Origin of the sequence: Thiorhodococcus minor (genome assembly GCF_010820565.1) — a bacterium.
In the GTDB taxonomy this organism is placed as follows: domain Bacteria; phylum Pseudomonadota; class Gammaproteobacteria; order Chromatiales; family Chromatiaceae; genus Thiorhodococcus; species Thiorhodococcus minor.
Genome location: NZ_JAAIJQ010000012.1, coordinates 1 through 90,601 on the forward strand (window position 1 = coordinate 1; position 90,601 = coordinate 90,601).

Consider the following 90,601-nt stretch of genomic DNA (forward strand, 5'->3'; position numbering starts at 1 on the left):
CCCGAGCTCGACGGCAAGGGTGGTTTCTCGAAGTCGCCCGCAAGCGGGCTCCTACGAAGACGGCGCCGTAGGAGCCCGCTTGCGGGCGATCCTGGGGCTTAGGCGGAAAAAATGACCGGCGGAGAGCATCCTGCCCTCATCCCGTCACGCATTTCCTGAGTGTGGAAGGCTGGTAGGAAGATTTCGAGAAATCGCCCAAGTCGCTTGAGTCGTTCGTCCAGATCCTCGAAGCCGCAAGCATGTCCAGGATTCCCGCAATGCCGATGAAAATGGCAGATGACCGACTTTTGCGCCAGGAATTAACACGATTCGCTTTAGATCAACCGCTTGAGACTACGGCTTAATGCCGAGTCCGCCGCGATATCGGCCTGACCCTAAACGTCGCACCCTGCACGACCAGGGCGCTTTCGGCTCCCACCCGCGAAGTCCCTAGCCATCCGATCAGGGCCCGGCCAGTGGGCTGCCACTTGCCCGAGCCGCCGTGAAGCCAGGTATATCCACGGATAGACGCCAAGCGATGCCCGTTCTTACCTTCCACGGTTCGATTGCCGTCATCCTGGGCAATCTCCCGACCACCGCCGCAGATCCGAGCCGGAGTCACCCGTCTTTCTTGGAGGAAACGCGTGATGAACAGAGATGTCGACGTTGCCCTCATCGGTGCGAGCCACGCAGGATTGAATGCCATCTCTTCAGGCCGCCGCGGAGCAAGGCCGCATCGCCGGATACAACTGACCTCCAGGCCAACAGGTCTCGGCCTGAAGGCCGACACTCCCAGCTCTGATGGCACCCACATCAACGCCCGGATCTCAACCTGGCCCGCTTTGGCAGGACGCTTGTCGCGCTATCGCTCGCGCGCGCGGCGAAGCGCCTGGCCAGCCAAGATGGCCTTCAGAAGGCCCCTTCTGTCGGGGCACTTGAGATAGTGCCGATAGACCTGGACACCGAACCAATGGGGGGCGAGAAAATAGATCGTCTCCGTGATCTCGTCCTCGCCATCGAACCCATCACCGGCAACGCCGGCCAGGATCAGCTCCCGCGTGGCGGGCGGCATGGCCGCGTACATCGTCACATAGGCGATGTATTCGTGCGCTTGGACGCTGGGCCGAGAGACCAGGAAATTGTTCGCGGCGATGGCGTGGGCGACTTCGTGCGCCACCATGCTTCGGTAAGGAAGCGGACCTGAATCGATGCCCGTCGCGGCGTGCATCCGCTCGAGCACGGCGGGCGCCAGCAGGTAGATGCCGGCATCTGTCTGAACGTAGCAGCCCGCGGCCGAAGGCTCGACGCCCGGGGGCAAGGCGTCGACCACATGGATCAGCAGGCTCTCGCCGGCCTCCAGACCAGCGTCGCTCAGGAAATCGACCGCATCGCCAGCACCCGCGCAGACGATCTCCGCGATCGGCGCATCGGCCGCCTGGACGAGGATCTGGCCATGGGTGCAGGACTGACTGACGGCCTGGGCAAGCGAGGCATCGAGCATCGCCGGCAAGGCAAGGCAGCAGGCGAGCAAGATAGGAAAGGGAGGAAGCGACGAACCGACGGCTCTCATGGCGATGGCCCTCCAGGCAGCGCGTCGATGCGAGCCAGGTCCCTAAGGGCACGCAAGGGCGCTCGGCGCCGCAATCCCCTCGCCCTTGAGGATGGGTCCATCCAGGCACCCGAGGCGGCGCCCTCATTAGAAGCCTAGCCCAAGCCGCTCCCAAATCGCCGCGCACATCGCTTCGCCCAGCCGGGGCGAATGACGCAAGGCAAGTGCCTGCGGGTTTGCGCAGCGGTCCTGATCGGGAGCCGAGCCCCGGCCACTTCCGGGCCGATCGCTTTCCTCCAGTCCCAGCGCGACTCCTCGATCGCCCCCCCCCCGACTCAGGCAAAATGGCAAGGGATGGCGGACGAGTGGCGTCCGAGGACAAGCCAAGCGATTCGATACCCTGGGCCCATGCAGCAGCGGACCAATGCAACAGCGCGATGAGACACACTCCATCCTCATGGGCTACTTGCTCTGGATCTTCGGATTCCTCGGAGCCCACAGGTTCTACTACGGCAAGCCCGTCACCGGGACCATTTGGCTCTTCACCCTCGGCCTCTTGCTGATCGGCTGGATCCTAGACCTCTTCCTGATTCCCGGCATGAGCCGGCGCGCCGACATCAAATTCCAGCGCAGCTCCGTCAGCTACAACGTCGCCTGGATTCTGCTGACCTTCCTCGGCATCTTCGGCATTCACAGGTTCTACATGGGGAAGTGGATCACGGGCCTGATCTGGCTGCTGACAGGCGGGCTCTTCTTGGTGGGATACATCTACGACTACTGGACGCTGAACGACCAGATCGACGAGCTGAGTGCGCGGGAAGCGCCTAGCGGCCCGGCCCCGCTAATGAGGGCTCGCCGCCACGCCCACGAGCGCCGCCCCGGCTCCCGCTTGGGAGCCGGGGGCGAGCAGCGCGGACAGGTCACTTCAGCTCGTCGACCTTCTTCTCGGCCTCCTCCTTGGTGATGCCGTACAGCTCCTCGAGTCTGCCGACGAGCTTATCGCGCTCGCCGTCGATGAGGGCCAAATCGTCGTCGGTCAGCTTGCCCCAACGCGCCTTGACCTCGCCCTTGAACTGATCCCAATTACCGCGGACCTGCTCCCAATTCATCATGATGCTGGCTCCCGACCGCTTCCGGTCTTCGTGGTGGATGTGCATCTGGGGCGATACAAGAAGGATGCCAGCACTGACTGGAAGAGGACGTTGCATGCGCGTACCTGGCTTGCCAGGTCGACGGCATGACGACGAAAATCTTTAAGCATCATCTACTTAAGCGGCAGAAGAGCCACTACCACTGACAGCCATCGCGACTCTGCATCCCCCGCCACCGGCGACCAGCGCGGGGCGATCGTCCCCCGGGGGCTCGGCAGCCAGGCTTACACCCTAGGTGCATTTCAGCCGGAGCGATGGGGGAAATTCCCCGATCTTTCGGTCTCCCCGTCCCTCCCTGCAGCCGAAAGCTAGGCATAGGGCTCCCAAGCCGCACTCACATCCTTGATTTCGTAGCTTATTGTGCCGCGCGCGTCAGGCTGGCAGAGGTCTTGCTTAACCTGGAACGACACTGAGGCGGAATCGGCGGACATGCATCCGGCCGCTTCACTGAGGATTCGTTGCCCCCACGTCTAGACACGGCCCCCCGTCCAAAGACTAATGATGATCGAAGGAGAGCCCGATGAAGACCAACACGAAACGCACCCTGCTCGTCCCCGCCGCCACGCTGCTGGCGCTGTCCTTGACCGCCTGTGGCGACTCCGACGACGGCACCGCAGAGCAGATGGGCCAGAAGATCGACGAAGCGGCGGAGCAGGCGAGCGAGGAGATGCAGGAGGCCAAGTCCTCGATGTCACAGGCCGTGGAGAGCGCCGGCGACAAGATCGAGGCCCTTGGCGACGAGGTGGAGAGCAAGACGGACTGAGGTTAACGGCGGTGCGCCGGCCTCTCCGCGCCGGCGCACCACCCAGGCGCATCCAGCAGAGGGAGCAGGTCTTACCAAGGCTTGCTCCTGCAGAGCAATTGAACCGCGAAGCGCACGAAGGGTGGGAAGGCTCTTGATGCGTTGCTGCGTCGATTTTGCTCGCCCGTGGGGTGAAGGCTATGTATAGACCAAGCCTTTGCTCTTCTTCGCGTCAATCTTCTTCGCGTTCTTCGCGTTCATTCGCGCCTTCGCGGTTTGAATCGCCGAATCACTGCATCGCCACGAGCCTGAGGACCGCACGCAGCGGCAGATGATCGGAGGCGACGCGCGCCAAGCCTGCCCGCACGACCTCCACAGCCTCCAGATCCAGCCCACCTCCGAGCCAGATTCGGTCGAGCGGAAACAGCGGCCAGAACCCCGGATAGGTCGATCGGGTCGGCGCCGGCTGCAGTCGCGCATGGAGCTGCTTTAGTCGCCCCGCCCTGCGCCGCCACTCGTTGAAATCGCCCATGAGGAGGGTTGGCGAGACGCCTGCCGCTCTTGCCAAAAGCGAATCCAGCTTCCGTATCTGGGCACTGCGCTCGCTCGCGCGCAAGCCGAGGTGGGTGGCGAAGCAGCGGATCTCGCGGCCCTGACTCGGCAGGCGCCAATGGCGGCCAGGCGGCTTCAGGCGCAGCGTCGCCTCGATCAAGCCGCGTGGCTCGCGTCCCGGATGACTGAGGTCGTGCCGCCGGTGCCGGCGCACCGGCAATCGGCTGAGCAGCGCATTGCCATAGGAGCCGCGCTCCGACCACATGGTCGGCCCGAGCACGGGCTCATAGCCCTGCTGCGCCAGCCGATGCATGAGCGCCACGGCACCGGGCGCGACGGATGCCGGCGTCTCGACCTCCTGGAGCGCGACGATGTCGGCATCCAGGTCGAGGATGACGCCAGCCACCCGCTGGTGGTCCATGCGCCCGTCCCGTCCGACGCCACGATGGATGTTGTAGGTCGCGACGCTGATCCGAGTGGCCTCAGTCATCGGCGGCCAGCATCCGTCTCCCGTACCAAGCCAGCCCGACGACGGCCAGGGCACCGACCAGCACCAGCGCGACCGCGCGCAGATCGGCCTTGCTGATCAGGGACATCAGCCCCTCGGCGAAGACGGACGTCGCCAGAATGGCCGGCGCCATGCCGATCGCCGTACCTATCATGAAGTCCCGCAGCCGCAGGTGGGACGCGCCCGCAAAGAGATTGATGACGGCGAAGGGTGCGACAGGGACCACGCGCACGGTCACCACGGTGACGACACCATAGCGCCGCAGCCGCTTACGCAGCCGCTCCAGCCCGCCGCTGACCATGCGCTCTACCGCGGAGCGCCCCAGGTAGCCACCGATCCCATAGCCAGCGAGGGCCGACAGCAGCGAGCCGGTCAAGGCGACGGTCGCGCCCATGAAGGGACCGAAGACAATGGCCGTGGCGAGGATGAGCAGGGTGACGGGCACGGCAGCCACGGCGGCCGCAACGAAGCCCAGCACCGCGACCGGCGGACCCCAGACGCTGCCGCTGAGTCCCTTGAGGGCGCTGGCTAGGCTGCTCGGATCGAGCCACTCACCCAGGGCCGTCCAGCGCCAAGCCGCCGCCAGCCCGACGAAAAGGACGATGAGCCCGACGCCCAAGATCAGACGCCAGCGCACATGGGGCACATGCTCCTCGCCCCCGACGACGACGTCTGTCACCAAGTCGGTGTCGATGGGCCGGTCCGGATCGACGATGCGCTCGTCGGGGAGCTGACGGTCCCACTCGGGATCGATCTCGTCGTCCAGCAGGCCGAGTCGGATGTGCGGCTGCGCATCCGCGGCGGCGCGCTCCTCACGCAAGGTCTCCAACGCTTGGATGAAGCCCTCGCCCCGCTCGCGCGCCTCGGCCTCGACCTGGCCGACCCGCTCGGCATCCGCCGCCAAGAAGATCCCGAGCAGGCGATGGCGCAGGCCGCGGATGGCGGCAATCGCTTCATCCGTCTCGCCAAGGACAGAGGCGTCGCACTCGCTGTCGAGCCCCATGGAGCGATTGCTCAGATTGGAGGACCCGATGCGCAGCAGCTTGTCATCCGCGATGGTCAGCTTGGCGTGGACCATGAGGCATTCCTCCTCGAGCCCGACGACGTCCGGGTAATAGACCCGCAGCCGCCCGTGCTCGTCCGCCTCGCGCAGCCGCTCCAGCATGCGCGCGCGCAGGGTATCCATGGTGTGCTGCTCCAGCCAGGCGCCGGTGCGCTGCGGCAGGACGATGATGATCTCCGGCCCCTGCTCGCGCTCCAGGGAGGCGCAGAGCGCATCGCCAACGGAGCGCGACGTCAGGTACTGATTCTCGAAATAGATGAGGTGCTGGGCGCGCGCGATGCTGTCCAGATAGAGCCGCTCGATCTCGCGCACCTCGGGACGCTCCTCGAATGCCGACAGCGTCCTGGCAATGGCGACCTCTTGATCGCGAAGCAGGGCGGGGACGCCGTCCGGCCAGGCATCTTCCTGAATCGCCTCTTTCGGCGGCGCGATGCGGATGCCCGTGGCCCAATACCAGCGGTCCAGCAGCATGTCGTTGACGGCTGCGGCGGCCTCCCCATCGACCAGCATCTGGAGGTCGTGGAAGGGCGGATAAGGCTCCCCATCCGTGTCGATACGGCGGTCGTCCTGCGCGGCATGGTCGTTGGAGTCCCAACGCCACTTGCTGAGATCGAATCCGCCGCAATAGGCAATGGCGCCATCGATGGCGACCAGCTTCTGATGCTGGCTCGCCGTAAGGGGGTGCTTGTCATCCTTGCAGAAGTGCAGGCGCGGATGCGACTCCCAGGGATTGTCGCCGAGAAACAGCGGCTCGCGCTCCAGCGCATAGATGGACGCGAAATCCCAGAGGAGGACGTAGACATCCAGCTCTGGATTGCGCTCCAGCAAGGCGATGAGCAGGTCGGCCAGCTGCGTGGGCAAATCGTCGTGGGTCGGTCCCCGCACCAGCTCCAGCTGACTGTGCAGGTCCCAGCCGGCGATGTAGATCCGCCGGCCCGCCTTGGTCATGGATCTGCGCACTGCGCCGTAATACTCCTCGCCGTCCACCAAGACACCGACACGCTCGGCGCGGGCGACGCGCCAGCAGTTGCGACCGGGCTCGAAGAGGCCGTCCAGGCCGCGCCGTTCTGATGCCACGACCTGTGCCTGCTGACGCCTGCCGTCGGAATCTCCCGATCGGTCGCCAGTCGCCCACCCATCGTCGAGGGCCAAGGCTGAAGTGGAATCGGTTTCCATGAATGTCTCCGAGGTGTCCTCGGTCGGCCGTCAATCAGTGAGCCGAGGCAGCACAAAGTGTGATGAGCGATCTACAGATAACATACCAAACTTATCTGAAATCGGCCCTGGCCGCCTTGACTGTCGCAGCAACGGCTTTCCCGACAATCACTTGGAGAAGGCACTCCATCCTTTCAGCGCCAAAGGCTTCAAAGCGTTGTCCACAAGGGGCGCACTTGAATGGTGCTTTTCAACCACTCGTCCCGGCCTGCAGTTCGATGCGCACTCACCACAGCGCGACGCGCCGATCGACAAACCGTTGAAAACAACCCTGAGGGAGTCGACCTTGGTGGGGCGAAGGCTCGCCTTGGCAGGTGCGCCAGTGGTGCTCCTCGCCCGCTGACGGCAGCAAGGCGCTAAAGCCGGCCGGCTCGACGTCGATCGTCCTGGCGGCTTCGGCGACCGGTCACTGATTCATTGATCCTCAGGTTTGCCCACCAATCACAAACAGCTCGAATCAGGAGGGTTTCATGCGCAATCTCATCGGCCTCTTTTGTCTGCTCGGCATCGTCACGGGTGCTCATGCAGAGGTGCAGTCCAAGGCGATCAGCTACGACGACGAGGGGACGGCGCTGACCGGCTACCTCTATTGGGACGACGCCACCACCGAGAAGCGCCCCGGCGTCTTGGTCGTCCATGAGTGGTGGGGGCTGAACGACTACGCCAAGAAGCGCGCGCGCATGCTCGCCGAGCTTGGCTATGTCGCCTTCGCCGCCGACATGTACGGTGGCGACCGCGTCACCAAGGACCCCGGCCAAGCGCGCGACTGGATGCAGGAAGTCACCGTCGACCCCGAGCTCTGGCGCCTGCGCGCCGGTGCCGCCCTCGCCCAGCTCAAGGCCAGCGATCTGGTCATCCCGGACAAGACCGCCGCGATCGGCTACTGCTTCGGCGGCGGCACTGTGCTGCAGATGGCCTATGGCGATGCTGAGGTGCTCGGCGTGGTCAGCTTCCACGGATCCCTCCCAGCCGCGCCCGAGGAGGCCGAAGGCCAGATCGGTCCGAAGATCCTAGTGCTGCACGGCCAGGCCGACGCCTTCGTCGGGCCGGACGTGGTCGCCAACTTCCAGAGCAAGCTCGAGGCCGCGGGCGCCAACTGGGAGATGGACATCTACGGCGGCGTGCGGCACAGCTTCACCAGCCCGGATGTCGGCGAGTACGGCATCGAGAACCTCAAGTATGATGCGCAAGCGGACGCCCGCTCTTGGGCGCGCATGCAGGGCTTCTTCGACGAGCTGTTCCAGGATTGAGCGCAGCATCCGCAATTTGAGCCACCAAGGCCCAAAGGACGCGAAGAAGGACAAGGGCTTGACCAGTCGTTACATCTCATCCGCTTGGTAGATAGCGACAAGGCCCCCTTGAGCTCCTCAATGCTCTTGGCGGCTCGACTGCTCGCTCGAGGCTGAGGCCGCTGAGCGTCGGTGTATCCGGTCTCCATGGCCGAGCACCAGGCGCTCGGGGCGCTGCCGGCTCGGCCCCTCGCAATCCAGGGCTTTGGCCACTGAGCCTCCCCGACCTGTCTCGGCTCGACAGAGGCCCCTTCGATCTACCCAGCGCAGATCGGTTGAAAACCCCAACCCTGGGGCCTTTCAACCTATCGGGCCCGGGGAGCACCCTAGCGTACCGAGCCCGAGCACCTGGCGCAGCCGTCCCGTCTGAGCGCGATCGACGCACTGGCGTCGCCCTTGCTTACGACCGGACAGCAGAGGCTCGACGCATCGAAGTCCTGCGTGTGAGACCCTGCATATGCAACAAGGAGGCACCATGCCGAAACCATTCGAAAGCACCAATCCTCACACAGGCGAGGTGGTGGAGACCCTGGAGCCGATGAGCGAGGCCGCCGTGGAGCGCGCGCTCGCCGCCGCGGCCGAGCAGGCGCCGCGCTGGGCCGAGCAGGGGATCGAGGCGCGCTGCGCCCTGCTCCGAGCGGCAGCGAAACTGCTGCGGGAGCGCAAGGCCGCACTGGCCCGCATCATCACGCTCGAAATGGGCAAGCTGATCGGGGAGGCGGAGGCCGAGGTCGAAAAGTGCGCCCTGGTCTGCGACTACTACGCGGACAACGCCGGGGCTCAACTGGCGGACAGCCCCGTCGCATCGGATGCGAGCCGCAGCCTGGTCGCCTACCAGCCGCTCGGCGTGCTCATGGCCATCATGCCCTGGAACTTCCCCTTCTGGCAGGTGCTGCGCTGCGCCGCTCCGGCGCTGGCCGCGGGCAATCCCCTGGTGCTCAAGCACGCCTCGAACGTGCCGCGCTGCGCACTGGCCATCGAGGAGGTCTTGCGCGACGCGGGCGCGCCGCCCGGCGTCTTCCAGACCCTGTTGATCGACGCCAAGACGGCGGAAGGCGTGGTCGCCGACGCGCGCATCCGCGGCGTGAGCCTGACCGGCAGCGAGACCGCCGGACGACGGGTTGCCAGCATCGCCGGGGAGCATCTGAAGAAGACGGTGCTCGAGCTCGGCGGCTCGGACGCCTTCGTCGTGCTCGAGGACGCGGACCTGGAACTGGCCGTGAGCACGGCGGTCAAGGCGCGGTTTCTGAACGCCGGGCAAAGCTGCATCGCCGCCAAGCGCTTCGTCTTGGTCGACGCCATCGCCGAGCGCTTTCTCGAGGCCTTCCAGGCCGGCATCGCGGCGCTGAGCCCGGGCGACCCCTTGGAGGATAAGACCACCCTGGCCCCACTCGCCCGCAAGGACTTGCGCGAGACGCTGCACGAGCAGGTGGAGGCCAGCCTTGGAGCCGGCGCCAGGCTGCTCCATGGCGGCAAGTCCCTGGATGGACCGGGCTGGCACTATGCGGCAACCCTGCTGGACCAGGTGACGCCGGGAATGCCGGCCTACGAGGATGAGCTGTTCGGCCCGGTGGCAGCCGTCATCCGCGCCCATGACGAAGCGGCGGCGCTCAGGATCGCGAACGACTCGCGCTTCGGCCTCGGCGGCAGCGTCTGGACCATGGACGCTGCGCGCGGCGAGCGCTTTGCGCGCCAGATGGCCTGCGGCTGCGCCTTCGTCAACGGCATGGTGAAGAGCGACCCCCGCCTGCCCTTCGGCGGGATCAAGGACTCGGGCTACGGACGCGAGCTGGGGACGCCAGGCATTCACGAATTCGTGAACGCCAAGACCCTCTGGGTGGGCTGAGGCGCCAGCGACCAGCGACCAGCGACCAGCGATGATCCGGAAAAGAACGGGAGAAGCCCAAGGGCACGAGGTGCGCGATGAATGTCAGCACGTTGCGCTGCTCGTCGAGCGGGTGAGCGACGGGCATCGGCCACATCATTGTTTTTCTTCGCGTCCTTTGCGCCTTCGCGGCTCAACCGGGCGAGCCCAGCCTAAGAGCTAGCGGCTGGCGGCTTTCTCTAGCTCGACCCGCTATTCCAGCTCGCAGCGCTGGAGGGCCGAAACGACGTCGGCGACATTGGCCGCGAGCAGCCCATGCTTCTGGACGACCTCCGCCTCGGGCTGCCCCTCGGAGATCGCCGCCTCGAGGTCGGCGGCCTGCGCGCGCATCTCCTCCAGACCCAGAGTCGCGGCGGCGCCCTTGAGGGCATGCACCAGCCGCCTCGCCTGGTCGCGCTCGCCAACCGAGAGGAGCTCGGACGCTCGTTGAAGGTCCTGGCCGTGCGTCTCGATGAACCTCCGCAGGAGCCGCCGATAGAGACGCTCGTTCCCCCCGACGTTGCGCAAGCCGACGTCCGGACTCAGACCAGGTACCTGGGAAAGCGGGTCCGATACCGGCGTCGCCGCCTTCTGCGCAGTGTCTCTTAGCTGGGTCGCCGACGCCGCCTTCGGCTCCAGCCATTGCGCCAGCGACAGGTAGAGGCGGTTGGGATCCACCGGCTTGGCGATGTGGTCGTCCATGCCAGCATCCAGGCAAGCGTCCCTGTCGTCGTGGAAAGCATTGGCCGTGACGGCGAGGATGGGCGTGGTCGCATAGGCTGGCAGCCGGCGAATCCGCCGCGTCGCCTCGGGTCCGTCCATCTCGGGCATCTGCATATCCATGAGGATGGCGGCATAGGCGCGGTTGGACGACAGCTCCACCGCAACGACGCCGTTCTCGGCGATGTCGACCACCAAGCCGGCCTCTTCGAGCAGGCTCTTGAGCACCTCGCTATTGATCGCGTTGTCTTCCGCGACCAGGACACGGGCGCCCCGATAACCGGCCAGGCGCGTCAAGGCGCTGTCCAGCTCCTCTTCCGCGGTGGCCTGCTGCCCGACGCCGACCAGGCCGAAGCGCGCGGTGAACCAGAAGGTGCTGCCCGCGTCCGGGGTGCTCTCGACACCGATCTCGCCGCCCATCAGCTCCACCAGACGCTTGCAGATGGCCAAGCCCAGTCCCGAGCCGCCGAACTTGCGCGTGGTCGAGCTATCGGCCTGCTCGAAGGCCAGGAAGAGCTGCTCTTGGCGCTCGACGGGGATGCCGATTCCCTCGTCGCTCACCACGAAGCGCACCTTGACATCCGGGCCGAAGCGCTCGAGCAGCGAGGCATGGACCCGAATGGTGCCTTCATCGCTGAACTTGAGAGCATTGCCGACCAGGTTGAGCAGGATCTGATCCAAGCGCAGCGGATCGCCGTAAAGGCGCTCGGGCACCTCCGGATCGATGACGAGGCTGAGCTTGAGCGCCTTGCCCTTGACCTCGTCGGCGACCAGCATGTTGAGCTTGGTGAAATTGTGCTGCAGCTCGAGCTCGACCGGATCGAGATTCAGCTTGCCGGCCTCGATCCTGGAGAGATCCAGGATGTCGTTGATTACCCGCAGCAGGTGGTAGGCCGCGTCCGTCACCTTGCCGAGCCGCTGCGTCTGCTCGCGGTCCTTGGCGCCGGCCTTGAGCAGGTGCGTCATGCCGATGATGGCGTTGAGCGGGGTGCGAATCTCGTGGCTCATGTTGGCCAGGAAGGTGCTCTTGGCCAGATTCGCCGCCTCCGCCGCCGACTTGGCGTGCTCCAGCTCCGCGGTGCGCGTCTGCACCAGGTCTTCGAGATGGGCGCGATAGTGGGTCAGCTCGTCCTCGGCCCGCTTCTTTTCGCTGATGTCGACGAAGGCCACGCGGACCTGCTCGAGCACGCCGTCGCGAAGCACGGGGTCGGCGCTGACCAGCCCCCAGCGCGGGGCCTGGTCCGGAGCGTGCCGGATGCCGACCAGCTGATTGCGCACGGGCCGATGCGTCTCCATCACCCGCCTGACAGGCAGCTGCTCCAGGGGCACAGGCCGAAGGCGCTCGTCGACCAGGCTTTCATGGATACGATTGGCGTCCAGGGCATAGATGCCCTCGGGACTCAGCTCCAGAATGGCGGCTGCGGTCGCATTGAAGTCCACGGGATGCCCGTCCGCGTCATAGACCAGGACGCCGATGGGCATTCCATGGAGCAAGTCACGGTAGCGCGCCTCGCTGTCGCGCAGCGCCTGCTCCTGGCGTCTGCGCTCGGTGACGTCCTGCACCGTGCCCACGGCACTCAAGGGTACACCCTGGGCATCGACGCGGATCTCGGCGCGCTCACGGACCCACCTTACCTCGCCGTCATCCAGCTGGACCCGATGCTCGACGTCGTAGGGCGCGCCTTCCAGCGCGGCGATCCAAGCGGCGAGCACCAGATCGCGATCCTCCGCAGAGACGCGCTGGACGAAGGTTTCGAAGTCGACGTGCGTGCCGGGCGCGACTCCGAAGAGCCTGTAGGTCTCGCCGGACCAGTCGAGGCGCCCCTGGACGATGTCCAGGTACCAGCTCCCGGTCTGGGCGACGGCCTGGGCCCGTCTCAGCGTCTCCTCGCTGCGCCGCAGCGCCGCCTCGACGCGCTTGCGATCCGTGGTTTCGCGGTGCAGTGCGTAGATGTAGCTGGCTCCGCCCCAATCGACCCGCGACGAGCTGATCTCTACGTCGTACTCGGCGCCGTCCTTGCGGCGATGGCGCGTCTCCTGGGTCACGCCCACGTCGGTGACCTTGGGGAGCATGGACTCGAGCTCGGCACGGCTCCAACAGATGTCCCAGTCCCAAACATGGAGCCGTCCGAGCTCCGCGTCGGAATAGCCCAGCAGCTCGCCGAAGCGGGCGTTCCACTCGACCAGGCCCCCGCTCATATCCAGGACGGCGATGGCGTCGCGAGAGCGCTCGAACATGACCCGGCGCCGCTCCGACTCCTCGTGGAGCGCATGCTCGGCCTCCCGGGCGGCGGTGACGTCGCGCCAGATGGCCGCCCAGTAGCGGCCGCCGCGAATCTCGACCAAACGATTCGTCACCTGGACGCGACGCAGGCTGCCGTCCTTGTGGCGATGCGCGGTCTCGAAGTCGCCCCGGCCGGTGCGATTGACCAGCTCCGCGCGGCGCGCCACCTCCTCGGCCGCCATTTCGCCCTGAATGTCGGTGACGCGCAGGCGCGCGAACTCCTCGCGCGTGTAGCCGAGCGCGTGGCAGGCGGCGTTGTTGAACTCGACGAAGCCCAGGGTCTCCGCATCGATCAGGATGATGGCGTCTGCGGCCTGATTGACGATGGCGCTGTAGAGCTCTTCGCGCTCGCGCAGGGCGTCCTGGGTACGCCGCGCCTGAGTGATGTCGCGCGCGACCCCGAGCACGCCGATCAGGCGCCCCTCGGCATCGCGCATGGGCGTCTTGATGGTCTCCAGCAGCTCCCGATGACCGTCGTCGGCGAAGGTGATGGTCTCTTCGTTGATGGTCGGACGACCGGCGTGCAGGGCATTGAGGTCTTGCTGGCGAAAGGAGTCGGCCAGCCCGGGCGGCATGAAATCCCGGTCGGTGCGGCCGACGATCTCGGCCTCGGCAGCGCCGAAGAAACGCTCGAAGCGCTGGTTGCAGGCCAGGTAGACGCCGTCGGGATCCTTGAGCCAGATGAGGTCCGGGGCGGTACGGATCAGGGTGTGCATCAGCCCCAGCTCCGCCTTGAGTCGCGTCTCGCTCGCCTGGCGCTCGGTGTCGTCGCGGCCGATGCCGAGATAGCGCCCGTCATCGAGGCGTTGCAGCAGGAGATCGACGAGCACCTCGGTCCGCTCCGCACGCCGCACCCAGAGATCGACGCGCAGGCTGCCGACGCCCTCCAGCTGTGCCAGGAGTGCGGCCAGGCGGTCGCGATCACGCTGAGCGGCCAGATCGGCCAGGGTCAGCTCGCCCAGGGTCCCGAGATCATGCCCGGTCAGCCTCAAGGCGGCAGGATTGGCGTGCTCGAAGCCTGTGTCCTGCCTAAGGATCCAGACGGCATCGCCGATCGCCGCGGTGACCGCGCGCAGGTCGCGCTCGCGCCGCAGCGGCTCGGTCTCGTCGATGACATAGCCGCATAGACGAACCACCTCGCCGTCGGCGTCGCGATCGACCCGCGTGAAGTCGTAGAGCCACAGGACGCTGCCGTCGGCGCGACGCACGCGATAACGCTGCTCCCAGGCCTCGCGGTCCTCGGCGAGATAGCGCGCGACTTCTTGGGCGACCCGATCGCGATCATCGGCATGAATGGCCTCCGCATAGCGAAAGCCTGGGCTCAGCATCTGCTCGACGCGATAGCCGAGGATGGCGCCGATGTTCGGTGAGACGTACTCGATCGGCCAGCCGGGATCCGGTCGCCAGACGAGCACGGCGACCGGCCCGCCGATGAAGAGATCGCGCTCCCACTCTGCCTGGCGCACAGCGCCGCTGCGCTTCTCCGTGGAGCCGGGCGCTTCGTTGCTGGTCGTCGCTTTGTTGATGAGGGCGGAGGCCAATGGTCGTTCTTTCATGGTAGCTACCGGCGCCAACACAGCATGCAGGGGTCGCCTCGGTCTCGAAACAAAGAGACTGTGCCTCCGCCTCAGGGGCTTGCCGCCGCATCACAAGCCCCCCGATCGCGCCTCCCTGTCTTCGCTGCCCGCTCATAGGCCTAGTGTCGCGGCCCTTGACTGAGGGAATCCTCTGCGATGAAGCCGGCACTGACAGGTGCACGCAATCAAGGCCCGCGAAACGGCGAGCTACTCGCAATGCTATCTGTAACCGCGCCCCGGAGTGAAGCGACCAGGGGCGCAAAATCGACCGAGGCTTGCCGCGGCCCCTCCCGGCCGGCGCGTGCGTGCGTACGTCCGCGAGGTAGCGCGCGACCCTACGAAGACTAGGCCACCGATCGACGAGCCGTTACCGAGACAACTACCTAGTCGGTTGCTGGGAGGCAGAAGAATGGAAGAGTAAGCTGTTGTTAAAACGCAGAATTCAAGGCGGAAAGCAGACATCCACCAGAACCGAAAATTGCGAGCGGCGTCACAAAGCGGATCAGGAGCGTCCAAATTGCGTGAGCTGACCTATCGACAGGGCTGCTCCGGCAGGCGGCGTCATTCAGAGATGGCGTCAAGAGCTAAGACGCGACGAGATCCAGCTGCTGACAGGCGTGCTCGAGGAAGCGAAGCATCGGATAGCGTCGAAGACGGGAGTCGACGGCGCCTGAGGAGGCGCCGTGATCGTGCGCGGAAGCATGGAGCAGGCTGGGGGGCTGGTCACACTGGCACCCGGCTCCGTGTGGATCGGCGTGGGCTTTCCGTCAGAGCCCGACCATCTCGGCGCCGACACCCTGGGCCCTCACCTCTCGAATCACCGCGCTCGGACGCAGGCCCTCCGGGTCGAAATCGACCAGCATCAAGTGGCGCCGCCTGTCCGAAACACAGGCCGACATCACGCCATCACAGTTGCACAGCTCACGCTCCAGGTTGTGGATACTATCGTCGTCCAAGTCTTCGTCGATGTGGATCAGGATATCGCTGTAGCCCATCGCTCACCTCGGCGTTCAAATTGTTATCAAGGAACTGCGCCGACTACAGCTGTAAACTTAGTCGAGCACTTGGTCTTTCAAAAGGCTTCGAGACGATTTGTTGATGTCGAAGCCCGAGAAGAGATCGCCGCAGTGGACGACGGAATCAGAGGGGAGCATTCGCATGAGCCGCGAGGTACGCATCACCCAGCTCGTGGAGAACACGGCGGGCGGAAGAGGATTGCTGGGCGAGCATGGCGTCGCCTATTTCGTCGAGGCCGCGGGGCGCTGCGTCCTCTTCGACACTGGGCAAGGACAGGCCCTATTGCACAATATCGAGCGACTCGGGCTACCGCTCGCAGAGGTCGAGGCCATCGCGCTCAGCCACGGTCACTACGACCATGCAGGCGGATTGGGCGACGCGCTCGGCGTCACGGGTCCGGTCGACCTCTATCTCCATCCAGAGGCGCGACGCCCGAAGTACAACCGCATCGGCAAGGCCATCGGCACGCCCGCGCTGGAGTCGGACGAGCTGGAGGGTCGCGTGCGCCGTCTCGTCGAGGCCCGAGCCCCGGTCAGGATCGCGCCGGGCATCCATCTCACCGGGGAGATCCCGCGCCGCCACGGCATCGAAGACACCGGCGGCCCCTTCCACTTGGACGCCGAGCGCACCCAGGTCGACCCCCTGCTCGACGATCAGGCCCTGTATTTGGATGCGGCCGAGGGCACCGTGGTCCTGCTCGGCTGCGGGCATTCGGGCGTCATCAACACCCTGGAGCACATCGCGCAGCTCACCCAAGGCCGCCGCATCCATGCGGTCATCGGCGGCATGCACCTGCTCCGCGCCACACCGGAGCGACTCGACTTCACTGCGGAGCGCCTGCAGGCGCTCGACGTCGACTACCTCGCACCCATCCATTGCACGGGTGCCGAGGCGACCTGCTTCTTCCGATCACGCTTCCCGGACAGGACGCACAGCTCGGAGGTTGGCGCCGTGCACAGCTTCCTTCGGTCGGAGCCCTAGCCAGCCCCGGCAGGCATCCCATGGGAGCCCAGCGCCGGCGCGAGCGGAGCACCGCGCCCAGGGAATCAAAGCACCGACTCGAACAGCTCCAGCTGGGGCGGACCCAGGTAGAAGTCGCGCGTCTCCTTGCCGGCGTTGGCATGTGCCGCGCGGAAGGCCTCGGAGTGCGTCCAGGCGACGAAGGCCTCCTCGGACTCCCACTCGGAGAAGGACGAAAAAAGCGTGTGATCGGCGGACTCCGGCCCCTTGAGCAAATGGAAGCGCACGAAGCCCGGCACCTCCTCCAGATGACTCTCGCGGCTGCGCCAGACCTCGACGAAGGCATCTTCTTTGCCGCGCGCGATCGAGAAACGGTTCATTGCAAGATACATGGGCACTCTCCATGGAGGACAAGGGAATATTGGCTCGAGCGCCAGACATGGTGGCGGCCAGACAGGGTTTCGAGGACTGGCGACCATGGCTGACCGACGAAAGACCAGGCCGGCGAATCGCTCCAGCCGTCTCGCGCCTGGCACTCCGGCCTCGGCGTCAGCCCTCTTGCTGGACCTCCTCAAGGCCCCGCCCGACGAAAGCAGCCAAGAGCGCCGTTCCGGCAAAGGTCAGCAGCACGGCCGCCGCGCCGAGCCAATGGGCAAGCACCCCGAAGAGCCCGCCGGCGACCAGCACGAGACCGATGATGGTATTCGACAAGGCCGTGTAGCTGGCGCGGCGCTCGGCGCCCGCCATGTCGACCACATGGGTCGAGCGCCCCAGACGCACCCCTTGATGCGCCACCATGACGAGAAAGAGCAGGATGGCGGGCACCAGCGGCAGCGCCATCCAGCCGGGCGCGAGCATGGCCACCAGAGCGCTGACCAGGAGGGTCCCTGACGCGAGGAGCGCGGCGGCGATCAGGACCTGGCGACTGCTGCGGTCCGAGAGCCGGCCCCAGACGTAGGCGCTCAGGATGGAGGCCAGGGCCGAGGCGATCACGAAGGGCCCCAGGCTGCCCGCGGCCGCGCTGATGCCCGAGCTGCCGCCCGCCACGGCGAGCAGGTAGGGCGGCGAGAGCGCGGTCGCGATCAGGAGTGCCCGGGTGACGATGAAGCGCTGGAGCTGCGCGTCCTGACCGAGCAGGGCGAAGTGCTCGCGGGCCACCGCGAGGGCATTGCCGCCCCCTTCGGTGGCGCCCGGCTCCTCCGTCAGCGTCGAGAAGACGGCCGCGGCGAACAGCCAGAGACCGCCGGCAAGGGTCAGCACGGCCGCGATGCTGGCCACCGTCCGAGGCAGGATGCCGAATGCGAGCGCCGCGCCGAAGGCCAGGACCAGCACGGCCGAGATGGATCCGGCCGTGCCGGTCGCAGTGCCGCGCGTCGACTTCGACACCGTCTTGCCCAGCACATCCTTGTAGCTCACGGAGCAGGCGCCGCGCGCCAGGGCCGCGACGCTGAGCAGACCGACGATCACCCAGCCCGCCGTGGCCCCCTCAAAGAAGAGCGCACTCAGTCCGATTCCCATGACCGCCAGGCCCTGGATCACGCTACCGCCCGCCCAGATCCACTTGCGGATGGGGCGCGCGCGGATGGCGCCGGCAATCGCCAGCTGAGGTAACAGCGCCCCCGCCTCGCGCACCGGCACGAGCAGACCGATCAGATAGGCCGGCGCGCCCAGCGCGCCCATGAGCCAGGCCAGCACCAGCTTGGCATCGGCCAAGCCATCCGCCGTCTTGGTCGCACCCAGGCTGACGACGTGACGCATGAAGTTGCCGGGCTGGTCGTGACAGGCGTTCTCGGGGATATCCTTGCAGATTCGCCCCTCGTCGTCGTTGGTGAGGATGGCATAGGCGCGATGGGCGAAGGCCGGCGCCTCGGACCTCGAGCTCATGTCGGACGGTGACTCCAGATTGGCGTGGAACTGAATGTCCGACATTGTACGTCAAGCTTGTAGCTCTGGCCCTTTGTGTGGGCAGTGGGCAGTGGGCAGTGGGCAGTGGGCAGTGGGCAGCAGTGTGGTGGACGAGCCCGAGAGACTGTGAAGAAATTCTGCGTAGGTTGGGCTGAGGTACGAAGCCCAACATGGCGGCTAGCCTAACGCTTTGATTGTTGGGCCTCCTGCGTCGGCCCAACCTACACCAATCTGCGATCTTCGCGGTGCGCTTGGATTACTCTCACAGTCTCCCGAGCGAAGTCCACCGAATCCCGCGCCGACGCCGCTCGACTGCGCTGCAAGCCGAAGGCATCTGGGGCCCTGCTCGATGCGACGCTCAGCCGGCCTCGGCCTCCCGCAGCGAAGCGGAGACCCTGAGCTTGAGGCTGGCGATGGCAAGGGTTAGCTCGCGCAGGGCCGCCTCGGCACGCCCTGGGTCCGGCCCGTCGCGCAGCACGCGCTCCAGGGCGGCGCTGCAGGACTGTACGTGGCGCATCCCGAGCGCCGCGGCCGACCCCTTGATCGAGTGGGCGACCTGACCTGCCTGGGCGGTCTCGCCCGAGGCGACCAGCTCGGCGAGGCGCGGCAGGTCGGGCTCGTGCAGCTCGAAGAACTGGCGCAGCAGCAAGGCGTAGAGCGAGACACGGCCGCAAACGGACTTCATGGCAACGCCCAAGTCCAGCTCGTCAACGCCTTGCAGGGCGTCCAGCACGGCTTGCGAGGGTCCGTCCCGCGTCTCCAGCGCCTCGCTCGTCTCCCGGGGCTCCGCGACGGCAGAGGCCCCGGCGGGCGACGGCAGCCAGCGCAGGAGCACCTCGTAGAGCGCATCCGGATCGACCGGCTTGGGGATGTGATCGTTCATGCCTGCGGCGAGACAGGTCTCCCGGTCGTCGTCGAAGGCGTTGGCGGTCATCGCGAGGATGGGCGTCTGCCGATGCGCCGCTAGCGCGCGAATGCGCCGTGAAGCCGCCAGTCCGTCCAGCTGCGGCATCTGGATGTCCATGAGAATCACGTCATAGTCGGCGGCCGCGGCCATTTGCACGGCGGCGAGCCCATTCTCGGCCACCGCGACCTCCAGCCCGACCGCCTGCAGGAGCGTCAGTGCCACGTCGCGGTTGAGGGGGTTGTCTTCCGCCAGCAAGATCCGCTGGCCGCGATGCTCCGCGAGTCGTCTTTCCGCGTCGCTCGCCACGGCCTGGACCGGCAGCGCATCCTCGTCGCTCAGCGCTGCGGCCAAGCGGGCCGCGAAGATCCTCGGGGTAAAGGGCTTGGGGATGACGCCCCGAAAGCCATAGGCCGCCACATCCGCCGCCGGGCGCGCGGCCGAGGCGTCATCCAGCAAGATCAGTCGCGCCTGCCCGCCGAGGCCCAAACGCCGCAGATTCAGGGCCGTCTCGAAGCCGTCCATGAGCGGCATCTGGGCATCGATGAAGATGAGGTCATAGGCCCCAGCACCCCGCTGCCCCAGATGCTCGATCGCCTCCGCGCCCGATGCGACGGTATCGACAAGGATCCCATGCCGACGCAGGATCGCGCCCAAGGCCTCGCGCGCTTCTGGGCGGTCATCCACCAGCAAGACACGCCAGTCGCGCCAAGCCATGGATGGCCGGACGGCCGATCTGGACTCCGCCGCCCGCGCGAAGGGGATCTCGACCCAGAAGGTAGAGCCCTGACCAGGGACACTGTCGCAGCCGAGCCGGCCGCCCATGCCCTCGACCAGGCGTCGGCAGATGGCGAGACCGAGTCCGGAGCCGCCGTAGACGCGGGTGGTCGAGACATCCGCCTGCTCGAAGGGCTGAAAGAGGCGCTCGCGCTGCGCTTCGCCCATACCGACGCCCGTGTCGCGCACCTCGATGCGGGTCAGGAAACGATCCGGCTCCTCGGCGAGGACGCGGCCCTGGATCAGCACCGCGCCCCGCTCGGTGAACTTGACGGCGTTGGAGCCCAGGTTGATGAGGATCTGCCCGAATCGCAGGCCGTCGCCACGCACGAAGCGCGGCAATGCCGCGACGTCGATGACGAGCTCGAGGTCCTTGGCGAGCGCCTTGTCCGCGAGCAGACCCGTGGTGTCGGCAATGACTTGGTCGAGGTCGAAGTCGCCCGACTCCAAGACCAGCCTGCCGGCCTCGATCTTGGAATAGTCCAGGATGTCGTTGATGATGCCGAGCAGGTGCTCCGCGGCGGATGAGACCTTATCGAGCATCTCACGCTGACGCGGCACCTGGACGTCTCGCTTCAGCAGGTGCGTGAGCCCGATGATGGCGTTCATCGGGGTGCGGATCTCATGGCTCATGTTGGCCAGGAAGACGCTCTTGGCCTGGCTCGCCGCCTCCAGCTTGGCGGTACGCTCGGCGACCAGCTCCTCCAGGTGCTGCCGGTGGCGCGCGAGCTCGGCGTCCATGCGCTTGCGCTCGCTCACGTCGTGCCAGATGGCGGCGACATAGTCGCGCCCGCCGATATGCACCGCGCGATTGCTCACCAGGACATCCAGCATGGAGCCATCACTGCGGCGGTAGCGGGTCTCGAAGACGCCGCCATCCGCGGCAAGCAGGTCCTGCAGCTGCGCCGCGACCTCGGTGCCCGAGCATCCGGTCAGCTCTTCCAGCCGGCGCTCGGCCAGCTCGGCCCGGGTGTAGCCCAGCATCCGGCACGCGGCCGCGTTGAGCTCCTCGAAGTCGCGCGTCTCGCAGTCGATCAGCACGATGCCGTCGGCGGCCTGATTGACGATGGCCCCATAGATCTCCTCGCGCCGCTGCAGCTCCGCCTGCTCGCGCTTACGCGCGGTGATGTCGCGGGCGACCCCAATGACGCCGACCAGCCTCCCCCGCGCGTCGTACATGGGCGTCTTGACGGTCTCGAAGAGTCCGCGATAACCGTCCTCGGCGAAGGTCAGCCACTCCTCGTTCATCGACGACTGCCCCAGCTCGGCGGCCTTGCGGTCGTTGGCACGGAAGAAATCCGCCAGCGCGCGATCGACGAAGTCGTAGTCGGTCTTGCCGACGATCTCACTCGCACTGACCCCGTAGAGCCGCTCGACCCCGCGGTTGCAGAGCAGAAAGACGCCGTTCGGGTCCTTCAGCCAGATGACGTCCGGCACCGCCTCCATGAGGGCGTGGAGACGGGCGCGCTCCGCCTTCAGCAGGCGGTTGCTGGTGGCGAGCTGCGTCTGGGCGGCGTCGCGGTCCTCCTTCAGGCGCCGCGCATGCGCCTCGTTCGCCTGGCACAGCTGGGCCGCCTTGGCCAGGTTCTCCAACACCGGGGGGAAGAGGTCGGCGAGCGGCAGATCCGAGGCGTAGCCGGAAGGCCCGAGCAGGAGAAGCGCCCCGAAGCCGCTCACCGGCAGCTTGACCACATAACCATAGCCGCCGCACAAGGGCGGCAGAGCGTCCCGATCCCGGTCGCAGCGAGCCTCGGCAATGTCGCCGGTCAGCCAAGGCGACGGCACGGGAATGCCGCGACCGCACTGCTCCATGAGGCGCCGACTGCCGACCGCGGCCACCAGGTGCGCGGTGTCGGGCTGGTCCGGGCTCGCCCGCAGCGCAACGCCGACGGGAAGCCCGGTGTGAAAGAGCAGGCGCTGGATGGCGCGCGTCATCAGCGGCTTGACGTAGAGCTCCCCGCCGATGACGCGGACCAAATCGTACAGCATCGACAGCAGACGAACTTGGCGTGTTTCTTCACTCATGCGGGACCGCGGTCCGATTCCTCCCAATCGACGCCGACGACGGCTGCGTTGTGGAGTAGAGGATAGGAGGCATCGCCCGCTCCGCCGATCTCTCCGAGCGAGAGCGCGCCCGCGAGGCGCATGCCCGTCTCGCGCTCGCAGGCGGTCAGCTCGCGCTCGGCCCCCTCGCCCAGGTGCAGCCGACGCCCGGCGCAGTAGAAGAACAGCAAAGGACGGGGCGGACAGGCGGACGCGAAGGCATCGGCCAGGGAGCGCGCGGTATCGATCGAATCGACCTCTGGCGATTGCAGCAAGCTGAGGAGGGCATTGGCCGGGACCTCACCGACGCAGAGGATGCCGTCGTCCGCGTCCAGGGCGACGGGAATGCGGACCAGGGTTTGGCCATTGGCGAGCGCGATGCCGAAGGGAAAGTGGACCGCGTAGCGATAGAAGTTGTCATGGTCCAAGGCGATGCCGTAGCGCTTAAAGACCTTGTCGCGATAGACAGGAAAGGCGGGCTGCCAATCGATCCGGACGATTTTGTTGCCCACCGTCGCGGTCGCGGTGAGCGTCTCTTCCGGTGCGCGATAGCCATGGACCAGCGCGCTCGACCAGTCATTCGGCAGCAAGAGGCAGAGCACGCCGTTACCGATCAGCCGCGCGTCATCGAAGACGCAAGGCATGGGCTGGAAGCGCTCGCTCCCGGCATTGACCCCGAGATAACGCACGCCATCGGCCAGCTCGAGATAGAGCGCATCCAGGATGCTGGCGATGTTGGGGACCATGGCGTCGAACACCATGAAGAGGGTGGGCGGCGCCGCCGTGTCCAGGTGAGCCTGCACAAGCGTGGTGATGCGCGCGGCCGGCGACGGGTCCTCCGAGTCCAGCCGATCGACCAGCGCGTAGACCGGCCGCCAGGGCAGGTGAACGAGCACGGCCCCACGAGCGATGAACCTCTGCTGCCAGACCAGGCCCGGAAAGAGCCCGCCGACCAGGGCTAGACCTGCCGCGCGGCAGGCCGCTTGAAGCACTGGCAGCCGCGACCGCTCCGACTCCGCCACCATGGCCAGGACGCCGCCCTGCGGGGCACGCGCGCGCCACCCATCGAGGAGCGGCGACAGCGACTCCGCATCAAGGGTCTCGCAGAATTGCAGGCTGTCGTCCTCCATACTGGATCTCTTTAAAGAGCCATCGGTCGTTGAGAGCCATCTGGCCAGTTGCCGACAAGGACCGACCGGACCCGAAACGGTCGCGCAATGGGGGGAATATGGTCGCATGCGCAGGCCCGCACGCCCCACCTTTAGCCGGAAGTTTGAAACACTAGCAGAAATGAGCAAGCGGGACAGCGGGCGCGCCATCGCACTGGTGGCGAGGCCGTGGTCCGGGCTAAGGCTCGCTCGCCCGATTGCCGTCATCGACTGCGACCGGCAGCCTCAGCTCGACTAGACCCGGCCCGTGGCTGGCGCGCCCGCCAGCGTCGCGGGCGATGCGCTCGATCGTCTGACGCATCAGGTGGCGATCCTCCCGCTCGGGCCGGTCGCTGACCGCCGAAGCGGCTTTGGCAAGGAGTCGGAGCACAATGAGGTCGCCGTCGCGACTCAGGCCCAAGACGGGCGCTCGATCGCCCTCCGTGACCAAACGCAGCGCATGGACGAGCGCCGCCTCGAGGGCATCCGGCGCGATACGGACGCGAGCATCGGCCCCTGCGGCAAGCTGGCCCGGCTCGACGTCTCCGCCAACCTGACGCATCAACCTGGAAGCGAGATCAGCCGCGTCGACGGTTTGCGCGCAGGATTCGGGGAAAGGCGCCGACCGCAGGGTCTCGCTCAAGGCAGCTGAGATCTTCGCCGACGCCTTGAGGACCCGCCCCAAACGCTCGACCACCTCCGGATGCTCCTGCAGCTCCAATTGCAGCGTCTCGCCGATGAGGTCGACGACGCTCAAGGGCGTCCTGATGGCATGCGCGAGCTGGCGCGCTTGCTCCGCGAGCAGAGACTGGCGCTCCAGATCGGCGATGCGATGTTGCTCCCGCACGGAAGGCCAGGTCGATTCCTCTGTCTTGTCCCGCCCCGTCGTCATGGCGTGAGTACCTCTCTTTGTCGTTTGCTCTGACAATCAGCAGCCAGCTGGCAGCCGTGATGGCCTCGGAGCTCGACCATCACGCGCTGATCTGCCTTCGCCCGCGAAGAGGCGGAGGACTCCGGCGGCCCGATCGCTCGACGAGCCAAGGGCCCGAGCCCGATGACAGCTGTCGATCCGCGCCGACCAGGCGCATCAGGCAATGGCTTGTCGTCGCTCTCATGCAAGGCAGGGGCCGAGGCGCCGAGACGGCGCGACACGCGGCCTCAGCTCAACCGAGCGCACGCGTCGCACCCGATCTCGCGTAGGCTATTCGCCAACCGGCCATTGCCACGGACCGCGAAGGTCTCGTCCGCCAAGACAGTCCGTCATCACGCCAATTTGTTCTAGGAGTATTCGGATGCAGATTGGAGCTTCCATCGCGCACTTGCGCAATCTCTTCCTGCAAGGCATCGCACTGCTTGCACCACTCATCATCACCATCGCCCTGGTCGTCTGGCTCGGGCGCAGCGTCGAGCTGATCGTCGGCGATCTGCTGCGGCGCATCCTCCCTGCTCACTGGTATGTGCCTGGTCTGGGGCTGGCCGTCGGAGTCCTGCTGACCATTGCGACCGGCCTGGTCGCCAACATCTTTCTGGTGCGCCGCCTGGTGAATCTGGCCGAGCGCATCGTCGACCGGATCCCCTTGGTCAAGACCCTCTTTCAAGGCCTGAAGGACATGGCCCGGCTCGTGTCGCGCAACGGCGAAGGCTCGCTCGGGAGACCTGTTTCCGTGGAGCTGAACGGGATCCGTCTGGTCGGATTCGTGATGCAGGAGCACGCGCGCCTGCCTGGCGACGCACCCGAGCCAGCCGCCGATCAGGTCGCTGTCTTCTGTCCCATGAGCTATCAGATCGGGGGGTACACTTTTTATCTGCCCCGCGAGCGCGTCAAGCCGTTGGACGTCGGTGCAGAGCAGGCCATGCGGGCCGTGCTCACGGGAGGCTCGCTGATGGGACAGAGCAAGTCCGAGGACGGCGACTCGCGGCGCGCGCGACCGACAGCTTGACCCCGCGTGCGGGTGCAGAGGGAGTCATGTCGCTCGACACTGATGGTGGATATCGCACGGCGACCGGTGGATTCCCACCGGCCGCCCTTGCGGGCTCCTTCCCGACCGCGGGCGCCCTCAGGGCGCGTGCGGCTCCATCGGACACTACAACGGAGACCAGCACAGCATGAGACATCCACAGAGACGGATTGCCGCGATCTTGGCCGCCTTGGCAATCAGCGGGAGCACCCTCGCTGGCTCCCCGGAAAGGGCCGAGGGGACCAGCTCCAAGATGCAGGACCTCATGACGGAGGCCCGCATCAATACCGCCTATGCGCTCAACGAGCATCTGAGCCCATTCAGAATCGACGTCGACGCACGCGGCAACCGCCTCATTCTGGAGGGAGAGGTCGATAACGAGGCGCAGCGCATGCTCGCCGAGCGCCTCGCGGTCGACATGAGCGGGATCGACGTCGTCGACAATCGGCTGCGCGTGGCCCCGCGGGTCGAAGACGACACAGCGCGCAAGCTCTTCGACTTCGTCCAGGACGCCAACACGACGGCCCGCGTAGAGATGCAGCTGCTGTGGAACGAAACCACCAGCGGGCTGGACATCGAGGTCGAGACCGAAGGCAAGCAGGTCACCCTGACCGGCAACGTGTCCACGGAGAAGGAGCGCCAATTGGCCGAGCGCATCGCTCAGCACACCCAGGGCGTCGACAGCGTGGAGAACAAGCTACAGGTCGCGCCGGAGGACACCTTGAGCGCCCAGGCCAATCAAGTGGCGCAAGAGGCCGCCAAGGCGGTATCGGACACCTGGATCACGGCCCGGATCACCGCATCGCTCAGGTTCAACAAAGCCATCGACCACAGCCGGATCCACGTCACCACGCAGGATGGCGTCGTCACCCTGCGCGGGCGCGTCTCCACGGCACAGGAGCGCGACGAAGTCACCGCAATCGCCAGCGGCATCGCGGGCGTGAAGAAGGTCATCGACGCGCTGGAGGTACCGAGATCGGCTTAGCCATCACTGGCTAGACGCGCCCCCAACAACGAGGCCGGACGCGGGCGCAGCGACGCCCCCAGGGATCCGCGTCCGGCGGCAAGCTGGACGCCCCCATCCCGCGGCGCGTCTTCTGGGCGAGCATGGAAGGGCTCATCGCCGCAGCGCCGCTCTTCGGCGGCGGCGCCAACGCGCTTGGGGAACTTCAGGCCGCGGCGATCAGCGCGGGACTCCCCTTCACGCTCGTCCTCCTCGCCATGTGGGTCGCGCTCTACATGGGTCTGAGCCACGAGCGCAAGTAGGTGCTCAAGGCCGCGGAGCCATCCCCCAGCGGCGGCATGGCCTAGCCTGAGCGCCGCCGCCTCGGGCGGCGAGGCCAGTCCTTGCCGCCCGAGGCGCTCCCGCGCTCGCCCAGTGCGCGCTCGGCTCGACGAAAGCTGCACTCGCACTGGACATCCAGCACCGCATCTCAATTCAAGTTGAGACATCAGCGCCGGGAGTTTCGGCCTCCGGGCCGACAGCGGCTGACCTGGAGGTCAAGGTGACGCAAGGCCTGCCGCCAAGCAGGCCCCGGGCATCAAGCCAAGATCTGGGCATCCTCCGCGTCCTGCGCACGTTTCACGCGGCGCGCGGCCAGACCGAGGAAGATGGCGGTCCAGCCGTTGATCAGCAGCTCGATGGCGATGAAGAGGCCTATCACCCAAAGACCGGAAACGGGCCAGCCGGCCAGAATGACACCCCCCAGGGCGATGGAAGCGGCCCCGCCCGCGGCCATCCACACCCAACCGCGCTGATCCCGATGCTGGATGCAGATCACCACGCGCAGGACCCCGGCGGCGATGAGTGCGGCCCCCAGGAAGAGCGTTAGGGCCACGGCCGCGCCCGCCGGGTCGACGACCATGAGGAACCCGGCGAGGACGTAGACCAAGGCGATCGCGGCCTGCAGAAAGGTGCTCTTCCAGCCGCTGTATTTGAAGGCATCAAAGAGCTGGAGCAGGCCGCCAACCAGCAGGAGAACGCCGAAGAAGAGGATCCCGGCCAGCGTCAGCCCGAAGGTCATTCCCAGCCCCACGACCCCGAGCAGGGTCGAGACCACGCCGAGCCCGACCAGCCAGCCCCAGTTATCGGGCAAGTCGCCGAAAGGAAGCTTGGGCGCTGTCGTCGTTTTCGATTCGTTCACAATCATCTCCTTACTCAGGTTCGAATTCTCGGGTCCAGAAGGATGCGCGATCGCTCATCGAGTATCGGCCTAATCGGCATCGACTGGAAACATGGGTGCTGTTCCGTCCGAAACGAGCTCGGGTGCGGCCTGAGCCCGGACCGGACACGCGATTGCAGACGATGGCGTCTCCACTGCAGACTCCCGAGAGCCGCCAGGGCGCCAGGACGGTCATTCCTAGCAATGGCGGATCTTGTGTACCTAAAGGAAGCGTCTATGCTTCTCTGGAAGCAAGTTGTTGAGCATCGCTTGGAGCGCAGTCAATCCAAGGGCTGGGCCGTGCTTCCCGCCGCAAGACGGAGCCACAGACAGACAGCTCCAGCGTGAATGATGCTCGGGACTCCGCAGCTCTGAGCCCCAAGCTGCTGGCACCATGCAGTGTCACTTCGACCTCGACCACGACCTAGGGGGCATTCGTGTTTCTGATCAAGCGTGATTTCCTGATCGTTCTGGGCGTTTTTTTCGCCCTGCTTCTCGTCTTTTTGCTCGAGAGCGTCTCGGCCGACTCCGAAAAGGCATCTCAACGAGCGACGTCTCACGGCGAAGCCGTCTACTCCAGGCAGCCGGGATTCGGGGACGATCGAATCCCGGCCTACTGACAGCCCTCCCACCCTAACTCCGGGGTCATTCCGCGAGCGCGCGAGGCTCATGGGTCGGCCGGCCGCCTCCCCGATCAGCGCAAACGGGGCCACGCCCGGTGAGAAAGAAGACGACCGCGGCGACCAAACTGACGAGGACTAGGATCCAAGCAATGTCGGTCGCTGCCCCAGCGACGCCGGAAAGGCCAAAGGCCCCGGCGACGATGGCGACGATGAGGAACAGAAGCGCGTAACGAAGCATGCGAAACCTCCTATGGGCTCGAAAGATTCGTGGACTCGAGCGCGGCCCGAGGCTCTGCGGCCACTGCCTCTCTGGAGAGCCTCATACGACGCTGGGTCGTCCGCTGCAACCGAGATGCCATTCGCCTCACTAGAGACGGCAGCAGCCTCCGAGGCGACTCGCACGCGCCTGGCAGCGGATTGTCGACCGACTCTTGCCGCGGCCGATGAGGAAGCAGAGAGATACCGCGAAGGGCGCGCGCGGACAGCGAGATCAATGGGGCATAATCACCCGCACCTGGATCATTTCGGCCGCGCACCCTGGCATTGAGCCTAGATCCGGCGGTTGGACGGTCTCCAGGGTGCGTCCGGCGTGGCATCTGGCAAGGCGCAACCAGGCGTCGTAGTGGTGCTATGACAAGGCGTTGCAACGCGCCCAGGCGCCGCGCGGCGCGTGCGCTGGGGTCCGTAGCGGCCTTCACCTCGCGGGGGAAGCAGCAGGAAGCCAGGATCTCGATCATGATCCATGTGCTGCATGGAGTGCGAAGCGGTCGACTACCGGATCTAGGTCGAAGCAGGCGCCAGCTCTGCCGGCCTCGCCGCCGTTGAGGATCAGGCTCCCCTGAGCGCCCCGCCGATGCCTCTATGCCAGCACAGCTGTAACGAACGCTCCCCGTCTTGACCTGTTCTGAACAGGCATCCATCGCCTCACCCAGCCCCCATCGGGTGGGCGTGACCTCGCCGCCGTCTATGGGTACCCTTATCGGCTTCGTCGTACAGGTGATGACGTGACCCACAACGCTTGGCGCCGCCATGCGGGGCAAGATGGCTCCGCTCGGTATCTCTTGGCAAGGAGCACCGCGGGCGCGCAGACCGGCTCCGGGCCGCGTGCGAAGCTGGGCGCCAGCCAGCCGCTGAGCGGCATGCTCGGGCGAATCGGCCCAACCGGACTCGATCGTTTGACTGCGCGCGTCTTTGGCAGCGCGCATCTTTGGCAGCAGGCGCTGCAAGGAAACGGGATTCTATGAAACTAGGCGTGGTGATTCTCGCCGCGGGCTTGGGCAAGCGGATGCGCTCCAGCTTGCCGAAGGTCTTGCACCCGCTCGCCGGGCGCCCCTTGCTGGGACATGTGCTCGATGCCGCGCAGCGGCTCGAGCCCGCGCGGATCGTCGTCGTCCATGGTCACGGTGGCGACCGGGTCAAGGCGGCCTTCGCGGATCAGGATTGCATTTGGATCGAGCAGAGCGAGCAGCGCGGCACCGGCCACGCCGTCATCCAGGCGCTACCAGCGGTCGAAGGCCTGGACCAGGTCCTGGTCCTCTACGGCGACGTGCCGCTCATCGCCGCGGAGACACTGCGTGACCTGGTCGCTCTCGGCGCGGAAACGCCGCTCGGGCTACTGACCGCCGAGCTCGAAGATCCGACTGGATACGGGCGCATCGTCCGTGACCGCGACCGTCGGGTGACGCGCATCGTCGAGGAAAAGGACGCGACCCCCGAGGAGCGTCGCATCGATGAGATCAATACCGGCTTCCTCGTCGCGGATCGCCCCAGCCTCGCCGACTGGCTGGGCGGGATCAGCGACGACAATGCTCAAGGCGAATACTATCTCACCGACATCATCGGCATCGCTGCGGACGCAGGCGTCCAGGTCGCCACCAGTCAGCCCGCGCAGCTCGCCGAGATCGCCGGCATCAACGACCGCGTGCAGCTCGCCGAGCTGGAGCGCGTCTATCAGCGCCGCATCGCCGAGGAACTGATGCGCTCAGGCGTGACACTTGCCGACCCAGCCCGCTTCGACCAGCGCGGCCGGCTCGTCACAGAGCCGGACGTCGAGGTCGACATCAACGTCATCATCGAAGGAGAAGTAAGGCTCGGCGCGGGCGTGCGCATCGGCCCGAATTGTCTCTTGAAGGACTGCACCATCGGGTCGGGCACCGAGATCATGGCCAACTGCGTGATCGAAGGCGCCATGGTCGGCGCCAATGCCCGGATCGGCCCCTTCGCCAGGCTGCGCCCAGAGGCCAGGCTGGCGGACGAGACCCATGTCGGCAACTTCGTCGAGATCAAGAAGAGCCGGCTGGGCCAGGGGAGCAAGGCCAACCACCTGACTTATCTCGGCGACGCCGAGGTGGGCGCCGGCGTCAATGTCGGGGCGGGGACCATCACCTGCAATTACGACGGTGCCAACAAGTCCAAGACCATCATTGGGGACGGTGCCTTCATCGGCTCCAACACGGCCCTGGTGGCCCCGGTCAGCGTAGGCCCCGGCGCCACCATCGGGGCCGGCTCCGTCATCTCGCGGGACGCCCCCGCCGACGCACTGACCCTGAGCAGATCCCGGCAGGCGACGCTCACGGGCTGGAAGCGCCCCCAGAAGAAGTCTTGATTCGGCTCGATCAGAGGTCTCAGCCATGTGTGGAATCGTTGGTGCCATCGCGCAGCGCCCTGTCGCGGCCATCCTGCTGGAGGGCTTGCGGCGACTGGAATACCGCGGCTATGACTCCGCCGGTATCGCGGTGCTGGACCCCTCCGAGGGGCTGAAGCGCGTTCGCACCCTGGGCAAGGTCGCGAAGCTCGCTGAGGAAGTCGCGGCCAGCCCGCTCAGGGGCACACTCGGCATCGCCCACACGCGCTGGGCCACCCATGGCGCCCCGGCAACGCACAATGCTCACCCGCACGTCAGCCACGAGCGCTGCGCCATCGTGCACAACGGCATCGTCGAGAATCACGAAGAGCTCAGGCGCGCACAGGCGGCCGCCGGCCACAGCTTCACCTCGGACACGGACACCGAAGTCGTCGTCCATGCCATCTACGACGCGCTGACGGGCGGCTGCGCCCTGGTCGACGCCGTCCGTCAGGCGGCCGGCAAGCTCCGCGGCGCCTACGCGCTCGGCGTCATCGATGCGCAAGATCCGGGGCACCTGGTCGCGGCGCGTCAGGGCAGTCCCCTGGTGATCGGCGTCGGCTTCGGCGAGCACTTCATCGCCTCCGACGTCTTCGCCCTGCTCCCCGTCACCAATCGCTTCATCTTCCTCGAAGAAGGCGACATCGCGGAGCTCACGCTCGAGCACGTGCGGATCTGGGACCGGGACGGTCGGCTCGTCGAGCGCCCGGTCAAGACCTCGACGGTCTCGGCGGACGCCACCGAGCGCGGCGAGCACCGCCATTACATGTCCAAGGAGATCTTCGAGCAGCCTCAGGCGATCGCCAATACGCTGCAAGGCCGTCTCGCGGACGACCGTATCCTGCCCGAGATCTTCGGCAGCCAAGCCACGGCGCAGCTCGCGGACATCGAGTCCGTCAGCATCGTTGCCTGCGGCACCAGCTTCCACGCGGGGCTGGTCGCGCGCTACTGGATGGAAGCGATCGCGGGTATCCCCTGTCAGGTCGAGGTCGCGAGCGAATACCGCTATCGCAGACACGTGGTGCCCAAAGAGGCGCTGTTCGTGACCATTTCGCAGTCTGGCGAGACCGCCGACACCTTGGCGGCCCTGCGACAGGCCAAGGACGCCGGCTATGCGACGACCCTGGCGATCTGCAACGTCCCCGAGAGCTCCCTGGTGCGCGAGTCGGACCTGGTCTTCCTCACCCACGCCGGCCCCGAGATCGGCGTCGCCTCCACCAAGGCCTTCACCACGCAGCTCGTCGCGCTCTTCCTCCTGACGATCGCATTGGGCCGACTCAAGCGGCTCGACGCTGCCGAAGAGTCGAAGCTCGTCGCGCTCTTGCGATCCGTGCCCGCCAAGCTCAAGGAAGTACTGGCGCTCGATTCCAGTATCGCCAGACTCGCGGAGGACTTCGTCGACAAGCAGCACACCCTCTTCCTCGGACGCGGTGAGCAGTACCCCATCGCGATGGAGGGCGCGCTCAAGCTCAAGGAAATCTCCTACATCCATGCCGAGGCCTATCCCGCCGGCGAGCTCAAGCACGGCCCCTTGGCCCTGATCGACGAGCAGATGCCAGTCGTCGCGGTAGCGCCCAACAACGCACTCCTGGAGAAGCTCAAGTCCAACCTGGAGGAAGTCCGCGCCCGCGGCGGCCAGCTCTACGTCTTCGCCGACTTCCAGGTGCCCCTCGACGAAGGCGAAGGCGTCACGGTCATCCGCCTCCCCGAGACGAACGACCTCATCGACCCCTTCGTCTTCACCGTCCCGCTGCAGCTCCTGGCCTATCACGTGGCCGTCCTCAAGGGCACCGACGTCGACCAGCCGCGCAACCTCGCGAAATCGGTAACGGTCGAATAGGCATGATCCCCCCCTTGGCTTTGTGAAATGAAGTTGGTAGCAGCAGAACTAAGTTGGTAACAGAACGGAGCTCCCAGAAATTAAGTTGGTAGCGCCCTGACTTGCCCTGTACACGTCTTCTCGCGTTGTCGTGTACGACCGGCAGCCGTACCACTGTCGTCCCGGCTAGTTATCTCACTTAGCTCGCTGGAGACCCTGGGGTATGCACTGATGGGCGGGCGGCTGCTCTCGAGCGATGACGGGCCCGGCGCCTTGCTCATGTACGAGAATCCCGAAGGACGCCGCGTCCTGCTCTATGCCTGCCGCAATGAGGACGCCGAGCGCGATACCGCCTTCCGGTTCGCGCAGGATAAGGGGGTTTCGGTCTTCTACTGGATCGAGGGGGCGCTGACCTATGCCCTTGCCGGCGAGGTCGATCGCATGGCGCTCTTGGGTGTCGCCGAGTCGGTCTATCAGCAGATTACGATCTGACGTTCTGCGGCCACTCCGGTTGTCCTCACGCCCGCAGGCTGGGCCGATAAGGACGTCGTCCGTGCGCCTTGACGCTCAATCGGCCGCAGTCACGACCTTGTTCTTCCACAGGACATGGCAGGTGATGCAGGCGTTGGTCAGCGCATAGGCGGACTGGCTCGCCTTGAGCCAGTCGCCAGCAGCCGCCGCCTCGGTGATGCGCCTGGCCTCGCGGTCGAGCACCTCGTCATAGGACAGGAGGCTCTGCTTGAAGGCGGCTTGATCGGCGTCCGCCATGATGGTCCAAGGCTTCTGCTTGGGTGCGGGGTGCTTCAAGATCAGATCCGCGGCGGTCTTCGTCAGCTCCGCGTTCTCGCGCACGATGCCTTCCTGGATCATCGCCAGGGAGGCACCCATGGTCTCCATCAGTTGACGATAGGTCATGTCGGCTTGCCGCTTGGAGGCGACGAGCTGATCGGCGGTGCGCTCCTCGGCCTGGGCGAGCGGGATGAAGAGTAAGCAGGCAAGGGCCAGCGGGAGTAGCGGTTTCATCTTGAGCCTCGCGATGAATGGCTGAGCGCGCCTGGTGGCCAAGCCAGGTGTCCGTGGTGAGCCACCCCGTGAGGTGGCCTGGGGGTTGCCGGCGTCAGCTGAATCAGGCCGCCATGGCCTCTGCGGTGCGGCGGCGATTGATCTCCACGGTGACGTGGACCAGCTCTTCGTGAATGCCGAGTGCCTGCCGAACGGCATCCGGCGCAATGCTGTCATCGACGACCAGCGACAGGATGCAGGCGTACTTGTCCTTGCCGACCCGCCAGACATGTAAATCAGCGATCTCGGCCGCCACCGGCAGCGCGGCGACCACCTCGCGGACCTCCGCGACCACGGGGCGATCCATCTCGGCGTCGATGAGCACCCGGCTGGTGTCGCGCAGCAGGCCGTAGGCCCAGACCGATACCAGGGTCGCGCCGACAAGCCCCATCACGGGATCGAGCCAGGCGGCCCCCCAGAGCTTGCCGCCAAAGAGGGCGACGATGGCGAAGAGGGAGGTCGCGGCATCGGCGAGCACATGCAGGTAGGCCGAGCGCAGGTTCAAGTCGTGATGGTGGTGGTCGTGATGATGCGCATGGCCGCCATGATGATGATGGTGGTGCGCGTGATCCTGCCCGTCCTTGAGCAGCCAGGCACAGACCAGATTGACCACCAGACCTAGCGCGGCGATGACGATCGCCTGGTTGTAATGGATGGGCGTCGGGGCGAGCAGCCGCTCGACGGACTGAAAGACCATGAGCGCGGCGACCGCGACCAGGAAGACCGCGCTGGTATAGCCGCCGAGGATCTCGATCTTCCAGGTGCCGAAGGCGAAGCGCGGGTCATGCGCGAAGCGCCGCGCGGCGGCATAGGCGACCACCGAGAGCCCGAGCGCGAGCGCATGCGAGCTCATGTGCCAGCCGTCGGCGAGCAGCGCCATGGAGTTGAAGATCCAGCCACCGGCGATCTCCGCCACCATCATGGTCGCGGTCAGCCACACCACCCAGCGCGTATTGCGCTCGGCGAGCGGATTGCCTTCGTCGAAGACATGGGTGTGCTGCCAGTTCTCAAGCGTGGCGGTGTCTGACATCGTCGCGGGCCTCTGCGTCGGTGAGGCTATATACTCTACCCAGGTACCCTATACGCAGCAAGACAATCCGCCATGCCCCATACCGTCAAAGAGAAGAAGCCCCTGCTTGCGCGCGTCAGACGCATTCAGGGGCAGGCCGCAGCGCTCGAGCGCGCGCTTGAGCAAGAGAGCGACTGCTCGGCGGTGCTGCAGCAGATCGCCGCGATTCGCGGCGCGGTCAACGGTCTGATGGCGCAGGTCCTAGAGGGCCATCTGCGCGAGCATTTGGGCGGGGACGAGCGGACACCGCAGGAACGGCAGGAGGATCTGGAGCAGGTGCTCAGCGTCCTGCGGTCCTATCTCAAGTGAGCTCGTGGCGAGGCCGCACAGTTCGGGCTCAGCGCAATCGCTTGAGGATGCGCTCAGCCAATCCGAGCGTCGACCCGAGAGCCGTTCAGGCTGCCCGGGCAAGACATCGCCATTGAGCATGGCTTGACGGTGTCCGCTCATGGCCGACGATCACCGCCTGACTTCGACCGGTGGACGAGAATGGCCAGGCCCTCTGGCGACACCCACTACCTCAGCTCCGCCGCATAGCCCTCCTCCTTGATCGCAGCGACCAGCGCCTCCGGATCGGCCGTGCCGGTAACGCCGGCCTGCTTCTCCTCGAGGCTGACCTCGGCCTGCTCGACCCCGGGCACCTGCTGCAGCGCCTTGGTCACAGCGCCGACGCAATGCATGCAGGTCATTCCAGTGACTTGGATCCGCGTTTTCATAAGATGTCGTTCTCCGTTTCGTGTGGAATTTGCGATTCTCGACCAAGCGCCGGTCATGAGATCGCCGCAGTAGGCTCGGCAAGACCACTGTCCGTCGCGGACCTGGCCCCTTCATCCAGCATGACCGGGCGCAGCCTCCGTAGCCGCAGGCTGTTGGTGACGACGAAGAGGCTGGAGAAGCCCATGGCGACCCCGGCGATCATGGGGTGCAGGTGCAGCCCGAATGCCGGATAGAAGACGCCGGCAGCGAGCGGGATGAGCAGGATGTTGTAGAAGAAGGCCCAGAAGAGGTTGCCGCGAATGGTGCGCAGGGTGCGGCGCGCGACATCGATCGCGGTGACGACGCCACCGAGATCGTCGCGAGTCAGGGTGACGTCCGCCGCCTCGATGGCGATGTCAGTGCCGCTGCCGACGGCGATGCCGACCTCGGCTTGGGCGAGCGCGGGGGCGTCGTTGATGCCGTCGCCGACGAAGGCCACTTTGCTCCCAGCGTCTTGAAGCGCCGCGACCGCCGCCGCCTTGCCATCCGGCAGCACTTCGGCCTGGACCTCGTCGATGCCCGCCTGGCGCGCGATCGCCTCGGCCGTGGGCTGCGCGTCGCCGGTGATCATCGCCACCCGCAGACCGCGCTTGCGCAGCGCCTGGATCAGCGCCGGCGCCTGTGCCTTGAGCGGGTCCGCGACCGCGAGCAGGGCCCGCACCCGGCCGTCGATCGCGAGGTAGATGGCAGTGCGCCCGGCGTCAGCCAGACGCTCGGCCTGTCCGGTCAGGGCGGCGGTTGAGATCTGCTCGCGCTGCAGCAGTCGCTCGGCGCCGAGCAGCACGCGCTGCCCGTTCACACTGGCCTGCACCCCATATCCGGGCAGTGCGGTGAAGTCGTCGATGCTCGGCAGCCCGAGCCCCTGCTCCTTGGCAGCGGCGACGATCGCGGCGCCGAGCGGATGCTCGCTGTGCGTCTCCAGCGCGGCGGCGATGGCCAGCGCGCCGCGGGTATCGCCGTCGACGGCCTCCAGATCGGTCAGACGCGGGCGGCCCTCGGTCAGGGTGCCGGTCTTGTCGAAGACGACCCTATCCACATGGGAAAGCGACTCCAGCGCCTCGCCCTTGCGGTAGAGCACCCCCAGCTCGGCGGCGCGCCCGGAGCCGACCATGATGGCCGCTGGCGTCGCCAGCCCCATGGCACAGGGGCAGGCGACCACCAGCACGGAGACGGCACTCACCAGCGCCAGGGTGATCGCCGGCGGCGGACCCAAGCTCAGCCAGGTGAGAAAGGTGATCGCCGCGATCAGCAGGACCAGCGGCGTGAAGACGCGGACCACACGGTCCGCCAGGCCCTGGATCGGCAGCTTCGATCCCTGGGCGCGCTCGACCAGGCGGACGATCTGGGCCAGCACGGTGTCGCGGCCGACCTGGGTCGCGGTGATGCTGAGCCGCCCGTGCTGGTTGATGGTCGCACCGACGACGCGGTCTCCGACCTTTTTGGCGACTGGAGCCGGCTCGCCGGTCAGCATGGATTCGTCGACATGGCTCTCGCCCTCGCGCACCTCGCCGTCCACCGGGATGCGCTCGCCGGGGCGCACCACCAAGAGATCACCGGCATGCACCTGCCCGACTGGCACCTCGACCTCGGCGCCGTCGCGCAGCACGCGCGCCGTCTTCGCCTGCAGACCGATGAGCTTCTTGATTGCGCTCGAGGTGCGGCCCTTCGCCAGCTCCTCGAGGGTCTTGCCGAAGAGGATGACCGTGATGATGACCGCTGCCGAGTCGAAATAGACATGGCGCGCCTCGGGCGGAAAGAGGCCGGGTGCGAGCACCACGGCGAGGCTGTAGGCCCAGGCCGCGCTGGTGCCGGTCATCACCAGGCTGTTCATATCCGGCGACAGATGCCGGAAGGCGATCAGGCCAGGGCGGAAGAAGCGGCGCCCCGGACCGAGCAGCACGGCCGTGGTGAGCACCGCCTGCAGCCCGTTCCACACGGACAGGGGTGCAACTGTGCCTAGCAGCTCGGCGAGGCCGGGAATCATCTCTGCGCCCATCGAGAGCACCAGGACCGGCAGTGTCAGCGCGACGGCCAGCCAGAGGTCGCGGCGCATCGCGCGACGCTGCTCCTCGTGGGCGTCCTCAGCCTCGGCGCCAAGGCCGCCGTCGCCCAGCGACCTGGGCTCGTAGCCGGCATCGGTGATCGCCTGCGCGATCTCGGCCGGTCTCAGCATCTCCGGCAGGTAGCGCACCGTCGCCCGCTCGGTCGCCAGGTTCACGCTGGCTTCGACGACGCCTGGCAGCTTCCCCAGGGCGCGCTCGACACGCGCCGAGCAGGCCGCACAGGTCATGCCGCCGACGCCGGTCTCATGGTCCGCGACGACTGGCGTGTAGCCGGCCTGGGTGATGCTGTCGACGATCGCCTTCGGCCGCAGCGCGGTCGGATCGAAGCGCAGACTCGCCCGCTCTGTCGCCAGGTTGACGCTGGCTTCGGCCACTCCCGGCAGCTTCGCCAAGGCACGCTCGACGCGCGACGAGCAGGACGCGCAGGTCATGCCCTGCACACCGAGCTCGAGCTGCTTCAGTTGAACCTTTTCGACGGTGTCGGTCTCGGCCGCGGCCGTCGGGGTGATGTTCTGGGTCATTGATCCTCTCCGTTCAGGGCGCCGAGAATCGGGCAATCGACCGTCGTCGCACGGTGGCCGGGGCAGTGCTCGGCGAGCCCGGCCAAGGCCGCGCGCATGCGCTCCAGGTCGCGGATGCGCAGCTCGATGTCGGCGATCTTGGCCTGCGTCAGCGCCTTGACCTCACCGGCGCTCGCGGCCGGATTGCCGCTGAGCGCCAACAGCTCGGCGATCTCGCCGAGCGAGAAGCCGAGCGCCTGGGCGCGGCGGATGAAGCGCAGGCGCCGCACGACACCTGACTCATAAAGGCGATAGCCCGCCGCGCTGCGCTGCTGGGGCGCGATGAGTCCCAGCCGCTCGTAGTAGCGCAGCGCCTCCACGCTCAGGTCGACCTGCTTGGCGAGCTTGCCGATGGTGAGTGGCTGCATCGTCGCTACCTCTGGCTTGCGCTGGCTCGGCGTTGGGGTCATTCGTGCTTTGAATAGAGCCTAGACCCTGTAGTCGACTACAGAGTCAAGGGTCGTCCCAAGCATCTTGGTGTTCCGAGCCTGTGGGTCACGAACGGCTCATCGCTCCAATGTGCCTCCCTGCAAACAGGAGCTTTCCCGCGAGCCCAATGAACAGGGAATTGCGCTCGGCGGCGCCGACGTCTCTCGGGGTCTTCGGGAGGGTGAAGCCAAGAACGAGGGCGGACGGGAGGCCCGGCGGAGTCCGATCACCACGATTGACGGTGTGTCTTCGCTACCTGGCGTCACCTTTACGCGTATCCGGTCCGTGGTCTTGAATGACGGGGTCATTCCTGGGCATTCTTGGCTGGAGACTCCATCTTCGAAGACAGTGCTGCCCCGGCTGAGATCCTCGATAGCCTGCGCACAGGGCGCGGGACATGCAAGACGGCGGCTGGTGACGGTAGCCCCCGGTTGAGCCGCCCTGGCCCGCCAGTCTGTTTCGGAACGCCACTATGACAAGCATTACACTCGATCTACCGGATTCACTTGCACGCCGTGCTGGCGGGGCTGCGTTGGCGATGGACAGACCCATCGAAGAGGTCATCACCGCAGTGCTCGAAGGAGCCTTGCCGTCGCTTGAGGATGCGCCCGAAGACATGCGAGCTGAGCTTGCCGGGATGGCCTGGTGGGACGACGCGGCACTCATGGACGCGGCGGACGCAACGATCCCCGAAAGCCAGCAGCAGCGTATGGCCAAGCTGGGCGGGAAAGCTCCTCTGTCGGACTCGGAAGCCGAAGAGATCGAGCAGCTACGTTTCGACTACGGCAAGGTCACCCTGCGCAAGGCGCGAGCCTTGGCGCTATTGAGCGTGCGAAGCGGCAAGCGTCTGCTGACCAGATCCGAGGCGCCTTGATGGGCGAGACAGTCGCGAAATCTCCGCGCGACCGCATCGCTGCCGAAGCCGCTTTCCGCTGCGGATATTGCCTCACCGACCAGCGCGTCAGCGGCGCCCAATGCACATCGAGCACCTGATTCCGCGCGCTACGAGAGGACGCTCTGAGCAGTCCAACCTCTGGCTGTCCTGCGCTTGGTGCAACAGCTACAGGGGAGCCTTGATCGAAGCGATCGATCCCGACAGCGGCCAGCTGGCGGCGTTGTTCAATCCGAGGATGTAATGCTGGTCTGAGCACTTTGCCTGGAGCGAGGACGGCATTTGGATTCTCGGTTTGGCCCCCTCGGGGCGTGCGACGGTCGATGCTCTCAGGATGAACAATCCCTGTATCCTGCCCGCACGCCGACTCCGGGTGGTTGCCGGGTGGCATCCTCCAGCTTAGCGGAGCCAGCCCGCATCCGACGCGAGCCACGCCTTGCATCGGTCGAGTTGCGAGGTTGTGAGTGGACGGGAGTCTGGCAGTGTCGGCGCGACTTGTCTTGAGAAGCCTTCGCGGCATGGCGTGAGGGACGCCCCACGAGCCACAGCGCATCCAGAGAGATCGGGAGCCGAGGCCACCGGGGCATCCCGCGTCTGCCGTGGCCGTACCTTTTCGGGCCGAGAGACGGGCTCAGCGCGCGCCCTGCCTAGATGCGCGACGTCGTCACCGTCTGGCCGGACACCTCGATCTCGCAGCGACTTCGTGGAGAGGTCGCCGGGTCCGTCGTCCGCCATTGTTCTGCGACTTGGCTTGAGAGAGCTACCCTGAATGCCTACTGTGATAGTCATGAAGCTCTCCCGGCGCTCGACAGCCATCATTCTGACCCTGTGCCTGCTCATCCTGCAGGCGCAGGTGTGGGCCTCGGCCATGCTCGGGTGCCGGCATGAAGCCGGGCACGATGTACAGATGCTGGCATCCTGCCATGCCCAGCCGGCTGACCACATGACTACGGCGTCGCCGCAGCTCGATCCCTTCGACTGCTACAAGTGCGCCCTGAACTGCCTGGTGACGGTCGCCGTGCCCATGGTTGACGGCCCTCCGATGCTTGCTTTGCAGGGTGCTCCAAGCCCGGTCGCAACCGTCGGACGTCACTTCTACCGCTTCATTCCCGCGCTCCCCGAGCGACCCCCGCGCGTCTGATCGCCTCGCGAATCGGGTTTCCTGCAGCGGCCCTTAGCCGCTGCCGGCCGCGTTCTTTGCTCGCGTTGGGAGACGCTCATGCTCAGTTCCCCTATCCCCCGCCGTGCTGCGGGCCTGGCACTCCTGTACGCCGCCCTTGCCGGCTGTGACAGCTCGACATCGGATGCAGGCTCGACTGCATCCGAGGTCGCGCCTCTGCCTGCTCAAGAGACGGCCCTGGAGCACGCCAACAAGCACCTCGACCCCACCTATGTTTGCCCCATGCATCCGAACATCGTCCAGGACCACCCGGGATCCTGCCCCATCTGCGGCATGGATCTGGTCGAGAAGCGCATCACGCCAGCGCCGCAAGGCTCCGCGCAAGAGACCGCCCTCGAGCACGCCGCCAAGCATCTCGACCCGACCTACGTCTGCCCCATGCATCCCAACATCGTGCAGGATCACCCCGGGACCTGCCCCATCTGCGGCATGGATCTGGTCGAGAAGCGCATGACGTCAAAGGCGTCGGCGCAAACGGCCGCCGCACACCCCGAGGTCGCACTCAGCGGCGCCATCGTCCAGAGCCTGGGCGTGCGCACGGCCGCCGTGGAGCGCGGCGCGCTGCGCCGGGAGATTCGCACCGTCGGCCGAGTCGTCTACGACGAGACCCGTCTGGCCCATGTTCATCCCCGCGCGGCCGGCTGGGTCGAGCGACTGAGCCTGCGCGCCGAGGGTGAGCCAGTGGAGAAGGGCGACATGCTGGCCGACGTCTATGCCCCGGAGGTTCTCTCCGCGCAGGTGGACTTCCTGATCGCCCTGGAGCGCGGCGGCAACGGCTCGGCCAGGGTCGCGCCCGACAAGGCGCGCAATATCCTGCGGCTGCTGGGCGTCCCGGAGGCGGTCATCCGCGACATCGAGAAGACCCGCCAGACGCGCAACACCATCCCGGTGGAGGCCCCGGCGGCGGGCATCGTCACCCAGTTGATGGCCCGCGAGGGCATGTACGTGACCCCATCGACCGAGATGTTCACCATCGCGGACCTGGACGAGGTCTGGGTCCTGGTCGACGTCTTCGAGCACCAGCTCGCCTGGGTGGCGCCCGGCATGCCCGCCGAGATGCAGGTACCGGCCTATCCCGACCGCACCTGGACCGGCAAGGTGGACTACCTCTATCCGGACCTGGATCCCAAGACGCGCACCTTGCGGGTGCGCCTGGTCTTCCCCAATCCGCAGCGCGCGCTCAAGCCCAACATGTTCGCCGATGTCGTCATCGCGGGTGATCCCAAGCAAGAGGTGCTCAAGATCCCGCGCGACGCCCTCATCGTCACAGGCACGCGCGAGAGCGTGGTCAAGGCGCTCGGCGACGGGCGCTTCCAGCCGGTCGACGTGGTGACCGGGATGGCGTCCGACGGGGTGATCGAGGTCCGCTCGGGGCTCGCCGAGGGCGACCAGGTCGTCGTCTCCGGCCAGTTCCTGATCGACTCCGAGTCGAGCCTCCAGGCCAGCTTCCGGCGGATGCGGTGAGCCCATGGACAAGGTTATCGACTGGTCGATCCGCAACCGCTTCCTGGTCCTGCTCGCCACCCTCGTCCTCACCGGCTGGGGTCTCCTGTCCGTCCGGCAGACGCCCCTGGATGCCATTCCGGATCTCTCGGACGTCCAGGTCATCATCCGCACCAGCTTTCCCGGCCAATCGCCGCGGGTGGTCGAGGACCAGGTCACCTATCCCATCACCACCACCATGCTCTCGGTCCCTGGGGCGCAGACGGTGCGCGGCTATTCCTTCTTTGGCGACTCCTACGTCTATGTCATCTTCGAGGACGGCACGGACCTCTATTGGGCGCGGTCTCGGGTGCTGGAGTACCTGAGCCAGGCGGCCTCGCGCCTGCCCGCGGGGGTGAGCCCCCGGCTGGGGCCGGACGCCACCGGGGTCGGCTGGGTCTTCAGCTACGCCCTGGTCGACCGCAGCGGCCGGCACGATCTGGCCGAGCTGCGCAGCCTCCAGGACTGGTTCCTCAAGTTCGAGCTGCAGACCGTCCCCGGCGTCGCGGAAGTCGCCACCGTCGGCGGCATGGTGCGTCAGTACCAGGTCGTCGCCGATCCCGAGAAGCTGCGCGCCTACGGCATCCCGCTGGCCAGGCTCTCGAGCGCCATCCGCAACGCCAATCAGGAGGTCGGCGGCTCGGTGGTGGAGCTGGCGGAGGCCGAGTACATGATCCGCAGTCGCGGCTATCTCCAATCGGTCGCCGACATCGAGACCATTCCGGTGGAGGTGACCGCGGAGGGTACGCCCATCCTGCTGCGCGACCTGGCGCGGGTGCAGATCGGCCCCGAGATGCGCCGCGCGGTCGCGGACCTGGACGGCGAGGGCGAGGTGGCCGGCGGCATCGTGGTGATGCGCTATGGCGAGAACGCGCTCGCCACCATCGCGGCGGTCAAGGACAGGCTCGACCAGCTCGCCCAGGGGCTGCCCGAGGGCGTCGAGATCGTCCCGACCTATGACCGCTCGGCCTTGATCCTGCGCGCGGTGGACAACCTCAAGGAAAAGCTGGTCGAGGAATTCGTCGTCGTCGCCCTGGTCTGCCTGCTCTTCCTCTTCCACCTGCGCTCCGCCTTCGTCGCCATCGTCAGCCTGCCGCTCGGGATCCTGGCCGCCTTCATTGTCATGCGGTACCAGGGCATCAACGCCAACATCATGTCGCTGGGCGGGATCGCCATCGCCATCGGGGCCATGGTGGATGCCGCCATCGTCATGATCGAGAACGCCCACAAGCACCTGGAGCGCTATCGCGAGACCCATGGCGAGCCGCCGCGCGGCGAGGCGCACTGGGGCGTCATCGCCCAGGCCACCCGGGAGGTGGGACCGGCGCTCTTCTTCTCGCTGCTCATCATCACCCTGAGCTTCCTGCCGGTGTTCGCCCTGGAGGCGCAGGAGGGACGGCTGTTCGCCCCGCTCGCCTACACCAAGACCTATGCCATGGCCGCGGCGGCGGGGCTCTCGGTCACTCTGGTGCCTGTGCTCATGGGCTATTTCATTCGCGGCCGCATCCCGAGCGAGGAGAAGAACCCCCTGAGCCGGCTGCTGATCTGGGTCTATCGGCCGCTCTTGCGCGGCGTGCTGGCGGCGCCGCGGACGACGATTCTCGCCTCGCTGCTGATCGTGCTGAGCTTGCTGGTCCCGCTCTACGGGGTCGCTGGTCTGCTCACGCCCTTGAAGTGGCCCTTCCAAGCCGCCGGACTGGTCACAGGCGGCGCGGTCGGCTCGGCGGCGACGGAGCGCATCGGGCACTGGCAGGACGGGCTGACAGACGGCTGGGAGCGCATGACGCAGGAGCTGCCGGGCCTGCGGCGGCTCGGCGCCGGTCTGGGCTCCGAGTTCATGCCCGAGCTCGACGAGGGCGACCTCATGTACATGCCGACGACCTTGCCGGGGCTCTCCATCGGCAAGGCGCAGGCGCTGCTGCAGCAGACCGACCGCATGATTGCATCCCTGCCCGAGGTCGAGCGCGTCTTCGGCAAGATCGGCCGGGCCGACACGGCGACGGATCCGGCGCCCCTGACCATGATCGAGACGCTGATTCAGCTCAAGCCGCGCGACCAATGGCGCCCCGGCCTGACGCTCGCGGGGCTGATCGACGAGCTGGACGCGACCCTGGATCTGCCGGGCGTGACCAACGCCTGGGTGATGCCCATCAAGACCCGCATCGACATGCTGGCGACCGGCATCAAGACCCCGGTCGGGATCAAGGTGGCCGGGCCGGACCTTGCGGTGATCGAGCGCATCGGCGAAGACATCGAGCGGGCATTGCAGGAAGTACCGGGCACCGCCTCGGCCTTCTCCGAGCGCGTGGCGGGCGGGCGCTATATCGAGATCCAACCGGACCGGGTCGCGGCGGCGCGGGTCGGGCTCAACATCGCGGACATCAACCAGGTGGTCGCGGCCGCCGTCGGGGGCGTCAATGTCACCGAGACGGTGGAGGGACTGGAGCGCTACCCGGTCAATCTGCGCTTTCCGCGTGAGGAGCGCGACGACGTGCAGAAGCTGCGCGCGCTGCCGATCGTGACCCCGACCGGCGCCCAGGTCCCGCTGGGGCAGATCGCCGCAGTCGAGATCGTCGACGGCCCGCCTATGCTCAAGAGCGAGAACGCGCGCCTCAACGGCTGGACCTTCGTCGACATCCGCGGCGTGGACGTCGGCCGCTATGTCGATACCGCCCAGGCCCGGGTGCGCGAGCAGGTGCAGCTCCCGCCCGGCTATTCCATCACCTGGTCCGGTCAGTATGAGTACATGCTGCGCGTCAAGGAGCGCCTAACTCAGGTGATCCCCTTCACCCTGCTCATCATCTTCGTACTGCTCTACATGGTGTTCCGCCGGCTCGGACAGGTGTGGCTGGTGATGCTCTCGCTGCCCTTCGCCTTGGTGGGCGGCTTCTGGCTGATCGCCCTCTTGGGCTATCACCTCTCGGTCGCTGTGGCCGTGGGCTTCATCGCCCTGGCCGGGGTGGCGGTCGAGTTCGGGGTGGTGATGCTGGTGTACTTGGACAATGCGCTCGAGGACAGGCGTGCGCGTGGTGACCTGCGTCAGCTGACTGACCTGAAGGCGGCGATCATAGAAGGCGCCGTCATGCGGGTACGGCCCAAGGCGATGACGGTCGCGACCATCTTTGCCGGTCTGTTGCCCATCATGGTCGGCCAGGGGACGGGCTCCGAGGTGATGCGCCGCATCGCCGCGCCCATGATCGGCGGCATGGTGACGGCACCCCTGCTCAGCCTCTTCGTGATCCCGGCCATCTATCTGGTCTGGCGCAGGAAAGAGGTGAAACCGCAGAACCAGGCTGGATAGCCCGCTCCCAGGGGCTGCTGCGCGAGTGGCATCGCGGCCGTTGTGGCTGGATCTCTCGGCCGCATCTCACTGCGTGAGCCCCGCATCGAGGCTCGCGCGCACACAAGCAACGACAACCATCGAGGAAGCGGATGAAGACACAACCTCTACTCACGGCGCTCCTGAGCGCGGCTGCGCTCTGCACCCTCCCGACCCCGTCCTTCGCCATGGAGCCTGGCGGAATGACCGACCACAGCGCCATGGGCCACGGGGACATGACGCAGGCCGAGACGAGCGGCGCCACCCAAGGCAAGGGCGTCATCAATACCGTGGACGCCGCCGGGCGGTCCGTCAATATCACCCACGAGCCGATCCCCGCGTTGAGCTGGCCGACCATGACCATGGATCTCCCGGTCACCGAGGGCGTCGATCTGAGTGGCGTGAGCGCCGGAGACGCGGTCGACTTCGGCATCGAGCTCGGCAGCGACAACGTCTACCGGATTACCGAGATGAGCAGCGCCGACTGAAGTCGCGGGTCCGTCACCGCGAAAGCGCGGTTGGGCCTTGATCATCGGATCGACCAGTCGGTTCAATGGACATCGCGCGTCAGTCAGGTCGTGCCATGTGGGAGCGGCGCCCCGGCGCGACGGGCGCCCGATCGCGGCGAGGCGCCGCTCCCACCGACTGCGCGCCTGGGTCAATCGATGATCAAGGCCCGCAGCTGCCAGCTGTCTCCCGGACGCGAAGCGCGGCGAATCCGCGACCTGGTATCGGTCTCCGCGCAAATCCCAGTCCCAGTCCGCGATGGAGCCATCAGGGTCATTGAAGCGCGCCAAGCTGAAGACGCGATTGATGGGGACAGGTCCGTTGTCCGGTCCGAGAAGCTCGGTCATGGCGACAGGAGGCGTATTGTCGGGAGGCGGCTCGCTGCTGGGAATCAGACGTGCAGCCAATGGTTGATTCGCCGTCCCGCCGTGGTAGCCGCCGACCGCCCAGGCGTCGCAATCCCTTGTCTTGGCCAGGTCACGCCAAGAAATGGTGGCCGCCTCCGGCAGGTCGAATCGGGCGCCTTCGTCCCAGCTCGCGCCGTCCCAGGAGTAGACAGTGTCTCCCGCCGACAGGGAGTACGGCAGAGCCCAGGCGTCGCAGGGCCATCGATCGTCGCAGGGTCACCCGCGATCAACCCGGGCGATCGGATGACAAACGGCCGCCGAGCGCGGTTTATTCCCTGACCGGGAGAGGGATCTCGCGAGATTGCTGGCCTATCCGCCGGCCGCGCTGTTCGCACTGGCCATGGCCGTGGTCGCCTATAACGCCTGGGCGGCGGTCAAGGCGGCCCTGCGTCGGGTGCATGGAGCCGACACCATCGACGCCCAGGTCTCTGGCTATTACCTCGTCAACGAGATGGGCCGCGTGGCTGCTCGCCACCGCGCAACCTGTCCAACTGCGCAAGCATCGCAAGCATTCACGCGGACCCAAGACGCGCCCTCTGGCGCGCACGCAAGATCCGAGCAGACCCCATCTCTCCGTCGCGCGCTTGCTCGCACAACGCCAGACGGGAAGCAAGCGCTGAAGCACTCAATCGCGGATCGCGGGCGGCCTACCACGAAAGGTGACCTTCAAAGCCATGCCGCCCTGCATGCCTGAGCTGGTGGAGGAGCGGGTGATGAACGGCGACAGCACCGACGGGCGAGCTTCTGCCAGACAGGAAGGGTCGACTCAGTCCTCGGGTAGGGCCTTGCGCACCAGCTCCACCCAGTAGCGGACACCCACGCCGATGACAGCGTCGTTGAAGTCGTAGCCAGGATTGTGCAGCGCCCGGCCGTGGGCGCCCTGGGTACCGTTGCCGAGCATCACATAGGCGCCGGGGCAGGCGGCGAGCATCCAGCCGAAGTCCTCGGCACCCATGGTCGGCGGCAGGTCGCGGACGATCCGCTCGGACCCGACGACGCGCTCCATCGCACTCAACGCGACCGCGGCGGCAGCCTGGTCGTTGACCGTGGAGCGATACCGGCGCTCGTAGTCCAGCGTGACCACGACCTCGTGGGCCGCCGCAATCCCGTCGGCCATGCGGCGCATACCCTGCTCAATACCCTGTCGCACCGCCTCGTCGAAGCTGCGCACCGTGCCGCCGAGCGTGACGCGGTCCGGGATCACGTTATCCGTGGTCCCACCCCGAATGCGCGTGACGCTGATGACGGCCGCGGCCAGGGGATCGCAGGAGCGGCTGACCAGGGTCTGCCAGGCGTTGACGATCTGGGCCGCGGCGACGATGGGATCGCGCGCGCGGTGGGGATAGGCGGCATGCCCACCGGTGCCGCAGATGCGCAGCTCGAAGAAGTCGGCGGATGCCATGACCGGGCCGGAGCGAACGCCCATGAAGCCGGCCTCGATGCCTGGCCAGTTGTGCAGGCCGAAGATGGCATCCATCGGGAAGCGCTCGAAGAGCCCTTCCTCGACCATGCGCTTGCCGCCTGCGAGGTTTTCCTCGGCGGGCTGAAAGACGAAGTGGCAGGTCCCGCGGAAACCGCCGTGCCGGGCTAGCCAGGTGGCGGCCCCGAGCAGCATGGCCGCGTGCCCGTCATGGCCGCAGGCATGCATCAGCCCCTCATGGCGCGAGGCATAGCCGAGCCCGGTCTGCTCGTCCAAAGGCAGGGCATCCATGTCCGCGCGTAGCCCGATGGTCCCGCCTTCGCCCCGACGCAGCGTACCCACAACCCCGGTGCCCGCGAGCCCCCTGTCGACCTCCAGCCCGAGGGCGGCGAGACGCTCAGCGACCAGGGCCGAGGTCCGCTCTTCACGGAAGGCGATCTCGGGGTGGGCATGCAGGTCCTGGCGCAGCGCGGCGAGCTCGGCGCACAGCGCCTCGAAGGCGAGTCGGTCGTTCATGCTGGGCGAGGGCCTTGAAGCCCGCCTTGGTCTCCACTTGCCTGAGCCTCCAACCGAGCCCTGGAGGCGTGCTGGGCTGGCTGGCGGGAGCGAATCCGATGCGATCGACGCTGAGGGTAGCGAGTGCGGTGGGGGCGGACAAGGCTCGGCCAGGCAACGGGCGATCCGGGCTGCCCTGCCCTCCTGCACGCGCTCGGCCAGGCAAGCGTGCTCTGCGGCTGCGCGGCCGACTTGCAACCTGCGAGCGCGGTCGTACCCTCGATGCCAGACCTCAAGACGGCCTCGGCACGAGATCTCGATAGGCGTGCCAGGTCGCATGCCCGGTCAAGGGCACGGCGATGAAGAGCCCGAGATAGAAGGTTAGAAGACCAGCCCCGACGATGGCGACCAGCAGCACGGCCCAGAGGAGCATCGGCAGCCAATTCTGGGCGACCGCCCGCACGCTGGTCCGCATGGCCGTGAAACCGTCCACGGGCCGGTCGATCAGCATGGGGATGGTGATGGCACTGACGCAGAATGCGCAGACGGCGAAGAAGGCCCCGACCAGGATGACGGCGATCACCAGAGGTATATGCTCACCCGACAAGACCACCGTCGGGATGAAGTTCTCCAAGGTCGGAAATGGATCCTGGAACAGCATGATAAAGAGAAAGACCGAGGCCAGGATCCACAGCTGCATGATGATCAGCAGGAACCCGGTCGCTATCCCGAGCTGGGCCTGATTGCGCTTGATCGCCTCCAGCGCCTGACAGTGCGCCAATGACTCGTTGCGCTCGAGATGGTCGCTCATCCGATAGAGTCCGATCGCGAGCAGGGGCGCCATCAGAAAGAAACCGGCGGTCAGAAAGGGCACCAGAAAACTGAGGTGACCGAGCAGGGTCACCAGAAAGATCGAAGCACTCAGGATGACGATGGCGGCACCGTATCTCAGGCTGTAGAGGGGGGCAGCACGAATATCCCCCCATCCCTTCTCCAACCATCGCCAGGGGTGGCTCAGCGTCACTCGGCTCACCAGTGGGTCACCCTGACTAAGTCCTTGCTGTCCGGTCATTTCGCTCATCGATGCCCTCCCGAATACCGGTTTGCGCCCGATTGTGATGCCGTCATTATCCTTCGCAATCTGCGGGGCTGAGCGCGCTTTTCAATGCGGCGGGATGCGTTTGGGCCGTCGCACGCGTCCCCCTGGTGGGATCTCGGCTCCCGCCGCAAGGCTCCGGCCAGAAAGCCTCGCCAGCGCCCGCTATAAGGAGGCGTTAGGGGACGCCGACGAGCTTGCCCCCGAAGCCCAGGCAGGGAGGTGGCGCTCGGCTCGCGCCTCCCCATGCGCCGTCTGCGATGGACTCTCGCCAAGCTTTCCTGGCACCAGCCTCCAAGGAGAGCTTCTGGCTTAAGCCACCCGATTGCGCTCCTCTCCCGCGATGAAGGCCGCGATGTTGGCCGCCACCTCGACCAAGACGCGCTGACGCGCCTCGCGGCTGGCCCAGGCGATGTGGGGCGTAACGATGAGGTTGGGGATGTCCGGCGCCAGCAGCGGGTTGCCCGCGCGCGGCGGCTCGGCGCTCAGGACGTCGACACCGGCGCCACCGATGGCGCCCTGGCGGAGTGCATCCGCCAGGGCCTGTTCGTCCAGGATGCCGCCGCGCGCCGTATTGATGATCAAGGCGTCAGGGCGCATCAGGCCCAGCTCGCGGGCGCCGATGAGACCACGCGTGCTGTCCGTCAGCGGGCAATGCAGGCTCAGCACGTCGACCCCTGGCAGCAGTGCCTTCAGCGGCAGCCGACCCTCCTGGGGTGGACCGCCGGGACGCTGGGCGGCGAGCACCCGCATGCCGAAGGCCTCGGCGACGCGACCAACCGCTTGCCCCAGCTCGCCGAAGCCGACGATGCCCAGGGTGCGCCCGGCGAGCTCGCGAATCGGATAGTCCATCAGACAGAAGCGGTCATGGCGCTGCCAGGCCCCTGCGGAGACGGCGCGCTGATAGTCCGGCAGGCGGGTGGTGAGCGCAAGGATCAAGGCGAAGACATGCTGCACGACCGCCGGCGTGGCATAGCACACGACATTGGTCACCGCGATGCCCAGCTCCCGGGCCGCCTCCAGGTCGACGTTGTTGGTCCCCGTAGCCGCGATGCAGATCAGCCGTAGCTCGCGAACGGCAGTCAGGGTCTCACGGTCCAGTACGACCTTGTTCGTCACCACGACCTGAGCCTGCCGGATACGCTCCAGCGTATCTGCAGGCTCGGTGTAGGCATGACGCTGCCAGTGGCCGCAGACCTGGTCTAGAGCAGATAGGTCGAGGTCGCCCTGGTCGATGGTGGACAGGTCCAACAGGACGGCGCTCCAAGGGGACATAGCAGGTCTCGCGAACGTGACTGAAGACTGGATGATAGTGGCCGGACAAGGCGGCATCTATCGCGACAGAGCGGCTGGGGAGCTGGCTTCTCCCCTCAGGCCTCCCCCTGAGATTGATAGCCCTTTCGGCAAAGTGCGCGTCGCACAACCCGCGAGATTGGCAGGTTTTACGTGAGTTGAAAGCTCGACGCCAAGGGCAACCTACTTAGGCCCGTACAACTAGAACAGAGAGTCCCGTATGCATCGCTTCCCGCAGGCTTCAGCTCGACTGGTTTTGTTTGTACTCGCCTTCCTCGTCGCTGGCTCCTCGATCGCCGTTGCAGGATCGAGCCCCGTCAACGGCCGGAATGTGGCCTTCGTTCAGTTCCAAGACGGGAGCATTGCCCAAACGGGCGGCCGCACCTGGGTCGAATACGGCAATAGCGGTGCGGCCAGATTCAGCTTTCAAGAAACGCATCGCGACGACTGGTCCGTTTACCTCAATGACTCCTCTCGCAACATACAGCTGCAATTGGACCTGCATCGCAAATGGGTCAGCTACGGTGAGGACGGTGGCCCCAAGAGAGATCTCTACAGGATAACGGATGCAAAGTCCGTCACAGGTCGAACCGTAACGAGCGTCCAGATGCAGAATGGAAAGCTCCTCAAGACGGGAGGGAGCGCCTGGTCCGAGTACGACGCCAATGGTAAGCGGGTCTACAACTTCCAAGAAACCGGCCGAGATGCCTGGTCGGTGTACTTGAACGACGCCTCGCGCAACGTGCAGCTGCAGCTGGATCTGCACCGCAAATGGGTCACCTACGGCGAGAGCGGCGGTCCCAAGCGAGATCTCTACAAGATCACATCGGCTGAGGGCTAGCCTGGGCCTGAAGCAAGGCATTAAGGAGCGAGGCGGCCACAGGATGGGTGTCCGCCTCCACACGCGGCCGCCTTCGAGAGCCTAGGATCTCCCCGCTACCTCGTCAGCTATTCCGCTCCGACTCTTGGCGAGAAGCCGATTCTGGGACTGGCCGGCGCACCCCTCCACGTCTCAGCGCCAGGGCCATTCCGGCGGTTACCATCACTCCGTTTCGGGCAGTCGAATCAGTCCCCGCAGGCCGCCCTCCGGCCGGTTGCTCAATCGCAGCGAACCCCCGTGGGCATGAACGATGGTCCGGGCGACGGACAGCCCAAGCCCTGTGCCACCCGTCTCGCGGCTGCGTGAGGCCTCGAGCCGAAAGAAAGGCTCCAAGACCTTCTCGAGATCTCCATCCGGGATCCCCGGCCCGTCGTCGTCGACCTGGATCACCCGGCCGCCTTCCGCTGCGTACAAGGTTACCCGCACCCTGCCGCCGTACTTGACCGCGTTGTCGATGAGGTTGGACAGCGCGCGCCTGAGCGAAACGGGCCGACATCGGGCGATGAGGCGCTCGGGACCTTCGTAGGCGACATCCCCGCCAAGATCCGCATGATCGTCCACCAGACTCTGCACCAACGCCGCTAGATCGGTCGAGCGCGTCGTCTCGTCGGCCGCCTCGTCACGCGCGAAGCTGAGCGTGGCGGAGAGGATGGCCTCCATCTCTTCCAGCGTCGCGAGCGTGCGCTCACGCATATCGGCGTCTTCGATGTACTCGGCGCGCAGCCGCAGGGTGGTGATGGGGGTGCGCAGGTCGTGCGACACCGCGGCCAGCAGGCGCGAGCGATCCTGGAGATGCTTGTGCAGGCGCTCCTGCATCAGGTTGATGGCGCGAATGGTCTCGCGGACCTCGCGTGGGCCGTGCTCGCGCAGGCGCGGCGGGTCTTCGCCGCGACCGAAGCGATTGGCTGCCTCGGCCAGGTCCGCCATAGAGCGCGCCATCTTGCGGGCGATCAAGAGGCCTGTGCCGATCACGGCCATCAGCAGCAGCCCCAACAGCTGCAGCGTCTTGCCGGCCCAGGGCGGCGGCTGGTCGATGCGGGTGGTACGGAAGTTGACCCAGTGGCCGTCGCGCAGGCGCGCGCAGATGACGATGGCCTTGACGTCATCCGTGCGGATGTCCTCGCGGAGCTGGCGGTCGTCCATGGGCGGCGGGGGCGGCGGCTCGTCGCGCACCAGGCGGTGATCATCCATGTCCCCGCTGTGACGGCCGTCCTGATGGAGCGGGTGGGCATTCGGCGGCAGCGCGAGCCGCTCCGTCTCGGCGCCGTCGTGATGCGCGTCGATCTCGACGCGGACGCGCAGCGATTCGCGATCCTTGATGCCGAGGGCGCTGCGCAGCTTGTGGTGGATGAGGTGCTCGACGGCATGGCCCCACGGCCGGCTGAGCCCCAGCTTGGGGGCATCTGTGATGCTGATCAGGTCCCCGGTGCGCGAGAAGCGCTCGATAATGCGCTCGCGCTCGGCCCCGTCCGTGTCCTGCAGCAGCCAGACCAGGGTGGTGACCTCATCGAGCAGATAGGCCAGATTGCGCTCCTCGAATCGGTCCTTGCGCTCGTCCTGGAGGATGAATCCGGCACCCAGGATGAGCATTAGGGACATGCCAACCAGGAGGGTCAGAATGCGGCCGGCTAGGGTATCCAGGCGCGCCGGCGGCCAGACCCGAGGAAACGGCGGGCTAGGCATCGCGCCGCTCGACCTTGGGGGCAAAGAGGTAGCCGTCGCCGCGGATGGTCTTGATGATCTGCGGGTCGCGCGACTGGTCCCCGAGCTTGCGTCTCAGGCGGCTCACCAGGGTGTCGATGGCGCGGTCGAAGGCCTTGGCGTCGCGGCCGCGGGCCAGGTCGAGAAGCTGATCGCGGCTCAGCACCCGGCCAGGCCGGGTGACGAACGCCATCAGCAAGGCAAACTCGGCCGTGCTGAGCGGCACCAGGGTCTGATCCGGGTCGATCAGCTCGCGGGCATCCGGCAGCAGGGTCCAGCCGAGGAAGCAGAGCCGCTCCGCCGCCTCCACGACGCCCTGATCATGATGGGTGCAGGTGCGGCGCATCACCGCCTTCATGCGGGCCAGCAGCTCGCGCGGGTTGAAGGGCTTCGGCAGATAGTCGTCCGCGCCCATCTCCAGGCCGACGATGCGGTCGGTCTCCTCGCCCATCGCCGTGAGCATGACGATCGGCAGTCCGGCGTGAGGCCCGGCCCGCAGGTTGCGGCAGAGCGTCAGGCCGTCCTCGCCCGGCATCATGAGGTCGAGGATAATGAGATCGATGGCCGCATCCGCCAGGACACGCCGCATCTCGGTGCCGTTCGCCGCCGTCGTCACCCGATAACCATGGTCGCCCAGATAGCGCTGCAACAGCTGCCGGATCTCGGCATGGTCATCGACGACAAGGATGTGTGGCTGTCTTTCCATTCGGCAGAGTGTAGAGCCTGGCGCGTGGCGCCGAGGCCCCTTTCGGTGACAATTCTTGTCCGCCTGGTCGGCTGTCACACAACGTCACAAATCGCGCCAACGCTTGGCAATGGCCGGACACATGCGCGCGGCGAAATCGTCGCCGTGGATTGCGCCGACCAGCGCCAGGGCCTTCCCGGGCCGACCGCGATCCGCACATCCTGCGACGCGCTGAAGGGAGGCGACCCCAATGACCAAACGAAACACCCGCCAATGGTCGACACCCGCCGTCATCGCGGCCGGCACCTTCATGGCCGTCTCCGGCCTGCTTCTGTTCTTCGGCGTTCATGGCCCGGTGAAGCTGGCCCACGAATGGATCGGCCTGGCCTTCGTCGTCTTCGTCGGCGTCCACGTCGCCACGCATTGGCCTGTCGTGAAGAGATATTTCTCGCAGCCGGCGGCGCTCGCCATCATCGGCGGCATCGCCATCGCGGCCTTCGGCCTGATGCTGCTCGCCCCCCCGCAAGACGGCGAGCAGGACCATGATCGGCGCCATGGAGACCGCCACGCCGTCCGATGGGACTCCGGCCTTGGAGCCACGATCGCGGCCTTGAATCCTAGCTCGGCGCAAGCGGATGCCATCCAGGCCATCCTCGACGAAGAAGCAAGCCGGGCCGCCGACTCCAGGTATCTGGCTTATCAGCAGTTGCTCGGGATCCTGAATACCGCGCAGCGCACCCGGCTGGCGGCGGTGATCCAGCAGCGTTTCGACCGCCAGCTCAACGAAGCGGCCTCGGCATCGAATCTCACCGCAGACCAAAAATCACAGCTCGGAGTACTCTGTGATGCTCGCAGACGAGCCCTTCGAGCCCAGCGCCTACCTGTCGACAGGGCGCTCACAGGCGGCCGCCGCAGAGCCATCAACTTCCCGCTTGGAGGCCATGCCTGCGATCGAGCACCTATGAGCTAAGATAACGGCCTGATCTCAAGGCTCTTACACGCGGGTTGCCCATGAGCCCACAAGCCGCAAGAAAGCTCTCAGTCTACGAGCAGTTGATGGCCCTGCCGGAAGGCTTGACCGGCGAGATCATCAACGGACAGCTGCGAGCACAGCCCCGTCCGTCCTGGGCTCATGGGCTAGCCGCCTCGCGACTGGGAGCCGATCTCGAAGGCCCCTATGGGCGAGGGCGCGGTGGTCCCGGAGGCTGGTGGATCATCGACGAGCCGGAGGTCCACCTCGTCCTCGATACCGAAGTGGTCGTCCCGGATATCGCAGGCTGGCGCCGGGAGCGCATGCCAATACCGCCGCAGGGTCACAAGATCCAGATCGTGCCAGACTGGATCTGCGAGATCTTTTCGCCGTCCTCGAAGAGTACGGAGCGCGAGGAAAAGATGCCGCTATACGCTCACTACGGTGTCCAGTTCGCTTGGCTCGTCGACCCGAAGACACGGACACTCGAGGCCTATGGGCTCGCCGGTGCGGTATGGCACCCGATTGGCGTCTTCCGAGACGACGATACGGTCACCGTCGCACCCATCGACGCCATCGTCATTCGGTTGGCGGATCTTTGGTGCTAGATCGGCTTGTGATCGGTCACTCGGGCGTCTTTCGCACGGATTGAGCCGCTATCTTGTTAACGCAGTCTTCCATGCTAGATAGCGCACCAGCTCCCCTGCATGCGGGTGAGAGGCAATGGCATCCGGGGACAGGATGCGCAGCTCGCGAACAGGACGCGCGGCCGCTGCACGCACAGCCGCGGAAACCTTCGGCCGCAGCTCGAATCCATCGGGTCTCAGCTGGACGGCGCTCAAAATCCCGACCATACAACGCACGGCCGCTCTCTCGCTTTCTTGACCGGAGCCGCAGGAAAGGCTCACGACGCCATTATCCTCGTCTGAAAACCCGCCGTATCCCTCCACTCAACAACTCAAACCTGCGTATGGGCTGCTGACGCTTCACACAGCTCAACGCCCAACGCTCTCTGCGCTCCGACATCCAGTCCTGCTTGTAGGCCTCGTTTCCGGTCAAGAAGTCGATCTCCTCGACCTGCTCGGTATCCATCACCTGCTCCATGAGATAGGCCGTCAGGATGGAGCCGACCGAGTAGTGTCGCCAGGTCTCATCATAGGCGAGCCTGAAGATGCTGGCTCTTCCGTGTTTGACGAGCCAAAGCTGAGCGGCGGCTGGCTTCCCCTTGATCGAGAGAACGGCAAGCCGCGACCAGCCCGACTTCGAGAAAGCGGTGACCATGCCGTCCAGGAAGTCCGAATACTGCTCATTGGCCTTCCAGCTGGCGCTGTAGACGGCATGGTAGTGGGGCATGGCCGGCGGGACCTCGTCACCAGAAAGGAGACGAATCTCATAGCCTTGCTCGCGCTGGAGCTTGCGCTTCTTGCGTTCGATGGTGTTGCGCAGTCTGGCAGGACGACTTGCCATGTACTCGCGATATGACTGGCCCCGGACGCTGTGCACCCAGTTGTAGAAACGGAAACTCTGGTGACAGGTGAATCCGGCGCTTTCCATGCTCGCACGCAAGGCGCCCAGTCCCACGTCGTTCTCGCAGACCGGCTCGAATAGGAAGGCGTCGAGGCCTGACGCGACCAAGCCCTGGACCAGGTAATCCAGAATCGCCTGCCGGTTCTCATCAGTAAGCAAGAGGCTGTAGAGCGAGGTGTAGCGGTGCTTGAGGGCATACCAGGTATCGCCGCCGCGCGTCATCAGGGGCAGGATCGCCAGCACCGAGTCTTGATCGACCACGCAGGCGAACAAGGCGGTCTCACCATCGCGCAGCCCCGTCTGGGTGAGGTTCTCGAGCCATGGACGCGAGAGGAACATGCTCTGCTTGTCGGCCTCCGCAAAAAGCGCGTCGGCAGTCTCTGGCAGCTCTTCCACGGCGTGGTAGGTCACGAGCTTCATGAGCGTTCCATCTGGGCAAGCCTTGTGGGTGGACAAGCGCAGCGCAGTCCACCAGCGCCGGCGCGGGGCACGTGGACTTCGCTGCGCTCGTCCAGCCTACGCGCTTGGCTGCAATTTGGATGTGGACATCGCGCTGGAGCGGCGGCCTTTCGATGGTATCGCCAAGTTTGGTGACAGCCTGTGTCGATTTTCGGCGCTGTCACAGAACGTCACAAAACCCGCCCTCTCTCGGCAAGTCCTGGACACATGGGAGCCGTTAAATAGCACCCATGGAACGCGGCGGCCCGCTCCGACGACTCGCTGGTCACCGCGGCTCCAACCGGCTTCACAATCGCATCGAGAGAGGTTCTACCCCATGATTCGTTTGAGCACCCGTCAATGGTCCACCCCAGCCGTCATCGCGGCCGGCGTCTTCATGTCCGTCTCCGGCGTACTGATGTTCTTCGGTATGCATGACCCGGTGACGCTGGCCCACGAATGGATCGGTCTGGCCTTCGCCGTCTTCGTCGTCTTTCACATCACCACGCATTGGCGGGGCTTCACCAGCTACTTCTCGCGGCGTGCGGCCCTCGGGATCATCGCGGTCGTGGCGCTGGCGACGGCATCGCTCATCGGGCTTTCCGCCACTCGAGAGGGCGGCAGCGTCAAGCATCAGATCTTTCAGACCTTCGAGCGCGCGCCCTTGACCGAGCTCTCGCCCCTGCTGGACCAGAGTGCCGAGAGCCTGGCCACCAAGCTGCAGGCCGGCGGCTTCAAGGTCGCCAGCACGGCGCAGTCGATCCAAGAGATCGCCTCGCGTAACGGCACCCAGCCCCCAGAGCTGATGCACGCCCTGTTCGAGTAGAGCCCTGCCAGGACACCGGTCAGCCCGCTGGCCGGCTTCTCCTCAATGCCTGTTTGCGTCCTTTGCGCCTTGCGGTTCAAGAATGGGTGGGCACGGCGTCGCCTTCTTCGGCCTGGAGCTGGTCCCGCCCAATCCGGATCCGACCAATCCCCAGGAGGTGATACCGCTCAACGCCGCACTGGCGCAGGTAGGGCAGGCGCTGCATGGCTGGGGCGGTAACCTGCTCGTCGGCGCCATTGTCTTGCCTGTGGTCGGTGCGCTGAAGCATCAGCTGATCGACAGGGATGCCACCTTGAGATGCCTGCTTGGCGACGCGCTGCGCGTAGCCGACTGAGCCCCAGCCCTCGACGGCGGCGCGGTCTCGCGCCGATTTGCCCGCGAGAGGGGCGACATGAGCAATCGAACCATCACCGTCGACGACCACGACCGCCTTCACGGCTAGCTGCTCGCGCGCTCACTGCGCAAGAGCGACGTCAAACGACGGCTGCTCGAGACCACGGCCGCGCTGAGCAAAGGTGGGATGCAGATCGCCCCGGAGCAGGGTCGATTCATGGCGCTGCTGGTGGAGCTGTTGGGCGCCCGGCGCATCGTCGAGGTGGGAACCTTCACCGGCTACAGCGCGCTGTGCATGGCCGAGGCCATGCCGGCGGGGGGCGAGCTGATCTGCTGCGACCTCAGTGAGCAATGGACCGACATCGCCCGCGACTTCTGGCGCAAGACCGGGGTCGAGGCGCGCATCGAGCTGCGGCTGGCACCGGCGCTCGAGACCCTCGATACCTTACTCGCCGAGGGGCAGGAAGGCCGCTTCGTCCTGGCCTTCATCGATGCGGACAAGGGTAGCTATGGCGCCTATTTCGAGCGCTGCTTGCGGCTGCTACGGCCGGGCGGCCTCATGCTAATGGACGACACCCTCTGGGGCGGCGACGTGGCGGATCCCGAGAAGCAGGACGCCGACACCCTGGCTATCCGCACGCTCAAGGCGGCGCTGCTCAAGGACGATCGCATAACCCTGAGCCTGGTGCCGATCGGCGACGGGCTGACGCTCGCTCGCAGACGCTAGCGGACGAGCGGGCGACCCGCTGGAGACGTGGGGATCTTCATGAGCTGTCATCCAAGAAAGGAGGCCGTAGCGCTCACTCAATGGCTCGACCGAAGGACGTCAGATTGGGTCGACCGCTCGCTTCCTGGAAACTGCGCCGCGACTGGGGCGGTCGGAGCAGCTCTCATCGCGCCGGGGCGGCGCTCCTACACGGTGCCGACCAACCGACTGATCCGACAAAGCCGGTCGCTGGAGGCTGGCAGCTCTTTTCCCGTAGAACGCAAAGCGCCCCTATCGTTGCGATAGGGGCGTTTGCATCTGCACGATCAGGATAGCGCCTCGCGGCGCCGCCGATCAGCCTGCCTTGAGCTTGCGCAGCTTCTCGATGGCACGCAGCTGGGCGACCGCCTCGGCGAGCTCGGCCTGGGCCTTGGCGTATTCGAACTCGGCGGCGTGTCCGGCAAGTGCCTCTTCGGCGCGGCGCTTGGCCTCCATCGCGGCGGCCTCGTCGAGATCGTGGGCGCGGATCGCCGTGTCGGCCAGGACGGTCACGACGTGCGGCTGAACCTCGAGCATGCCGCCGGAGACGTAGAAGTGCTCCTGCTCTCCGTGCTGATTCTCGACGCGAATGTCGCCAGGACGCAGCCGGCTGATGAAGGCCGTGTGGCGCGGCGCGATGCCGACTTCACCCATCTCGGCGGTCGCGTACACCATGGTCGCCATGCCGGAGTGGATGGCCCCCTCCGCACTGACGATGTCGACGTGGATTGTCATTGCCATGGGAAAGTCCCCTTAGCTGGCCATCTTCTCGGCTTTCGCCACGGCCTCGTCGATTCCGCCGACCATGTAGAAGGCCTGCTCGGGCAGGTGGTCGTACTCACCGTTGACGATCGCCTTGAAGTCCTTGATGGTGTCCTTGACGGACACGAACTTACCAGGCGCACCGGTGAAGACCTCGGCGACGAAGAAGGGCTGCGACAAGAAGCGCTGGATCTTACGAGCACGGGAGACGGTGAGCTTGTCTTCTTCGGACAGCTCGTCCATACCCAGGATTGCGATGATGTCCTTGAGCTCCTTGTAACGCTGCAGCGTCCCCTGCACCGCGCGGGCGGTGTCATAGTGCTCAGTACCCACGACATTGGGGTCGAGGATACGGCTGGTGGAGTCCAGCGGATCCACGGCCGGGTAGATGCCCAGCTCGGCGATCTGACGCGAGAGCACCAGGGTCGCGTCCAAGTGCGCGAAGGTGGTGGCCGGCGAGGGGTCGGTCAAGTCGTCCGCAGGGACGTAAACGGCCTGGAAGGAGGTGATGGAGCCGGTGCGGGTCGAGGTGATGCGCTCCTGCAGGGCGCCCATCTCGGAGGCCAGGGTCGGCTGGTAGCCAACCGCTGAAGGCATACGACCCAGAAGGGCGGAGACCTCGGTGCCGGCCAGGGTGTAACGGTAGATGTTGTCGATGAACATCAGGACGTCACGACCTTCCTCACGGAAGTACTCGGCCATGGTCAGACCGGTCAGGGCCACACGCAGACGGTTGCCTGGGGGCTCGTTCATCTGGCCGTAGACCAGGGCGACCTTGTCGAGGACGTTCGACTCCTTCATCTCGTGGTAGAAGTCGTTACCCTCACGGGTACGCTCGCCGACGCCCGCGAAGACGGAGTAGCCGGAGTGCTCGACCGCGATGTTACGGATGAGCTCCATCAGCGTAACCGTCTTACCCACGCCGGCGCCGCCGAAGAGTCCAACCTTACCGCCCTTGACGATCGGCATGATGAGGTCGATGACCTTGATGCCGGTCTCGAGGATCTCGGTGCTGGCGGCTTGGTCTTCGAGCTTCGGCGCCTCGCGATGGATCGACCAGCGCGCTTCGCTGTCGACGTCGCCCTTCTCGTCGATCGCGTTGCCCAGCACGTCCATGATGCGACCCAGGGTCGCCGTGCCGACCGGCACCTGAATCGGGGCGCCCGTCGCGGTCACGTCGACGCCACGCTGCAAGCCGTCGGTGGAGCCCATGGCGATGGTACGCACGACGCCGTCGCCGAGCTGCTGCTGAACCTCGAGCGTCAGCCCGGTCGATTCGATCTTCAGTGCGTCGTAAACCTTGGGCATCTCGCCGCGCGGGAACTGAACGTCCACGACGGCACCGATGATTTCCACCACGTTACCGGAGCTCATAAGTCTTTTCCTCTTCTGCCTTGCGGCGTCTAGCGATTCTGTCTGGATCTGAGTCTGAAAACTGGGTCGGCACGGCAATCAGACGGCGGCGGCGCCGCTGACGATCTCGGAGATCTCTTGCGTGATCGCGGCCTGACGCGCCTTGTTGTAGACGAGCTGCAGCTCATTGATGAGGCTGCCGGCGTTGTCGGACGCCGCCTTCATCGCGACCATTCGCGCCGCCTGCTCACAGGCGCCGTTCTCGACCACGCCCTGGTAGACGAGCGATTCGATGTAGCGCGTCAGCAGCGCGTCCAGCACCGTGCGGGCGTCCGGCTCGTAGATGTAGTCCCAGTGATAGGGCATGTCGTCGCGCTCGCCGCCGACAATGGGCACCAGCTGACGAATCACGGGACGCTGCGTCATGGTGTTGACGAATTCGTTGCTCGCGATGTAGATCGCGTCGATCTCGCCGGACTCGAAGGCGTCTAGCATGACCTTGACCGTACCGATGAGGTCCTCGATGTGCGGCTTGTCGCCCAGATGCGTCGCCTGCGCCTTGACATCGCCGCCGAATCGCTTGAAGAAGCCCAGCGCCTTGGAGCCGATGGTGCAGAACACCGGCTCGATACCGGCGGCACGCTGCTCCTTGATCTCCGCCAGCAGACGACGGAAGAGATTGCTGTTCAGGCCGCCGCAGAGTCCACGATCGGAAGAGACGACGATGTAGCCGATGCGCTTGCGCTCGCGCTCGACCGCCATGTAGGAGTGGCGATACTCAGGCGTCGCATTCGCCAAGTGGCTGATGACCTGGAGCATCTTCTCCGCGTAGGGGCGGGAGGCGGACATGCGGTCCTGGGCCTTGCGCATCTTGGACGCCGCGACCATCTCCATGGCCTTGGTGATCTTCTGCGTGCTCTTGATGCTCGCGATCTTGGTGCGGATTTCTTTGGCGCCTGCCATTTTTTAGCTCCCAGCCTCCAGCTTCCAGCCGCCAGCCTGTTGGCTGGTCGACTAAGGAGGTTCGATACTTGTAAACGCACCGCGCCAGCGGCCGCGCCCCCGGCTGGAGGCTGGCCGCTGGCCGCTGGCGGCTATTACCAGGTGTTGTTGGCTTTGAAGTCCTTGATCGCAGCATGCATGGCCTGCTGGATCTCGTCACTGTAGTCGCCGGTCGAATCGATCTTGGCGAGCAGATCGGCCTGCGCGGACTTAATGTAGCTCTGAAGGGCATGCTCGAAATCGACGACCTTTTTCACATCGACGTCATCGAGATAGCCTTCATTGGCCGCGAACAGCGAGATGGCCATTTGACCCACGCCCATCGGCGAGTACTGCATCTGCTTCATCAGCTCGGTGACACGCTCGCCACGCTGCAGCTGCTTGCGGGTTGCCTCGTCGAGGTCGGAGGCGAACTGCGAGAAGGCCGCCAGCTCGCGATACTGGGCCAGCGCCAAACGGATACCGCCGCCGAGCTTCTTGATGATCTTCGTCTGGGCCGCGCCACCAACACGAGACACCGAGAGACCGGCGTTGATGGCCGGACGGATGCCCGCGTTGAAGAGGTCGGTCTCGAGGAAGATCTGACCGTCGGTGATCGAGATGACGTTGGTCGGAACGAACGCAGAGACGTCGCCGGCCTGAGTCTCGATGATCGGCAGCGCCGTCAGCGATCCGGTCTGCCCCTTCACCTTGCCGCCGGTCTCCTTCTCGACGTAGTCGGCATTGACGCGTGCGGCACGCTCGAGCAGACGCGAGTGCAGGTAGAAGACGTCACCCGGATAGGCCTCGCGACCCGGCGGACGACGCAGCAGCAGGGAGACCTGACGATAGGCCCAGGCTTGCTTGGTGAGGTCGTCGTAGACGATGAGCGCATCTTCGCCCTTGTCCCGGAAATACTCACCCATGGTGCAGCCGGCGTAGGGCGCGAGGAACTGCATCGCCGCCGACTCGGCCGCGGGGGCGGACACGACGATGGTGTGCTCCATGGCGCCATGCTCCTCGAGCTTGCGCACGATGGTCGCGACGGAGGAGTTCTTCTGGCCAACGGCGACGTAAATGCACTTAACGCCTGTGCCCTTCTGGTTGATGATGGCGTCGATGGCGACGGCGGTCTTGCCCGTCTGGCGGTCGCCGATGATCAGCTCGCGCTGACCGCGACCGACAGGCACCATGGCGTCGATGGCCTTGAGGCCGGTCTGCACCGGCTGATCGACCGACTGGCGCGAGATGACGCCGGGGGCGACCTTCTCGATCGGCGAGGTGGCAGCGGCCTCGATGGGGCCTTTGCCGTCCATCGGGTTGCCCAGGGCGTCGACGACGCGACCGAGCAGACCCTCGCCGACCGGCACCTCAAGGACGCGCCCGGTGCAACGGACCCAGTCGCCTTCAGACAGGTGCGTGTAGTCGCCCAGGACCACCGCGCCCACTGAGTCGCGCTCCAGATTCAGCGCCAGTCCATAGGTGTTGCCCGGGAACTCGAGCATCTCGTAGTACTGAGCGTCGGACAGACCGTGGATACGCACGATACCGTCGGTCAGACTGACGATCGACCCTTCGGTCCGGGCCTCGGTCTGAAGATCGAACTTCTCGATCTTCTGCTTGATGAGATCGCTGATCTCGGATGGATTCAGTTGCATGGCGGTGTCCAGTTCAGAATTGCAAAGCGTGGGCGAGCTGCTTGATCTTGCTGCGAACCGAGTCGTCGATGACGAGGTCGCCGGCGCGGATCTCGATGCCGCCGATCAGGGTGCTGTCGGTCTCGATCTCGAGATCGACTTGACCGCCCAAACGCTTCGATAGGGCCTGCGCGAGCGCGTCCTTCTGCGCGGCGTCGACCTCGAATGCAGTCCGGACCAGGACTTGCCGGACGCCTTGATCGGCAACACGTCGCTCCTCGAAGAGCCGAGCGATCTCGGCCACGGCCTCGAGCCGCGAGTTCTCCGCGAGCAGCTTCACGAGATTGACGGCCTCGCCCGGGAGGGCATCGCCACACACTTCGAGAATGAGATCCCGAATCGACTCCCTCGGCACCGTCGGATTGCCGATCTGGGCGACCAGCTGCGTATCGGACGTCACCGCGGCGAGCAGCTCCAGCGCCTCGGACCAGGCATCGACCTGCCCGCTCTCCTTGGCGCGCGCGAAGACGGCCTCGGCATAGGGGCGCGCGATGGTGGTGATATCTCCGGCCATGGGTAACCCCTAGAGCTGCTTGGCGAAATCGTCAACGATCGAGCGATGGCTATCGACGTTGATCTCTTTCTGGAGGATCTTCTCGGCGGCGGCCATGGCGAGCGTCGCGACCTTCTCGCGCAGCTCCTCGCGAGCCCGGTTGGCCTCGCGCTCGATCTCCGCCTGCGCGGCAGCGACGATGCGCTCGCCTTCGACGCGGGCGTCGGACTTGGCCTCCTCGACGATATCTGTGGCACGCTTCTGCGCCTGCCCGACGATATCGGCAGCCGTTGCCTTGGCCTCCTTCATCACCTCGAGCGCCCGCTGCTCACCAAGCGCCTTTTCCTGGTGGCCACGCTCGGCCGCGGCGAGACCTTCGGCGATCTTTGCCTTGCGCTCCGCCAACGCATTCACGATTGGCGGCCAGACATACTTCATACAAAACCCGACGAACACCGCGAAGGTGATCATCTGGGCGAACAGGGTCAGATTGATATTCATAGACTTGCCTCGTGCCTTAGCCTTGAGCGAAGCAGGGTGACAGGCGGTCGCCCGGCCCCGGCTGAGCCGGACGCGATATTAGGCAGCGAACATCAGGTAGAGACCCATGGCGATCGCGATGACGGGCAGCGCGTCGACCAGACCCATGACGATGAAGAACTGGGTACGGAGCATCGGGATGAGCTCAGGCTGACGCGCAGCGCCTTCCAGGAAACGGCCACCCAGGATACCGATACCAACGCCGGCACCGACTGCACCGAGGCCGAGCATCAGGCCAGCACCGATGAATTTGATAGCCATAGCGAATGCTTGTGCGACTTCGAGCTCCATGAGATCCCCCAAGGGTTAGTGAGTTGAGACTGAAGAGTCTGTTAAAGAATCAGCTTGAAAGAAAACCGTCGAGAAACGGAAACAGCAAACGCTATCAGTGATGCTCCTGATGAGCCATGTCGAGGTAGACGATGGTCAGCACCATGAAGATGAAGGCCTGAAGCGTAATGATGAGGATGTGGAAGACGGCCCAGACGAATTGCAGGACGCCAGCCGTTCCAGCCAGGACCACGCCGCCACTGTACAGCAGCGCGATCAGAATGAAGATCATCTCGCCGGCGTACATGTTGCCGAACAGCCGAAGGGCGAGCGAAACGGGCTTCGACAGCAGACTGATGCCCTCGAGAATGAGGTTGGCCGGCATGCCCCACTTGCCGAAGGGCTGCAGGGTCAGCTCGCCGAGGAAGCCACCCACACCCTTCATCTTGATGCTGTAGTAGAGCACCATGAAGAAGACCATGAGCGCCATGCCGAAGGTGGCGTTGGGGTCGGTGGTGGGCACAACCTTGAGATAGACGTGATGCGGATCCGCCCCGAGAACGGCCATGAGCTGACCGAAGAGATGCGGAATCAGATCGACCGGGATCAAATCCATCAGGTTCATGAGGAAGACCCAGACGAAGATCGTCAGCGCCAGGGGCGCGACCATCGGGTTCTTCCCGCTGAAGGAGCCCCGGACGTTCTCTTCGACGAAGTCGACGATCCATTCGACGAAATTCTGCGCGCCGCCGGGAACGCCGGCAGTCACGTTGTCGGCGACCTTGCGGAACAGCCAGATGAAGACGACACCCAGGAGTATGGAGAAAAACATGGTGTCGACGTTGATCGCCCAGAACCCCATCTCGGCCGCCTCGGCGCTATTGTGGGCGAAACCGAGCCCATGCTCCGGATGGACCCCGAGCGTGAGATTGGTCAGATGGTGCTGGATGTACCCCTGGGAGGTGAGCGTTTCAGAAGAAGACATCAGGTCATTCTCACTTCGTGGTTCGGCTGTCCAGTTGAGCGGCAATGACGGTCGCAATCACTTGGACCGCGAAATAGGCCGCAAGCAATGCCGCTATGTTCAAGTCGTCGAGCGTTGCGAAGGCAACGGCGAATACGCCGACAATCAATACGATTTTGGCGATCTCGCCGGCGTAGAAACGACCAACGAGCCGCTCTGGCTCTTGAGCACGGTATTCGCGAAAAACCCAGCCCGCGAGCATGGCATTTGCCAGCACGCAGGCTCCGGCCCCGATCAGCACTGAAATTGCAACTGGAGCGCCAAACGGCAGAGCTGCTACTGCTAGGAGCAGACCAAGAACAAACTGGATCTTCACGATCCGCTTGGCCTGGCGCACGTCAGGCTGTTGCATCAGATTATCGCGAGTAGGTGAGCGCCTGGCTCACCGGGCGCGCAGTATAAGGGGTTGTCGATATTGGGTCAACGGACCTCAAAGAGTTTTATGCGCCTATTCGACCACTTACAGCTCGCGGAGCGAGCGGCGCATCATGAGGCCCGCTCATTTGATGTGCGAGAGGATTCCGTCGAGCTCGTCTAGGGTGTTGTAGGCGATCACCAGCTTGCCGGAGCCGCGGGTGCCGTGCTGGATCTGCACCTGCGCCCCCAGCTTGTCGGTCAAATCCGTCTGAAGACGCCGAATGTTGGGATCCAGCTCGGGCGCAGGGGCAGTCTCCCCCGCATCGTCCGCTTGCTGAAGACGCTTGACCAATCGCTCGGTCTCGCGCACGGAGAGCCCCGCGGCCACGACTTGCTTGGCCGCCTGACTCTGCGCCTTACCCTTCAGCCCGAGAAGCGCGCGCGCATGCCCCATCTCCAGCTCGGAGTGCTCGACGAGCGCCTTGACGTCGGCCTCGAGCTCGAGCAGCCGCAGCAGGTTGGTGACCATGGTGCGCGACTTGCCGACGGCCTCCGCGACCTGCTGATGCGTCAAGCCGAACTCGGAGATCAGTCGCGCGAGGGCGCCGGCCTCCTCCAAGGGATTCAGATCGGCGCGCTGAATGTTCTCGATGAGCGCGATCGCCAGCGCCGTCTGCTCGTCGACCTCGCGGATCACCACTGGGATCTCCGCGACCCCCGCCTGCTGGCAGGCACGCCAGCGACGCTCGCCGGCGATCAGCTCGTAGCAGGCCCCGCCGTCGCCCGGCTCGGTCAGCGGACGCACCACGATGGGCTGGATCACGCCCTGCGCCAGGATGGAATCGGCCAGCTCGCGCATCGCGTCGGCATCGAAGTCGCGGCGCGGCTGATAACGGCCCCGCTGGATGTGCTCGACCGGAAGATGGGCGATCTGATCCGAGGTCGTAGTCTTGGCCTCGACCTCGGACTCGCCGGGAGCGCCCGACACGACCGCAACCTGCGGCGTGCGCGCGGCGCCGAGCAGCGCGTCCAGACCGCGGCCCAGCCCCTTTTTCTTCGCCGAAGGTTTTTGCTCCATGTCCATACGACCGGACCTCAGGCGGCGCGCTGCCGCTTATCGTGCCGACGCAGGATCTCGCTCGCCAGCGCCAGGTAGGCGATCGCACCCTTGGACTGCGGATCATAGATCAGGGCGGACTGACCGTGGCTCGGCGCCTCCGCCAAACGGACGTTGCGCGGGATGATGGTGCGGTAGACGTCGTCCTTGAAGTGCGTGATGAGCTGGGTCGAGACCTGATTGGCGAGGTTGTTGCGCGGGTCGTGCATGGTGCGCAAGATACCCTCGATCCGCAGGGCGGCATTGCGGCTCTCGCGAATCTGCTCGACGGTATCCAGCAGCGCGGACAGCCCCTCCAGGGCGTAATACTCGCATTGAATCGGGATCAGCACCCCATGCGCCGCGACCAGGGCATTCACCGTCAGCATATTCAGCGACGGCGGACAATCCACGATCACAGTCTCATAGGCCTCGGCCGCGCTGCCCAGCACCTTGCTCAGACGCCGCTCCCGGTCCGGGGAGTCGATCAAGCCGATCTCGGCCGCGGTCAGATCCCCATTCGAGGGGAGCAGATCGAAGCCGGGCGACGGCTCGGTGACGCGCTGGATGCAATCAGCGATCGCTATGTCGGTGAGCAGCAGATCGCAAGCCGTATAATCGAGCTCGTGCTTGTTGATCCCGCAGCCCATGGTCGCATTACCCTGGGGGTCGAGGTCCACCAGGAGCACGCGATGCTTCAGCGAGGCCAGCGAGGCGGCGAGATTGACTGCCGTCGTGGTCTTGCCGACCCCGCCCTTCTGATTGGCGATCGCGATGATGTTGGCCATAGTCGGCTCAATCACTCCGGATTTCGATCAAGTGTCGTGTTTCGTCCAGGAAAGGCACGCGCAGGGGATGGACCTTCGGGGCAGCGGCGGAGAAGCCCGAGGCGTCGAGGGCCTCGTCCGTTTGGCGGCCTTTCATGAGAAGCAAGCGCCCCGGCCGCGCGAGCCACTGGGCGGTCGGGGCTCGCAGAATGGCGTCGGCGGCAACTGCGCGACTCACTATGGTACTGAATTTTCCCTGCGGCCGGTATGTTTCCATCCGCGATTGAGTGGGCTCGACGTTCGCGAGGCCCAGCTCCAAGACCGCCTGGCGCACGAACCGCACCTTCTTACCATTGCTGTCGAGCAGGCAAAAACGCCGTGCGGGATTCAGGATGGCAAGCGGAATTCCCGGCAGACCCGCGCCTGTACCTATGTCGAGGACGGTATCGCCGAAGAGGCAGGGCTGGATCGCGAGACTATCCAGCAAATGCTTGGCGACCATCTCGAAGGGATCGCGAACCGCCGTCAGGTTGTAGGCGCGATTCCAGCGCGCCAGCATCCCCAGATAGCGCAGCAAGGCCGCCTGCCGATCCGGCGTCAGCGCAAGCCCCAGCTCGCCACTGCCAGCCGCCAGCCGCTCGGCGAAGCGCGGATCGTCGATGACCTCCGAGGCCGTCATGACGCCGCGGCCTGTCGCTTCAGATGGATCAGCAGCAGCGAGACCGCCGCCGGCGTGACGCCCGGGATGCGCGCCGCCTGCCCGATGGTGGCCGGGCGCACGCGCAGGAGCTTCTCCCGCACCTCGACGGAGAGACCGCGGACCTGATCATAGTCGAAGCCCTCGGGGAGCGCCTTGGCCTCCTGCTCGCGCTGGCGCGCGATCTCGTCACGCTGGCGACTGATGTAGCCGTCATAGCGCGCCTGGATCTCGAGCTGCTCGGTGACGTCGCGCGACAGCGGCTCGGGCGGATCGCCGGTCAGGGCGCGAATGGCGGCGTAGTCGACGCTTGGGCGCGCCAGCAGATCCAGCGCGCGCGCCTCGCGCCGCAGCGGCTCGCCCAGCACGCGCGCCATCAGAGCCGCGTCCAGCGCCTCCGGCCTCACCCAGGTGCCGCGCAGACGTTGGCGCTCGCGCTCGATCGCCTCGCGCTTGGCCTCGAAACGGCGCCAATGATCGTCCCCGACCAAGCCGAGCCGCCGACCGCTCTCAGTCAAGCGCAGATCCGCATTGTCTTCCCGAAGCATGAGCCTGTACTCGGCACGGCTGGTGAACATGCGGTAGGGTTCGTTGGTCCCACGGGTGATGAGGTCGTCGACCATGACGCCCAGGTAGGCCTCGTCGCGGCGCGGCAGCCAGGGCTCGCGCTCCTGGACCTGGAGCGCCGCGTTGGCGCCCGCCAGCAAGCCCTGGGCACCCGCCTCTTCATAGCCCGTCGTGCCATTGATCTGGCCGGCGAAGAAGAGGCCCCGGATGAAGCGGGTCTCGAGCGACGGCCCGAGGTCGCGCGGGTCGAAGAAGTCGTACTCGATGGCGTAGCCGGGGCGCGTGAGGTGTGCCTGCTCGAGTCCGGCGATGGAGCGCACCAGCGCCTCCTGGATGTCATATGGCAGACTGGTGGAGATGCCGTTGGGATAGACCTCGTGGGTATCGAGTCCCTCCGGCTCGAGGAAGATCTGATGCGACGCTTTGTCCGCGAAGCGCACGATCTTGTCCTCGATCGAAGGACAGTAGCGCGGCCCCACACCCTCGATCACGCCGGTGAAGAGGGGCGAGCGCGACAGCCCGGAGCTGATGATCTCATGCGTCCTTTCGTTGGTGTGGGTGATGTGGCAGCTGATCTGACGCGGGTGGTCGGCAGGACTGCCCAGGAAGGAAAAGACAGGGATGGGATCGTCGCCCGGCTGCTCCTGCAGGCGGCCGTAATCGATGGTGCGACTGTCGATGCGCGGCGGCGTGCCTGTCTTGAGGCGCTCGACGCGAAAGGGCAGCTCGCGCAAGCGGCGGGCAAGGGCGTTGGACGGTGGATCTCCCGCACGGCCGCCCTCATAGCTAGACAGCCCAATATGGATGCGTCCGCCGAGGAAGGTGCCCACCGTCAGCACGACCGCGCGCGCACGAAATTCCAGCCCCATTTGAGTCCGCACGCCCACGACCCGATCCTGCTCGACGACGAGGTCGTCGACGGCCTGCTGAAAGATCGCGAGATTGGGCTGGCTCTCCACGCCGGCGCGCACGGCCGCCTTGTAGATGGCTCGGTCCGCCTGGGCGCGCGTGGCACGCACCGCCGGCCCCTTGCTGGCATTGAGCACGCGGAACTGGATGCCGCCCCGGTCAGTGGCGCGCGCCATGAGGCCACCGAGCGCATCGATCTCCTTGACCAGATGCCCCTTGCCGATGCCGCCGATCGCCGGGTTGCAGCTCATCTGACCGATGGTCTCGATGTTCTGGGTGAGCAGCAGGGTGCGGGCGCCGCAGCGGGCGGACGCGAGCGCCGCCTCGGTGCCGGCGTGTCCGCCACCAACGACCACGACGTCGTAGGAATCGCTTGCGATCATCGAAGTGCACCTGAGCCAATCGAACTCGTTAGCTTAACCCAATCCGGGCTGAAGCAGTCATGCCCGACAAGAACGCTCGAGAGCAGAAACCGATGCGCGGCCCAAAGGGGCCCGCGCCGCTGAGGGAGCAACCAGAGCATGAGCCTAGCGCGACGTCGACCCCAGAATGAGCCTCGGCCGCGAGCGGCCCTCGCCGACAGCATCCTCGACAGCGCCCGCGCGGTCATCCTCGGCAAGGATCGAGAGCTGCGGCTCGCGCTCGCCTGCCTCTTGGCGCGCGGGCACTTGCTGATCGAAGATCTCCCTGGCGTCGGCAAGACGACGCTGGCCCACCTGCTCGCCCGCCTCCTCGGGCTCGACTACTCGCGGATTCAGTTCACCAGCGACCTGCTGCCGGCCGACGTCATCGGGGTGTCCGTCTACGACCGGGCCGCGGAGGGCTTCCGTTTCCACCCCGGCCCGGTCTTCTCACAGCTGGTGCTGGCCGACGAGATCAACCGCGCGACGCCCAAGGCGCAGAGCGCCTTGCTCGAGGCGATGGAAGAGCGCCAGGTCACGGTCGAGGGCGAGACGCGGCCCCTCCCCGAGCCCTTCTTCGTCATCGCCACCCAGAACCCGCTCCACCAGGTAGGCACCTTTCCCTTGCCCGAATCTCAGCTCGACCGCTTCCTGATGCGCATCCAGCTCGGCTATCCGGACGCCGAGCAGGAGAAACAACTGCTCGGCGGCGAGGACAGACGCGACATGGTCGCGCGCCAGGCGCCTGCGCTGACCAACGCGGAGCTGATCGAGCTGCAGCGCTCCGTGACGCAAATCCATGCGGCACCGCCCGTCATCGACTATGTCCACGCCGTCTTGCAGTTCACCCGCGGCTCGGAGCGTTTCGCCTATGGGCTCTCGCCTCGCGCGGGGCTCGGCATGCTGCATGCCGCCAAGGCCTGGGCGCTGTTGGCGAGCCGCGACTATGTCATCCCAGAGGATGTCCAAGCCGTGCTGCCGGCCTGCGTCGCGCATCGCTTGGCCTCCGGCGAGATCGGTCAGCGCGAGGGCGCGGAGGACGCCGCGCGCTTCATCCTGGACAGCGTCCCAGTCTAGTGACGCCGAGGGTCGGCATGCCATCAGCTGCAGCACATCGCGCGGACCGGCGCAGGGACGGCGCCAGCGGACAGGGAGCCAGCCTTCGCGGCCGGATCGCGGGCCGCGTCGGCCGCTACTTCGAGAGCATGCTGCGCCGAGTCCCCATGGGGTCGGATGGCGTCGCCCGCGTCGGGGCGCGGCAGATCTACATCCTGCCGACGGCGACGGGCATGACCTATGGCGCCGTGATGCTGGTCATGCTGCTCGGCTCGCTGAATTACCAGAACAACCTTGGGCTGCTCTCCACCTTCTTCCTCGCCTCGGTCGCGATCATCGCCATGCACCACACCTGGCTGAGCCTGCTCGGACTCGCGGCGCAGGTGCGCGGCGGTCCCGCCGTCTTCTGTGGCGAGACGGCGACCTTCGAGATCACCCTGCACGCCGAGGGCCGTCGCGCGCGCTACGATCTGCGGGCCCGTAGCGACGACAAGCCGCCCCCCAGCCTGCAGATCGCCGCGGGCGACCAGGCCACGGTCAAACTGGGCCTGAGGACCGCAAGGCGCGGCCAGCTCGAGCTCGATAAGCTCACCCTCGAGACGAGCCACCCCATGGGCCTCTTTCGCGCCTGGTGCTATGTCGAAACCGATGCGACCACCCTGGTCTATCCCGCACCGGCGGCACATGCACCAGACCCAAGCCATGACGCGGGCGACGACCGTCGCCCCCACCGGCATCGCGGCGAGGGCGCGGAAGACTATCTCGGCTCGCGCGGCTACCGACCGGGCGACTCGCCGCGCCACATCGATTGGAAGGCGTTCGCGCGCGAGCGGGGGCTCTTGGTCAAGGAGTATGGCGGCGACGAGGGCCAAGACGTTTGGATCCAGTGGTCGGCGCTGCGGGCAGGCGACACCGAGACCCGTCTCAGCCTGCTGACCCGCCAGGTCCTCGACGCGACCGAGGCCGGACTCCGCTTCGGGCTGAGGCTGCCCGACGGCATGGAGCCCTTGGCGCGAGGGGCCTCACACACCCAACGCTGCCTGAAGCGGCTCGCGCTCTTCAGCCATGCCTGAGCGGCGCATCCCAGCCGGCGAGCGCGCGAAGCCCAGCCAAGTCCTTTGGACGACCCTGCTCGTCATCGCCGCCTGCCTGCCCGTGATGCCCCACCTGCGATGGCAGGTCAACGCCTTCCTTGCGCTCGTCTTCGCCGTCCGCCTGCTGGGACTGCGCTGGCCGTCGGCGATGCCAGGAAGGGGCCTCCGCATCCTGCTGACCTTCGCGGGGGTCGCGAACTGTCTGCACGGCTACCACACCCTCGCCGGCCAGGACGGCGGGGCCGCGCTCTTCGCGACCATGATCACCTTGAAGCTCCTGGAGCTCGACTCGAAACGCGACCTGCGCCTGACGACCATCCTCGTCGGCTTCCTGATCGTGGTGCAGTTCCTCTTCGACGAGTCCTTCAGCATCGCCGCCTATCTGGGCGTGGTCTCCCTGGGCATGATTGCGCTGCTGGTGAAGCTGAACGGCGGCTTGGGCGAGGCCGGGGCGCGCCCAGCCCTACGCGTCACCTATCGGCTCGCGCTGCAAGCGCTGCCCTTGACGCTCGTGCTCTTCGTGCTCTTTCCACGGCTGGAGGCGCCGCTCTGGAATCTCGGATTCGAGCGCGAGGCCGCCATGACCGGCATGTCCGACACCATGGAGCCTGGCGCCATCAGTGAGCTCGTCGTCAACGGCGAGGGCGCCTTCCGGGTGCGCTTCGAGGGCGCCCCCCCCGACAGCGGCCAGCTCTATTGGCGCGGCCCAGTGCTCTGGGAGATGGACGGCAGGCGCTGGACCCAGGGCGACGCGCCCCACGAAAGCCCGAGACCCAGCGAGCTGGTCGCGGCGAGCGAGCCGATCGAGTACGAGGTGGTGCTCGAGCCGACGCGGCAGCGCTGGCTCTTCGCCTTGGACATGCCCGTCACCGCCCCGAGCGATGCCTTCATCACTCCCGCGCTCCAGGTCGTCGCGAGACAACCGATCAACGCGCTGCGGCGCTATCGGGTGCGCTCCGTGATGAGCTACGCAACCCAGGCGCCCAGCCAAGAGGTGCGCCTGCTCGCCCTCCGGCTGCCGGACAACATCACGCCGCGGATGCGCGCGCTGGTCGCGGATTGGGGCGCAGAAGCCCAGACGGAATGGCAGCTAGTCCAGCGGGGGCTGGCGTTCTTCAACCGCGAAGCCTTCCACTACACCCTGCTGCCTCCAGCGCTCGGCGCCAACCCGGCCGACGAGTTCCTCTTCGAGACCCGCGCCGGCTTCTGCGAGCACTACGCCAGTGCCTTCGCGCTGCTCATGCGCATCGCCGGCATCCCCTCGCGTATCGTGCTCGGCTATCTCGGCGGCGAGGACAACGACATCGGCGGCTACAAGATCGTCCGCCAGTCGGACGCCCATGCCTGGGTCGAGGTGCTGATCCCGGAGCGCGGCTGGGTCCGCGTCGATCCCACGGCCGCGGTGGACCCCTCGCGGATCGACCGCCGCAGCGCGTCCCGCCTGCTTGGGGCCAATGCCTCGCTGCGCTTCAGCATCGACGAGACCAACGGTTTCGCGCGCTTCGCGCGGAGCATGCGACTGCTGGCCGACACGCTCGACGCCACCTGGCAGAACTGGGTGCTCGACTTCTCGACCGAGGATCAGCTGGCCCTGCTCGACAAGCTCGGCCTGAGCGCCTTTCGGGAATACGGCCTCGCGGCCCTCATGATGCTAGCCATCTCCCTGACCTTGGCCGTCATCCTGCTCGCGCTCAGCCGCGACAATCCCCCGCAGGACGCCCTAGACGCCCTCTACGCGCGCTTCTGCCGCAAGCTCGCCCGCGCCGGGCTGCCCAAGCATCACCACGAAGGCCCGCGCGACTATGGGCGCAGGGTGACAGCCGAGCGCCCAGACCTGGCTGGGCCAGTCGGTCGCTTCCTGGCGCTCTACATCCCCAGCCGCTACAGCGCAAGCGCTTCGCCCCAAAACCTGGAGCAACTGCGCGCGCAGCTGCGCGACTTCGCCCCAAAAGAGCCTGGATCGCCGTTGAGCCTAAAGCGATCTCGTTAATCCTATCGCTTTCTTGAGACGCACCTCTGGACACGGCAGGACTGTATTTAAAGGACTTTTTAGGCCACAAAGATCGCGAGGATTTCCGTGTGATGCAGGACCCGGACGCTCACCATCAGGGGCAATAACAGACCAAAGAAAGCCCGTCGTCTCTCTTCGCGGCCTTCGTGCCATTGCGGCTCAAGTCTCCGAATCGCGGGCCGCCTGATATCCGATAAGGGGTCAACCGGGCAAGCAGCAAGCCAGCAGTCACTGACCGCGCGTGCGGCTGATCCAGGTATCGATGGCCGCGCAAAGCTCCTTGAGCCCGAGCGGCTTGCTCAAGTAATCGTCCATGCCGGCCTCGAGACATTGCTCCCGGTCGCCTGGCATGGCGAGGGCGGTCAGGGCGATGATCGGTGTACGCCTCAGCTTGGGGTCCTTGCGGAGTCGGCGCGTGGTCTCCAGGCCATCCATCTCCGGCATTTGGACGTCCATGAGGATGACGTCCGGATGTCGGTCGCGCGCCAGCGCGATCGCCTTGACGCCATCGCTGGCGGTCCAGACCTCGCAGCCCTGAATCTGCAGGTAGGTCGAGAACATCTCCAGGTTGCTCGCGTTGTCGTCCACGAGCAGCACGCCAGGCCGCTCGAGCGGTGCGCTCGGCTCGCTGGCCCCGCCATCACCAGCCTGAACCTTACCTAGCCCCTGTGACGCCTGCATCTGCGGGGACCAGGGCAGGATGATCTCGAAGCGGCTGCCCTTGCCGACCTGGCTGCTGACCTCGATCCGCCCCTTGTGCAGCTCGGCCATGCCGGCGGCGAGGGCAAGCCCCAGGCCGGTGCCGTCGAACTGACGCGCCGGGCGGCTGTCGAGCTGGACGAAGGGTTTGAAGAGCCGCTCGAACTGATCCTCCGGAATGCCCACCCCGGTATCCCAAATGCCGAAGCGCAGCTCTCCGGCGGCCGCGTCCACCTTGACGTCCAGACCGATGGAGCCCCCCTCGGCGGTGAACTTGACCGCGTTGCTGAGCAGATTGACGAGCATCTGCTTCAGCCGACGACTGTCCCCCTGCACCAGCCGAGCCTCAGGATCGATGCTCAGGGATACCTGCAGATCCTTGCCTTTTGCCGCCGGACCGATCAGCCGCAGGCTGGCATCGCAGAGCTGGCTCACCGGCACCTGGTCCCAGCGCAGGCTCATCTGCCCGGAGGCGACGCGCGACATATCCAAAACGTCGTTGATCAGCTCCAGGAGATGCCGGCCGTTCTCGTGCATCATGCGGACGGCCTTGTCCTGCTGCTTGGTCAGCGGCCCCAGCAAGCCGTCGCCCATGGTCTCCGAGAGCCCGAGGATGGACGTCAGCGGGGTACGCAGCTCATGGCTCATGGCGGCAAGGAACTCGTCCTTGGCCTGGGCCGAGCGGGCCAGCTCGGCATTGGCCCGATCCAGCTCCAGGGTGCGCTCGCGCACCCGCTCGGCGAGCTGCGAGCGCTCCTCGGCCAAGGCCTGATGGGCCACCCTGAGCGCGGCCTCCGCGTCCTTGCGCGCCGAGATGTCGGAGAAGGTCACCACGGCACCGACCAGCTCCCCCTCCTGCCGAATGGGATTGGCGAAGTACTCCACGGGGAAATGCGTCCCGTCCGCGCGCCAAAAGATCTCGTCGTCGACACGCGCTGGAATGCCGTCGCGGTAGGTGATGTAGGCGCGACAGCGCTCGACCGGATAGGGCGTCCCGTCCGGGCGGGAGTGGTGCAAGGTCTCGTGCATGTTGCGGCCGATCAGACCCGCCGGCGACGAATAGCCCAGCATGCGTGCGCCGGCCGGGTTGCAGAAGATGCAGCGACCCTGGCTGTCGACGCCATAGATGCCCTCGCCGGTGGACTCCAGGAGCAGCCGGGAGCGCGCCTCGCTCTGCGTCAGACTGGCCTGGAATCTGGCGAGACTCTCCTGCATGGCCTTGAGCGCCCCCAGCATCTCGGCCTGCTCGCCCGTCCCCTTGATCTGGATGGGCGTCGAGAAATCGCCGGCGCTGATGCGTCGCGCCACCGCGGTGACGGTCGCAATCGGCTGACCGATGGCCCGATCCACCAGCCAGATGAGAAAGAGCACAGCGATGCTCATCACCGCCATCATGAGCACCAGGATCCACTGCTCGATCCGCTCGGTCCGGGCCTCGATTTGGCTGAGCCTAAGCCTTTTGTGATCGAGCGCCGCCGCAACCACCTCGTCGATCAGATCCGTCGGCTCGCGGTCGATGCCCCGGACGCGTCTGTCGACTTCGAGCTGGGGACTGGGATCGTCGCGGCGATAGAAGGCCAAGGCCGCACGGTACTCTTCGCCGAGACGCCGATGCGCGGCGAGGAAGCGCTCGGCGGTCGCCTTGGCCTCGAGGCTGTCGTCGAGCAGGGAGATGAGACCCGCGATGCTCCGACGCGTCTTCGCCTCCTCGGATTCGAAGCGCTCGAAATAGTCGTCGTACAGCTCCGGGCGCTGACCGCGCAGCAAGACGTTCTTCCACTCCTGAACCTGCTTCTTGAAGTGCACCTGAGCGTTGAGGGCGCTCACCAGGACCTCGGACGTCCTATCCCGGACCGCCGCCTCGCGGCTCGCGGCCTGGGTCAGGAGGTAGAAGCCGTAGAGGCTCGCGATGAGATTGACGATCAGGATGGCGATCAGCCCGACTGCGAGCTTGGTTCGGATGTGCATGCGTTGCAGGTGGGAGTAGGACAGGTGGACCGAGCGGGTCCTTGCTCAGGGGCCCCTTGCGGATCATCGGACGCCCATAGCCGGCCGAGCAAGGCTCAGAAGCGGCTCGCGCGGTGAGCAGGAGGAATCCCGTCGCACGACGGAGCTGCCATGATAGCCGGCACGCGCCTTCCGGCCCAAATCAGAAGCGCGCTCGGGGACGTCTTCCAGGCACCATTGATTACAGCGACCCGGCGCGCTTGATCGCGAAATAACGATTGACCAAGGCGACCGGCAGCTGGGCCGGCAACAGGTCGAGCACATGGACGCCCAAGTGCTGCAGACGCTCCTGATGACGTCGCCGCCTTGCGAGCCAGTCATTGACGGCATGAAAGCGCAGTGCGCCCCGGAGGTCCTGAATGGGCGCATCCAGGGTCTCGTCCAGGGCCGACTCGCGGAGATCCGCGATCACGACCAGATGGCGCCGGCGCAGCAGCGCGGCGGTCTGCTCCAATCCGGCCTGATCCTCGTCGCGACTATTGGTGATGATGACCACCAGGGCCCGCCTCGGCAGGGCCCGCAGAAGCTCTTGTCCCGCGCTCAGCGGGTCCGCAGCCTCCATGCTCGGCTGGAGGTCGTAGATGGTCTCCAGCATCCGGCTCACCGTCGCGGGCTCCTTGCGCGGCGCCAGCCAGCGCTTGGGGCCGCCATAGGTCATGAGTCCGACGGCGTCGCCTTGACGAACGGCGACATAGGCCAGGAGCAGCAGCGCGTTGAGCGCCTCGTCGAGATGCCCGCGACCGGCATCCTGATGCCGCATGCGGCGCCCGCAATCGAGCAGGAAGACCAGCCTCTGATCGCGCTCGTCCTGATACTCGCGCGAGATCAGCTTGCGCATGCGCGAGGTCGCCTTCCAGTCGATCTGGCGCAGGCTATCACCGCGTCGATACTCGCGCAGCTGGTGGAACTCCGCCCCGATCCCGCGTCGCTGCAGGCGACGCACCCCCACTTGAGCGAGCTGATCGTTGGCGGCCAGCAGGGTGTAGTGACTGATCTCGGCGAAGTTCGGAAAGACCCGCAGCTGGACCTGGAGGCCAAGGGTGCGCCTTTGCTGCCACAGCCCCAGCGGCGAGCGCAGCAGGAGGTCGCAGCCTGGCATGAGGAAATCGCCGCGCGTGGCCGGGCGAAGCCGATACTTCAGGCTGGCGCGGACCTTGGCGGCGAGACGCAGCGTCTGCGGGAGCCCGCTGACGCCAAACTCGGCCGGATGGAGATCGTGGACCTCGAGCCTGAGAGGATATGGCGAGGGGTTGGCGAAGCGAAGCTCGACCTGGCTCCAAACGCCCTGCGGCAGGGTCCGGTTCATCCGGCGTGCGAGCCTTGGCGATGGCAACCTTCGCAGCAAGAAGAGATCCGTCGCGGCCGCCCCAAGCAAGAGGGCCCCGACCGCCTGCCAGAGCAGCACGGCCGACGGCAGCCAGACCGCGCTCAGTCCGATCCCGGCCCAGACGGCCAAGACGGTCACCAAGGCCCCTCGGGGCCTCATCGGCGTCTTGGCCGTCCCCCGTCCTATCGCACCGGCGTTCACGCCGCCTCTGGATCTTCCGTCTTGCGGCCCGGCCGCGGGAGACCACCCTCGGTCATGATCGGCTTGATGGCATGGAGGAGATTGGCGAAGAGGGTGCTGTGAAGCTCCTCCTCGCGCGCGAGGAGCGCCTTCATGTGCTCGCGCCGCGTCGGCATGGAGAAGCAGGCGGGACAGGAGTCCGGGATGATCGGCAGACCGGCCCGGCGCGCAAAGTCCCCGGTCTGGCGCTCCCGACAGTAGACCAGCGGCCGAATGATGCGGATATCGCCCTCATTGTTCAGATAATGCGCCTTCATGGTGCGCAGCTGGCCGCCATGAAAGATGGACATCAGAAGGCTTTCGGCCAGATCGTCGAGGTGCTGCCCGAGCGCGAGGACGTTATAGCCCTGCTCCCGGCAAATCCGGTACATGATGCCGCGCTTCATGCGCGAGCAATAGGCACAGAAGGAGTCGCCGTCCATATGCGACTTGGCCTGCTCCATCAGCGGCTGCTGCTCGTAGTGCCAAGGCACGCCGATACGGTCGTAATAGTCCTTGAGCGATTGCGGGTCGAAGCCTGGCACCTCCGGGTCGACCGTGAGGACGCCGAGCTCGAAGCGGACCGGGGCATAGGTCCGCAGGTGGCTGAGGATCTGGAGCAGGGACAGCGAGTCTTTACCGCCGGAGACCCCGAGGAGGATGCGGTCTCCGTCGCCGATCATGCGAAAGTCAGCGATCGCGCGTCCGACCTGCCGGAGCAGCGACTTGGGCGGCTTGGCCAATGTGGGATTGGGGCTTCTCATGGAGGTGAGTGTATCTCAGTCTCCGCTTCAGTAAGCTCAGCGGAAACCGATAGGTCTCGACATGCCAGTCGCCCGGCGTCGCGACCAGCACCATGCAAGACGGACCGCCGTGCGTGCGTGCCCGCCCCGCGGCCCCCGGGTTGAGCACCCAAGGCAGCCTGTGAAGGTCCTCGACGAGCCTATGACTGTGGCCGTAGACGATGGCGCGGACATCGGGAAAGCGAGCGCGCAGCAGACGATGGCGGTCGCGCGCCGGCAGCTGATGGCCGTGGATCACGACCAGTTTGCCTCCGGGAAGCCCCTGCTCGATCCATTCAGGCAGGTGGACCAAGAGCTGCCGATCTTCCTCCGGCCACTTGCGCGCGACGTCGTTGTTGCCGAAGACGGCAAGCACGCGGCCGAGCCTCGGCTGAAGCTCCGCGAGAATGGAGGCGCGACCGATGTCGCCGCCATGCACGGCCAGATCGCAGCCGGCGACGACCTCCTGAACGCGCGGATCGACCGCCCCGTGGGTGTCCGAGAGCAGCGCGATCCGCACCTTGCCCATGGTCGCGATCTTATCCACTGTGCGCCTCGTTCGGTTGCTCGCCGCCCTCAATCCATCGTCAGCGCCAGCTTACCGGTCACATGCCCCTGCTCGATGAGCCGGTGCGCTTCCGCCGCTTGCGCCAAGGGGAACGTCTGAGAGACATGGATGCGCAGATCGCCACGATCGATGAGATGGCTGCAGCGGCGCAAGATCTCACCCTGATGGACGCGCGCGCGCGGCAGGTCTCTGAGCATCGGGGTCAGCATCAATTCCAGGCTGATCCGCAGATTGCGGATACGCGCTTCCTTGAGATCCAAGGCATCACCTGGGTCCAGGATGGTCACCAGATCGCCGTAATGCGCCATCGCGGGGATCGTCTGGCGGAAGACCTCAGGCCCCACGGTGTCCAGCGCGATATCCACGCCCTCGCCCTCCGTCCATTCCATCACGGATTCGACGAGGTCTTCATCCTTGTAGTTGATGCAGAATTCCGCACCCAGGGCATGCGCGAAGTCGGCCTTATCGGCGCTGCTCACCGTCGTGCAGACGCGCGCGCCGGCGGCCCGCGCGAGCTGGATGGCGACGTGCCCGACGCCACCGGCGCCCGCGTGGATGAGCACCCGCTGCCCCTCGCACAGCCGCGCGCGGTCGTGCAAGGCCTCCCAAGCCGTCAGCAGCACCAGGGGCGCGGCGGCGGCCTCGGTCATGCCGATGCTGCGCGGCTTGGCCTGGGCCAGATGATTGTCGAGGAGGATGTATTCGGCGTAGTTGCCGACGGGACCACCGATGCCCCCGCAGCAGAGCCAGACCTCGTCGCCCGGCTTGAAGCGCGTCACATCGGAACCGACGGCCTCGACCACGCCGGCGCCATCGCAGCCCAGAACGGCGGGAAGGCCATCCGGCAGCATCGGGCCGTTCGCACGCACCTTGGTATCGACTGGATTGACGCCGGCCGCGCAGAGCTTGACCAGGATGTCCTCGGGGTCATTCAGCTCGGGCGTGGAGCGCTCGACGGTCGCCAAGACGTCCAATCCGCCGGTTTCTCTTATCTCGATCGCTTTCATGACTGCCCAAAGGCCTCCAGACAAAGATGCCGACCGCACGCCGGCCGTTTGCGATTCTCGAGACCGAGCAGGGTCTCGTTTCTCGTGCGAAAGATGGGGGCACCCGGACCGTTTGAACAGCCCGACGCCCCGCCCCGACACGGCGCCGCGACCTCGCCTTCTGTCGCCACCCGGAATCGAGTAACGTATGCGGCGCCCCAATTCCCCCTGGAGACCCAGCGTGCCCGCGAAACCCAAACCAAGCTCCGCCAAGCAGAGGCTGATCGTCCGCAACGCGCGCATCAAAGACATCGCGGCGATTCGCACCCTCGTCTCCAAGGTGTACGAAGCCTCCAAGATGGGCACCTACTCGCCAGCGATGCTGCGGGGCCAGATCAACAAGTTTCCGGAAGGCCAATTCGTCGCCGAATACCAAGGGGTCATCGTAGGCTATTGCGCCACCTTCCTGATCGACGGCCAGCACGCCCTGAAGCCGCATACCTGGCGCGAGATCACTGGCGGCGGCTATGCCTCGCGGCACGACCCGGACGGCGACTATCTCTACGGCATGGAGGTCTGCGTCGACCCCGACTATCGCGGACTGCGCATCGGACAGCGGCTCTACGACGAGCGCAAGAAGCTGGCGCGCTCCTGGGGCGCCAAGGGCATCGTCTTCGGCGGCCGGCTGCCGACGCTCGCCAAGCGCCTGCGGCGGTTCGGAACGGCCGAAGACTATTTGGAAGAGGTCAAGGCCAGCCGCCAGCGCGATCCCGTCCTGACCTTCCAGATGCGCAATGGATTTGCGGTCTTGGGGCTGCTGGACGACTACCTGCCGGAGGACAAGGAGTCGCTCGGCCACGCGGTTCACTTGCTATGGCGCAACCCCAACGCACCTGACGAGCAAGAGGAGAAGCGCGCCAAGACCTATGGTGCCAGACTTCCGGACACCGTGCGAGTCGCTACCGTCCAATACATGCAGCGCCGCGTCGGCTCCTTCGCCGAGTTCCTCGACCTGGTGCGCTACTTCGTCGATGTCACGGCGGACTACCGCGCCGATTTCGTCGTCTTTCCCGAGCTCTTCTCGCTGCAGCTGCTCTCGATGGAGGACCAGGAGCTGTCGCCGGCAGAGTCCATCGAGGCGCTCACCAAGTACACGGAGCCCTTGAAAGAGGCGCTCCGCGACATGGCCGTGCGCTACAACACCAACATCATCGGCGGCTCCCACCCGACGCGCATGCCCAATGGCCGGGTGGAGAACATCTGCTATATCTGCCTGCGCGGCGGCGAAGTCCATGAGCAGCCCAAGATCCACCCCACGCCCAACGAGGTCTACTGGTGGAACATCGAGGGCGGCCATTCGCTCAACGCCATCGATACCGACTGCGGACCCATTGGCGTGCTCATCTGCTACGACGCCGAGTTCCCGGAGCTCGGGCGGCACCTGGTCGACCAAGGGGCCAACATCATCTTCGTGCCCTTCTGCACGGACGAGCGCCAGTCCTACCTGCGGGTGCGCTACTGCGGACAAGCGCGCGCGGTCGAGAACCAGTGCTACGTCGTGCTCTCCGGCAACGTCGGCAACCTGCCGAACGTCCACAACATGGACATCCAGTACGCGCAGAGCTGCATCCTCACGCCCTGCGACTTCCCCTTCGCCCGTGACGGCATCGCCGCCGATACCACGCCCAATGTCGAGACGGTGGCCTTCGCCGACTTGCGCCTCGAAGCACTCCGCGCCGCCCGCAACAGCGGGACGGTCCAGAACCTGAAGGACCGCCGCCACGACCTCTATACGACCGTCTGGCGCGAGAAATGAGTGCGCTCATTGAGGCGCCAACAGGGATGCGCAAGTCGCGCGCTGCTCCAATGCCAGGACGGTATTCGATCAGCGTCCCCCGAGCGGCTGCCAGCGCCTTCTAGGATCAATCGACCAGCGCCGACTCCCTCAGCAGCCGGCAGTAGGCGTCGACCGCGGCGCGGACGACGCTCTCCGGCAGTCGCTCTGGGTGCTGGCGGCGCTCCTCGGCGAGGGCCAGGGCGCGCGCCCTGAGGAGCGCCCCACGGATGGTGCGCAAGGCGTTGGGCACGCCAATATTCAGGGTCTCCCAGGGAATCTCCGCCTCGCCGTCCGCGCGCGCGAGCTTGCCGAGGACCTGGGTATCGAGGAATTCGAGGCTGCTCCAAGCCGCCTCGTTGGTGAGGTCCGCCTCGCGAATGCGCAGTTCTTCAGGGACAGCCGCATCCGCGCCAAGGGCGCAGAGATGCCTTGAGCCAAAGTCCTCCGTTGGGGCCGGCCGGCTCTCCGTGCATGCGTCGCCCGGCACGTGCTTCTGATAGCAGCGCGAGCGCCTCAGCACCTCTGGCCAGTCTGATCTTTCCATGACGTAACTGGGATCATCCGAGCCGGCCGGGCCGTCGGCCGGGACGAAATCGACCAGCTCGCCCGCCTGGAAGTAGAAACGGAAGGCACCGAAATCGCTCTTCTTGAAATAGAAGACCAGCGACCCGGCTTGGTAGACATACTCCTCGAGCCACTCGACGGCAGCACGCTGACCGCTGAGCTCTGCCCGGACCAGGGGGCCATGGCCGCCTCCAGCTCGAGCGGACGCATGGCCGGTGAAGCCGGAGGGATCGTACCAGTAGCGCGCTCGGCTCTGAGAGATGCCCACCGCAGCGACCGGGCGATGCAGCGCATTGTCGACGACCTCGACCAGATAGAGCCCGCAGTCGCCGGACTCGGCAAGGCGCTTGGAGCCGGCGCGCGCATCGCAACGCGCGATCTCGGTGGTCACCCGATTGTAGTAGCCGCGGATCCGCTCGATCGGGTCGGCCTCAGCCAGGCCGCTGAGCGACAAGGCCCCGATGACTGCAATGAGAATTGGCGCTCCCCGCATGTGCTTCTCCTCGACATCCCGTGTTTGGATGAGGACTATAACCCGAGGGCCGAAGCAGCGCGCACGTTCAGTGGACGGCGGCTTGACCTCGCGCAAGGCTTAGGAAGTGTCCGTCAACTGCCTCCCGCTGTTCTGGTCACGAAGCTCCTGCTTCGTGACCTCGGCGACGAAGCTCGGCGTCACGACGCCGAGCGCTTCCGCCCCCTGCACCAGGCCGAAAGCAGGGCTCACCCTCAGACTCTCGAAGCGGAGCTTCGTCTCGCGGGTGACGCAGCTGGAGCTGCGTCACCAGAGACCCAAATCGCGAAACAAGACCTAGACAGCTCCTTAGAGGCCGTCTGAAAACCTCTTAGGGGCCACTTTGATCGCCCTTGACGCTGGCGAGAGGGCGAGTGAATTCGCCCCTCCAGCACGGGTGGTCGCGATATCCAGACAGCCTCTCAGGTGCCGCCCGCTCGATTTCGCCGATCCAGAAAGCGCAGCTGATGCGCGATGGCCTCGACCGCGGGCAAACGGACGCCCCGCTTGGCCACCTCCCGCAAGGGCCGCTCATACATGAAGGCGATCTCGAGCTCGCGCTTGGCGAGGTAGTCCAGGCGCATGCTGGGCGCATAGGGGGTCATGGCCTCCGTGACCTCGAGCAGCTTTCCCGTGAAGCCAGTGTCGAAGGGCGCGCCGCAGGCGGCGGCGCCGGTGGCGACCTCCGCCATGAGCTGCTCGGCGAGCGCCCTGGCATCCGGGTCCGCCATGATGCTGTCGGTGTTGGCGTCGAGCAGCACCGAGAGGCCGTTGAAGGGGATGTTCCAGGCGAGCTTGCGCCAGCGTGCCTTGAGCAGCGAGGGAAAGCTCTCGACCTTGATGCCGCTGGATGCGAAGGCCTCCATCAAGCGCGGGACCCAAGCCTGGCCACGCGCGTCCTGGGGCGCGAAGCTCACCAGGCCATAGTCCAGGTGAGCGATATGGCCCGGCCCGACCTTGTTGGAGCAGAGAAAGCAGAGTCCGGCGATCACCGGGGATTCGGGAAAGGCCTCGGCCAGCTCCTCTTCCATGCTCAGGCCGTTCTGGAAATTGAGGATGACGGTCCCAGGACGGACCAAGGGCCGAAGGAGGTCGACCAGCCTGTGGTTCTGGGTCGTCTTGAGCGCAACACAGACCAGGTCACTCTGAGGAAGGGCGTCGGATGCCCGATAGACGTCGACGGGAAAGTGATGCTGGTCCCCGAGGGGCGAATCCACGCGCAGACCATGCGCGCGGATGTAGTCGACATCGGAATGGGCGATGAAGCGCACTGGAAAGCCGCCGACCAAGAGCCGCGACCCGTAGAAGCCGCCGAGGGCGCCTGTACCGAGAATGGTGAAGCTGAGTGTCTGAGATGTCATGGTGCTGAGTGATCCGCGCCGTCGGAGTCGGTCTGTCATTCTGGAGGCCAAACCAGAGCCGCTAAACCTAGATTCGGCAACTTGAACCGCAAAGGCTCAAAGAACGCAAAGAAAACAAAGAATTGATCGAAATGAGAGCAGTCAGCTACCAGCCGCCAGCCGCCAGCCGCCAGCCGCCAGCCGCCAGCGCCGGACAATCATACAGTTGCCGGATTTTTTGGCCGGCCAGCCGCTCACCCGTTGGGTGACCCGGAGAAGACCTGACAGCAGACCCAAAACAAAGCCTTAGGCTGGCCGCTGCTGGCTCTTTCTAGGTTGATCGATGCCACGCTCTCACCCGCTGGGTGAGCAAAACTCACTCAGCAACGCACCGAACCCCCTTGCGCGCTTCGTGCGCTTCGCGGCTCAGCAGCGCTTTTCAGGCTGAAGAGACCCGCGCTGGGCGTGACGGCCTCCAGGCCGCCAGCTGTTGACCTGGAGCCCCACGCACCCAGAACGCCAGGTACGGACAGAACGCTAAGAAACCCATCCGCGGATGGCCATTCTTGGGGTCGGCAACAACGAGAAAGGCCGGCTCCTTGGCCGACCTTTCGAGTGGCGGACCGTGGCCCCGCTAAGCCAGGGCCGCGGTCGCTCTCCACGCTCGCCTATTTGACGTCGATGCGCCGCCGCTCGGTCTTCTGCGTCTTCGGCAGATGGATCTCGAGCAGCCCGTCCTTGAACTCGGCCTGAGTCTCCTCGAAGGCCACCTCGGCCGGGAGACGGATCGTCCTGGTGAAGCTGCCCTGGGCGATCTCGGAGCGATAGAAGGCGCCCTCTTCCTTGGTCTCTTCGTGCTTGCGCTCGCCCGTGATGGTCAGGAGGTCACCCGCAAGCTCGACTTGGAGATTGTCCTTATCGACACCCGGAACCTCCGCGCGGACCAGGATCTCGGCCTCGCGATCCACCACATCGACCTTGGGTGTCATGGCGAGGGTTTCGTCGAGCCCCGTCCAGTCGGGCAGGATCTCACGGAACGGATGCATCCACCCACGATGCGCCATGGTGTCGAAGAGACGATCCATCTCGTCGAACAAGCTGATGTCACGACGCGGGACCGCTTCTGTCATTTCTCTGCGTTTGGTTTTCATGGCAGTCCTCCTTCTCTTGGATTCCTACCTAAAGTATAGCTCAAGCACGGCCTTCAGGCGGTCGAGCGAGGCCTCAATAACCATTACAAATCAGCTAGATAAACCTACACTCAAGCGAATCCGCCGGCTTCAGGATCTCAGCGCTCACGCGGCCGCCGCGAGCCGCCTGACGGCGCCGAAATCCGTCTTGCCGCTGCCCAGCTTGGGGATGGCATCGACCCGCACGACCTCGGAGGGAATGCTGAGCGGATTCGCCCCGGCGTCGAGCATCGCCTTGCGCAGCCCGTCCGCATCGATGTCCTCCGTCACCAGGAGCAGGATACGCTCGCCCTTGCGGGCATCCGGCAGGTTGACCGCGGCGATCTCCAGCTCGGGCCGCTCCAGCGCCTGACGGACCTGCTCCTCGACGGCGCCCAAGCTCACCATCTCGCCGCCGAGCTTGGCGAAGCGCGAATAGCGGTCGACGATGGTCAGGAAGCCGTCGGCGTCCAGATGCCCCTTGTCGCCGGTCTTGTACCAGCGCATGCCATCCAGCTCCACCACGGCATCCGCCGTCTTGTCCGGGGCTTTGAGGTAGCCCTTCATCACCTGAACGCCACCGATGAGGATGAGTCCGTCCTCCCCAGGCGGCAGCGCCTCCAGCGTCACTGGATCCACGACACGGAAACTGGTGCCCGGCAGCGGCAGGCCGACCGTCCCCGGCCGCGAGCCCGACTGGATCTTCCAGGTCTGCGTCTCGAGGGCATCCGGCACATTGACGCTGGCCACGGGCGTCGTCTCAGTGGCCCCATAGCCCTCCAGGATGTCCTTGTGGAACTTGAGGGCGAAGGCCTCGCGCACGTCCGCGCTCAACCGCTCGGCGCCGGCGACGACGATGCGCAGGGATTCGAGCATCAAGGGATGGACGCGCCGGTTGCGAATATAGAGCCGCAGGAAGGTCGAGGTGCTGCACAGCACGGAGACGCGATGGCGAGCGATGGCCTTGGCGCTGCCGACGGCATCGGTCGGGTCCGGATGGCAGACCATGGGGACGCCTTCGAGCAGCGGCATGAAGGTCGTGGCCGTCAGCCCAAAGGCGTGGAAGAGCGGGAGGTTGGACAGCACCACGTCGTCCGCCCGCGTATTGAGCACGTCCGAGATCTGGCGCACGTTCGCCATGATGTTGCGGTGCGTCAGCTCGATGCCCTTGGGCAGCCCCTCGCTGCCGCTGGAGAAGAGAATGGCCGCGGTCGCGTCGGGCCGCGTCCGGCGCGCGAAGATCCTGGTCAGCAGGGCCGCCGGCAGCAGTGTGGCTGCGCCGAGGGCGAGCAAGGAGCTGAGCCGACCGATCTCGCCGCGCATGGGCTCCATGGGATGCAGGCTCACGCCCGGCAGCAGGGCGCCGACCTCGATGCCGCGCTGCTCGAGCTTCCTCAAGAAGCGATCCGCCGTGATGACGTGCCGCACGCCCGCTTGCTCCACGGCGGCGCGCAGGGCCTCGGCGCTCGCCGTGTAGTTGAGGTTGACGACGCTCTTGCCGGCAAAGAGCGCCGCGAGATTGGCGATGGCGCCGGCACTGCTGGCCGGCAGCAGGATGCCGACCGCGGGCTCGGGCGCCAGGCGGCGGATCCTTCCGGCGAAGAGCAGAACCGCGGTCAGCAGACGCCGATTGGTGAGGGTGGTGCCGATCGAGTCGATCACCGCGATCTTGCCGGGATCCCGCTTGGCGGACCTCAGCCAGGCCTCGGGCAGGCTGGACAGGGACTCGACGTAGCTCTTCCAGGAGGTCACCGAGAGCTCGAAGACCGCCTGCTTGACCCGCTCCGCGCTCGCGCCGAGCGGCAAGGGGCTGCCGAAGGCCACGATGATCTCGCGGACGCGGCCGTCCTTGCGGTTTGCCTGGAGCTTCTGGCTCGCGTAGGAGAAACGGCTTCCCCAGAGTCCGCGCTGATAGAAGGGCAGGATGACGCCGGACTTGGCGGCGCGCGCCGACAGCTCGAAGCCACGCTTGAACTCGGAGAGCTGCCCGGTCTTGCTCAGGGTGCCCTCGGGAAAGATGCAGACGACCTCGCCTTGGTCCAGCAAGCGCGCCACGGCGTTGATGGCGTCGCGGCTGCGCCCGCGCGAGATGGGAATCACGCCGAAGAAGTCGAGGAACCAGCGCAGATACCAGCGCTCGTAGATCCAGCGCTCCATCACGAAGCGGACTGGTCGTGGACTGGCCATCTGGACCATGGCCCAGTCGATCCAGCTGACGTGATTCCCCAGCAGCAGGACGCCGCCCTGCGCCGGCATGCTCTCCAGCCCGATCACCGTCAGCCGGTAGCGGGTCGAGATCAGGCGCGCGACGATGAAACGGACCAGCGACTGCGGGAGCTGGTGCAGCGTGTACAAGGCCCCGATCAGCGCGACCACGGCGAGCGCCACCATCACAGGCAATCCGCTGACCTGATGGAAGGCGGCCAAGACCGTCAGCCCGAGGAAGCCCAGCATCACCAGGTTCTGGACGAAGTTGTTCGCGGCCAGGACCCGCCCTAGCCCCTCCTCGCCCGCATTGAACTGGATCAGCGCATTGAGGGGCACCAGGAAGAGTCCGCCCAAAAAGCCCAGCGCCAGGAAGTTGAAGGCATGCGCCCAGGCCGAGCCGAGCCCTGGCAGCGCGAAGAGGGCGATCGCGATGCCGACGGCACCGATGGGGATGAGCCCGGTCTCGATATGACTGCGCGAGAGCCGCCCGGCGACATAAGAGCCGAGAATGATGCCAAGGCCCGAGCAGGCGAGCATGCCCTGGATGACGACCGTGCTGGTCTCGCCGAGCGTGTCCTTGGCGAAGGCGGGAAAGGCCGCGAGGATGACCTGGGAGATCGCCCAAAACACGGAGAGACCGACGACCGACAGCCAGATGACCTGATTGCCCCAGGCCGCGCCAAGGTTCTGCTTCAGGTAGCGGCCGGAAACGTACTGACTCCAGCGAAAGCGCAGCGCATTCCCTTCGCTGACGCGGGGCAGCCGGTAGGCCAGCGCAAGCTCGAGCAGCGAGCAGACCACAAGGACCCAGCCCAAGGGTGCGATGCGCTGGGTGATCGCGTTCGGGTCGCCGAGCTCCATGTCCGGCAGGCGCGCTTCGAAGAGGATCGAAAAGAAGAAGATGCCCGCCAGGATGGCCGTGGTCGTGGTCGCCTGCGCCCAGCCATTGGCCATATCGTTACCCACATCTCGCCCCTCGTTCGTACACGCCAGCTTTGCGTTCGACCTCGGGGGGTAGACATGGAGGTTGCGCTTCGATTTAAATCGCGCCCCTTTGATAACGAAGGGGCTCGAACGAGTTGTGGGAGCGGTTGCGGAATCGGCGCGGCGTGTGTCCGGCAAGTGCGCGAGGGCAGGCCGGATGAGTGTGCTGGCAGAGGAGCTGGCCACCATTGATCTGGGTGATCAGCGGTTGAATCGACGGGCGCGCCGGGTGTTGGAGCAACTGGGAGCGAAGCCAACCGTGAGCATTCCTACGGCCTGTGGGGGCTGGGGCGAGACGCGTGCCGCCTATCGCCTGTTCGACCAGGACGGAGTGACAGCCGAACGCGTGCTGGCGCCCCATATCGCCTGCACCGAAGCGCGTCTGCGTGAGCATCCGCGGGTGCTGTGCATCCAGGATACGACCGAGCTCGACTTCACGACCAAGAAAACCCTGATTCCAGATCTGGGGCCGCTGAACTACGAGAACCGCTGGGGAATGTATCTGCATCCGACGCTGGCGGTGACCCCGCAGCGGGTGCCGTTGGGGCTGTTGGATCTGCACACCTGGGTGCGTGAGCCGGGAAGTCTCGGGCAGGACAAGGGAGCACACCGTCCCTTGGAAAAAAAAGAAAGCGCGCGCTGGGTCGATGGCTTCGCCCGCGTCAATGAACTGGCCGAGCGCCTGCCCGACACCCGCTTGACCTACATCGCCGATCGCGAGGGCGATCTCTACGAGCTGTTTGTCGAGGCGCCCTGTC

At 66.0% G+C, this 90,601-nt stretch carries 76 protein-coding genes and 1 pseudogene; 30 read left to right on the forward strand and 47 right to left on the reverse strand.

Annotation, left to right across the window (positions count from 1 at the left end; translation table 11 throughout):
- Nucleotides 1-841: 841 nt before the first annotated feature.
- Nucleotides 842-1,549 carry a DUF6639 family protein gene (locus G3446_RS05620; RefSeq protein WP_164451551.1) on the reverse strand — a complete coding sequence of 236 codons (708 nt, stop codon included), beginning with the start codon at nt 1,547-1,549 and terminating at the stop codon, nt 842-844.
- Between the two features lie 403 nt (nt 1,550-1,952).
- Here G3446_RS05620 and G3446_RS05625 point away from each other — a divergent pair, with 403 nt between their 5' ends.
- Nucleotides 1,953-2,492: an NINE protein gene (locus tag G3446_RS05625; RefSeq protein ID WP_164451554.1), complete on the forward strand. Its 540-nt coding sequence runs from the start codon at nt 1,953-1,955 to the stop codon at nt 2,490-2,492.
- On the opposite strand, the gene G3446_RS05630 is transcribed toward G3446_RS05625, so the two are convergent.
- Nucleotides 2,449-2,637 (reverse strand): CsbD family protein, encoded by a 189-nt coding sequence (locus G3446_RS05630; RefSeq protein ID WP_164451687.1) that lies wholly within the window; start codon nt 2,635-2,637, stop codon nt 2,449-2,451. The two genes, G3446_RS05625 and G3446_RS05630, sit on opposite strands and share 44 nt — an antisense overlap.
- A 562-nt stretch (nt 2,638-3,199) precedes the next feature.
- On the opposite strand from G3446_RS05630, the gene G3446_RS05635 reads away from it, so the two are divergent.
- The gene (locus tag G3446_RS05635) at nt 3,200-3,442 is read left to right on the forward strand and encodes a peptidylprolyl isomerase (protein ID WP_164451556.1); all 243 of its coding nucleotides are present in this window, start codon (nt 3,200-3,202) and stop codon (nt 3,440-3,442) included.
- Between the two features lie 268 nt (nt 3,443-3,710).
- Here the strand turns inward: G3446_RS05635 and G3446_RS05640 are convergent, their stop codons facing one another.
- Entirely contained in the window at nt 3,711-4,463 is a 753-nt protein-coding gene (locus G3446_RS05640) for an endonuclease/exonuclease/phosphatase family protein (RefSeq protein WP_164451558.1), read from the reverse strand.
- The gene (locus G3446_RS05645; RefSeq protein WP_164451560.1) at nt 4,456-6,720 is read right to left on the reverse strand and encodes a VTT domain-containing protein; all 2,265 of its coding nucleotides are present in this window, start codon (nt 6,718-6,720) and stop codon (nt 4,456-4,458) included. The genes G3446_RS05640 and G3446_RS05645 overlap by 8 nt, the downstream gene beginning before the upstream one ends.
- Between G3446_RS05645 and G3446_RS05650 the strand changes: the two genes are divergently transcribed.
- The 3 genes from G3446_RS05650 (at nt 6,719) to G3446_RS05660 (ending at nt 9,894) form a co-directional block, all read left to right on the forward strand.
- Entirely contained in the window at nt 6,719-7,102 is a 384-nt protein-coding gene (locus G3446_RS05650; protein ID WP_164451562.1) for a hypothetical protein, read from the forward strand. The two genes, G3446_RS05645 and G3446_RS05650, sit on opposite strands and share 2 nt — an antisense overlap.
- 127 nt (nt 7,103-7,229) lie before the next feature.
- A complete protein-coding gene (locus G3446_RS05655; protein ID WP_164451564.1) occupies nt 7,230-8,009 on the forward strand; it encodes a dienelactone hydrolase family protein in 780 nt (259 codons plus the stop codon).
- Between the two features lie 514 nt (nt 8,010-8,523).
- Complete coding sequence (locus tag G3446_RS05660; protein WP_164451565.1) at nt 8,524-9,894, forward strand: NAD-dependent succinate-semialdehyde dehydrogenase; 1,371 nt, start codon at nt 8,524-8,526, stop codon at nt 9,892-9,894.
- A 231-nt stretch (nt 9,895-10,125) separates the two neighbouring features.
- On the opposite strand, the gene G3446_RS05665 is transcribed toward G3446_RS05660, so the two are convergent.
- A complete protein-coding gene (locus tag G3446_RS05665) occupies nt 10,126-14,472 on the reverse strand; it encodes a PAS domain S-box protein (RefSeq protein ID WP_164451568.1) in 4,347 nt (1,448 codons plus the stop codon).
- Nucleotides 14,473-15,260: 788 nt separating this feature from the next.
- Entirely contained in the window at nt 15,261-15,488 is a 228-nt protein-coding gene (locus tag G3446_RS05670; protein ID WP_164451570.1) for a heavy-metal-associated domain-containing protein, read from the reverse strand.
- A gap of 163 nt (nt 15,489-15,651) precedes the next feature.
- Between G3446_RS05670 and G3446_RS05675 the strand changes: the two genes are divergently transcribed.
- Complete coding sequence (locus tag G3446_RS05675; protein WP_164451572.1) at nt 15,652-16,491, forward strand: MBL fold metallo-hydrolase; 840 nt, start codon at nt 15,652-15,654, stop codon at nt 16,489-16,491.
- 65 nt (nt 16,492-16,556) lie between these two features.
- Here G3446_RS05675 and hmuQ read toward each other — a convergent pair whose 3' ends face one another.
- From hmuQ to G3446_RS05700, 5 genes are all read right to left on the reverse strand, one after another.
- Entirely contained in the window at nt 16,557-16,862 is a 306-nt protein-coding gene (gene hmuQ, locus G3446_RS05680; RefSeq protein WP_164451574.1) for a heme-degrading protein HmuQ, read from the reverse strand.
- Between the two features lie 157 nt (nt 16,863-17,019).
- A complete protein-coding gene (locus G3446_RS05685) occupies nt 17,020-18,354 on the reverse strand; it encodes an MFS transporter (protein ID WP_164451576.1) in 1,335 nt (444 codons plus the stop codon).
- Between the two features lie 379 nt (nt 18,355-18,733).
- Complete coding sequence (locus G3446_RS05690) at nt 18,734-22,081, reverse strand: hybrid sensor histidine kinase/response regulator (RefSeq protein WP_164451578.1); 3,348 nt, start codon at nt 22,079-22,081, stop codon at nt 18,734-18,736.
- Entirely contained in the window at nt 22,078-23,229 is a 1,152-nt protein-coding gene (locus G3446_RS05695; protein ID WP_164451580.1) for an FIST signal transduction protein, read from the reverse strand. Before G3446_RS05695 ends, G3446_RS05690 begins: the two co-directional genes overlap by 4 nt.
- A gap of 217 nt (nt 23,230-23,446) precedes the next feature.
- On the reverse strand, nt 23,447-24,139 hold the full coding sequence (locus tag G3446_RS05700; RefSeq protein ID WP_164451582.1) for a hypothetical protein: 693 nt from the start codon (nt 24,137-24,139) through the stop codon (nt 23,447-23,449).
- A 400-nt stretch (nt 24,140-24,539) separates the two neighbouring features.
- Here G3446_RS05700 and G3446_RS05705 point away from each other — a divergent pair, with 400 nt between their 5' ends.
- The 3 genes and pseudogenes from G3446_RS05705 to G3446_RS05715 form a co-directional block, all read left to right on the forward strand.
- Nucleotides 24,540-25,187 (forward strand): DUF502 domain-containing protein, encoded by a 648-nt coding sequence (locus G3446_RS05705; protein ID WP_164451584.1) that lies wholly within the window; start codon nt 24,540-24,542, stop codon nt 25,185-25,187.
- Between the two features lie 166 nt (nt 25,188-25,353).
- Nucleotides 25,354-26,190 carry a BON domain-containing protein gene (locus G3446_RS05710; protein ID WP_164451587.1) on the forward strand — a complete coding sequence of 279 codons (837 nt, stop codon included), beginning with the start codon at nt 25,354-25,356 and terminating at the stop codon, nt 26,188-26,190.
- Nucleotides 26,191-26,270: 80 nt separating this feature from the next.
- Nucleotides 26,271-26,471: pseudogene (locus G3446_RS05715) on the forward strand (BCCT family transporter); the annotation flags it as partial.
- A 275-nt stretch (nt 26,472-26,746) separates the two neighbouring features.
- Here the strand turns inward: G3446_RS05715 and G3446_RS05720 are convergent.
- Complete coding sequence (locus G3446_RS05720; protein ID WP_164451589.1) at nt 26,747-27,355, reverse strand: HdeD family acid-resistance protein; 609 nt, start codon at nt 27,353-27,355, stop codon at nt 26,747-26,749.
- Nucleotides 27,356-28,012: 657 nt separating this feature from the next.
- A complete protein-coding gene (locus G3446_RS05725) occupies nt 28,013-28,228 on the reverse strand; it encodes a DUF1328 domain-containing protein (protein ID WP_164451592.1) in 216 nt (71 codons plus the stop codon).
- Between the two features lie 1,002 nt (nt 28,229-29,230).
- On the opposite strand from G3446_RS05725, the gene glmU reads away from it, so the two are divergent.
- The 3 genes from glmU to G3446_RS05740 all read left to right on the forward strand — a co-directional run bounded on the left by glmU (nt 29,231) and on the right by G3446_RS05740 (nt 32,924).
- On the forward strand, nt 29,231-30,595 hold the full coding sequence (gene glmU / locus G3446_RS05730; protein WP_164451594.1) for a bifunctional UDP-N-acetylglucosamine diphosphorylase/glucosamine-1-phosphate N-acetyltransferase GlmU: 1,365 nt from the start codon (nt 29,231-29,233) through the stop codon (nt 30,593-30,595).
- A gap of 25 nt (nt 30,596-30,620) precedes the next feature.
- Nucleotides 30,621-32,453 (forward strand): glutamine--fructose-6-phosphate transaminase (isomerizing), encoded by a 1,833-nt coding sequence (gene glmS, locus G3446_RS05735; RefSeq protein ID WP_164451596.1) that lies wholly within the window; start codon nt 30,621-30,623, stop codon nt 32,451-32,453.
- A 258-nt stretch (nt 32,454-32,711) separates the two neighbouring features.
- Entirely contained in the window at nt 32,712-32,924 is a 213-nt protein-coding gene (locus tag G3446_RS05740) for an anti-sigma factor (RefSeq protein WP_164451598.1), read from the forward strand.
- A gap of 75 nt (nt 32,925-32,999) precedes the next feature.
- Here the strand turns inward: G3446_RS05740 and G3446_RS05745 are convergent, their stop codons facing one another.
- Nucleotides 33,000-33,455, reverse strand: coding sequence for a hypothetical protein (locus tag G3446_RS05745; RefSeq protein ID WP_164451600.1), 456 nt, complete (start codon nt 33,453-33,455; stop codon nt 33,000-33,002).
- A 103-nt stretch (nt 33,456-33,558) separates the two neighbouring features.
- A complete protein-coding gene (gene dmeF / locus G3446_RS05750; protein WP_164451602.1) occupies nt 33,559-34,524 on the reverse strand; it encodes a CDF family Co(II)/Ni(II) efflux transporter DmeF in 966 nt (321 codons plus the stop codon).
- A gap of 72 nt (nt 34,525-34,596) precedes the next feature.
- Here dmeF and G3446_RS05755 point away from each other — a divergent pair, with 72 nt between their 5' ends.
- On the forward strand, nt 34,597-34,872 hold the full coding sequence (locus G3446_RS05755; protein ID WP_164451604.1) for a metal/formaldehyde-sensitive transcriptional repressor: 276 nt from the start codon (nt 34,597-34,599) through the stop codon (nt 34,870-34,872).
- 206 nt (nt 34,873-35,078) lie between these two features.
- Here G3446_RS05755 and G3446_RS05760 read toward each other — a convergent pair whose 3' ends face one another.
- Genes G3446_RS05760 through G3446_RS05770 form a run of 3 tightly spaced genes read right to left on the reverse strand, consistent with a single transcriptional unit; the run spans nt 35,079 to nt 38,310 of the window.
- Nucleotides 35,079-35,279 (reverse strand): CopZ family metallochaperone, encoded by a 201-nt coding sequence (locus G3446_RS05760; protein WP_164451605.1) that lies wholly within the window; start codon nt 35,277-35,279, stop codon nt 35,079-35,081.
- A 53-nt stretch (nt 35,280-35,332) separates the two neighbouring features.
- Nucleotides 35,333-37,903 carry a heavy metal translocating P-type ATPase gene (locus G3446_RS05765; protein WP_209262289.1) on the reverse strand — a complete coding sequence of 857 codons (2,571 nt, stop codon included), beginning with the start codon at nt 37,901-37,903 and terminating at the stop codon, nt 35,333-35,335.
- Nucleotides 37,900-38,310 (reverse strand): heavy metal-responsive transcriptional regulator, encoded by a 411-nt coding sequence (locus tag G3446_RS05770; RefSeq protein ID WP_164451607.1) that lies wholly within the window; start codon nt 38,308-38,310, stop codon nt 37,900-37,902. Before G3446_RS05770 ends, G3446_RS05765 begins: the two co-directional genes overlap by 4 nt.
- Before the next feature lie 533 nt (nt 38,311-38,843).
- Here G3446_RS05770 and G3446_RS05775 point away from each other — a divergent pair.
- From G3446_RS05775 to G3446_RS05800, 6 genes are all read left to right on the forward strand, one after another.
- Complete coding sequence (locus tag G3446_RS05775; protein WP_164451609.1) at nt 38,844-39,245, forward strand: hypothetical protein; 402 nt, start codon at nt 38,844-38,846, stop codon at nt 39,243-39,245.
- A gap of 67 nt (nt 39,246-39,312) precedes the next feature.
- On the forward strand, nt 39,313-39,507 hold the full coding sequence (locus G3446_RS29105) for an HNH endonuclease (RefSeq protein ID WP_425338380.1): 195 nt from the start codon (nt 39,313-39,315) through the stop codon (nt 39,505-39,507).
- Nucleotides 39,508-40,032: 525 nt separating this feature from the next.
- Complete coding sequence (locus G3446_RS05785; RefSeq protein ID WP_164451611.1) at nt 40,033-40,404, forward strand: hypothetical protein; 372 nt, start codon at nt 40,033-40,035, stop codon at nt 40,402-40,404.
- Between the two features lie 78 nt (nt 40,405-40,482).
- Complete coding sequence (locus G3446_RS05790) at nt 40,483-41,907, forward strand: efflux RND transporter periplasmic adaptor subunit (protein ID WP_245232336.1); 1,425 nt, start codon at nt 40,483-40,485, stop codon at nt 41,905-41,907.
- A gap of 4 nt (nt 41,908-41,911) precedes the next feature.
- Nucleotides 41,912-45,226, forward strand: a complete 3,315-nt coding sequence (locus G3446_RS05795) for an efflux RND transporter permease subunit (RefSeq protein WP_164451613.1) — start codon at nt 41,912-41,914, stop codon at nt 45,224-45,226.
- A 131-nt stretch (nt 45,227-45,357) separates the two neighbouring features.
- Nucleotides 45,358-45,732 (forward strand): copper-binding protein, encoded by a 375-nt coding sequence (locus G3446_RS05800; protein WP_164451615.1) that lies wholly within the window; start codon nt 45,358-45,360, stop codon nt 45,730-45,732.
- Between the two features lie 1,192 nt (nt 45,733-46,924).
- Here G3446_RS05800 and G3446_RS05805 read toward each other — a convergent pair.
- From G3446_RS05805 to G3446_RS05815, 3 genes are all read right to left on the reverse strand, one after another.
- On the reverse strand, nt 46,925-48,094 hold the full coding sequence (locus G3446_RS05805) for a M20 aminoacylase family protein (protein ID WP_164451617.1): 1,170 nt from the start codon (nt 48,092-48,094) through the stop codon (nt 46,925-46,927).
- 271 nt (nt 48,095-48,365) lie between these two features.
- The gene (locus tag G3446_RS05810) at nt 48,366-49,154 is read right to left on the reverse strand and encodes a DUF2189 domain-containing protein (RefSeq protein WP_164451619.1); all 789 of its coding nucleotides are present in this window, start codon (nt 49,152-49,154) and stop codon (nt 48,366-48,368) included.
- 327 nt (nt 49,155-49,481) lie between these two features.
- Entirely contained in the window at nt 49,482-50,444 is a 963-nt protein-coding gene (locus G3446_RS05815; protein ID WP_164451621.1) for a 2-hydroxyacid dehydrogenase, read from the reverse strand.
- Nucleotides 50,445-50,682: 238 nt separating this feature from the next.
- Here G3446_RS05815 and G3446_RS05820 point away from each other — a divergent pair, with 238 nt between their 5' ends.
- Nucleotides 50,683-51,303 (forward strand): hypothetical protein, encoded by a 621-nt coding sequence (locus tag G3446_RS05820; RefSeq protein ID WP_164451623.1) that lies wholly within the window; start codon nt 50,683-50,685, stop codon nt 51,301-51,303.
- A 201-nt stretch (nt 51,304-51,504) separates the two neighbouring features.
- Here the strand turns inward: G3446_RS05820 and G3446_RS05825 are convergent, their stop codons facing one another.
- Both G3446_RS05825 and G3446_RS05830 read right to left on the reverse strand, forming a co-directional pair.
- A complete protein-coding gene (locus G3446_RS05825) occupies nt 51,505-53,025 on the reverse strand; it encodes an ATP-binding protein (RefSeq protein WP_164451625.1) in 1,521 nt (506 codons plus the stop codon).
- Complete coding sequence (locus G3446_RS05830) at nt 53,018-53,749, reverse strand: response regulator (RefSeq protein ID WP_164451627.1); 732 nt, start codon at nt 53,747-53,749, stop codon at nt 53,018-53,020. Before G3446_RS05830 ends, G3446_RS05825 begins: the two co-directional genes overlap by 8 nt.
- 229 nt (nt 53,750-53,978) lie before the next feature.
- Between G3446_RS05830 and G3446_RS05835 the strand changes: the two genes are divergently transcribed.
- Both G3446_RS05835 and G3446_RS05840 read left to right on the forward strand, forming a co-directional pair.
- Nucleotides 53,979-54,698 carry a DUF4405 domain-containing protein gene (locus G3446_RS05835; protein WP_164451629.1) on the forward strand — a complete coding sequence of 240 codons (720 nt, stop codon included), beginning with the start codon at nt 53,979-53,981 and terminating at the stop codon, nt 54,696-54,698.
- Nucleotides 54,699-54,739: 41 nt separating this feature from the next.
- Nucleotides 54,740-55,306 carry a Uma2 family endonuclease gene (locus tag G3446_RS05840; RefSeq protein WP_164451632.1) on the forward strand — a complete coding sequence of 189 codons (567 nt, stop codon included), beginning with the start codon at nt 54,740-54,742 and terminating at the stop codon, nt 55,304-55,306.
- A 307-nt stretch (nt 55,307-55,613) separates the two neighbouring features.
- Here G3446_RS05840 and G3446_RS05845 read toward each other — a convergent pair whose 3' ends face one another.
- Nucleotides 55,614-56,645 carry a GNAT family N-acetyltransferase gene (locus tag G3446_RS05845; RefSeq protein WP_164451634.1) on the reverse strand — a complete coding sequence of 344 codons (1,032 nt, stop codon included), beginning with the start codon at nt 56,643-56,645 and terminating at the stop codon, nt 55,614-55,616.
- Nucleotides 56,646-57,000: 355 nt separating this feature from the next.
- Here G3446_RS05845 and G3446_RS05850 point away from each other — a divergent pair, with 355 nt between their 5' ends.
- The 3 genes from G3446_RS05850 (at nt 57,001) to G3446_RS05860 (ending at nt 58,549) form a co-directional block, all read left to right on the forward strand.
- Nucleotides 57,001-57,489 carry a DUF4405 domain-containing protein gene (locus tag G3446_RS05850; protein ID WP_164451636.1) on the forward strand — a complete coding sequence of 163 codons (489 nt, stop codon included), beginning with the start codon at nt 57,001-57,003 and terminating at the stop codon, nt 57,487-57,489.
- A gap of 82 nt (nt 57,490-57,571) precedes the next feature.
- On the forward strand, nt 57,572-57,823 hold the full coding sequence (locus G3446_RS05855; RefSeq protein WP_209262291.1) for a cytochrome b: 252 nt from the start codon (nt 57,572-57,574) through the stop codon (nt 57,821-57,823).
- 108 nt (nt 57,824-57,931) lie between these two features.
- Complete coding sequence (locus tag G3446_RS05860) at nt 57,932-58,549, forward strand: O-methyltransferase (protein ID WP_245232339.1); 618 nt, start codon at nt 57,932-57,934, stop codon at nt 58,547-58,549.
- A 333-nt stretch (nt 58,550-58,882) separates the two neighbouring features.
- On the opposite strand, the gene G3446_RS05865 is transcribed toward G3446_RS05860, so the two are convergent.
- The 13 genes from G3446_RS05865 to mnmG form a co-directional block, all read right to left on the reverse strand.
- Nucleotides 58,883-59,308: a F0F1 ATP synthase subunit epsilon gene (locus G3446_RS05865; protein ID WP_164451638.1), complete on the reverse strand. Its 426-nt coding sequence runs from the start codon at nt 59,306-59,308 to the stop codon at nt 58,883-58,885.
- 12 nt (nt 59,309-59,320) lie between these two features.
- On the reverse strand, nt 59,321-60,703 hold the full coding sequence (gene atpD, locus G3446_RS05870; RefSeq protein ID WP_164451640.1) for a F0F1 ATP synthase subunit beta: 1,383 nt from the start codon (nt 60,701-60,703) through the stop codon (nt 59,321-59,323).
- Between the two features lie 78 nt (nt 60,704-60,781).
- On the reverse strand, nt 60,782-61,645 hold the full coding sequence (gene atpG / locus G3446_RS05875) for a F0F1 ATP synthase subunit gamma (protein WP_164451642.1): 864 nt from the start codon (nt 61,643-61,645) through the stop codon (nt 60,782-60,784).
- Nucleotides 61,646-61,779: 134 nt separating this feature from the next.
- Nucleotides 61,780-63,321, reverse strand: a complete 1,542-nt coding sequence (gene atpA / locus G3446_RS05880; RefSeq protein WP_164451643.1) for a F0F1 ATP synthase subunit alpha — start codon at nt 63,319-63,321, stop codon at nt 61,780-61,782.
- 13 nt (nt 63,322-63,334) lie between these two features.
- Nucleotides 63,335-63,874: a F0F1 ATP synthase subunit delta gene (locus G3446_RS05885; protein ID WP_164451645.1), complete on the reverse strand. Its 540-nt coding sequence runs from the start codon at nt 63,872-63,874 to the stop codon at nt 63,335-63,337.
- 9 nt (nt 63,875-63,883) lie between these two features.
- On the reverse strand, nt 63,884-64,354 hold the full coding sequence (locus G3446_RS05890) for a F0F1 ATP synthase subunit B (protein WP_164451647.1): 471 nt from the start codon (nt 64,352-64,354) through the stop codon (nt 63,884-63,886).
- Between the two features lie 78 nt (nt 64,355-64,432).
- Nucleotides 64,433-64,684: a F0F1 ATP synthase subunit C gene (gene atpE / locus G3446_RS05895; RefSeq protein WP_007042874.1), complete on the reverse strand. Its 252-nt coding sequence runs from the start codon at nt 64,682-64,684 to the stop codon at nt 64,433-64,435.
- 94 nt (nt 64,685-64,778) lie between these two features.
- Entirely contained in the window at nt 64,779-65,648 is an 870-nt protein-coding gene (atpB, locus tag G3446_RS05900) for a F0F1 ATP synthase subunit A (protein ID WP_164451649.1), read from the reverse strand.
- Between the two features lie 10 nt (nt 65,649-65,658).
- Complete coding sequence (locus G3446_RS05905; protein WP_164451651.1) at nt 65,659-66,039, reverse strand: ATP synthase subunit I; 381 nt, start codon at nt 66,037-66,039, stop codon at nt 65,659-65,661.
- 147 nt (nt 66,040-66,186) lie between these two features.
- A complete protein-coding gene (locus tag G3446_RS05910; RefSeq protein WP_164451653.1) occupies nt 66,187-67,128 on the reverse strand; it encodes a ParB/RepB/Spo0J family partition protein in 942 nt (313 codons plus the stop codon).
- Between the two features lie 11 nt (nt 67,129-67,139).
- Entirely contained in the window at nt 67,140-67,928 is a 789-nt protein-coding gene (locus G3446_RS05915) for a ParA family protein (RefSeq protein WP_164451656.1), read from the reverse strand.
- Nucleotides 67,929-67,935: 7 nt separating this feature from the next.
- The gene (gene rsmG / locus G3446_RS05920) at nt 67,936-68,586 is read right to left on the reverse strand and encodes a 16S rRNA (guanine(527)-N(7))-methyltransferase RsmG (RefSeq protein WP_164451658.1); all 651 of its coding nucleotides are present in this window, start codon (nt 68,584-68,586) and stop codon (nt 67,936-67,938) included.
- Nucleotides 68,583-70,463, reverse strand: a complete 1,881-nt coding sequence (gene mnmG, locus G3446_RS05925; RefSeq protein ID WP_164451660.1) for a tRNA uridine-5-carboxymethylaminomethyl(34) synthesis enzyme MnmG — start codon at nt 70,461-70,463, stop codon at nt 68,583-68,585. The genes rsmG and mnmG overlap by 4 nt, the downstream gene beginning before the upstream one ends.
- A 138-nt stretch (nt 70,464-70,601) precedes the next feature.
- Here mnmG and G3446_RS05930 point away from each other — a divergent pair, with 138 nt between their 5' ends.
- From G3446_RS05930 to G3446_RS05940, 3 genes are read left to right on the forward strand one after another with little or no spacing between them, the layout of a single operon-like run.
- Complete coding sequence (locus G3446_RS05930; RefSeq protein WP_164451662.1) at nt 70,602-71,558, forward strand: AAA family ATPase; 957 nt, start codon at nt 70,602-70,604, stop codon at nt 71,556-71,558.
- A gap of 17 nt (nt 71,559-71,575) precedes the next feature.
- Complete coding sequence (locus G3446_RS05935) at nt 71,576-72,610, forward strand: DUF58 domain-containing protein (protein WP_245232337.1); 1,035 nt, start codon at nt 71,576-71,578, stop codon at nt 72,608-72,610.
- The gene (locus G3446_RS05940; RefSeq protein WP_164451664.1) at nt 72,603-74,621 is read left to right on the forward strand and encodes a transglutaminase TgpA family protein; all 2,019 of its coding nucleotides are present in this window, start codon (nt 72,603-72,605) and stop codon (nt 74,619-74,621) included. Before G3446_RS05935 ends, G3446_RS05940 begins: the two co-directional genes overlap by 8 nt.
- A gap of 249 nt (nt 74,622-74,870) precedes the next feature.
- Here G3446_RS05940 and G3446_RS05945 read toward each other — a convergent pair whose 3' ends face one another.
- The 5 genes from G3446_RS05945 to G3446_RS05965 all read right to left on the reverse strand — a co-directional run bounded on the left by G3446_RS05945 (nt 74,871) and on the right by G3446_RS05965 (nt 81,251).
- Complete coding sequence (locus tag G3446_RS05945; protein ID WP_164451666.1) at nt 74,871-77,309, reverse strand: response regulator; 2,439 nt, start codon at nt 77,307-77,309, stop codon at nt 74,871-74,873.
- Between the two features lie 220 nt (nt 77,310-77,529).
- Nucleotides 77,530-78,813: a DUF58 domain-containing protein gene (locus G3446_RS05950; RefSeq protein ID WP_342450048.1), complete on the reverse strand. Its 1,284-nt coding sequence runs from the start codon at nt 78,811-78,813 to the stop codon at nt 77,530-77,532.
- Nucleotides 78,814-78,872: 59 nt separating this feature from the next.
- Nucleotides 78,873-79,658 carry a PP-loop family protein gene (locus G3446_RS05955; protein WP_164451670.1) on the reverse strand — a complete coding sequence of 262 codons (786 nt, stop codon included), beginning with the start codon at nt 79,656-79,658 and terminating at the stop codon, nt 78,873-78,875.
- Nucleotides 79,585-80,205 carry a metallophosphoesterase family protein gene (locus G3446_RS05960; RefSeq protein WP_164451695.1) on the reverse strand — a complete coding sequence of 207 codons (621 nt, stop codon included), beginning with the start codon at nt 80,203-80,205 and terminating at the stop codon, nt 79,585-79,587. The genes G3446_RS05955 and G3446_RS05960 overlap by 74 nt, the downstream gene beginning before the upstream one ends.
- A gap of 47 nt (nt 80,206-80,252) precedes the next feature.
- Entirely contained in the window at nt 80,253-81,251 is a 999-nt protein-coding gene (locus G3446_RS05965) for a zinc-dependent alcohol dehydrogenase family protein (RefSeq protein ID WP_164451672.1), read from the reverse strand.
- Nucleotides 81,252-81,471: 220 nt separating this feature from the next.
- Between G3446_RS05965 and G3446_RS05970 the strand changes: the two genes are divergently transcribed.
- Nucleotides 81,472-83,046 carry a GNAT family N-acetyltransferase gene (locus tag G3446_RS05970; protein WP_342450050.1) on the forward strand — a complete coding sequence of 525 codons (1,575 nt, stop codon included), beginning with the start codon at nt 81,472-81,474 and terminating at the stop codon, nt 83,044-83,046.
- Between the two features lie 106 nt (nt 83,047-83,152).
- Here G3446_RS05970 and G3446_RS05975 read toward each other — a convergent pair whose 3' ends face one another.
- From G3446_RS05975 to G3446_RS05990, 5 genes are all read right to left on the reverse strand, one after another.
- The gene (locus tag G3446_RS05975) at nt 83,153-84,124 is read right to left on the reverse strand and encodes a hypothetical protein (protein WP_164451676.1); all 972 of its coding nucleotides are present in this window, start codon (nt 84,122-84,124) and stop codon (nt 83,153-83,155) included.
- A gap of 99 nt (nt 84,125-84,223) precedes the next feature.
- Complete coding sequence (locus G3446_RS28625) at nt 84,224-84,355, reverse strand: hypothetical protein (protein WP_280818782.1); 132 nt, start codon at nt 84,353-84,355, stop codon at nt 84,224-84,226.
- A gap of 209 nt (nt 84,356-84,564) precedes the next feature.
- Nucleotides 84,565-85,503 carry a 2-dehydropantoate 2-reductase gene (locus G3446_RS05980; protein ID WP_164451679.1) on the reverse strand — a complete coding sequence of 313 codons (939 nt, stop codon included), beginning with the start codon at nt 85,501-85,503 and terminating at the stop codon, nt 84,565-84,567.
- A gap of 647 nt (nt 85,504-86,150) precedes the next feature.
- Nucleotides 86,151-86,633 (reverse strand): Hsp20/alpha crystallin family protein, encoded by a 483-nt coding sequence (locus tag G3446_RS05985; RefSeq protein ID WP_164451681.1) that lies wholly within the window; start codon nt 86,631-86,633, stop codon nt 86,151-86,153.
- A gap of 144 nt (nt 86,634-86,777) precedes the next feature.
- A complete protein-coding gene (locus tag G3446_RS05990) occupies nt 86,778-89,813 on the reverse strand; it encodes an acyl-[ACP]--phospholipid O-acyltransferase (protein ID WP_245232340.1) in 3,036 nt (1,011 codons plus the stop codon).
- A gap of 187 nt (nt 89,814-90,000) precedes the next feature.
- Here G3446_RS05990 and G3446_RS05995 point away from each other — a divergent pair.
- On the forward strand, nt 90,001-90,601 hold a 601-nt coding region (locus G3446_RS05995; protein ID WP_164451685.1), incomplete at its 3' end, for an IS4/Tn5 family transposase DNA-binding protein.

Excerpts from the sequence above, each read along its gene's own strand:
- G3446_RS05830 (WP_164451627.1), bottom strand. The coding sequence starts at position 53,749 with ATGGAAAGACAGCCACACATCCTTGTCGTCGATGACCATGCCGAGATC.
- G3446_RS05795 (WP_164451613.1), top strand. The coding sequence starts at position 41,912 with ATGGACAAGGTTATCGACTGGTCGATCCGCAACCGCTTCCTGGTCCTG.
- atpD (WP_164451640.1), bottom strand. The coding sequence starts at position 60,703 with ATGAGCTCCGGTAACGTGGTGGAAATCATCGGTGCCGTCGTGGACGTT.
- G3446_RS05650 (WP_164451562.1), top strand. The coding sequence starts at position 6,719 with ATGAATGTCTCCGAGGTGTCCTCGGTCGGCCGTCAATCAGTGAGCCGA.
- hmuQ (WP_164451574.1), bottom strand. The coding sequence starts at position 16,862 with ATGTATCTTGCAATGAACCGTTTCTCGATCGCGCGCGGCAAAGAAGAT.
- G3446_RS05865 (WP_164451638.1), bottom strand. The coding sequence starts at position 59,308 with ATGGCAATGACAATCCACGTCGACATCGTCAGTGCGGAGGGGGCCATC.
- rsmG (WP_164451658.1), bottom strand. The coding sequence starts at position 68,586 with ATGACGGCCTCGGAGGTCATCGACGATCCGCGCTTCGCCGAGCGGCTG.
- G3446_RS05800 (WP_164451615.1), top strand. The coding sequence starts at position 45,358 with ATGAAGACACAACCTCTACTCACGGCGCTCCTGAGCGCGGCTGCGCTC.
- G3446_RS05685 (WP_164451576.1), bottom strand. The coding sequence starts at position 18,354 with ATGAGCTCGAGGTCCGAGGCGCCGGCCTTCGCCCATCGCGCCTATGCC.
- G3446_RS05665 (WP_164451568.1), bottom strand. The coding sequence starts at position 14,472 with ATGAAAGAACGACCATTGGCCTCCGCCCTCATCAACAAAGCGACGACC.
- G3446_RS05775 (WP_164451609.1), top strand. The coding sequence starts at position 38,844 with ATGACAAGCATTACACTCGATCTACCGGATTCACTTGCACGCCGTGCT.
- G3446_RS05670 (WP_164451570.1), bottom strand. The coding sequence starts at position 15,488 with ATGGGCTACAGCGATATCCTGATCCACATCGACGAAGACTTGGACGAC.
- G3446_RS05930 (WP_164451662.1), top strand. The coding sequence starts at position 70,602 with ATGAGCCTAGCGCGACGTCGACCCCAGAATGAGCCTCGGCCGCGAGCG.
- G3446_RS05690 (WP_164451578.1), bottom strand. The coding sequence starts at position 22,081 with ATGAGTGAAGAAACACGCCAAGTTCGTCTGCTGTCGATGCTGTACGAT.
- G3446_RS05905 (WP_164451651.1), bottom strand. The coding sequence starts at position 66,039 with ATGCAACAGCCTGACGTGCGCCAGGCCAAGCGGATCGTGAAGATCCAG.
- G3446_RS05645 (WP_164451560.1), bottom strand. The coding sequence starts at position 6,720 with ATGGAAACCGATTCCACTTCAGCCTTGGCCCTCGACGATGGGTGGGCG.
- G3446_RS05815 (WP_164451621.1), bottom strand. The coding sequence starts at position 50,444 with ATGTCCCCTTGGAGCGCCGTCCTGTTGGACCTGTCCACCATCGACCAG.
- G3446_RS05940 (WP_164451664.1), top strand. The coding sequence starts at position 72,603 with ATGCCTGAGCGGCGCATCCCAGCCGGCGAGCGCGCGAAGCCCAGCCAA.
- G3446_RS05620 (WP_164451551.1), bottom strand. The coding sequence starts at position 1,549 with ATGAGAGCCGTCGGTTCGTCGCTTCCTCCCTTTCCTATCTTGCTCGCC.
- G3446_RS05855 (WP_209262291.1), top strand. The coding sequence starts at position 57,572 with ATGGGTGGGCACGGCGTCGCCTTCTTCGGCCTGGAGCTGGTCCCGCCC.
- G3446_RS05975 (WP_164451676.1), bottom strand. The coding sequence starts at position 84,124 with ATGCGGGGAGCGCCAATTCTCATTGCAGTCATCGGGGCCTTGTCGCTC.
- G3446_RS05785 (WP_164451611.1), top strand. The coding sequence starts at position 40,033 with ATGCCTACTGTGATAGTCATGAAGCTCTCCCGGCGCTCGACAGCCATC.
- G3446_RS05985 (WP_164451681.1), bottom strand. The coding sequence starts at position 86,633 with ATGAAAACCAAACGCAGAGAAATGACAGAAGCGGTCCCGCGTCGTGAC.
- dmeF (WP_164451602.1), bottom strand. The coding sequence starts at position 34,524 with ATGTCAGACACCGCCACGCTTGAGAACTGGCAGCACACCCATGTCTTC.
- glmS (WP_164451596.1), top strand. The coding sequence starts at position 30,621 with ATGTGTGGAATCGTTGGTGCCATCGCGCAGCGCCCTGTCGCGGCCATC.
- G3446_RS05765 (WP_209262289.1), bottom strand. The coding sequence starts at position 37,903 with ATGACCCAGAACATCACCCCGACGGCCGCGGCCGAGACCGACACCGTC.
- G3446_RS05790 (WP_245232336.1), top strand. The coding sequence starts at position 40,483 with ATGCTCAGTTCCCCTATCCCCCGCCGTGCTGCGGGCCTGGCACTCCTG.
- G3446_RS05695 (WP_164451580.1), bottom strand. The coding sequence starts at position 23,229 with ATGGAGGACGACAGCCTGCAATTCTGCGAGACCCTTGATGCGGAGTCG.
- G3446_RS05635 (WP_164451556.1), top strand. The coding sequence starts at position 3,200 with ATGAAGACCAACACGAAACGCACCCTGCTCGTCCCCGCCGCCACGCTG.
- G3446_RS05840 (WP_164451632.1), top strand. The coding sequence starts at position 54,740 with ATGAGCCCACAAGCCGCAAGAAAGCTCTCAGTCTACGAGCAGTTGATG.
- G3446_RS05740 (WP_164451598.1), top strand. The coding sequence starts at position 32,712 with ATGTACGAGAATCCCGAAGGACGCCGCGTCCTGCTCTATGCCTGCCGC.
- G3446_RS05825 (WP_164451625.1), bottom strand. The coding sequence starts at position 53,025 with ATGCCTAGCCCGCCGTTTCCTCGGGTCTGGCCGCCGGCGCGCCTGGAT.
- G3446_RS05965 (WP_164451672.1), bottom strand. The coding sequence starts at position 81,251 with ATGAAAGCGATCGAGATAAGAGAAACCGGCGGATTGGACGTCTTGGCG.
- G3446_RS05710 (WP_164451587.1), top strand. The coding sequence starts at position 25,354 with ATGAGACATCCACAGAGACGGATTGCCGCGATCTTGGCCGCCTTGGCA.
- G3446_RS05980 (WP_164451679.1), bottom strand. The coding sequence starts at position 85,503 with ATGACATCTCAGACACTCAGCTTCACCATTCTCGGTACAGGCGCCCTC.
- G3446_RS05915 (WP_164451656.1), bottom strand. The coding sequence starts at position 67,928 with ATGGCCAACATCATCGCGATCGCCAATCAGAAGGGCGGGGTCGGCAAG.
- G3446_RS05810 (WP_164451619.1), bottom strand. The coding sequence starts at position 49,154 with ATGAGCGAAATGACCGGACAGCAAGGACTTAGTCAGGGTGACCCACTG.
- G3446_RS05700 (WP_164451582.1), bottom strand. The coding sequence starts at position 24,139 with ATGACGACGGGGCGGGACAAGACAGAGGAATCGACCTGGCCTTCCGTG.
- atpG (WP_164451642.1), bottom strand. The coding sequence starts at position 61,645 with ATGGCAGGCGCCAAAGAAATCCGCACCAAGATCGCGAGCATCAAGAGC.
- G3446_RS05675 (WP_164451572.1), top strand. The coding sequence starts at position 15,652 with ATGAGCCGCGAGGTACGCATCACCCAGCTCGTGGAGAACACGGCGGGC.
- G3446_RS05960 (WP_164451695.1), bottom strand. The coding sequence starts at position 80,205 with ATGGGCAAGGTGCGGATCGCGCTGCTCTCGGACACCCACGGGGCGGTC.
- G3446_RS05850 (WP_164451636.1), top strand. The coding sequence starts at position 57,001 with ATGATTCGTTTGAGCACCCGTCAATGGTCCACCCCAGCCGTCATCGCG.
- G3446_RS05835 (WP_164451629.1), top strand. The coding sequence starts at position 53,979 with ATGACCAAACGAAACACCCGCCAATGGTCGACACCCGCCGTCATCGCG.
- G3446_RS05625 (WP_164451554.1), top strand. The coding sequence starts at position 1,953 with ATGCAACAGCGCGATGAGACACACTCCATCCTCATGGGCTACTTGCTC.
- G3446_RS05745 (WP_164451600.1), bottom strand. The coding sequence starts at position 33,455 with ATGAAACCGCTACTCCCGCTGGCCCTTGCCTGCTTACTCTTCATCCCG.
- glmU (WP_164451594.1), top strand. The coding sequence starts at position 29,231 with ATGAAACTAGGCGTGGTGATTCTCGCCGCGGGCTTGGGCAAGCGGATG.
- G3446_RS05725 (WP_164451592.1), bottom strand. The coding sequence starts at position 28,228 with ATGCTTCGTTACGCGCTTCTGTTCCTCATCGTCGCCATCGTCGCCGGG.
- G3446_RS05890 (WP_164451647.1), bottom strand. The coding sequence starts at position 64,354 with ATGAATATCAATCTGACCCTGTTCGCCCAGATGATCACCTTCGCGGTG.
- atpB (WP_164451649.1), bottom strand. The coding sequence starts at position 65,648 with ATGTCTTCTTCTGAAACGCTCACCTCCCAGGGGTACATCCAGCACCAT.
- atpE (WP_007042874.1), bottom strand. The coding sequence starts at position 64,684 with ATGGAGCTCGAAGTCGCACAAGCATTCGCTATGGCTATCAAATTCATC.
- G3446_RS05660 (WP_164451565.1), top strand. The coding sequence starts at position 8,524 with ATGCCGAAACCATTCGAAAGCACCAATCCTCACACAGGCGAGGTGGTG.
- G3446_RS05845 (WP_164451634.1), bottom strand. The coding sequence starts at position 56,645 with ATGAAGCTCGTGACCTACCACGCCGTGGAAGAGCTGCCAGAGACTGCC.
- G3446_RS05630 (WP_164451687.1), bottom strand. The coding sequence starts at position 2,637 with ATGAATTGGGAGCAGGTCCGCGGTAATTGGGATCAGTTCAAGGGCGAG.
- G3446_RS05805 (WP_164451617.1), bottom strand. The coding sequence starts at position 48,094 with ATGAACGACCGACTCGCCTTCGAGGCGCTGTGCGCCGAGCTCGCCGCG.
- atpA (WP_164451643.1), bottom strand. The coding sequence starts at position 63,321 with ATGCAACTGAATCCATCCGAGATCAGCGATCTCATCAAGCAGAAGATC.
- G3446_RS05755 (WP_164451604.1), top strand. The coding sequence starts at position 34,597 with ATGCCCCATACCGTCAAAGAGAAGAAGCCCCTGCTTGCGCGCGTCAGA.
- mnmG (WP_164451660.1), bottom strand. The coding sequence starts at position 70,463 with ATGATCGCAAGCGATTCCTACGACGTCGTGGTCGTTGGTGGCGGACAC.
- G3446_RS05655 (WP_164451564.1), top strand. The coding sequence starts at position 7,230 with ATGCGCAATCTCATCGGCCTCTTTTGTCTGCTCGGCATCGTCACGGGT.
- G3446_RS05990 (WP_245232340.1), bottom strand. The coding sequence starts at position 89,813 with ATGGCCAATGGCTGGGCGCAGGCGACCACGACCACGGCCATCCTGGCG.
- G3446_RS05910 (WP_164451653.1), bottom strand. The coding sequence starts at position 67,128 with ATGGACATGGAGCAAAAACCTTCGGCGAAGAAAAAGGGGCTGGGCCGC.
- G3446_RS05945 (WP_164451666.1), bottom strand. The coding sequence starts at position 77,309 with ATGCACATCCGAACCAAGCTCGCAGTCGGGCTGATCGCCATCCTGATC.
- G3446_RS05760 (WP_164451605.1), bottom strand. The coding sequence starts at position 35,279 with ATGAAAACGCGGATCCAAGTCACTGGAATGACCTGCATGCATTGCGTC.
- G3446_RS05935 (WP_245232337.1), top strand. The coding sequence starts at position 71,576 with ATGCCATCAGCTGCAGCACATCGCGCGGACCGGCGCAGGGACGGCGCC.
- G3446_RS05885 (WP_164451645.1), bottom strand. The coding sequence starts at position 63,874 with ATGGCCGGAGATATCACCACCATCGCGCGCCCCTATGCCGAGGCCGTC.
- G3446_RS05720 (WP_164451589.1), bottom strand. The coding sequence starts at position 27,355 with ATGATTGTGAACGAATCGAAAACGACGACAGCGCCCAAGCTTCCTTTC.
- G3446_RS05705 (WP_164451584.1), top strand. The coding sequence starts at position 24,540 with ATGCAGATTGGAGCTTCCATCGCGCACTTGCGCAATCTCTTCCTGCAA.
- G3446_RS05820 (WP_164451623.1), top strand. The coding sequence starts at position 50,683 with ATGCATCGCTTCCCGCAGGCTTCAGCTCGACTGGTTTTGTTTGTACTC.
- G3446_RS05640 (WP_164451558.1), bottom strand. The coding sequence starts at position 4,463 with ATGACTGAGGCCACTCGGATCAGCGTCGCGACCTACAACATCCATCGT.
- G3446_RS05955 (WP_164451670.1), bottom strand. The coding sequence starts at position 79,658 with ATGAGAAGCCCCAATCCCACATTGGCCAAGCCGCCCAAGTCGCTGCTC.
- G3446_RS05770 (WP_164451607.1), bottom strand. The coding sequence starts at position 38,310 with ATGCAGCCACTCACCATCGGCAAGCTCGCCAAGCAGGTCGACCTGAGC.